At 39.7% G+C, this 115,343-nt stretch carries 125 protein-coding genes, 1 tRNA gene, 1 pseudogene and 2 riboswitches (1 of these 129 running past the window's edge); of the genes and pseudogenes, 29 read left to right on the top strand and 98 right to left on the bottom strand.

The window, feature by feature from the left end:
• Positions 1-56 precede the first annotated feature (56 nt).
• Together MKY20_RS19395 and MKY20_RS19400 are read left to right on the top strand one after the other, a co-directional pair.
• Complete coding sequence (locus MKY20_RS19395; protein WP_217025157.1) at positions 57-998, top strand: nucleoside hydrolase; 942 nt, start codon at positions 57-59, stop codon at positions 996-998.
• Between the two features lie 443 nt (positions 999-1,441).
• The gene (locus tag MKY20_RS19400) at positions 1,442-2,071 is read left to right on the top strand and encodes a hypothetical protein (RefSeq protein WP_217025159.1); all 630 of its coding nucleotides are present in this window, start codon (positions 1,442-1,444) and stop codon (positions 2,069-2,071) included.
• Positions 2,072-2,113: 42 nt separating this feature from the next.
• Here MKY20_RS19400 and MKY20_RS19405 read toward each other — a convergent pair whose 3' ends face one another.
• Positions 2,114-2,899, bottom strand: a complete 786-nt coding sequence (locus tag MKY20_RS19405) for a glucose-1-dehydrogenase (RefSeq protein WP_341002514.1) — start codon at positions 2,897-2,899, stop codon at positions 2,114-2,116.
• A gap of 19 nt (positions 2,900-2,918) precedes the next feature.
• Positions 2,919-3,773, bottom strand: a complete 855-nt coding sequence (locus MKY20_RS19410; protein ID WP_009330475.1) for a GRP family sugar transporter — start codon at positions 3,771-3,773, stop codon at positions 2,919-2,921.
• A gap of 295 nt (positions 3,774-4,068) precedes the next feature.
• Here MKY20_RS19410 and sstT point away from each other — a divergent pair, with 295 nt between their 5' ends.
• Positions 4,069-5,301 (top strand): serine/threonine transporter SstT, encoded by a 1,233-nt coding sequence (sstT, locus tag MKY20_RS19415; protein ID WP_019382012.1) that lies wholly within the window; start codon positions 4,069-4,071, stop codon positions 5,299-5,301.
• A 113-nt stretch (positions 5,302-5,414) separates the two neighbouring features.
• Here sstT and MKY20_RS19420 read toward each other — a convergent pair whose 3' ends face one another.
• The 29 genes from MKY20_RS19420 to MKY20_RS19560 form a co-directional block, all read right to left on the bottom strand.
• Positions 5,415-5,810, bottom strand: coding sequence for a VOC family protein (locus MKY20_RS19420; protein WP_019382011.1), 396 nt, complete (start codon positions 5,808-5,810; stop codon positions 5,415-5,417).
• 573 nt (positions 5,811-6,383) lie between these two features.
• Positions 6,384-6,527, bottom strand: a complete 144-nt coding sequence (locus MKY20_RS19425) for a hypothetical protein (protein ID WP_254786562.1) — start codon at positions 6,525-6,527, stop codon at positions 6,384-6,386.
• A 49-nt stretch (positions 6,528-6,576) separates the two neighbouring features.
• The gene (locus MKY20_RS19430; RefSeq protein WP_341002518.1) at positions 6,577-6,774 is read right to left on the bottom strand and encodes a class I SAM-dependent methyltransferase; all 198 of its coding nucleotides are present in this window, start codon (positions 6,772-6,774) and stop codon (positions 6,577-6,579) included.
• 203 nt (positions 6,775-6,977) lie between these two features.
• Positions 6,978-7,877, bottom strand: coding sequence for an NAD(P)/FAD-dependent oxidoreductase (locus tag MKY20_RS19435; RefSeq protein ID WP_251266603.1), 900 nt, complete (start codon positions 7,875-7,877; stop codon positions 6,978-6,980).
• Positions 7,878-7,967: 90 nt separating this feature from the next.
• The gene (locus MKY20_RS19440; RefSeq protein WP_009330480.1) at positions 7,968-8,384 is read right to left on the bottom strand and encodes an Rrf2 family transcriptional regulator; all 417 of its coding nucleotides are present in this window, start codon (positions 8,382-8,384) and stop codon (positions 7,968-7,970) included.
• A gap of 185 nt (positions 8,385-8,569) precedes the next feature.
• Positions 8,570-10,024, bottom strand: a complete 1,455-nt coding sequence (locus MKY20_RS19445; RefSeq protein WP_341002520.1) for an SLC13 family permease — start codon at positions 10,022-10,024, stop codon at positions 8,570-8,572.
• A gap of 1 nt (position 10,025) precedes the next feature.
• Positions 10,026-11,207, bottom strand: a complete 1,182-nt coding sequence (locus tag MKY20_RS19450; protein WP_192908524.1) for a glycerate kinase family protein — start codon at positions 11,205-11,207, stop codon at positions 10,026-10,028.
• 243 nt (positions 11,208-11,450) lie between these two features.
• The gene (locus tag MKY20_RS19455) at positions 11,451-12,032 is read right to left on the bottom strand and encodes an SRPBCC family protein (protein ID WP_341002523.1); all 582 of its coding nucleotides are present in this window, start codon (positions 12,030-12,032) and stop codon (positions 11,451-11,453) included.
• On the bottom strand, positions 12,001-12,822 hold the full coding sequence (locus tag MKY20_RS19460; protein ID WP_341002525.1) for an SRPBCC domain-containing protein: 822 nt from the start codon (positions 12,820-12,822) through the stop codon (positions 12,001-12,003). The genes MKY20_RS19455 and MKY20_RS19460 overlap by 32 nt, the downstream gene beginning before the upstream one ends.
• A 194-nt stretch (positions 12,823-13,016) precedes the next feature.
• Positions 13,017-17,405, bottom strand: a complete 4,389-nt coding sequence (locus MKY20_RS19465) for a TIM-barrel domain-containing protein (protein ID WP_341002527.1) — start codon at positions 17,403-17,405, stop codon at positions 13,017-13,019.
• A 33-nt stretch (positions 17,406-17,438) separates the two neighbouring features.
• Positions 17,439-18,392: a 1-phosphofructokinase gene (gene pfkB / locus MKY20_RS19470; protein WP_341002529.1), complete on the bottom strand. Its 954-nt coding sequence runs from the start codon at positions 18,390-18,392 to the stop codon at positions 17,439-17,441.
• On the bottom strand, positions 18,379-19,209 hold the full coding sequence (locus MKY20_RS19475) for a tagatose bisphosphate family class II aldolase (protein WP_341003395.1): 831 nt from the start codon (positions 19,207-19,209) through the stop codon (positions 18,379-18,381). Before MKY20_RS19475 ends, pfkB begins: the two co-directional genes overlap by 14 nt.
• Before the next feature lie 29 nt (positions 19,210-19,238).
• Positions 19,239-20,393, bottom strand: a complete 1,155-nt coding sequence (gene nagA / locus MKY20_RS19480; protein ID WP_217025190.1) for an N-acetylglucosamine-6-phosphate deacetylase — start codon at positions 20,391-20,393, stop codon at positions 19,239-19,241.
• Positions 20,393-20,815 (bottom strand): PTS galactosamine/N-acetylgalactosamine transporter subunit IIA, encoded by a 423-nt coding sequence (gene agaF / locus MKY20_RS19485; RefSeq protein WP_019382001.1) that lies wholly within the window; start codon positions 20,813-20,815, stop codon positions 20,393-20,395. The genes nagA and agaF overlap by 1 nt, the downstream gene beginning before the upstream one ends.
• A 21-nt stretch (positions 20,816-20,836) precedes the next feature.
• Positions 20,837-21,712 (bottom strand): PTS system mannose/fructose/sorbose family transporter subunit IID, encoded by an 876-nt coding sequence (locus MKY20_RS19490; protein ID WP_071156505.1) that lies wholly within the window; start codon positions 21,710-21,712, stop codon positions 20,837-20,839.
• Entirely contained in the window at positions 21,702-22,478 is a 777-nt protein-coding gene (gene agaW, locus MKY20_RS19495; RefSeq protein WP_341002533.1) for a PTS N-acetylgalactosamine transporter subunit IIC, read from the bottom strand. The genes MKY20_RS19490 and agaW overlap by 11 nt, the downstream gene beginning before the upstream one ends.
• 20 nt (positions 22,479-22,498) lie before the next feature.
• Positions 22,499-22,972: a PTS N-acetylgalactosamine transporter subunit IIB gene (agaV, locus tag MKY20_RS19500; protein ID WP_341002535.1), complete on the bottom strand. Its 474-nt coding sequence runs from the start codon at positions 22,970-22,972 to the stop codon at positions 22,499-22,501.
• A gap of 20 nt (positions 22,973-22,992) precedes the next feature.
• Positions 22,993-24,162, bottom strand: a complete 1,170-nt coding sequence (locus tag MKY20_RS19505) for an SIS domain-containing protein (protein ID WP_019381998.1) — start codon at positions 24,160-24,162, stop codon at positions 22,993-22,995.
• 36 nt (positions 24,163-24,198) lie between these two features.
• The gene (locus MKY20_RS19510) at positions 24,199-25,110 is read right to left on the bottom strand and encodes an ROK family protein (protein WP_217025198.1); all 912 of its coding nucleotides are present in this window, start codon (positions 25,108-25,110) and stop codon (positions 24,199-24,201) included.
• A gap of 126 nt (positions 25,111-25,236) precedes the next feature.
• The gene (locus MKY20_RS19515; protein WP_341002537.1) at positions 25,237-25,968 is read right to left on the bottom strand and encodes a GntR family transcriptional regulator; all 732 of its coding nucleotides are present in this window, start codon (positions 25,966-25,968) and stop codon (positions 25,237-25,239) included.
• Between the two features lie 283 nt (positions 25,969-26,251).
• Positions 26,252-27,085 (bottom strand): carbohydrate ABC transporter permease, encoded by an 834-nt coding sequence (locus tag MKY20_RS19520; protein ID WP_009330497.1) that lies wholly within the window; start codon positions 27,083-27,085, stop codon positions 26,252-26,254.
• A gap of 14 nt (positions 27,086-27,099) precedes the next feature.
• Positions 27,100-28,053 (bottom strand): carbohydrate ABC transporter permease, encoded by a 954-nt coding sequence (locus MKY20_RS19525; RefSeq protein WP_386850021.1) that lies wholly within the window; start codon positions 28,051-28,053, stop codon positions 27,100-27,102.
• A 56-nt stretch (positions 28,054-28,109) separates the two neighbouring features.
• Positions 28,110-29,360: an ABC transporter substrate-binding protein gene (locus MKY20_RS19530; RefSeq protein WP_009330499.1), complete on the bottom strand. Its 1,251-nt coding sequence runs from the start codon at positions 29,358-29,360 to the stop codon at positions 28,110-28,112.
• Between the two features lie 217 nt (positions 29,361-29,577).
• A complete protein-coding gene (locus MKY20_RS19535) occupies positions 29,578-30,852 on the bottom strand; it encodes a Gfo/Idh/MocA family protein (RefSeq protein ID WP_009330500.1) in 1,275 nt (424 codons plus the stop codon).
• A gap of 94 nt (positions 30,853-30,946) precedes the next feature.
• Positions 30,947-31,996: a LacI family DNA-binding transcriptional regulator gene (locus MKY20_RS19540; protein ID WP_341002540.1), complete on the bottom strand. Its 1,050-nt coding sequence runs from the start codon at positions 31,994-31,996 to the stop codon at positions 30,947-30,949.
• 98 nt (positions 31,997-32,094) lie between these two features.
• Positions 32,095-32,430: a rhodanese-like domain-containing protein gene (locus tag MKY20_RS19545; RefSeq protein WP_341002541.1), complete on the bottom strand. Its 336-nt coding sequence runs from the start codon at positions 32,428-32,430 to the stop codon at positions 32,095-32,097.
• Positions 32,431-32,570: 140 nt separating this feature from the next.
• The gene (locus tag MKY20_RS19550) at positions 32,571-33,488 is read right to left on the bottom strand and encodes a macrolide 2'-phosphotransferase (protein WP_071156511.1); all 918 of its coding nucleotides are present in this window, start codon (positions 33,486-33,488) and stop codon (positions 32,571-32,573) included.
• A gap of 43 nt (positions 33,489-33,531) precedes the next feature.
• Positions 33,532-34,128: a TetR/AcrR family transcriptional regulator gene (locus tag MKY20_RS19555; protein ID WP_019381990.1), complete on the bottom strand. Its 597-nt coding sequence runs from the start codon at positions 34,126-34,128 to the stop codon at positions 33,532-33,534.
• A 453-nt stretch (positions 34,129-34,581) separates the two neighbouring features.
• Positions 34,582-36,249 (bottom strand): M4 family metallopeptidase, encoded by a 1,668-nt coding sequence (locus MKY20_RS19560; protein ID WP_341002546.1) that lies wholly within the window; start codon positions 36,247-36,249, stop codon positions 34,582-34,584.
• A 522-nt stretch (positions 36,250-36,771) separates the two neighbouring features.
• On the opposite strand from MKY20_RS19560, the gene MKY20_RS19565 reads away from it, so the two are divergent.
• Positions 36,772-37,098 carry a hypothetical protein gene (locus MKY20_RS19565; RefSeq protein WP_019381989.1) on the top strand — a complete coding sequence of 109 codons (327 nt, stop codon included), beginning with the start codon at positions 36,772-36,774 and terminating at the stop codon, positions 37,096-37,098.
• 54 nt (positions 37,099-37,152) lie between these two features.
• Here MKY20_RS19565 and MKY20_RS19570 read toward each other — a convergent pair whose 3' ends face one another.
• Both MKY20_RS19570 and MKY20_RS19575 read right to left on the bottom strand, forming a co-directional pair.
• Entirely contained in the window at positions 37,153-37,803 is a 651-nt protein-coding gene (locus MKY20_RS19570; RefSeq protein ID WP_217025214.1) for a YdeI/OmpD-associated family protein, read from the bottom strand.
• Between the two features lie 87 nt (positions 37,804-37,890).
• Positions 37,891-38,343 carry an SRPBCC family protein gene (locus MKY20_RS19575; protein ID WP_251266612.1) on the bottom strand — a complete coding sequence of 151 codons (453 nt, stop codon included), beginning with the start codon at positions 38,341-38,343 and terminating at the stop codon, positions 37,891-37,893.
• A 138-nt stretch (positions 38,344-38,481) separates the two neighbouring features.
• Here MKY20_RS19575 and MKY20_RS19580 point away from each other — a divergent pair, with 138 nt between their 5' ends.
• Both MKY20_RS19580 and guaC read left to right on the top strand, forming a co-directional pair.
• On the top strand, positions 38,482-38,880 hold the full coding sequence (locus MKY20_RS19580; protein ID WP_009330509.1) for a nuclear transport factor 2 family protein: 399 nt from the start codon (positions 38,482-38,484) through the stop codon (positions 38,878-38,880).
• Positions 38,881-39,227: 347 nt separating this feature from the next.
• Positions 39,228-40,217, top strand: a complete 990-nt coding sequence (guaC, locus tag MKY20_RS19585; RefSeq protein ID WP_009330510.1) for a GMP reductase — start codon at positions 39,228-39,230, stop codon at positions 40,215-40,217.
• Between the two features lie 115 nt (positions 40,218-40,332).
• Here the strand turns inward: guaC and MKY20_RS19590 are convergent, their stop codons facing one another.
• Together MKY20_RS19590 and MKY20_RS19595 are read right to left on the bottom strand one after the other, a co-directional pair.
• Entirely contained in the window at positions 40,333-40,509 is a 177-nt protein-coding gene (locus MKY20_RS19590) for a hypothetical protein (RefSeq protein WP_019381986.1), read from the bottom strand.
• A gap of 143 nt (positions 40,510-40,652) precedes the next feature.
• Positions 40,653-41,102: a GNAT family N-acetyltransferase gene (locus MKY20_RS19595; protein ID WP_009330512.1), complete on the bottom strand. Its 450-nt coding sequence runs from the start codon at positions 41,100-41,102 to the stop codon at positions 40,653-40,655.
• Between the two features lie 228 nt (positions 41,103-41,330).
• On the opposite strand from MKY20_RS19595, the gene MKY20_RS19600 reads away from it, so the two are divergent.
• Genes MKY20_RS19600 through MKY20_RS19610 form a run of 3 tightly spaced genes read left to right on the top strand, consistent with a single transcriptional unit; the run spans position 41,331 to position 42,390 of the window.
• Entirely contained in the window at positions 41,331-41,696 is a 366-nt protein-coding gene (locus MKY20_RS19600) for a DUF2089 domain-containing protein (RefSeq protein WP_009330513.1), read from the top strand.
• 12 nt (positions 41,697-41,708) lie between these two features.
• Positions 41,709-42,098 (top strand): SHOCT-like domain-containing protein, encoded by a 390-nt coding sequence (locus MKY20_RS19605; protein WP_019381985.1) that lies wholly within the window; start codon positions 41,709-41,711, stop codon positions 42,096-42,098.
• Positions 42,099-42,108: 10 nt separating this feature from the next.
• Positions 42,109-42,390: a hypothetical protein gene (locus tag MKY20_RS19610; protein ID WP_217025221.1), complete on the top strand. Its 282-nt coding sequence runs from the start codon at positions 42,109-42,111 to the stop codon at positions 42,388-42,390.
• Positions 42,391-42,517: 127 nt separating this feature from the next.
• Here MKY20_RS19610 and MKY20_RS19615 read toward each other — a convergent pair whose 3' ends face one another.
• Positions 42,518-43,708: an aminotransferase-like domain-containing protein gene (locus MKY20_RS19615; protein ID WP_341002559.1), complete on the bottom strand. Its 1,191-nt coding sequence runs from the start codon at positions 43,706-43,708 to the stop codon at positions 42,518-42,520.
• A 68-nt stretch (positions 43,709-43,776) separates the two neighbouring features.
• On the bottom strand, positions 43,777-44,349 hold the full coding sequence (locus MKY20_RS19620) for a GNAT family N-acetyltransferase (RefSeq protein WP_009330517.1): 573 nt from the start codon (positions 44,347-44,349) through the stop codon (positions 43,777-43,779).
• A 92-nt stretch (positions 44,350-44,441) separates the two neighbouring features.
• Here MKY20_RS19620 and pdxR point away from each other — a divergent pair, with 92 nt between their 5' ends.
• Complete coding sequence (gene pdxR, locus MKY20_RS19625) at positions 44,442-45,818, top strand: MocR-like pyridoxine biosynthesis transcription factor PdxR (protein WP_050807782.1); 1,377 nt, start codon at positions 44,442-44,444, stop codon at positions 45,816-45,818.
• Positions 45,819-45,852: 34 nt separating this feature from the next.
• On the opposite strand, the gene MKY20_RS19630 is transcribed toward pdxR, so the two are convergent.
• The 7 genes from MKY20_RS19630 to MKY20_RS19660 all read right to left on the bottom strand — a co-directional run bounded on the left by MKY20_RS19630 (position 45,853) and on the right by MKY20_RS19660 (position 56,899).
• Entirely contained in the window at positions 45,853-46,236 is a 384-nt protein-coding gene (locus tag MKY20_RS19630) for a PH domain-containing protein (RefSeq protein WP_009330519.1), read from the bottom strand.
• Between the two features lie 24 nt (positions 46,237-46,260).
• Positions 46,261-46,839 (bottom strand): O-methyltransferase, encoded by a 579-nt coding sequence (locus MKY20_RS19635; RefSeq protein WP_009330520.1) that lies wholly within the window; start codon positions 46,837-46,839, stop codon positions 46,261-46,263.
• 105 nt (positions 46,840-46,944) lie between these two features.
• Positions 46,945-47,051: riboswitch (SAM riboswitch) on the bottom strand.
• 73 nt (positions 47,052-47,124) lie between these two features.
• The gene (locus tag MKY20_RS19640) at positions 47,125-51,585 is read right to left on the bottom strand and encodes a hypothetical protein (protein ID WP_256814666.1); all 4,461 of its coding nucleotides are present in this window, start codon (positions 51,583-51,585) and stop codon (positions 47,125-47,127) included.
• Entirely contained in the window at positions 51,563-52,309 is a 747-nt protein-coding gene (locus MKY20_RS19645) for a DUF6063 family protein (protein WP_034295673.1), read from the bottom strand. The genes MKY20_RS19640 and MKY20_RS19645 overlap by 23 nt, the downstream gene beginning before the upstream one ends.
• Positions 52,309-53,820 (bottom strand): hypothetical protein, encoded by a 1,512-nt coding sequence (locus tag MKY20_RS19650; RefSeq protein ID WP_226280715.1) that lies wholly within the window; start codon positions 53,818-53,820, stop codon positions 52,309-52,311. Before MKY20_RS19650 ends, MKY20_RS19645 begins: the two co-directional genes overlap by 1 nt.
• A complete protein-coding gene (locus MKY20_RS19655) occupies positions 53,811-54,884 on the bottom strand; it encodes a Wadjet anti-phage system protein JetD domain-containing protein (protein WP_157380158.1) in 1,074 nt (357 codons plus the stop codon). Before MKY20_RS19655 ends, MKY20_RS19650 begins: the two co-directional genes overlap by 10 nt.
• Positions 54,885-55,723: 839 nt before the next feature.
• Positions 55,724-56,899 carry a styrene monooxygenase/indole monooxygenase family protein gene (locus MKY20_RS19660; RefSeq protein WP_071156522.1) on the bottom strand — a complete coding sequence of 392 codons (1,176 nt, stop codon included), beginning with the start codon at positions 56,897-56,899 and terminating at the stop codon, positions 55,724-55,726.
• Between the two features lie 709 nt (positions 56,900-57,608).
• Between MKY20_RS19660 and MKY20_RS28720 the strand changes: the two are divergent.
• Positions 57,609-57,804 (top strand): annotated as a pseudogene (locus MKY20_RS28720) (toxin C-terminal domain-containing protein); the annotation flags it as partial.
• Positions 57,805-58,230: 426 nt separating this feature from the next.
• On the opposite strand, the gene MKY20_RS19670 reads toward MKY20_RS28720, so the two are convergent.
• The 3 genes from MKY20_RS19670 to MKY20_RS19680 all read right to left on the bottom strand — a co-directional run bounded on the left by MKY20_RS19670 (position 58,231) and on the right by MKY20_RS19680 (position 59,848).
• Positions 58,231-58,602, bottom strand: coding sequence for a DUF5367 family protein (locus MKY20_RS19670; RefSeq protein WP_009330527.1), 372 nt, complete (start codon positions 58,600-58,602; stop codon positions 58,231-58,233).
• Positions 58,603-58,708: 106 nt separating this feature from the next.
• Positions 58,709-59,191, bottom strand: coding sequence for an AraC family transcriptional regulator (locus MKY20_RS19675; protein ID WP_009330528.1), 483 nt, complete (start codon positions 59,189-59,191; stop codon positions 58,709-58,711).
• Between the two features lie 126 nt (positions 59,192-59,317).
• Positions 59,318-59,848 carry a cell wall hydrolase gene (locus tag MKY20_RS19680; RefSeq protein WP_009330529.1) on the bottom strand — a complete coding sequence of 177 codons (531 nt, stop codon included), beginning with the start codon at positions 59,846-59,848 and terminating at the stop codon, positions 59,318-59,320.
• Positions 59,849-60,080: 232 nt separating this feature from the next.
• Here MKY20_RS19680 and MKY20_RS19685 point away from each other — a divergent pair, with 232 nt between their 5' ends.
• A complete protein-coding gene (locus MKY20_RS19685; RefSeq protein ID WP_019381971.1) occupies positions 60,081-60,584 on the top strand; it encodes a GNAT family N-acetyltransferase in 504 nt (167 codons plus the stop codon).
• Between the two features lie 87 nt (positions 60,585-60,671).
• Here MKY20_RS19685 and add read toward each other — a convergent pair whose 3' ends face one another.
• From add to MKY20_RS19720, 7 genes are all read right to left on the bottom strand, one after another.
• A complete protein-coding gene (gene add / locus MKY20_RS19690; protein WP_251266618.1) occupies positions 60,672-61,673 on the bottom strand; it encodes an adenosine deaminase in 1,002 nt (333 codons plus the stop codon).
• A 54-nt stretch (positions 61,674-61,727) separates the two neighbouring features.
• Positions 61,728-61,827: riboswitch (purine riboswitch) on the bottom strand.
• 45 nt (positions 61,828-61,872) lie between these two features.
• Positions 61,873-62,895 carry a multifunctional transcriptional regulator/nicotinamide-nucleotide adenylyltransferase/ribosylnicotinamide kinase NadR gene (gene nadR / locus MKY20_RS19695; protein WP_341002576.1) on the bottom strand — a complete coding sequence of 341 codons (1,023 nt, stop codon included), beginning with the start codon at positions 62,893-62,895 and terminating at the stop codon, positions 61,873-61,875.
• Entirely contained in the window at positions 62,896-63,591 is a 696-nt protein-coding gene (gene pnuC / locus MKY20_RS19700) for a nicotinamide riboside transporter PnuC (RefSeq protein WP_009330535.1), read from the bottom strand.
• Between the two features lie 30 nt (positions 63,592-63,621).
• Entirely contained in the window at positions 63,622-64,386 is a 765-nt protein-coding gene (locus MKY20_RS19705) for an NUDIX domain-containing protein (protein ID WP_009330536.1), read from the bottom strand.
• A 202-nt stretch (positions 64,387-64,588) separates the two neighbouring features.
• Complete coding sequence (gene glpT, locus MKY20_RS19710) at positions 64,589-65,956, bottom strand: glycerol-3-phosphate transporter (protein WP_009330537.1); 1,368 nt, start codon at positions 65,954-65,956, stop codon at positions 64,589-64,591.
• Positions 65,957-66,220: 264 nt separating this feature from the next.
• Complete coding sequence (locus MKY20_RS19715) at positions 66,221-67,195, bottom strand: bile acid:sodium symporter family protein (protein WP_009330538.1); 975 nt, start codon at positions 67,193-67,195, stop codon at positions 66,221-66,223.
• A 4-nt stretch (positions 67,196-67,199) separates the two neighbouring features.
• Positions 67,200-68,591 carry an FAD-binding oxidoreductase gene (locus MKY20_RS19720; protein WP_341002581.1) on the bottom strand — a complete coding sequence of 464 codons (1,392 nt, stop codon included), beginning with the start codon at positions 68,589-68,591 and terminating at the stop codon, positions 67,200-67,202.
• 199 nt (positions 68,592-68,790) lie between these two features.
• On the opposite strand from MKY20_RS19720, the gene MKY20_RS19725 reads away from it, so the two are divergent.
• Positions 68,791-69,501 (top strand): FadR/GntR family transcriptional regulator, encoded by a 711-nt coding sequence (locus tag MKY20_RS19725; RefSeq protein ID WP_192908516.1) that lies wholly within the window; start codon positions 68,791-68,793, stop codon positions 69,499-69,501.
• A gap of 128 nt (positions 69,502-69,629) precedes the next feature.
• Here MKY20_RS19725 and MKY20_RS19730 read toward each other — a convergent pair whose 3' ends face one another.
• The 5 genes from MKY20_RS19730 to MKY20_RS19750 all read right to left on the bottom strand — a co-directional run bounded on the left by MKY20_RS19730 (position 69,630) and on the right by MKY20_RS19750 (position 74,776).
• A complete protein-coding gene (locus tag MKY20_RS19730; protein ID WP_341002586.1) occupies positions 69,630-70,235 on the bottom strand; it encodes an ABC-2 transporter permease in 606 nt (201 codons plus the stop codon).
• Positions 70,228-71,094: an ABC transporter ATP-binding protein gene (locus MKY20_RS19735; protein WP_071156539.1), complete on the bottom strand. Its 867-nt coding sequence runs from the start codon at positions 71,092-71,094 to the stop codon at positions 70,228-70,230. The genes MKY20_RS19730 and MKY20_RS19735 overlap by 8 nt, the downstream gene beginning before the upstream one ends.
• Positions 71,095-71,098: 4 nt before the next feature.
• Positions 71,099-71,470, bottom strand: a complete 372-nt coding sequence (locus tag MKY20_RS19740) for a GntR family transcriptional regulator (RefSeq protein WP_009330543.1) — start codon at positions 71,468-71,470, stop codon at positions 71,099-71,101.
• 159 nt (positions 71,471-71,629) lie between these two features.
• Positions 71,630-73,705, bottom strand: coding sequence for a DUF4179 domain-containing protein (locus MKY20_RS19745; RefSeq protein ID WP_251155985.1), 2,076 nt, complete (start codon positions 73,703-73,705; stop codon positions 71,630-71,632).
• Positions 73,706-73,864: 159 nt separating this feature from the next.
• Positions 73,865-74,776 (bottom strand): SDR family oxidoreductase, encoded by a 912-nt coding sequence (locus tag MKY20_RS19750; RefSeq protein ID WP_071156543.1) that lies wholly within the window; start codon positions 74,774-74,776, stop codon positions 73,865-73,867.
• Positions 74,777-74,873: 97 nt separating this feature from the next.
• Between MKY20_RS19750 and MKY20_RS19755 the strand changes: the two genes are divergently transcribed.
• Positions 74,874-75,842 (top strand): helix-turn-helix transcriptional regulator, encoded by a 969-nt coding sequence (locus tag MKY20_RS19755; protein ID WP_071156545.1) that lies wholly within the window; start codon positions 74,874-74,876, stop codon positions 75,840-75,842.
• Positions 75,843-76,098: 256 nt separating this feature from the next.
• Here MKY20_RS19755 and MKY20_RS19760 read toward each other — a convergent pair whose 3' ends face one another.
• Both MKY20_RS19760 and MKY20_RS19765 read right to left on the bottom strand, forming a co-directional pair.
• Positions 76,099-76,593, bottom strand: a complete 495-nt coding sequence (locus tag MKY20_RS19760) for a YehS family protein (RefSeq protein WP_071156547.1) — start codon at positions 76,591-76,593, stop codon at positions 76,099-76,101.
• A 194-nt stretch (positions 76,594-76,787) separates the two neighbouring features.
• Positions 76,788-76,884: transfer RNA gene (locus tag MKY20_RS19765), tRNA-Sec, on the bottom strand.
• A gap of 123 nt (positions 76,885-77,007) precedes the next feature.
• Here MKY20_RS19765 and MKY20_RS19770 point away from each other — a divergent pair.
• Both MKY20_RS19770 and MKY20_RS19775 read left to right on the top strand, forming a co-directional pair.
• Complete coding sequence (locus MKY20_RS19770; protein ID WP_019381898.1) at positions 77,008-77,433, top strand: DUF2621 domain-containing protein; 426 nt, start codon at positions 77,008-77,010, stop codon at positions 77,431-77,433.
• Positions 77,434-77,579: 146 nt separating this feature from the next.
• Entirely contained in the window at positions 77,580-78,074 is a 495-nt protein-coding gene (locus MKY20_RS19775) for a DinB family protein (protein ID WP_071156549.1), read from the top strand.
• Between the two features lie 50 nt (positions 78,075-78,124).
• On the opposite strand, the gene MKY20_RS19780 is transcribed toward MKY20_RS19775, so the two are convergent.
• The 3 genes from MKY20_RS19780 to MKY20_RS19790 form a co-directional block, all read right to left on the bottom strand.
• Positions 78,125-78,613, bottom strand: a complete 489-nt coding sequence (locus MKY20_RS19780) for a CcdC family protein (protein WP_009330550.1) — start codon at positions 78,611-78,613, stop codon at positions 78,125-78,127.
• 152 nt (positions 78,614-78,765) lie between these two features.
• Positions 78,766-79,125, bottom strand: a complete 360-nt coding sequence (locus tag MKY20_RS19785) for a response regulator (protein WP_009330551.1) — start codon at positions 79,123-79,125, stop codon at positions 78,766-78,768.
• Between the two features lie 278 nt (positions 79,126-79,403).
• Positions 79,404-80,111 carry a cytochrome c biogenesis CcdA family protein gene (locus MKY20_RS19790; RefSeq protein ID WP_071156551.1) on the bottom strand — a complete coding sequence of 236 codons (708 nt, stop codon included), beginning with the start codon at positions 80,109-80,111 and terminating at the stop codon, positions 79,404-79,406.
• Between the two features lie 346 nt (positions 80,112-80,457).
• Between MKY20_RS19790 and MKY20_RS19795 the strand changes: the two genes are divergently transcribed.
• Complete coding sequence (locus tag MKY20_RS19795; RefSeq protein WP_009330553.1) at positions 80,458-80,628, top strand: aspartyl-phosphate phosphatase Spo0E family protein; 171 nt, start codon at positions 80,458-80,460, stop codon at positions 80,626-80,628.
• A gap of 60 nt (positions 80,629-80,688) precedes the next feature.
• Here MKY20_RS19795 and MKY20_RS19800 read toward each other — a convergent pair whose 3' ends face one another.
• A complete protein-coding gene (locus MKY20_RS19800; RefSeq protein ID WP_071156553.1) occupies positions 80,689-81,096 on the bottom strand; it encodes an Lrp/AsnC family transcriptional regulator in 408 nt (135 codons plus the stop codon).
• Between the two features lie 118 nt (positions 81,097-81,214).
• On the opposite strand from MKY20_RS19800, the gene MKY20_RS19805 reads away from it, so the two are divergent.
• Positions 81,215-81,976, top strand: a complete 762-nt coding sequence (locus MKY20_RS19805) for an MBL fold metallo-hydrolase (protein ID WP_071156555.1) — start codon at positions 81,215-81,217, stop codon at positions 81,974-81,976.
• A 39-nt stretch (positions 81,977-82,015) separates the two neighbouring features.
• On the opposite strand, the gene MKY20_RS19810 is transcribed toward MKY20_RS19805, so the two are convergent.
• The 9 genes from MKY20_RS19810 to yneA all read right to left on the bottom strand — a co-directional run bounded on the left by MKY20_RS19810 (position 82,016) and on the right by yneA (position 90,863).
• Positions 82,016-83,809 (bottom strand): ABC transporter ATP-binding protein, encoded by a 1,794-nt coding sequence (locus tag MKY20_RS19810; protein ID WP_071156557.1) that lies wholly within the window; start codon positions 83,807-83,809, stop codon positions 82,016-82,018.
• A gap of 4 nt (positions 83,810-83,813) precedes the next feature.
• Positions 83,814-85,562, bottom strand: a complete 1,749-nt coding sequence (locus MKY20_RS19815; protein ID WP_341002599.1) for an ABC transporter transmembrane domain-containing protein — start codon at positions 85,560-85,562, stop codon at positions 83,814-83,816.
• 106 nt (positions 85,563-85,668) lie between these two features.
• Positions 85,669-86,109 (bottom strand): DUF6376 family protein, encoded by a 441-nt coding sequence (locus MKY20_RS19820; RefSeq protein WP_251155984.1) that lies wholly within the window; start codon positions 86,107-86,109, stop codon positions 85,669-85,671.
• 134 nt (positions 86,110-86,243) lie between these two features.
• Positions 86,244-86,459: a YneF family protein gene (locus MKY20_RS19825; protein ID WP_009330559.1), complete on the bottom strand. Its 216-nt coding sequence runs from the start codon at positions 86,457-86,459 to the stop codon at positions 86,244-86,246.
• An 86-nt stretch (positions 86,460-86,545) separates the two neighbouring features.
• Positions 86,546-86,983, bottom strand: coding sequence for a sporulation inhibitor of replication protein SirA (sirA, locus tag MKY20_RS19830; RefSeq protein WP_009330560.1), 438 nt, complete (start codon positions 86,981-86,983; stop codon positions 86,546-86,548).
• Between the two features lie 276 nt (positions 86,984-87,259).
• Positions 87,260-89,266 (bottom strand): transketolase, encoded by a 2,007-nt coding sequence (tkt, locus tag MKY20_RS19835; RefSeq protein WP_071156563.1) that lies wholly within the window; start codon positions 89,264-89,266, stop codon positions 87,260-87,262.
• 230 nt (positions 89,267-89,496) lie between these two features.
• The gene (locus tag MKY20_RS19840) at positions 89,497-89,730 is read right to left on the bottom strand and encodes a DUF896 domain-containing protein (protein ID WP_035330672.1); all 234 of its coding nucleotides are present in this window, start codon (positions 89,728-89,730) and stop codon (positions 89,497-89,499) included.
• 143 nt (positions 89,731-89,873) lie between these two features.
• Positions 89,874-90,521 (bottom strand): YneB family resolvase-like protein, encoded by a 648-nt coding sequence (locus MKY20_RS19845; protein ID WP_071156565.1) that lies wholly within the window; start codon positions 90,519-90,521, stop codon positions 89,874-89,876.
• A gap of 9 nt (positions 90,522-90,530) precedes the next feature.
• On the bottom strand, positions 90,531-90,863 hold the full coding sequence (gene yneA, locus MKY20_RS19850) for a cell division suppressor protein YneA (RefSeq protein ID WP_071156567.1): 333 nt from the start codon (positions 90,861-90,863) through the stop codon (positions 90,531-90,533).
• Between the two features lie 155 nt (positions 90,864-91,018).
• On the opposite strand from yneA, the gene lexA reads away from it, so the two are divergent.
• The 3 genes from lexA to MKY20_RS19865 all read left to right on the top strand — a co-directional run bounded on the left by lexA (position 91,019) and on the right by MKY20_RS19865 (position 92,900).
• Positions 91,019-91,642: a transcriptional repressor LexA gene (lexA, locus tag MKY20_RS19855; RefSeq protein WP_009330565.1), complete on the top strand. Its 624-nt coding sequence runs from the start codon at positions 91,019-91,021 to the stop codon at positions 91,640-91,642.
• A 285-nt stretch (positions 91,643-91,927) separates the two neighbouring features.
• Positions 91,928-92,212, top strand: a complete 285-nt coding sequence (locus MKY20_RS19860; protein ID WP_009330566.1) for a DUF4257 domain-containing protein — start codon at positions 91,928-91,930, stop codon at positions 92,210-92,212.
• A 325-nt stretch (positions 92,213-92,537) separates the two neighbouring features.
• On the top strand, positions 92,538-92,900 hold the full coding sequence (locus tag MKY20_RS19865; protein ID WP_341002609.1) for a hypothetical protein: 363 nt from the start codon (positions 92,538-92,540) through the stop codon (positions 92,898-92,900).
• A gap of 137 nt (positions 92,901-93,037) precedes the next feature.
• Here MKY20_RS19865 and MKY20_RS19870 read toward each other — a convergent pair whose 3' ends face one another.
• The 10 genes from MKY20_RS19870 to MKY20_RS19915 all read right to left on the bottom strand — a co-directional run bounded on the left by MKY20_RS19870 (position 93,038) and on the right by MKY20_RS19915 (position 100,028).
• Positions 93,038-93,505, bottom strand: a complete 468-nt coding sequence (locus MKY20_RS19870; protein WP_341002611.1) for a CBO0543 family protein — start codon at positions 93,503-93,505, stop codon at positions 93,038-93,040.
• Positions 93,502-93,993 carry a CBO0543 family protein gene (locus MKY20_RS19875; RefSeq protein WP_071156572.1) on the bottom strand — a complete coding sequence of 164 codons (492 nt, stop codon included), beginning with the start codon at positions 93,991-93,993 and terminating at the stop codon, positions 93,502-93,504. The genes MKY20_RS19870 and MKY20_RS19875 overlap by 4 nt, the downstream gene beginning before the upstream one ends.
• Before the next feature lie 121 nt (positions 93,994-94,114).
• Complete coding sequence (locus MKY20_RS19880; protein WP_019381829.1) at positions 94,115-94,345, bottom strand: HNH endonuclease; 231 nt, start codon at positions 94,343-94,345, stop codon at positions 94,115-94,117.
• 605 nt (positions 94,346-94,950) lie between these two features.
• Positions 94,951-95,214 carry a hypothetical protein gene (locus MKY20_RS19885; protein ID WP_341002612.1) on the bottom strand — a complete coding sequence of 88 codons (264 nt, stop codon included), beginning with the start codon at positions 95,212-95,214 and terminating at the stop codon, positions 94,951-94,953.
• A 55-nt stretch (positions 95,215-95,269) separates the two neighbouring features.
• Positions 95,270-95,962 carry a hypothetical protein gene (locus MKY20_RS19890; protein WP_341002614.1) on the bottom strand — a complete coding sequence of 231 codons (693 nt, stop codon included), beginning with the start codon at positions 95,960-95,962 and terminating at the stop codon, positions 95,270-95,272.
• Positions 95,963-96,038: 76 nt separating this feature from the next.
• Positions 96,039-98,408, bottom strand: coding sequence for a hypothetical protein (locus MKY20_RS19895; protein WP_341002616.1), 2,370 nt, complete (start codon positions 98,406-98,408; stop codon positions 96,039-96,041).
• Positions 98,405-98,671 (bottom strand): hypothetical protein, encoded by a 267-nt coding sequence (locus MKY20_RS19900; protein ID WP_341002618.1) that lies wholly within the window; start codon positions 98,669-98,671, stop codon positions 98,405-98,407. The genes MKY20_RS19895 and MKY20_RS19900 overlap by 4 nt, the downstream gene beginning before the upstream one ends.
• 1 nt (position 98,672) lies before the next feature.
• Positions 98,673-99,314: a M23 family metallopeptidase gene (locus MKY20_RS19905; protein ID WP_341002620.1), complete on the bottom strand. Its 642-nt coding sequence runs from the start codon at positions 99,312-99,314 to the stop codon at positions 98,673-98,675.
• 12 nt (positions 99,315-99,326) lie between these two features.
• Positions 99,327-99,734, bottom strand: a complete 408-nt coding sequence (locus MKY20_RS19910; RefSeq protein WP_341002622.1) for a hypothetical protein — start codon at positions 99,732-99,734, stop codon at positions 99,327-99,329.
• Positions 99,735-99,815: 81 nt separating this feature from the next.
• On the bottom strand, positions 99,816-100,028 hold the full coding sequence (locus MKY20_RS19915) for a hypothetical protein (RefSeq protein ID WP_274577774.1): 213 nt from the start codon (positions 100,026-100,028) through the stop codon (positions 99,816-99,818).
• A gap of 199 nt (positions 100,029-100,227) precedes the next feature.
• On the opposite strand from MKY20_RS19915, the gene MKY20_RS19920 reads away from it, so the two are divergent.
• Entirely contained in the window at positions 100,228-100,509 is a 282-nt protein-coding gene (locus tag MKY20_RS19920; protein WP_341002626.1) for a helix-turn-helix transcriptional regulator, read from the top strand.
• Here MKY20_RS19920 and MKY20_RS19925 read toward each other — a convergent pair.
• Both MKY20_RS19925 and MKY20_RS19930 read right to left on the bottom strand, forming a co-directional pair.
• Positions 100,506-100,772, bottom strand: a complete 267-nt coding sequence (locus MKY20_RS19925) for a YolD-like family protein (protein ID WP_341002628.1) — start codon at positions 100,770-100,772, stop codon at positions 100,506-100,508. The genes MKY20_RS19920 and MKY20_RS19925 overlap by 4 nt on opposite strands.
• 3 nt (positions 100,773-100,775) lie before the next feature.
• Positions 100,776-100,994 carry a hypothetical protein gene (locus tag MKY20_RS19930; RefSeq protein WP_341002629.1) on the bottom strand — a complete coding sequence of 73 codons (219 nt, stop codon included), beginning with the start codon at positions 100,992-100,994 and terminating at the stop codon, positions 100,776-100,778.
• 103 nt (positions 100,995-101,097) lie between these two features.
• On the opposite strand from MKY20_RS19930, the gene MKY20_RS19935 reads away from it, so the two are divergent.
• The 7 genes from MKY20_RS19935 to MKY20_RS19965 all read left to right on the top strand — a co-directional run bounded on the left by MKY20_RS19935 (position 101,098) and on the right by MKY20_RS19965 (position 105,314).
• Positions 101,098-101,274 carry a hypothetical protein gene (locus MKY20_RS19935; RefSeq protein WP_341002630.1) on the top strand — a complete coding sequence of 59 codons (177 nt, stop codon included), beginning with the start codon at positions 101,098-101,100 and terminating at the stop codon, positions 101,272-101,274.
• Positions 101,271-101,537, top strand: coding sequence for a hypothetical protein (locus MKY20_RS19940; RefSeq protein WP_341002631.1), 267 nt, complete (start codon positions 101,271-101,273; stop codon positions 101,535-101,537). The genes MKY20_RS19935 and MKY20_RS19940 overlap by 4 nt, the downstream gene beginning before the upstream one ends.
• A gap of 99 nt (positions 101,538-101,636) precedes the next feature.
• Positions 101,637-102,290, top strand: a complete 654-nt coding sequence (locus tag MKY20_RS19945; RefSeq protein WP_341002633.1) for a hypothetical protein — start codon at positions 101,637-101,639, stop codon at positions 102,288-102,290.
• Complete coding sequence (locus tag MKY20_RS19950) at positions 102,274-103,434, top strand: helix-turn-helix domain-containing protein (protein ID WP_341002634.1); 1,161 nt, start codon at positions 102,274-102,276, stop codon at positions 103,432-103,434. Before MKY20_RS19945 ends, MKY20_RS19950 begins: the two co-directional genes overlap by 17 nt.
• A 76-nt stretch (positions 103,435-103,510) precedes the next feature.
• The gene (locus MKY20_RS19955) at positions 103,511-103,717 is read left to right on the top strand and encodes a helix-turn-helix domain-containing protein (RefSeq protein WP_341002636.1); all 207 of its coding nucleotides are present in this window, start codon (positions 103,511-103,513) and stop codon (positions 103,715-103,717) included.
• Between the two features lie 410 nt (positions 103,718-104,127).
• Positions 104,128-104,424 carry a helix-turn-helix domain-containing protein gene (locus MKY20_RS19960; RefSeq protein WP_009330603.1) on the top strand — a complete coding sequence of 99 codons (297 nt, stop codon included), beginning with the start codon at positions 104,128-104,130 and terminating at the stop codon, positions 104,422-104,424.
• 8 nt (positions 104,425-104,432) lie between these two features.
• Entirely contained in the window at positions 104,433-105,314 is an 882-nt protein-coding gene (locus tag MKY20_RS19965) for an IS3 family transposase (protein ID WP_009336806.1), read from the top strand.
• Positions 105,315-105,378: 64 nt separating this feature from the next.
• Here MKY20_RS19965 and MKY20_RS19970 read toward each other — a convergent pair whose 3' ends face one another.
• From MKY20_RS19970 to MKY20_RS20025, 12 genes are all read right to left on the bottom strand, one after another.
• Positions 105,379-106,365, bottom strand: coding sequence for a peptidoglycan-binding protein (locus MKY20_RS19970; RefSeq protein ID WP_341002638.1), 987 nt, complete (start codon positions 106,363-106,365; stop codon positions 105,379-105,381).
• A 34-nt stretch (positions 106,366-106,399) separates the two neighbouring features.
• Positions 106,400-106,981 carry a hypothetical protein gene (locus MKY20_RS19975; RefSeq protein WP_341002639.1) on the bottom strand — a complete coding sequence of 194 codons (582 nt, stop codon included), beginning with the start codon at positions 106,979-106,981 and terminating at the stop codon, positions 106,400-106,402.
• 129 nt (positions 106,982-107,110) lie between these two features.
• The gene (locus MKY20_RS19980; protein WP_341002641.1) at positions 107,111-107,401 is read right to left on the bottom strand and encodes a phage holin; all 291 of its coding nucleotides are present in this window, start codon (positions 107,399-107,401) and stop codon (positions 107,111-107,113) included.
• A gap of 2 nt (positions 107,402-107,403) precedes the next feature.
• Entirely contained in the window at positions 107,404-107,661 is a 258-nt protein-coding gene (locus MKY20_RS19985; RefSeq protein WP_341003397.1) for a hemolysin XhlA family protein, read from the bottom strand.
• A 147-nt stretch (positions 107,662-107,808) separates the two neighbouring features.
• Positions 107,809-108,648 (bottom strand): LPO_1073/Vpar_1526 family protein, encoded by an 840-nt coding sequence (locus tag MKY20_RS19990; RefSeq protein WP_341002643.1) that lies wholly within the window; start codon positions 108,646-108,648, stop codon positions 107,809-107,811.
• Positions 108,645-108,836, bottom strand: coding sequence for a hypothetical protein (locus tag MKY20_RS19995; RefSeq protein ID WP_341002646.1), 192 nt, complete (start codon positions 108,834-108,836; stop codon positions 108,645-108,647). Before MKY20_RS19995 ends, MKY20_RS19990 begins: the two co-directional genes overlap by 4 nt.
• 70 nt (positions 108,837-108,906) lie before the next feature.
• On the bottom strand, positions 108,907-109,095 hold the full coding sequence (locus tag MKY20_RS20000; RefSeq protein WP_341002648.1) for a hypothetical protein: 189 nt from the start codon (positions 109,093-109,095) through the stop codon (positions 108,907-108,909).
• 38 nt (positions 109,096-109,133) lie between these two features.
• Positions 109,134-109,367: a hypothetical protein gene (locus MKY20_RS20005; protein WP_341002650.1), complete on the bottom strand. Its 234-nt coding sequence runs from the start codon at positions 109,365-109,367 to the stop codon at positions 109,134-109,136.
• Positions 109,367-109,813, bottom strand: coding sequence for a hypothetical protein (locus tag MKY20_RS20010; RefSeq protein WP_341002652.1), 447 nt, complete (start codon positions 109,811-109,813; stop codon positions 109,367-109,369). Before MKY20_RS20010 ends, MKY20_RS20005 begins: the two co-directional genes overlap by 1 nt.
• Positions 109,814-109,824: 11 nt before the next feature.
• A complete protein-coding gene (locus tag MKY20_RS20015; protein ID WP_341002654.1) occupies positions 109,825-114,246 on the bottom strand; it encodes a phage tail spike protein in 4,422 nt (1,473 codons plus the stop codon).
• An 11-nt stretch (positions 114,247-114,257) separates the two neighbouring features.
• Positions 114,258-114,980 (bottom strand): distal tail protein Dit, encoded by a 723-nt coding sequence (locus tag MKY20_RS20020; protein ID WP_341002655.1) that lies wholly within the window; start codon positions 114,978-114,980, stop codon positions 114,258-114,260.
• Positions 114,977-115,343 carry the 3' portion of a phage tail tape measure protein gene (locus MKY20_RS20025; RefSeq protein ID WP_341002657.1) on the bottom strand. The gene runs 2,663 nt beyond the window's last position, so only the last 367 of its 3,030 coding nucleotides appear in the window; its start codon lies off the right edge, out of view; it ends in the stop codon at positions 114,977-114,979. Before MKY20_RS20025 ends, MKY20_RS20020 begins: the two co-directional genes overlap by 4 nt.

Here is a 115,343-nt window from a genome sequence, read left to right on the forward strand (position 1 = left end):
CATATTAAAAGTCATTTATGAATATTTTTGTATAAGCAATTTAGGGAGGGGTTTAAATGGCGAAAAGAAAAACGAAGAAAATTTTATTATTTTGTGACCCTGGAATTGACGACTCTCTAGCGATCATTTATACATTGCTGGATCCGAATCTTGAACTGGTCGGACTTGTTACAAGCTATGGGAATGTAACTGAGGACCAGGCAACAGCAAATGCTTATTATCTGCTAGATCTGGCTGGACAAAAAAATATTCCTATTATTCCTGGTGCTGCTCAGCCTGTTCAGCAGGAAAAAGTTACGTACTATCCGGATATCCATGGAGCCGAAGGGATTGGACCTATTCAGCCTCCTGCTGATATGAAATATCAAACCTATCCATTTGATACAATAGGTATCCTTATTGAAAAGTATCAGAAAGACTTGATTATTGTTGATACCGGAAGATCTACTAGCTTGGCGATAGCTTTTATACTCTTTGACGAACAGATCAAGCAAGTGGGAGCTTTTTATATCATGGGCGGTGCTTTCTTTGTTCCCGGGAACGTTACACCTCTTGCGGAAGCCAACTTTTATGGTGACCCTACCTCTTCCAATTACATTTGTAAATATGCCAATAACCTTACGATTACACCTCTAAATGTAACAGAATTCGCCTTATTGACCATGGAAACAGTGGAATATGTAACTAATACAGCTACAAACCCTTTCACCATTTTATTAAAACCTATTTTCGAGTACTATTATAAAGCTTATCAGAAGCTGGTTCCCGGGATTCAAGGAGCCCCTATTCACGATCTGCTTACTATCATGATCATTAATAATCCTGCTATAGCAGACTACATTTATTACGACGTAAGTGTTATAGATGGAACTGTAGAGGGAAAGGGTCTATCATACATCGATATCCGGCCCGGCAGCCAGAAGGGAAAGACCAGAATAGCCGTTAAACTTGACTACGATGGCTTTATCAATGAGTTTCTCAAAGTTATGCTTGGATAAAATTATGAATGTCTGATGCCGCCTTCGCTGCTGACTCCCTTAGCAATTTGTATGTCCCCCCTGCAGGTTCAAATTCCTCATGTATTGAAAAGTTAACTGCAAAGTTATAGATCATGTTAACCCGATTTCTGCTGCAGGATTTTTTGTCCAGCCTGATTGTATACTCATTTAATAATTTTAACAAATGGACCTTTCACTCTTATATCGAAAGGAAATATTTAATACTTTGTCCGCATCCCGTTCATAGTTTGTTAACATTTAAGTATTACAATGAATTTGTACCGAAACATCATACAGCCCTTTTTTCTTTACCCCTTCAGGTCCGGCCCTTATTAAGAGGCCGGATTTTTTTATTTATGTCTTTCACCCTTCCAAAAATTTAATCAGCCTTCATGCTACTATTTTCCTTGTAGAGATCAAGATAACTAACTGGAGGGATTAATATGAAACATAGGAAATTAGTAAAATTAGCTGTGGCAGGTTTGGTGTCTGCATTGTTTCTAACTGCGTGCGGTGAAAGCAAGGGTGTATCAACAAAAAGCAAAACAGAGGAGAATGGCGAGGAGCAAAGTGCAAAGCCTGAGGAGAAAAAAGAAGAATCAAAGGCTGGCTCCCGCTCCAATCCGATAAAAGTAAATGAAATGGCTGCGATTGAAACGGTCACATACGATGATTCATCAAATGAATATAAAACAAAGATTGAGCTGTCAGTAGAAGAGGTCATTCGCGGACAGGATGCACAGGTCAAACTGAAGGAAATGAATGAGTTTAACGAGGATGCACCTGAAGGATATGAATGGGTTCTTGTAAAAAGCAAAGTAAAAGTTGCCGACTCTGAAACAGAGGACCATCCATTCACCATCGATGGAATCATGAACTTTAAATTTGTCAGCGAGAGCGGCGATGTATACAGCGGCGATACTGTCGCAACAGCAGAACCTGATTTTTCTTTTGAAATGTATAAAGGAAACGAGAAGGAAGGGTATATAGCCGGTTTAGTAAAAACCGGCGAGGATGCCAAAATGGAATATGATTCCTGGGTAGGAAATACCGTGTTTTTTGATTTGAAATAAAATTTCAAAGCCCCTCTCATTAGTGAGAAGGGCATTTTTCCATCATCCTTTTCCCGCCTGGAATCCGGGATATTGTGTCATGCCTCCGTCAGCATATAATGTCAGTCCGGTGACATAGCTCGCTTCTGTGGAAGCCAGCCACACTGCACAAGCTGCGATTTCTTCGGGCTTCCCGATGTAGCCCATAGGAATGAGCTCAAGGACACCTTTTTTCAATTCAGGATCTGAGAATTTTTCAGCATTAATCGGTGTATCAATAGCACCAGGGGCAATGCAGTTCACCCTGATTCCGTGCGGGGCAAATTCAAGAGCCAGAGTCTCGGTCATCAATTTGACCCCGCCTTTGCTTGCGGCATAGTGAACAAAATGGGGCCAGGGAATTTCCTGATGAACAGATGACATATTAATGATCGAGCCTTTTATTTTGTTTTTCAGCATATAATCAAGGGCTTCCCGGCAGCCAAGAAATTGTCCCGTCAAATTCGTCGAAATAACTTTATTCCAATCGTCAAGGGTGAGTTCTTCAGATGGGACTTCATTTTCGATTCCCGCGTTATTGATCATGACATCGAGGGAACCGAACGTGTTAATTGCATGGGCAATCATTCTTTTAATATCCTCTTCCTTTGTAACATCCCCCTGGATGGCAGATGCACTTCCGCCTGCATTTTCAATCGTTTCAATGATTCCCTGCAGTTCCTGTTCCTCATTAAAATAATTGATGACAACCTTCGCTTTTTCAGCACCGAATCGCTCAGCCATTGCCTTCCCTAGCCCGGTAGCTCCGCCGGTAATGACGATAACTTTGCCTTCAAGACTTGGATACATAAGATCCGCTCCCTTATTTTTATTTTTTCGTAAAGCCCAGCAAAACTCCACCTGCGATAATAAACAAACAGCCCAGGAGAACCATAAACACCTGCTTTTTGCTTTTGCGTTCATTTAAAAAGAAAAGCCCGCCAATGGTCGATATGACAATTCCGGTCTGGGAGAGTGAAAAGCTGGTGGCAACGCCGATTTTCGGCAGTGAAAGCAGCAATCCCAGATTCCCCGTGCTCCAAATCAGTCCCGTAATGATATTCCTTATAGCAAATTTGTTATATGGCTTGCGGCGCAGAGTTATGAGGAATGCTCCTGTTACCATCCCAATCGCCTGCGGCAGAATCGCAGACCAGCCGTCAATATCAAACCAGCGTATTAAAACGACATACCCCACAAAACCTGCCGTCGATAAAAGCAGTACAAGCAATCCTTTCTTGAGACTTTTTCCCTGTTCCTTGTCATCCCCCTGTTTCAGAGAAGTCAGAACGGCACCAACAATGATGCAGACAAGAGAGGAGACCCCGATGATAATGCTCATCGTTGTTTCCCATTCTTTAAAAATGAATACCCCAAAAAAAGTTGTTCCAATAAGCTGCAGACCTGTGGACATCGGAGCTGTCTTGGCAACTCCCAGATAGCGGACTGCCCCAAACTGATTTTTCTGCCCGATTGACCAGAACAAACCAGAAATAAAGCCGACTGCCCAAACAATATTGGACAGATCTGGCCTCTTGAAAAGATAGACAGCGATGGCAAATAACAGGGCACCTATTGTAGTACCAAGTGTCTGGCTGTCCTCGTCACCGCCAAGCTTGTTGCTGACAAATACAATGCTGCCCCAGGAAACCGCTGCTATGAGGGCTAGTAGAATTCCAGTCATGGTGTATACCTCATCTTTCGATTATATGTACATTTTTAGATTGCGGCTATAGAAAGGCTCTTATTCCACAAGCAAAAAAAGTATTAAATTCTTTATTATTCTTTCCACAAAAATAAACAAGTGAAACCAATAGCATCAGCAATCTATCTTAATAAAAGCTGTTTGACAGATATTTCAATATAATAATTTATCGCACAATTTATAATATTTGTGTTAAACTAACAAATATCACTGTCAAATAACAGTGACAAGCAATTATTCTCTTTTATATAATAATCACTTCGGAGGGAATTCTATGAAAAACGCAATCAGCAAGTGGAACCAAATAAGCCTGGTCAAAAGAATTCTGCTGGGCATCATCGCAGGTGTCGCCCTGGCTTTGACCATTCCTAAAGCAGCGGGATGGATCACTATCTTCGGCACTCTTTTTGTAGGTGCATTAAAAGCTGTAGCGCCGGTATTGGTATTTTTCCTGGTAATGCACGCCATTTCCAAGCATAGAAGCGGCCATAAGACGAATATGAAATCTATTATCGCCCTTTATGGATTAAGTACTTTTCTGGCTGGATTTGTAGCAGTTGTTGCCAGCTTTATTTTTCCGGTTACCCTGTCACTTGCTCCCGGAGCTGAGGATGTAACACCTCCTGGAGGGATAGCAGAAGTTCTTCAAACCCTTCTGACTAACGTAGTGGACAACCCGGTCAATGCACTGATTAATGGTAACTATATCGGTATTTTGACTTGGGCAATTCTCCTCGGCATTGCTTTAAGAAAATCTGCTGATACTACAAAAAACATGCTCGCAAACTTCTCAGATGCAATCTCGACTTTAGTAAAATGGGTAATTAGCTTCGCTCCAATCGGGATCATGGGTCTCGTGTTTGATGCGATAGTCACCAATGGTCTTTCAGCATTGCTTGATTACGGAAAACTGCTTGCAATCCTGCTCGGTTCTATGTTCTTTATTGCTCTCGTTGTGAATCCGCTTATCGTATTCTTAAACATTCGCAGGAACCCATATCCTCTAGTATTTAAATGTCTGAGAGAAAGCGGAATGACAGCATTCTTTACGCGCAGCTCAGCAGCGAACATCCCTGTAAATATGAGCTTATGCGAAAAGCTTGGGCTGGATGAAGATACTTATTCCGTATCCATCCCATTAGGCGCAACGGTTAACATGGCAGGTGCAGCTGTTACAATTTCTATTCTGACTCTTGCTGCTGTCCATACACTAGGAATTCAAGTGGACTTTGCAACTGCTCTTATCCTTAGCGTATTAGCAGCAGTATCTGCCGCAGGTGCATCAGGTGTTGCAGGCGGTTCGCTTCTTCTCATCCCTTTAGCAGCCAGCTTATTCGGAATACCGAACGACATCGCGATGCAGGTTGTGGGTGTAGGATTCATCATAGGAGTTCTTCAGGATTCTTGTGAAACGGCCCTTAACTCGTCATCAGATGTTCTATTTACCGCAACTGCTGAATATGCAAAGAAACGCAAAGAAGGCAAAATTGTAAAAATCAGTGCCTGATTACGAAATACAGTTGCCAGTCCTTCTGGCTCCTAAACAAAAAAGCCCTCTCATGGAGAAGGCTTTTTTCAATTATGTATTTTTCCATTTGATGATATAAGTTTTAGATAGATTTACTTGGCACTTGCATCCGGCTGGTGAATTCCGAAAATATTCCCTTCAGTATCCTTATAATAACCCTGCCAAGCCATTCCAGGAAGAGCATACTTCGGCAATGCGACAGTGCCGCCATTCTCAATAATTCTGGCTTCAGCTGCATCATAGTCCTCCACACCCATCGTGCAGGCATATCCGTTTAACGCTTGATTAGCTTCTGGTGGCGGTCCCTGTCTTTGCAACAGAGCACCGTTAATGCCAAGTTCTTCTTCATTTCCAGTCACTGCTCCATAATAAGGCATTCCGGCATACTCACTCCAATCCTGAAATGACCATCCGAATACCTCGCCATAAAACTTCTTGGCGCGCTCCATATCGTCCACATGGACTTCAAAATGAACTAATCTGCCCATAGTCTCCTCCTTTTAATTTCGTAATCGCTTACAAATCTATTATAATGCCTATGGAAAAAAGTACAAGGCGCCTTCTTAACCTCTTATTGCTCTTGTTTCTGAAAATAAACAAAAAGATTCGTTAACCAAATTGATACGGGTGCTACAGAGAAATAGGTTAGATACAAGTAAAAATAGACGGTTCCTATTTGCAGGATAAATAGGAGAAAAGGATACGCTTGATACAAAAGTAAAAATAGCACTCAAAGTTTATTTATAAACACCCTTATACAAAATCAAATACAGCACCGGAACTAAAGCGAGTAGCGTTCTCTGATGGTATCAGTGCAGGTGAACGTTTTCCTTCCCTGTGCAAACCCGACAACGTTTATAAGTATGAAAATAAGAAGCGAATGAAACCAAAATTGATGAGTACTCCAGCTCGAGTATTGATTCCAATTATCGCTAGATTGATTTCATAGCCATGTCTCACTCCTTAGGTCTATACTGCCCTCTAAAGAAATGGAGAAGTTCACAGCTCTTCCTCATTTTCAATTATAATTTTTTTAGCTATAATCATATAGATGGCATCTGTTAAAAAAGCTTCATGGATACATTCAGCCCTGCAAGTTTAATTGCTTCTTCCATTTCAGATGAAGCAATTCTGGGATGTCTTTCTTTTGGAAAGTCTTTCTTTTCAATTTCGATACATACGAAATAGCCGCCAGGCTTAAGCACTCGTTTATTTGCCCCAGTGCACGTGGTAAGGATGGCATCTCATGGAGAACTAATGATTACTTTCTTTTAGTATTATGATATTTCCATTTTTTTCCTTTTCCACTTTGGGTTTGATCACATCCAGCATATCTCCATCAATATCTAATGCATAAACCATTCCAGCTGTGGCTCTTGCTGCCGGGACTGTAATATAACCAGTGCCAGCATCTATATCCGAAATCGTGTACGTATTCTTAATAGGGATCATTCACAGCAGTTCTTTAGTGGAATATCACCTCTTATTTTGGATTTTCCAGAAATTCTATTTTTCTTTCTGCACGTTCCATTTTTTCTTCCATATTGATCAACTCTTCCTTTGGACAATGTGTAACTCACCAAATAATATTAATGGATATTAAAGACACACATACTCTTTAATTATAGTAAAAAAAGTTTTACTTCCAACACCTTTTAAAAATCTTCATTTACTAAATCATGAACGATTCCTATAGCCGCTTTACTTCCCTCACTGGCAGCAATAATCAATTGTGAAGGTGCCAGGATAGAATTATCACCACTGGCATAAACACCTTCAATATTTGTTCGGCCAAGGGTGTCTGTTTCAATTCCTCCCATATTATTCATCTTGCATCCTAATACTTCTGCAAATGGCGCAGCTTGGGTTAAACCCGTTGTGACAAAGCCTCCAGCCCTAAAAAGTTCATTGCCATTTCTAAATTTTATTTTGGCCAAGCGCCCGCTTTCCCCTTCTAAAGCAGCTATCTCATCATCAAATACCCTTATTTGTTTTCTTATTAATATTTCTTTTTGTTCTTCCGAAAATATCAAATTGCCATTCGTACAAACAGCAAGATTATTACTCCAATTTGAAATCATTTTTGCCATATGGAAAGCACGGTTATCCTCTGAGATTAGAACTAATGGGCGGTCTCTTAATTCCCAGCCATCGCAAAATGGGCAACTAAATAAGGTTTTGCCATAAAACTGGTGAATTCCTTCAATTGCTGGAAGTTCATCTTTTAGACCTGTAGCCAAAAGGACCTTTCTGGAGCGAAAGCTTCTGCCGTCTTCTGCACGAACCATGAAAGCATCATTTTCTTTCTTTATATCAGTAACCCGCTGGTTCTCCATTGTGATGTCAGGATAGTTCATTAAATCTTCCCTGGCAATTCTCTTAAACTCAGAAGGTTTGATGCCATCCCTTGTAATAAAACCATGAGATTCGTGAGTTACCGCATTTCTGGGTTTATTCTCATCAAAAAGGATAACCTTTTTCCTTGCCCTTCCAAGAACAAGTGAAGCATTTAATCCGGATGGCCCTCCGCCGATAATGACACAATCTAACAGCATATTTATTTCCTCCTCAATTAAATATATTGTAGACTTTTAATATCTATGATTATCACAAAAAAATTACTTAGACTGATTACAATTCTTTTTTTATTTTTTTGTGGAATCAATCTCTTTTGCAATATCAGAAATATATTTTGTATTCAGCTCATCTTTCATCTTTTTCTCAGCTTCAAACATTACCTTTTCAATTAAGCAATCTTCATTTTGTAAATCATCATGTTCCAAAGAACAATGAAACAAGGTGGTGTGCCCTTCGATGGCATGAATGACATCCAGAAAGGAAGTTTTACGCGAATGGCTTACAATGCTGTATCCGCCCTTAACACCAGGAGTTGATTCAATAAGGCCTGCCTTTACAAGTTTCGTGAGAATTTTCGACAGGTAGGTCGGGGAAAGATTTTGGATTTTAGCCAGCTGTTCAACGCCAACAGATTTCCCCTTGGGTGTTAAAGTTAAATATACCATTGTGTGCAATGCATAGTTGGTGGCTTTTGAATATTTCATTTCCTATCTCCTTTATGAATACATTAAAGATCTTTAATGTCTACAATTAACTTTACCCTAAATTTAAGTAACATTCAAGCACACTATCTAATTTTCCCTAACCAGTTCGTTCGGTTCATCCTAATTAAATATATTTCCAATTCAAATGAAAAACCGCATTTTTAAAAACGCGGTAAGTATTTCAGTCAATATAGACTCATACCCGTCCACTGCCAATAAGTACAGTAGAAAATAACTGCAATGGCAATGTAAAGGGGCATTAGGATTGCACTTAACTTAGCTAAAATACCTGCATCATAACTTAATTCATCATCTTCATAAAAAAGGAGCAGTGCCTTAGAACTTACTGGAAAAGTGATGCAGTAGTTCATGCCTATTAAACTGATAAAGACGGCTGCGTATGGATTCATTCCCATTGACTGGCTAAACAGAATGATCCCTGGAACCAAAATAATTGCCCTTGTTGTATGGGATGTAATGTATAAATGGCTGGTGACGGTGATGATAAGGATTACTGCTGCCATAATCCAATCCGGAGCATCAGTGAAGATTTGAAGAAAACCTGTAATCTTTCCTTCCATCCAATCTGCCACACCATTTTCAACAAGAATTTTTCCTAGTGCGGATGCTGCTGCAACAAAAAGAATCAAATTCCAAGAAACTGCTTTAAGCCCCTGTTTCCAGGTAATTACACCCATATTCGGCATGGTCAGCGCAATTGCCCCGATTATGGAAACAAATGCAAGATCATATCCATGGAAACTGTCAGTCATCCATCCTATGATCAGAAGAGAAACTATTATTAGAGTTTTAATTTCCGCTCCTGTAAGCGGCATTTGAGGTGGCGTATCCTGTATATTAGGTATAAAAGGTGATTCTTCCAATTCCTTATCGCTCCTCACCATCCACTGAACGGCTATTGAGCTCACGATTGTCATGATCAATGCAAAAGGCAGTCCCCACATTAGCCACTGCAAATAAGAGATGGATTGGCCAGCCCCAGTTTCCAAAAGACCAACACCAATGACATGGGAACCAGCACCAATAAGTGCTGCCGATGTACTCATTAAAATGACAATAGGTATAGTGATTGTTAGAGTTTTTTTCTCTTTTACGGTCAGCCTGCTTGCCAGATGAATAATGACCGGCCTTGCCATGGCAGCTCTGGCGGTTGTTGAAGGTATAAAAAAAACAGAGGCGAAAAGAAAGGATATCATCCCACTTTTCAGCTTTGCCGGCGTCCGGCTTTTTCCTAAGATAAACTGAATGAACCGTCCGGTTAAACCTGATTGTTCAACTGCCTCCCCTATGATAAATGCCCCCACCATCAGCCATACCACTTCCTCCGAAAGGGACAGATATAATAGCTCCTGACTCGCTCCATTCATTAAAATGATGAATACGATGCTGGCAAATGCAATGAATCCAGCAGGGAGTTTTGTTGAAATCCATAGTGTTACAGCGGAGAGAAATATGAAAATCGATAACTTTGCTTTATAATCAACCCCATCAGCGAACGCAATCAACAGAAAGAAGAAGACATGGGCGCTGATTATGGCCAGGCTTCTCCCGGAAATACAGTCTATAAGCATAATTAATGGATGGCCGGATTGCCCATGCTTTCCCATTCTAGTCTGCATATTAGACTGCCCCTTCATTGACCCGGTTTCTGCTGGCCATTTTATAGCCAATGTCCACTTGCCGCATGACTGATTCTGTACTGTCCTCAATCCACTGAGGAGCATACAGAATTGCTTTTTCCAGAGATGTCGGCTTTGGAATTATGCTCAAAAAGGCATCTATGCCGGCATCATAATTCAAGGATGCCCCTTTTCCAACCGAACCTGTGATGGCTATGACGGGTATATCGTATTTTTTGGCAATTCTGGCGACTTCAGTCGGTATTTTTCCATTTGGAGTCTGGAAATCGATACTCCCTTCCGCTGTCAGCACGATGTCAGCGGAAGCAATTTTTTCTTCTATCTTTATGTATTTTCTTATAAGGCTGAAACGAGGATGAAGCACTGCCCCAGCAAAAACAGCCAAACCTGCCCCGAGCCCTCCTGAGGCACCGCTTCCCTCGAGGTATCTGACATCGAACCTATAACTTTCTTCTAAAAGATTCGCATAGTGCTCCATGGCTTCGGATAATATTTTTACCTGCTCTTTGGTTGCACCCTTTTGCGGGCCAAATATCCTCGCTACTCCATTGTCCCCGCATAAAACATTTTTCCAATTGCAGGCCACGTCAATTTCAATTTGCCTGACTCGCTTGTCCATGTCTGAGTCATCTATTTGCTTTATTCTTAATAAATCAGCACCTCCCTTTATTTCGGCTACATTTCCATTACCATCCAAAAACCGGACACCAAGTGCCTGGGCCATCCCTGCCCCCCCATCTGAAGTGCCGGAGTCGCCGCAGCCGATCAAAATACGATCAGCTCCAAAATCCAAAGCAGCAAGAATCAGTTCCCCTACCCCATAAGTAGTCGTCAGTAAAGGATTGCGCTCCTGCAGGGGAACATGCTTCAGACCTGCCACTGCAGCCATCTCTATAACAGCAGTCATTTCACCATTTTCTGCAAAAATGCCGAAATGGGCATTTACCTTTTTGCCGACAGGACCCGTCGCATCTACGTAAATCAAGTGACCGCCTTTTAATCTCGTAATGGTTTTTGCAAACCCTTCTCCGCCATCAATCATAGGAATTATTTCAATGTCGGCTTCCCCGTTATAACGCTGCGCTCCCCTTTCCATCGCCAGCGCCACATCCTCCGCATCCAGGCACTCTTTAAAACCAGACGGTATAATCACAATTTTCATTTAGCTTTCCTCCTAAATTAGTTAGTAATTGTAATGTACCTTCCAAAAACTAGAATTCTTTTAAAATATCATTAAAAAATGATGAGAATGGCGCTGCCCCTATCTGCTAAAAGGAGCATCTACTATAAATTAGTTTTATAAAAAAGGGGAACATAACCAAACTAAGCCGCCCTAAATAGGACGGCTTAGTTTGATTTGATAGGGATTGGACGGTTTTAAAATTGCTAATTGAATAATGAGGCATTAGTATCGCCATATGTATGCTTTAAGGTGAAAACTGCAGCTTATTAATAAGGTGCCCAGCCCGTTAAACAGCCTTTTTAAAGCTGCATAGGGCATACACCTTATGTGAACCCACAGAAAAACCTTCCTGCCGGATGGATGATAAAAATTATTTTTCAAGTATGGCTTTGATTTTTTTAAATCCTTCATATTTGCTCTTCTCATCATCGGTTCCATCAATGGAGACATGACCTTATTAAACCCTTTTGGGTTCCCTTTATTTCTTAATGTCATGAGGGTATGATTTTCATCGATCGCTTGCCATGTATAGATAGTCTCCATTGGAAATGGTCCATTTGCAGTTTTCATTACCAATATTTCATCTGGAATATAATCAGTAATTTCGTAAACATAAGCAAGTTCCCGGCCAAGAAACTTCGCTCTAAAAGCAATCTGTGATCCTAGTTGAAGCGGTTTTGGTGTCTTCCACTCAACAGCATGTATATTGACATACCATTCAGGAGCATGATCGGGATTTGAAGCATACTCTGACACTTGTGAAGCAGGACAATTAATTGTTATTTCTGTGATTACATCTACCATCTTGTCCTCCAGAATAGTTCGATTCTACGTATTTTTTTAGCAGGGTTCCAAGCAGGTATTCCCATCCCTTGGAATGCTCCTCTTCCCATTGCTCCTGAATAACACCAGAGGCTGTATGGGAAAGCTGCAGCAGCGTCCCTCCTTCTTTCTCAAGAAGACGATACGTATAGGCACTGTTTACCGCTCCATGCATGCCCAGATGGCCGTGCAGCCGTATTTCTTCAGGCGCATTCACATAGTATACATTCCCCCAGACTGCGCCTTCTTTTTCACCCCATTTTTCGGTGAATTGCCCTCCTGGAACAGGCACAAACGTAAAGTGGGATGTTACTCCTTTTGGAGCTATGCGAAACTCCCACCACTCTTCCACCTTTTCGGTTAATGCCCTAAATACTTCTTCTCGTGGTGCATCAAGAAATATCTCCTGTTCAATGCGAAACTCCTTTGCTGAATCCATCGGTTTGTCTCCTCCTTTATCTTGAACGGCCCTCCGTAAATTCAACAGCGAGCTGGCTGCGGATTTCATGTATTTACCTACCCAGCGCTCATGCATTTCCTGAAGGGGCACTGCATTAAGAAAATGCCTTTTATATTTTCCTTCTCTCCGTACCAAAACTAATTTGCCTTCCTCTAAAATATTTAGATGCTTCATAATGGCATACCTTGTAACTTCAGGAAAATAGTCGTTAAGTTCTCCGGTCGTTCTTGGCGATTTCTTAAGAATATCGAGAATTTCCCTGCGGATTGGATGTCCCAATGCCTTAAAAACGGTGGAAAGCTCGTCGCTCATTACATCGGCCCTTTCGTTATAAATAAAAGTTTAATATGTGACGTTATGGTAACATGTTGATCATCACCAGTCAAGATAACCATGAAAACCCCTCTATCTAAATCCGTTGTTACTTATAAATTGATTTCTTAAATCCTAACGAAGAAAAGCCATGGAACTATCCATGGCTTTCTTCAATTCTTTTTTAATTGCTCTCAATTGGCAGCGTTTCTCTTCCAGAATTGCACTTCTGCAACTGAAAGCATAAGCGGCCCACTATGAGATTCTTCAAATATAATTTTGAACTTAACCATTTTCTTGCCGGATGGCATTTGAGTATGTTCAGTTAAATCGCAGGTTACAGATTTATCGCTTGACCCGACTTCCATTCTACCCAAATCATACTCATTCCCTTCTTCATCAAAAGCTTTTGCACGAAGGGCTTTTATTTTCCCATTGGTATAAAGCGGTCTGTTGAATACTTCAAATCTGGTAAGTTCTGTTGGACTATTAAAGCTGAAATCAACCTCTAATGGAAGAGAAATACCATCGGCTTCCGTAATGCTCCACTTAAGCTCAGCCAGGGAAGATTCACTTATTTCACCGTCAATTAACAGCGGGAAGGCTTCAGCACCATCCTGCATTTTATCTGCTTCACCAGATACAGCGATATCCCTTGCCGTCATGAGCAGTTCCTTCGGCTCTTCAGGCTGCTCGACTTCTCCAGGCTCTTCTCCAGGCTTTAAAACCTGACCGATTTCATCGATGGTATCAAAGCTTGTATTCACAAGCAAGGATCTCGTAATCGGTATATCAAACTCTAAATCTTTCTTCGCTTTTAGCTTAATGACTGCCAGAGTTGATGTGCCTTCTAACGTTTCAAAAGAACCTTTGTTTGAAAAAGCAGCCATAATTCTTTGCTTCTCATTGCCTATTCCTGCAAGAATTGAATAATTCAGCATATTCGCGGTAGAAGCAGCAGAGTCGGCAATTCTCTCGCCACATTCAGATCCTTCTAAACACTCTTTTACAATTTCATACTTATTTGGATCAATTTCAAGTTCAAGATTGAAGGCATTAATATCCTTCATCCCTGCACCTATTACCTCTACTGCAAACTCTTCCCCTGCTTTTAATTGCTGCTTATCAGGACGAATGCTCAGCAGTCCTGCTGCAGGACGATTAGTCGGCTGGAGCTGTGTCTCACCAAGCTGTCCTGCTACATACATTAAATCATAAGAATCAATCACGCCATTATAGTTAATATCCACTTTGGACACCTGATCCCAAGAAGTATCTGTTGTGTCCACACCCATATAACTGGCAAAGAAAAGCAGATCCTCTTCGTCGATGGCACCATTAGGTATGTTTTCACCGACTACCATTCCTTCAGATTTATCCTTTTTGTAAGGCCTGAATTCCTGTGCAGATCCGAATTTCCCCACAGCATCCTTAATCGTTAATTTAATATACCGTGCAGTTACCTCTTCGTTGAATTGAATCGTTTTTGTCTCATTGCTCCTAATAAAAGTCCCATCGGTAATAACATTTTTGTATGTCTTCCCATCAAGGCTGACATCCAGGTCATACTTAAGAATTGTTCCATTCCCTGCATCCGGCCTAGGCACATACTCCAGCTTATCTAATTGATAGGCAAGCTTCATATCAATCTCAAAGGTATGAGGAAGAACGTTTCCTGACCCCCAAGCTGTATGCCATTGTGTTTTTTCATCTCCGTCTACTGCTCTCGATGCTTCGCTCCCAGGCTGATTGCTTGAGGCATTGGCTGTCATATTCTTCGGAACGTTTCTGAATCGATCAAGCTTGGTTTTTACGGTTATTTCATCACTCCAGTCTGATGCACCCTTTGTATTAACTGCCCGGATACTATATCTGTATTCTGTGTCAAAGTTTAGATTATCGTGCTCGAAAAACGGCTTCTCATTTTCTTTTTCGAAATAAACATTTTTGTATATCATTCCATTAATTTTAAGGTCATAGGAAAGATTTTCACCTTCAACTTTATTCCAATTAAGTTTTATGCTTTTATCTGTAATATTTTCATCTGCGGCTCCGAGTCCGTAAGGCACATCAGGCACTTCTGTATCTTTTACTTCTTTCTCTTGCGTGTTGTTAAATCCATTTACCGTAAGCATCACTTGATTCTTGGTTATATCCGTTTTTGCAATCTTTACAAATAACTTCGGTGCAGTAGTTACCTTTGTTTTGGCGAACTCAGAGCCTTCCGTTGAATATTTATTAAGATTCGGACTTTCATTGTAGAAATAAACATTTTCAGAGCGGCTGTATTCTTCCTCTGTTAAAGCTTTTCGCAGTTTATTATTTTTGCCGCCAACCTTTACAGTTACAGATTCAGGCTGCTTTCGTGTATTAACGAGGAATTCGGTTCCTCTTTCCTTGACCATTCCTTTGTAGCCTTTTCCTTTTGCTTTATGAACGGTAATTTTTACTTTATCATTTGCTACGACAGATGAAATCCTGGTTTTTGTATTCTTCCCAGATTTGTAATCAGTTGTTTTACCGTCATCCTCATAAAGAGTAAATTCAGATTTCCCTGCTGGATATATATCAAAAATTCGATTTTCAGATCCATCCAGCTCATTAATCGCATTGTTTTCAGGAGCCATTGGGATGATAGCTCCATTTTTCACGAAGACTGGTGTCTTCCACAATGGGGCGTCAAAATTATTTAAAACTGCTCCGCCCTGATACTGCTCACCTGTAAAGTAATCGATCCAAACCTGTTCAGAATCCGGTAAGTAGATTCCGTTTCTTACACCAGCTGCATGATCCTTTTCATTGTAGACAGGCGCTATCAGTAAATTTGGCCCCCACATATATTGGTACTGTGTATCAGTGCCATACGTAAATGGATCTTCTGGATACTCCAGCATCATTCCCCGGACAGAAGGCATAGAGGTAGAAGTGGATTCTTCTGCAATCGTATAAATGTATGGCATCATTTGCGCTTTTAGCTTCAGATACATGCGGTTTATGGAAGTATAAGGTTCGCCATAATTCCAAGGGTTTTTGGATTTGCTGTAATCGTTTCCGGATGACGCCCATCCATCCATATCAATTTGAATTGGCGAGAAAGCCTTCCATTGAAAATCTCTTGTCTGGATGACTGGATCTCCTCCAAAAATACCATCCATGTCCGAACCAACATTCGGATTGCCGGATAATCCCGCTCCAATGTATGTTGGGATATGCATGCGGATGTATTCCCACTCCCCTCCATACTGGTCACCAGACCAAAGAGTGGCATAACGCTGGGTGCCTGCCCATCCATCGAGACTAATCACAAACGGGCGTGCTCCGCCTGAGTTTTCCTGCTTTTCGATTCCTTCAGCAGCCTGGCGTGTTGCGTTAAGAGCCATGGAATAGCCCTGTCCTACCCATGCAACATCCGTTTTAACAGCTCTTACTCCCGCCTTCACTTCACCATCAAGATCCCTTCGCAATGGGCTATCCTCAGGCAGGCTCGGGTCTGGGTATAAATTGCTTTGTGTCCAGAGGCCTACTTCAACATCTTTCTCATTTGCTTCATCCGCAAATTTCTCCAAATTCTCTAATCCACCATAGCCGCATCCATAACCGTCATTCGGCAAAAACCAGCCGAGCGGCATATCCTTCTCCACATATTGATTTAATGTATCCAAGCCTTTGCCAAGGAGGGTTCTCTGGTCTTTATGGCCGTTGTGAGTGCCATTAAAGCAATCTGCGTGCCCTAAATAAAACGCATATTCCGGCATTAATGCTGCTTCTCCAGTCAGCTCGGTATATTCGTTAATAATTTCCGGAATGGAGTCTTCAACAAAGTAATAAGCGTCAAATCTATTTTCCTCATGTGAAAAAGTTGCCGTTTTGGAAAAGTCATAGACACCCGGCTTAAACGTATTTCTCATCACTCCATATCCTTCAGTGCTCAAGTAGAACGGAACAGGGCTTGATGCTGCACCTGCATCCCATCCGCCTCCGATGGAGATATTTACTTTATTATTTTTGTGAGAATAGTAGCCGTTTTGCTGTCCTCCACCGTAAAAGTATTCACCATCTTTTGTATTAAGTGTCTGAACTGCGCTATTCGCTTCAAGAGAAAGCGGCTCCTTCTCACTCCAGATAACCTTGTTATTTTGTTTATTAATCATGCTCATTTTGGAGTCAGTTTTGGAGATTTTTAGTTCCAATATTTTTGTATATATCCTATAAAAATCGGAATCTTCTTTTACCTTTACGTTTACGGTTCCATATTCTTTTTGGTAGTCGTTTTTATCTTTATCCACGATTTTCGTCACATGGTCAGGCTTGTTAGGTGTTGGGTATTCAGGAAATTCACTGCTCGGATCCAGATGAAGCCTGAAAACATTGTCTTTCAGAAAGCTTAATTTAATTCCTTTTCCAGAAGAGAAATCAAGATAAATATCACTGCCTTCTTTTTGTATCCTACTAACTTTGCCGATGGAAGAAGTATCTGAATTTTCTTCAGCATCAGCCGCACTGAGTGGAATAAGCGATATGACCAAAAGGAATGAAAGAAATATAGAGGCAAATCTTTTCTGTTTATTTCGCTTTCTTAACAATATCCGGCACCTCCGCGATCTTTTGAAAAATTTTTATAAACTGCCTGACCAAGTTGAGTTTATTGAAATTTGTTCAATCAATGTATTCAAGTTTTGGAGATTTATATATCCAGTCCTCTCTTCCATTGCGTTTGCTGAGCCGCAAGCAGAAGCCAGGATCAGAGTATCCTTTACTGAATATCCTTTTGAAAGTCCAGCGGCAAAACCTGCAATAAATGAATCTCCGGACCCCACAGGGCTAACTGCCCGAATTTCTGCAGTTGCCACTTTCATCCGTTCCCCTTTATAATGAACGAATGATCCCCTTTCACCGTCTGAAACAATTACAATCTCTATGCCGTTCTCAGCTATCTTCTCCATCGATTTCCAGATTTCTGTTTCTTCCCGGCAGGGACGGCCAAGAAGCCCTTCAAGTTCCTCACGATTAGGTTTGATTAAATAAGGTCCATAAGACAGAGATTCGGCTAGTGCCTCTCCACTGGTATCCAGGAGAACTTTGACTCCATGATTTTTAGCCTCTTTTATCATCCATTGATAGAGGCTGTATGATACTCCAAGGGGCATTGAACCACTTACTATAAGGATTTGAGCTTCAGTTATTAAGATGCGCAAGCGCTGTTTTAACTCTTCCTGCTCCAAGACGGATATGAAGGGCCCTTCCTCAAGAATTTCTGTCTGATTATTTCTGTTGTCAAGAAAGGCAAGACACTGCCTTGTTTCCCCTGCAATCTTCACAAATTCATCACGGACACCAAGGTTTACCAGCTCATTCCGGATAAAATCCCCGTTGCTCCCCCCTAAAAAACCGGTTGCCGTCACACTTTCTCCAAGAATGCTCAACACCCTTGTAACGTTCAGTCCTTTTCCTCCTGCAGTTTTAAGGGGACTTTTCGTACGTGTGCTTCTTCCAATTTTAAGGTATTCCAGGCGGTAGACAGTATCTATAGCGGGGTTAAGGGTAACGGTTAGTATGCTAGGCTTTATCATTGCTGCCACACATAAGAATTTTTTCCTCGACTACCTTCTTCATCGCGTCTTTGCCTGGAGTCATATATTTTCGGGGATCATTTGCGTCCGGGTTCTCGATAAAGTATTGTTTGACCGCATTAGAAAATGGGATTTTTAGGTCTGTTGCAATATTTACCTTGCAAATACCGAGTTCTATTGTTCTCTTCACCATTGTATCCGGGATATCGGAAGCCCCATGAAGGACGAGAGGAATAGAAACCATGGAGCGGATCTCATCCAGCCTATCAAAGTCAATTTTAGGCTCACCCTTGTATAATCCATGTGCAGTTCCAATAGCAACTGCCAAAGAGTCAATCCCGGTTAACTCCACAAATTTTCCAGCCTGCTCCGGATTGGTATACTTCGCGTCCTTTTCATCCACAACGAGGTCGTCTTCTACTCCCCCTAGACGGCCTAATTCAGCCTCAACAGAGACCCCATATTCATGGGCATAATCGACAACTTCCTTTACTATCTTGACATTTTCTTCAAAAGGATGATGGGAGGCATCGATCATCACAGACTTAAAACCAAATTTAATATATTTCTTGATTTCTTCAAAACTCTCAAAATGGTCAAGGTGGAGAGCGATCGGAATCTCATATCTTTTTGCTGCAGCATTTCCAATTGACACCAAATAGTCACCGCCTGAATAAGAAATGGTACCTGGTGTGGAAGCCAGTATGACAGGTGAGTTCAATTCTGCTGCAGTATCCACCACCACTTGGAATGTTTCAAGGTTGTGGATATTAAAGGCAGGAATCGCATATTCTTCTTGCTGGGCTTTTCTGAACATATCAATGGTGTTTACAATGTTATTTTTACTCAATTTATTTTCTCCTCCATAAAAGCAACTTTTCCATTAACAAAGGTGGCTATTACATTGAATGCATCGTCAATAACAGCTGCATTTAACTTTTTTCCAATTTCAATGGTGCCGATTTCATGATCAACACCCAGCAATTTAGCTTGATTTATAGTAGCCATCGGCAAAATGGATTCAAGCGGCAGCCCTAGAACCTCCTTTGTGTTTCTTAAGCAGCTCATTAAATTTGCAGTACTGCCTGCCAGGGATCCAGTCTCCATTGTTCTGGCTATTCCGTCTTTTACTCTGACAGTTAGGCTTCCAAGCTTATACTTCCCATCCGGTAAATCCGCTGCGGCCATACTGTCGCTAATTAATAGAATCTGGTCTGCTCCTTTTGCTTTGTGAAGCAGTTGAATACCTGCTGGATGCACGTGTTCCAAATCAGCTATCAACTCGCAAAAAATATGTTCATTTGTCAGGAAAGCTCCCAGACATCCCGGATCACGATGGGTGAATCCACGCATTCCGTTAAACGTATGAACTGAAATACTAGCCCCGCTATCTATTGCCAGATTGGCAGTTTCATAGTCTGCATTGGTATGTCCCAGTGAGACAAGAATTCCCAGACTTTTCAGATAGGGAATAACCTTTAAAGCCATCTCCTTTTCCGGTGCCAGCGCTAGAATTTTAATCGTATTTTGGGATGCTTTAATTAACTCATCAATTTCTTCCATTGATATTTCTCGCATGTAATTCACAGGATGCGCGCCTCTGTGCTCAGAGGCTAAATAAGGTCCTTCAACATACGAACCGAGGATTTCTGCTCCAGCTGTCTTTCCTATTTGTCTGCCAATCTCGCTAACGGCAGCCTTTATTTTCTCAAAATCATGCGTAAGAGTTGTAGGCAAAAAGGACGTCACCCCATGCCTTGCAAGTGATATAGAAATCTCCTGCAAAGCTTCCGGCGCTGCATCCATCGTGTCATTCCCTGAAATGCCATGGATATGAATATCAATAAGACCAGGGATAACGGAAAATCCCGAGAAATCATGTATCTGGCAGTCTGGTTCCTCTTCCGTAATATCCGTTATGAATCCATTCTTATAAATCACAAATCCTGAATGTATTCTGCTGTTAGGGCCATAGATTTTATCTGCACAAATAGCCTCCATTAAATACCTGCTCCATCTCTCTTGAGGCGATCAGATTTCTGGAAACATTTTATCGCTTCTTTTCCTGAAGTGATGGCTATTTCTTTTAGTTCGTCTATGGAGACATTGTCTTTGATAATGGCGGTTTCCATAACCATTGCCAGATTTGCTCCGCCAATAACAGCAGTATCCTGTTTGTCGTTTGTTAGAGAAACAGCCGTTTTAAAGGGCGAACCTCCCACAAGGTCGCACAGAACGAGTACCCCATTGCAGCACTTTAAGTTTGCCAATGCTGCTTTCATCTTTACTTCAAGATCTGATGTAGATTCTGATTCTAAGAAATCAACATACTCTATACGTGGCTGTTCCCCTGCAATCAACTTCAATGAAGAGTGAAGACCTGCAGCAAAGGAACCATGCCCTGAAACAATTAAACCGTTCATTATTTTCCTCCTCACTCCCGTTTAAAGAATGGTGCCGAATGGGAATGGTATCTTACCAATAATGCCAATAACAACTGTAATCAGAATTAAAATAACAGGGGACAAGCCTCTTTTTAGCAAGTAATACATTAATAAGGTATAGCCTAACGGCAGCATGTTTGGCATGATCTTATCCAGCAAATCTTCCTGCAGGGCAATTTCAGCTTTGCCTGCATGAATGACCAGATTTGCCTTTAACTGCACAAATGAGGCAATAAGCCCGCCTACCACTGTCAAGCCAACGATAGAGGCAGCATGAGACACTTTCTTGGTGTTTTCTTTTAATGAGCTGATGGCATTGGTTCCAGCATTATAGCCATATCGCATAAGACCGAAGCGCAGTCCAAAATGGACGACATTGAATATAATAAGGAACACAAGTGCACCTATTGGATTGCCATCTGCTCCGAGCGAAGCACCTATACCAACACAAATAGGCAGAAGTGTTAACCAAAACAAGGCATCCCCGATACCACCCAGGGGACCCATCATGGCAACCCGGATAGCACGTATGGTATTCCGGTTTTGTTTTCTCTCCTCCATTGCGAGGACAATTCCCATAATGATGTTTACTAGAAAAGGATGGGTATTAAAGAATTCCATATGGCTTTTCATTGATTCACTAAGGTCATGCTTATTTTTGTGAACCTTCTTTAGTCCTGGAAGAATAGAGTATAGCCAGCCTGCTGCCTGCATTCTTTCATAGTTGAAAGATGCCTGAAGCAATAGTGAGCGCCAGACCATTTTGTTGAGGTCTTTTTTTGTAATTAACTGTTCGGCTGAAGAATCTTCATAAAACTCAGGATTGTTTGCCTGAACAGAAATTTCCGGTTCAATCGCTGCATTTTCAGATGCCACGGCCCCTCGCCCCCCTCATAGCAGCTCCCTGGCCGCCAGATGTTTTATAAAAGTCATACATAGCAATTGCCAGACCGATTAGCGCGACAGCAATAATCGGCATTTGTAAATAAGTAACAAGGATGAATCCAACTATAAAATAGGCAATATACTGTTTCTTAAGCATAATTTTTAAAAGCATGGCAAACCCAATGGCTGCCATCATACCGCCAGCTGTACCGAGACCTGCAATGATCCAGGCTGGAAGTGATTCGACTACATTCTTGGCTGCCTCAGCTCCAAAGTAGATCGGAAGGAATGCAACCACAAAATAGAAAACGAATAAAGTTGCTATTCCCAGGTAATTAATCCTGTCGATGCCTTTTGTATTTGCTTCTTCGGCATATTTATCCGCTTTATGCATGACCGGAGAAAAGGCTGTAAACATTAATGTGATGCACGCCTGGACTGCAACGGCAAATGGAACAGCAACTCCTATTGCAACCTGAGGCTCCTGCCCAGTCAAAATTGCAAATGCTGTACCAATTATTCCGCCAATAACTACATTTGGAGGCTGAGCTCCTGCAAGCGGTACCATTCCTGCCCATACTAATTCAATTGCAGCCCCAGTCATCACACCAGTAGGCAAATCGCCTAGAATTAACCCAACGATGACTCCAGTTACAATGGGGCGGTGAATGTGCAACAAACCGTTAAATAAGTCGATGCCGGCAATGCCAGCCCATATAGCAATCAACAATGCCTGAAGCAATATTTCCTGATCCATCCTTCACACCATCCTTTCCCTTAAAGGAATTTATAAATGTCATCCGGCCTTTCATCAGGAACACGGCGCACTTCGAGTTTCACACCATGTTCTTTTAGTTTGCGAAATGCTTCTTTGTCAGCATCATCAACAGAAACGGTGGAGTAAATTTGTGTCTTCCCTTCAGAATAGTGCATATTTCCAATATTCACTTTGTCGATCAGAACACCTCCTTCGACAAGCCTCAGGACATCCTGAGGAGTTTTAGAAACTAAGAAGATATATTGATCTTCTGATGCATCATGAATAATGTCTGCAGTTGCCTGGATCGAGAAAAAACGGACACCGATTGCTTCAGGGACTACCATTTCCATTAAGTCTTGCTGTACTTCATCTTCAGCTACCTCATCATTTGCTACAACAATGAGGTTAGCCCCAAGGTGATTAACCCAGGTAACACCTACCTGACCATGGACAAGCCGGTTATCAATTCGTGTCAATAAAATGTTTGGCACTTTGTATTCCCCCTCTTTTTTTAAAAGTTATATATGTTAACTCCTTTAACAACCCTATTAACTATTCCGGTTGGGCTAGGATTATCAGGTGTCACACCCAGGTGGATGGAGTTAAACAACGCAAATAACTGTCCGATAATTAAGTAATTCAATGCAATCAAGTGGTCTTCCAGGTGAATATTCTCCTGTTCCGGAATAATAAAGGCGCAGTCACATAATTCATCAATTCCTTCATCAATGGTGTTTGCAATTGCTACCACTGTTTTACTGCCGCCATCATTCTTTAACTCTTGCAATAAATCAATCTCGTATTTTCTGGTATAAGGATCATTGGAAATAAAAACGAAAATCAGGGTTTCGTCATCAACCAGTGACTTCGGGCCATGTCTAAACCCAAGAACCGATTCGTGAAATGTTGGTATCTTCCCGGAAGTAAGCTCCAAATGCTTTAAGCTCGCCTCCTGGGACAAGCCTTTTAAAGTTGACGAACCAAGATACACAACTCTTTTCTTATTGAGGCTGACAATACTTTTTAACGTTTCATATTTCGTGGTTAAAATGCTCTCAGCGTTTTTGGAAACAGCTTCTGCTTTTTTCTTTAACACTTCGAATCGATTTAACTGGAAAGTAAGGAGAGCAGAAAGGTACATACAGCTGAAAGAGCTTGTCATCGCAAACCCCTTGTCATTTGCTTTTTTCGGCATTAAAAGGAGCAAAGAATTTTCGTCTTTTCCAGCCTCCTTTGCAAGCTGTCCATCTGGATTGCATGTGATGATTATTTGGCTAACATTGTTGATCAGCTTTTTAGCCAAACTGTAAGTAGCAACTGATTCAGGGCTATTTCCACTTCTGGCAAATGATACTAAAACGGTGGGAACCTCTGGCTTCAAATAATTCAGCGGGTTTGTAACAATATCCGTAGTCGAAATTGAGTCAATTTGATAAGGGAGTTCTTTTCTTAAATGAGGTGTTAAAGTATCCCCAACATATGCCGATGTACCTGCTCCAGTAAAAATAATCCGTGCCTGTTTGGCAATCAGCTTTCGACTGATAAAATCCTTAATGACCGCTTTTTGTTTTTCGATAATACTAACTGTCTGAAGCCAGAGTTCCGGCTGTTGAAGAATTTCTTTTACAGTGTGCTGCGCGCCTTTTAGTTCTTCTTCGTGTAAATTTTTTACTGAACCCATAGGAATTCACTCCATTCTTGATATCTATTAACTTTCTTATAAAGGGCTGTTTCCCATCCTTTTTACCGAAGTTCGATACAGACATCCAAATAATCCGGCATCCGCTTTTAACTTGCTTAAATGCACCCTTTTTTCAATCCCCTCCTGGAGCGGGTTTTGCACTATATTTTTAAGTTCCTGTTTTATAAGATCAAGAAATTCAGGCTGGTTAATAATAACCCCTCCACCAACCACGACCAAATGTGGATCGACTATGGTAAATAGCTGATGTAATCCTCTTGCAATACACCTTGCAGCTCTATGAATCATCTCAGAGGCCTGAAGGTCTTCACGATGATATAGATCCATCACTTCAGCAACGGTGAATCCCGGGTTAAATATTTTATTTGCTTTTACTCCAATGGCCGTTCCTGAAGCAAGATTCTCTAAGCTTATGAGTTCATCCCCATTATCCAATAGGGTGAGTCCGATCTCTCCAGCAATTCCTGCTCCTCGCAAAAACTTACCTTCAGATAGCAGACATGAGGAAATACCCGTACTAATCGTTACATAGGCAAAAGTCTCCTTTGCCATTTTCCATTCAGTCCATTCACCATAAGCAGCCATATACACATCGTTATCCATCACTATTTCTGCATTAGGAAAAAATATCTTGAGCTTTTCTCTAAGGGGAAAATTCCTCCATGGCAGATTATTTTGATAAACAGCAAGCCCATTAACTGAATCCACTTTTCCTGGAATCCCCAATCCAATGAAGCTGATTTCTTCCGGTTTTAGTTTTTCGGCTTCCATTATTTGAAAAAACAAGGCAAGTATACGTTCAAATAGCGCATTTGCATCAAGTGATATACTGCCAGCCTGTACTCGTTGTTTTAATGTCTTTTCATTATCAGAAACAAAGGCAGCTGCGATCTTTGTACCGCCGATGTCAGCTACTAATGCTGTCATATTTCTACTCCCTTCTGAATGCTTTCAACAATTTCATCACAACCCGTCTATAGGAAGACGGGTTGTTGGTACAAGTTAATGGGAAATTTAACTCATAGCCTTGACACTATGAGTCATTAATACTTATTAGGTCAGTTCAGTATAGAAACGGCAGCGGTCACCGCGGACAATAGATCGGCAAAACTCTACAGGCCTACCTTCTTTATCAAATGCTGTCCTTTCTAATAGTAATGCAGGAAGACCTTCCTTGGTTTGAAGAAACTTGCTCTCATCTCCCCGGATTAGAACTGGTTCAAAAGCTTCTTTTGCTCGCGTAACGACAACATTAAATTGCTGATCGAGCAAATCATATAGTGATATCGAACCAACTTCATTTAACTTGGTCATATCAGGTACCGTCTCTTTTGTAAAAAAAGATGATTCCAGAATAAAGGGTTCGTCATTCGCACATCTCAAGCGTTTTAATTCAATGACATTGCTGTCATTTTTCATTTGCAGCCCTTCTTTAATTTTGGCACCAGGCTTGACTTCCCGAATATCTATAATAATGTCTTTAGGATTCATTCCATGTTCTTTAAGGACTTTGCTAAAACTATAAAAACCCATTAATGGCTGCTGAAACTTGGGCTTTGAAACAAAAGTGCCTTTTCCTTGGATTCTATACAGAACCCCATCCTGAACAAGCTCTTCGATCGCTTTTTTTACTGTATTCCTGCTTACCCCATACTCTACCATTAATTGATTTTCAGAAGGAACTTTGTCTCCAGTATTCCAATTACCATTGTCTACCGAATCCTTTAATATCTCTTTAAGCTGATGGTAAAGCGGGATAATACTATCGTGCTGCAATTGTTTCATTGAATCCATTTCCTCCAGTTCGTGCTTTAGCAATATTAATTATTTGAAAATTTAATTAAATTATACCATTTCAAGTTACTGTGTCAACCCAACAACCCGTTTTATAGGGTATCAATTAATGGGCATTTTCGATAAAAGTCTGAAATTAGCCCATAATCTATTACCCGCCTCCAATAAACACTATTCGAAGATGGATTGTTGGGTTAAGTGGATTCAAATAAAACTTATAGAAAACCAAAAGAGGAGTTTTTTGAATCTGAAAAAATATAAAATAATTTTCTTTTTATTTTCCTCCCGTAACAGCAATCCCTTCAATAAACTGCTTCTGCAGGAAGATAAACAAGATTAGCATTGGCAAGATGGCTAAGAATGATCCAGCCATTAGAATTGGGTAATTAGTCAAAAATTGACCCTGAAGTGAGGATAATCCCACTGATAGAGTCATAGACTCAGGAGAACTATTGACAATCATCGGCCACATCAATTCATTCCAGCTCCAGAGTGTTGTAAAGATCCCAAGAGCGATTAAACCCGGCTTTGCAAGCGGGAGCATCACCTTCCAATAAATTTGGAAATGATTACAGCCATCTAGTCTGGCTGCTTCCTCCAATTCTTTTGGCAGTCCCATAAAAAACTGCCTCAATAGAAACGTGCCAAACGCGCTGAATAAACCCGGTACAATGACGGCCTGAAGGGAATTGAGCCAGCCTAATTTCACCATTATCATATATTGCGGCAATAGAAAAACTTGCCCAGGCACCATTAAAACAGTAAGCGCTAACAAAAATAGAATGTTCCTTCCCGGAAATTCAATTCTGGCGAATGCATATGCAGCTAATGAACATAAGAACAATTGGCCGGCTGTTCGAAGAACTGTAATAATTACGGTATTGTACATAAATTTGAAAAAGGGCAGGAGTCCAAATACCTCTTTATAATTTCCCCATTGAAAATCTTCGGGAATCAAAACCGGGGGGACTTGAATCGACTCAGCATATGTCTTTAACGAGGTAAGGATCATCCATAGGAAGGGCAGAACCATTGCTGCAGCCCCAATAATCAGGATGAAATGGAAAAGGAATGTTTTACTTGTAATAAGCTTAATTGCTCTGTCCATCAACACCACTCCCTTTAATCATAATGAACCCACTTTTTCTGAAGAACCATTTGGATGGCTGTAATAATTAAAATGACCGCTAATAAAAGAACGGCAATAGCCGCAGCATATCCTTTATCATTTAATACAAATGCATGCTGATAGAACAAATAGACTATAGACTGTGTACTTTCAAGCGCGGTGCTGCTTTTCCCAATCATCATGAAAATCAAATCGAATACTTGAAAAGCACCAATCAGTGACATAATGGACACAAAGAAAATAACCGGTGAAAGCAGCGGCAGTGTAATTTTAAAAAATACAGTGACAGGGCCTGCCCCATCTATTTCTGCTGCCTCATAATACATCTTTGGAATACCTTGCAGCCCTGAAAGAAAAATGACCATATTGTAGCCAATACCGCTCCAAATCGCTACTGCGATAATCGAATATAAAGCAATATTGGGATCACTTACCCACTGTGGCCCGTCAATTCCGACCAATGATAATAAATAATTAAACATCCCATAGTCTGCGTTATATAGCCATTTCCAGACCATCGCAATGGCAGCTGGCATAGTGATGACTGGTAAAAAGTATAAAGTACGGTAAATAGATTTACCTTTGATATTCTGATTTAAAAGAACAGCCACAATAATGGAAAGGAAAATTCCAATCGGCACGGTAAAAATGATATAGATGCTTGTGTTTTTAAATGCTTGCAGGAGAGTTGCATCCTCAAGCAATCTCTTATAATTGTCTAAGCCTGTCCATTCATACTGTCCAAATGCACCCCATTCGGTGAAGCTAAAGTAAAAATTCTGAACAATGGGCCAGAGATAAAAAATAAACAATCCCAGCATTGTAGGTGCAATCATAAGATAAGCCCAAAAATAGTCTGAACGCTTCCTTGTTTTGGCGAGGCTCGAAACCTTAATCCTTTTGGCTGATTTTACTTCTGTCTGAAGAGGTACTTCCTTCAAAGTCATCCCTCCTTATAAGAATGGAAGAGAAGAATAGCAAAATCCTTCTCTTCAATTAGTAATTACTTGGACAATGCCTCATTTGCTTTCTTTGTCAGCTCTTCTGCTGCTTCTTCAATACTTATTTCCTCACTCCACGCCTTTTTAAGTACATCTGTTTCGTACTGCCAGATTTCCCCCGTGTTTTCCACACTTGGCAGAGGCACTGAATATTCTGCTCCATCAATAAATGCTTGAAGGTTTAAATTAGGGACTGATTCTTTCCATGCATCCTGTGTACCATTAAATGCAGGAATAACGGTTCCTGTCTTGGCATAGACTTCTGCTGCTTCTTTAGAACCAAGGAATTGAAGAAACTTCCAGGCTTCTTCTTTATGTTTTGTATTCGAAGATATTACATTGGAAAGCCCGTGAATAGAAACGGCACGTTTTTTCCCTTGTGGAACCACCGCTACATCTAAATCGGGATTTTTCTTATATTCAGGAACCATCCAAGGACCATCAAACATCATCGCTATCTTTCCAGAAGAAAATAATTCAGAAGCCGCCGTTTCGGTCATCTGTGCTTGAGTAGGAGAGAGTCCTTCTTTAATAAAGCTGACATTGTATTCTAATGCCTCGATTGCTTCAGGCTGGTCGAACCCTACAGACTTACTATCCTTAGAAATGATATAGCCGTCATTCTGCCAAATGAAATCATAATATCCGCCTTGATTCCCCATCAATGCCGCATAGCCCCAAATTCCCTTTTCTTTGTCAGTCAGCTGTTTTGCTGCTTCCTTCAATTTCTCCCAATCCCATGTTTCATCCGGGTAGGACACTCCAGCTTCATCGAAGATTTTCTTGTTATACCATAGCCCAGTTGTATCGTAATCTTTAGGGATCCCATAAATATCTCCATCTACCGTGTACAGATCAATCAATGATTCCGGATAATTATCTAAGCTATAGTTGTCCTTTTCCGCCATTTCACTTAATGGGAGAATGACCTTCCCTTCTGCATACTGAACAACGTGTGCACCATTCATCCATAAAACATCTGGCAAAGCACCTCCCGTTGCCGCTGTTTCGAGCTTTTGAAAGTATTGGCCATAAGGAGTGATTTCTGTTTTCACTTTAATATCCGGATATTTTTCATTAAATAGCTTAATAATTTCTTCAATCGCAGGAACCTGCTTTTTATCCCAAAAACCATACGTAATCTCAACCTTGCCATCTTTTTCTCCGCCGGATGCTGCATCACTATCACTGCAGCCAGATAAACCAATCAAACCTAATACAACGGTTACCAGCATGATGATCCATTTCTTCATCCCATTTCCCTTCTTTCCTAAAGTTTTTTGTTAACCTAACTCTAAACATAAGGGGTTTATCTCTAGATGAATCAAAATGTTATGGACAATATGACTTTTATAACGTTCACCACCTCCTTGGATAACGTTTTCCAAACACCCATTTTTCTGCATTAAGAACAATCTTAACTGGTCAAATATATTACAACACTTCTTAAAGAGCTGTGCTCACAAACTTTTAAACTTGTATATTGCCAATTAAACCAAGATAATATTCATCTATATTGATAGATTGTCCCTGGTTTAATCGTGACTCTTCCGCCGCGAATGCCATTAGATGACTTCTTACAGATGCGGAAACAGAAGTAACACTGTCATTTTTATTACCGTTCCGGACTTCTTCCAGGAAAAGTCTCATAATTCCGCGGTCTCCACCGCCATGCCCGCCTATTGGCTGACCAAAATGGATCACAGTTTCCTGCCTGGTTAGGAAATCATAAATTGTGATTTTATTTTCTTCCATGTTCCCGCGGATTTCACCTTTGGTTCCCATTATTTGTACGATTCGAGTTTGTTCTCTTGTAAAGCCGCACATGCTAAAGGTTGCAGTTGCCCCGCCATCGAATTCCATATTGACGACCTGATGGTCAACGACATTATTATCTGAACGATATACACACTTTCCATAAGGGGTTTTATTCAAGGCTTCAATTATGCCTTCATTTGTATAGTCTTCTGTGAATTTTTTTGCCCATCCTCTTCCTTCACCGAGATAATACCGTCCTGCATGGAATGGACACTCCAGCTCGGCAGGACATCCATCCAAGCATCGCAATGGGGCTCCTTCCGGGGCATTTTCCGCTTTAAAATGCATCAGGGATCCATACGAACTTAATCGTTTACATGGTTTTTCCAGTATATATGAAATGATATCCATGTCATGACAGGACTTCTGGAGGATCATCGGACTTGATTTTTCTTTGTTATTCCAATTGCCTCTTACAAAGCTGTGTGACATATGCATAACTTCAACATTTTCATTTAATTGAAGAGATACAACATCACCGATCTCCCCTCTGGAAATTACCTTCTTAATAGCTTTCCAAAAGTCGGTATACCTGAGCACATGGCAGATGGTCAGCTGCCGGTCATATGTTTTAGCTTGCTGTTCCATTAATATACATTCCACCGGGTCTGGTGACATTGGTTTTTCCAAGAGGACATGATACCCTTGCTCTAAAGCTCTCATGGTAACTTTGAAGTGATTTCTATCCAGGGTGCAGATAATGGCAATATCGGCAATTTGTTTGTCCAGCTGTGAGATCTCTTCCCATGATTCATAGCAATTTTCATTTGGAATCTGATGTTCTTGCTGGATTCTCCCTCTCCTTTCCTTATTTGGTTCTGCAACAGCAATAATCTTTAGTTCATGCGGATAATCGAGCGCATACGGTGCATATGCTCTCGCCCCTCTGTCTCCAGCTCCTATAAGGAGCGCTGTCATTGTCTTCATGTAAATTTCCCCTCTCTATTGAGCCAAATAAATCCGGAAATTTTCCGTTTTTTTATCCAAACGTTTTCCAAGCGTTTTTAAAAAAAAGAACCGATTAGGTCCGTTTTTTAGAAGATGATTCACGAATAACTAACTCAAATGGTAAAATAATTTTGATTGGCAGTACTACTTTTTCCTCTACCATTTCCATAATCGTTTTCGCGGCCATTTTCCCCATTTCATATTTTGGGATTTCTACTGTTGAAAGCGGCGGTGATGAATATTTCCCCATTTCAATATTATCCACTCCAAAGAAAGCAATATCTTCGGGTATTCTTAACTTATTTTCTATAACTGCTCTCATTGCGGCCAGTGCCATTAAATCACTTGCACAAACCATAGCTGTCGGCAAATCTCCCGGACTGCTTTTAATGAGCTGATTCATTCCCTCATAACTGTTTTCCATTTTCCATCTGGTATTGATAACCCATTCATCCCGAATAGAAAGGTCTGCTTCTTTCATAGCAGATTGATAACCTTTAAATCGTAATTCTTCATTTAAGTCCTGGAAGGCTTCATTTATTCCACCGCCGATAAACCCAATATCACGATGCCCCAGACTCACTAAATGCTGTACAACTTTTTCCAATGCGGTCACACGATTATAATCTATTATGGCAATATCTTTATCGGAATAGTAGAAGTCAAGTCCCACAACAGGAATCGTTTGCTGTATGTAATCAATTAAGCTCTCATCAATACTGTCTATCAGCAGCAGTCCTTCAATACCCAGATCATGAATGGTCTTAAGAAGAAGTGCTTCATTCTCAATCTCATCCTTCGTAATACTTATCAATGTATAATCATTTTCTGTTAAAGTATCACGAATACCAGTATAGATATTAGAAAAGTATGGGTTGATTTCAGCCTGTGTAGGATTGGCAACCCATCCAATTTTCATTGTCCTGGCATCACTTTTATTTTGTCTGTTGCTAACCAGATTTCTTGCATGCTGATTAGGTGTATACCCCAGCTCTTTGACAGCCTGCCAAATTTTATTTCTCGTTTCCTGGTTAACATTCCGTGTCTGGTCATTCTGAATGACTCTGGAAACAGTAGAAATAGAAACTCCAACATACTCCGCAATATCCTTTAATCTAACCACAAAACACACCTCTAGGCTGTAACTTCCTGCAGTAATCGCCGGAATTTTTTGAATTTAAATAGACTATAGCACCTGGATTTATTTTAAGTCAATAGCTTTTAATATTTATTTCTAATAAACTCCTTCCAGGCTGTAATCCCACCCACTAAAACAGTAGCATTGAATTCTTTTTCAGAAAGGACGGCTGCACACCGAGCAGCTGAATTTCCTGTTGTACATGCAACAATTATTTCTTTCCCCTGTGGCAAAGAGTCAGTTTTGGCATCGAAAGTGTGATTTAAGATATGTGTTTTTGGTATATTTAAACTTTCGATGTTAGAACCTTCTAAATGATACGCTTTGTATTTTTCCTCTGCTCTTACGTCTAATAAGGTGACATTCTCTTGCTTCATTTTTTCATATAATTCTTTTGGAGTAATTTTGTTAAGTGCCAATTTAATCTGCTCCTTCAATTTAACTTTAATTTAATTTTACGACAGATGGAAGGATTTCTCACGATTCAAAGAATTAAGATAGGACGTCCACGCTGCACAATACCATTTACAGTATGGACAGACCCATTTGTTTTTCATTTTTAAGCTTTATTATTCCCACTCACACCTAACACCTGTCTTGCCATCTCCACATATTCCTCCTCCCCGGAAACTATAGCAAACTCTGCTATGGCAACTGGAAATGCTGCTTCCAATTCAATGATGTGCTCTTTCATCTTAGGCCATGTGTATCCCCCTGCTTCCCGATATGCTTTAATGAGGGATTCAAGCCCATCTTCGCCGAATGCTTTATATTGGAATACAAAGTCATTTGATACATCTGAGACCTTTGCTTCAGTCCAATCTATTAAACCTGTTACATTTGCGTTTATATCAATTAAAGTATGGCCTGCATGTACATCACCATGAATAAACCCCGTTTCCATTGGCCACAGCTCATCATCGGTTAACCAGGCCTGCCATCTTCTCCACAGCGATTCACCTGCTCCGAATTTTGCCTTTACTGCATCCATGCGCTCTTTCATTGACTGTCTCAGCTCTTCTGGTGTATGAACCACCAATCCAGCTTCGGCCGCCTGATCCTTTGGAATACTATGAATATCAGCCAATGCCTTTCCAAGGGTTTCATGAAAACTCTTCGGCACATTATTGATATCAATTTCCCAAACATAGTTTTGAATTTCATGGTCGATTGTCCCGGCAGGTATTCCATTTAACTTCTTATATGCAATCAATTCATTCGTATAAATGGACCAGTCTGGTGCCTGGTAATTCGTTATGTTCTTATTCACCAAATCTAATGCTTTTTTCTCATCCTTCGTTCTTGGCATAACATCATCACGTCTGGGAAATCGAAGCACCCACTCATTTTCCTCCAGATCAAATGCAAAAACTACCTGAAAGTCCATCCCTGATTCATTAAATACTAACGTGTCTCCCTTAAGCATTAGACCATGACGTTCTGCAATTTCTATCACTTGCTTTTTCGTTCTACTCATTTTTTCACAACCTAACTTTTAAAAATAATACTGGTATTAAAGATTATCTTGTAAGTTCTTTTGCTGCAGCATTGAAAAGAATTTCCTGAACTGCTGGATAAATCTCCTCACCAAGATCTTTTTTATGAATAACCATTGCTAAACATGCTCGTATTACACCCGCGATTACTTCTACATCTTTATTTATGATTTTGTTAAGTTCCTTATTCTCCTTTATAAATTCCAAAAGGGGAACAATGCTTCTTAAAGTATTCGTTGCTGTATATTCGTGATTTATCTTTCGGGAAACCAGGTTGTATTCTTCCAGATTGGTGATTAATCTCTGTGTTAATACATTTGATTCCAGTGCAGAAGACATTTCATCAAGCAAAACTTTTATGGCTCTGCCTGTATCCTTTTCCTGTTTCACTTTTGGCCATACCTGTCTTTCAACACTTTCCCCTTCTAAAGTTAATAACTCAAGGTAAAGCTTTTCCTTTGATTCAAAAAATACATAAAAGCTGCTTTTGGCTATAGATACAGAAGATGTTATTTCTTCAATGGATGTATTTTTCAGCCCCTTTGCTATAAAAAGCTGATGTGCATTCCGCAGCATATCCTGCCTGATTCTTTCCTTTTCTGCTTCAGAAAATTTCGGCATCTTTTTACACCTCTGGCTTAAGAATTCTCATAAACATAAAAACAATTTGATTATTTGTTTTTATAATATGCAAACTCAATATAAATGTCAAATAGAATATAGGATTACAAGAACAGGAAGAACTCTACGCAATCCTCCATTGCCCCGCTGTCAAAGCTGTCAGATACAAGCACAAGCAATTCTAAAAATCTATAAGGACAATTTATATTCGGACAATTAACATTATCCCGGTCAATATAGATTACTTTAAACGTAGTCTACGGCTTTTAGGACTCCTTCAGAATTGAATTTAACATGGATTCAATTCTGAAGGAGGATATTATCCAGAAAGTTATTAGTTTTACAAAAACACATATATATTCTCTAACATATACGGGAACTAACGAATGGACCAAAAAAGTAAAAGGAAAGGCATTATTCAATTGAATAATGCCTGACTCCCCAAGTATTTACTTAGTTGATCCCCACTGCATCAAATCCCGCATGAACGGCTGCTTCTTCCACGCTGCCTTCACCATATAGATCAATGGCGGACTGAACGATTGCCTGTCGCGCGTCACTAAAATCAGAATTTGAGGTTAAGTAAACCGTTAAAGCACGGTAGTAAATTTTTCCTAATTTCTCCCTTCCAAGTTCTTGACCAATCAAGTATGCAGCATGGTTGGTAATAGAGGAGTTCACATGTACACCGCCATTGTCCACATTAAGCGGCATATTATAAAACTCATCCATATGATCCGGATATACTCCGCTTCCATAGGCTGCTCTTTGAGGGTTACTTACTACAACACTGTTTGGATCACTTAAGCTGCGCAATCTCGTTACACCATCAGCTTTGGCGCTTGGGGCCATAATGTCCTCACCCATTTCCCAATCTTCATCATCAACAAGTACACCAAAGACATCGGCAAATGATTCATTCAGTGCACCAGATTGATTCCGGTACGCCAGATTAGCAGTATGGGAGATAACACCATGCGTCATTTCATGTGCCGCAACATCAAGTCCCGCTGATAATGGGATAAAGAATTCACCATCTCCATCCCCATAGGTCATAAAACGCCCATTCCAGAATGCATTGTTGTAATTGCTGCCATAATGAACATACGAATTAATAGCCATTCCTTCCCCATCGAGGGAATTGCGGCCATGCTCATTTAGAAAATAATCATAGACCTTTTCAGAATTATAATGGGCATCAACAGCAGCACGATCATAATCGCCAATAAAGGCAGCGGAATTCCCAACATAAAGAGTATCATTACTAGAATTTCCATCATTTTTAGCATCATAGGTAAGAATCCCACCGAGATTTTCATGAGAATAATCTGCCAAGGCAAACTTTGTACCTGAGGCCTCTTCCTTTACTCGGGTAATATGCAGCTCCCTGTGGTCACCATGTACCCCTTTACCAAAACCTTTTTGTGTTTTGTTTTCTTCAGCATGCATTATGCCATTGTATTTATCAATAACATGGCCTGTCTTTGCATCAATAAACACAAACCAGTTCCCAGGCTCTTCCCCCATGAAGTTCACATTTACTTTATAAGCTGTATGATTCTTTCCTTCAAATGGATAGACAACAAGCTCGGAAGTTGGGGTATATGTAAGTTCTTTTGGAGCACTGACAGCGGATAAGGCTTCTTTTATTGCAGCATCATTGCTTAAGGAAACAGACGAGTCCACTGCATCATCGGCAATTGCCTGATTTACTCTTCCATTAACGGATACTACTTCATGTTTCTCATTATAATGGACAGTCACTTCAGCCCCTTCAACAGTCACGCCATTAACTGCCTGTTTGAAGCGGACGTGAGTCATTCCGAGTTCATCCTTTTGAACATTTTTCAATTTCAGGTTTTTATCCGGATTTTTAATTCCTGTTTTATCCTGATTTTTCTTCAAATAATTTAACGCGTTTGAAGGGCTGCTGGAAGAGAATTTTGTTGCAGATCGCTCCTTAACAAACAATGGGACACTTGCATTCTCATTCCACTCCTTTAAAGCTTGTTGATGATGGTCGTTTGCTGAATCTGCCGGCTTGGCAAAAACATTTACAGGGATCGACCCCGCCAGTAGAGCGGACGACAGTAATACGGGTAAAATCAGCTTTTTTTTCAAACTTTTGACCTCCTATTATTTAGATACTCTAAATTATAGAATAGGAGAGTATAATTTAAATGAATAATACGAATTATTTTTATATTATGAATTTTGTCGATTAAATAGTGAAAATTTACCAAATTGAATCTTAATACAGAATTCAACTCATCAACTAATTTATTGCACAGACTCTTATACCACTGATAGTATATATTTACAAACAGTTTCTCTATTACTCTTCAAAAGCATAAGGTTGGCAGTTTGCAGCAGATATTCAGTCATGAAGCGAAACGTACATATCACCAGTACATACCTAAGTTAACCTGGCTGCATCAAAGAAATGGTGAGGTAACGCAGTGAAAAGCAATATACGACAACATTAAGAAAAGAAAAGGATAAATCCTATTAATGGATTGCTGGATGACAGCACCCTTTTCTAAAAAAGATATGCCTATTAATCTATTAAACAATAGTTGGTATGAAATTTTACCTTATAAAAGTATTGAGGGATTTAATTACTTCGAAAGGGGGAAAGATCATATGGGAAACATACATAATACGTTTGGTTTAAACAAATTCAAAACAATGAAAGAAACATCAAAAGCTGTGGAATTTAGAAATATCGTAAACGGTGAAGTCATTTATCTACTTCCAAACAAAGAAATTACGATCGTTTTAAACCCGAAAAAAGTTGAAGGAAATAAGGAACTGGAGGAAAAATCCACAGGTCTTAGTCATAGTACTGCTCTCAGGGAATTCCCTAAAAGGGAACACACAGGAAATGGACCGATTTGCTATGGTTATGCATTTAAATTTTTATCCGTTGAGGAATTAGATGTATTCTTAGATGAGTTAACTAAATTATAGTTTTTTTCAATGTGCCTGCCCCCAAATTACAAAAGTCTGGGGCAGGCACCTTGCTTATTTCTTCTTCTGCCTAAACAAATCCACCGATTTATACCCTTGTGATAAAATCTCCACCATCTGGGCTTCGCGTTTCTCACGTGTTTTCTGCTGCTTAACAGAAAAGACATAACGGGCCCAATCCCTTTGATAGCCAGGGGTTAATTCCAGATAAAATTTCAATTCATCTGGATAATTTTCTAATAGCTTTTCAATGTCTTTCACGTTATCCTCGTAATCAGCTACACATTGACTCGGGGCGGATGACTTTTTTTCTTTCTTTTTCTCCCGTTTTAATCCAACAACAGTAAAGACATCATCCATACTCACCATCCGTGAGAATTTCACATCGCTATTCCCCACAAATCCATCTTCGCCTACTTTCATGGCTGGAAAAATCTCATCTCTGTGAACGAAGGTATCATACCGCTTGTTCCCTTTTTTGGGGTAAGCGAAAAATAAATATCCTTTATCAAGAAGCTGATCCTCATGGATAACTGTTTGAGTATGCTTCACCATTTCATCAATCGTTTCAACAAAAATGAAAATGGCATCATGCTCTCCTGATAATTCCGTCTTAAATCCATTAAATATATCATAATCACTTGGCTGATTTAGCACAGCCATATTTTTATATTTGCTCAGCTTTAATTTATCTATGATTGTCATAACTTGCTCCTTTTTAACTTTGGTCTTTAGACCGAACACTTATCTCAAAACAGTGTTTAATTTTGCGGTTCGACTTTACTAAAATCATCACTTCTCTAAATAGCTTTTCAAGGAATCCAGATCTTTCGCACAGGCTTTTTTAAAAGCACCAGCTATCATCTTTCCAAACAGCTTTGACAAACCAGTAAGCCCCTTTATCTCACCTACTAAAGTAACCTCTGAAGCATCACCTGCTGATTCGATTATGTAGGTAAATATAAATTCTCCTTTTCCTGTTGTCCCTTTGGTCCCGTCACAGCGAAGGACAATTTTGCAGGGCTCATCAAGATCAATAACTTCAAAATGTTCAGTAGCCTCGTTTCCAAACATTTTCCTTGTCTCTTTCCACTGACTCCCCACCTTCAATGGCCCGCTTTCGAACCGCTCTATTCCAACTAGGCCTTGCATCCAGTCCTTGGCCGAATCAAGATCAATTAAACCGTAGTAGGCCTTTTGTGCAGATACCTGAATGGTTCTTTTCACTTCAAAACGGATACTCAAGCAAACTGCCCCCTCTCAATAACTAATAAGAATCTCCATTTCACACTAATATTTTATTATATAATTGTCATTACTTTTAGTATATTTTATACTTCTATTAAATTAAGTAATTTCTGTGATATGAAAGGATGAATGAAAATGAGTGCGGAGCAGCAATCGACTTCAAGCCTATCACTGAAAGAAAAAGCAGTATCTTTCCTGCAGCTCGTGGCATCAGGCCAAGTCCGCGAAGCCTACCAGTGTTACATCAGCCCTGGTTTTACTCACCATAATCCCTATTTCAAAGGCGATGCAGATACACTCATGCTCGCGATGGAAGAGAATGCAGAGAAAAACCCTGACAAAATACTTGAAGTCAGACTCGCAATCCAGGAGAATGAAACCGTCGTGGTTCATTCCCATGTGAAGCAGAATCCAGAGGATCGCGGAGGAGCCGTCGTACATATCTTCCGGTTTCAAGGTGGCCAAGTGGCTGAGCTTTGGGATGTTGGGCAGCCTGTGCCTGAGGACTCACCTAATGAGAATGGCATGTTTTAATCTATTTTTATGAACTACCAGAAAATAGGTGCCCATCCAAGAATCCAATAATTTATGAGCCGGACAATGCTCTTATAACCTTTTGCTTACCCCAGCTGAAAATTTTAGCACATTATCACTTTTACGCGTTTTCACTTTAATTAGTTGAAATTACATTCTGAATTGTATAAAATTAAATTGGTCGAAACCTCACAATTCGACCCCCTATTATCCATTGGGCTTAGGAATTTTCTAAGCTCTTTTTTAATGATGCTTCCATAGGTGCTTGTATAAGATCAATTGAAACTGAAAAACCTATCCTTGCAATGGATGTGCGTATCAGCTTTGTTTTCAATAGGAGGATTACTATGGAAAATGTATTCGATTATGAAGATATTCAATTAATTCCCGCAAAAAGTATCGTCAATAGCCGATCTGAATGTGATACAACGGCATTCCTGGGGGGACGTGCGTTTAAGCTTCCGGTGGTGCCTGCTAATATGCAGACGATTGTAGATGAGAAAATTGCCATATACTTAGCAGAGAACGGGTATTTCTATATCATGCATCGTTTCGAACCGGAGAAGCGAATTTCTTTTATAAAAGACATGAAGGCGAGAGGGCTATACTCTTCGATCAGTGTAGGGGTCAAAGAAGGCGAATATGCATTTATACAGCAGATTGCTGATGAAAAGCTTTCACCCGAATACATTACCATTGATATAGCTCATGGCCATTCCAATGCTGTCATCCAAATGATCCAGCATATTAAGAAATACCTTCCTCAAAGCTTTGTGATTGCCGGCAACGTCGGCACCCCCGAAGCCGTCAGAGAATTAGAGAATGCTGGAGCTGATGCTACAAAAGTTGGCATAGGACCTGGCAAGGTGTGCATCACAAAGATTAAAACTGGATTTGGGACGGGCGGCTGGCAGTTAGCTGCACTTCGCTGGTGTGCAAAGGCAGCAAGCAAGCCGATTATAGCTGATGGAGGTCTTCGCACCCATGGTGACATCGCTAAATCGATTCGATTTGGTGCAACAATGGTGATGATTGGTTCCTTATTTGCAGGACATGAGGAATCTCCTGGAAAAACCATCGAGAATGAGAAAGACGGAAAGCTCTATAAAGAATACTTTGGCTCAGCCTCTGAATTTCAAAAAGGCGAAAAGAGAAATGTTGAAGGCAAAAGAATTTTAGTAGAGCACAAAGGATTTTTAGCAGATACCCTGAAAGAAATGGAGCAGGATCTTCAGTCCTCCATTTCTTATGCAGGCGGCAACAGGCTGGATGCCATCCGCCATGTCGATTACGTTATTGTTAAAAATTCGATTTTTAATGGTGACAGGGTTTTTTAACCCCTAATTTATAAAACCACAGAAGATGCCTTCCTTTTCCCATAAGGAAGGCATCTTCTGTGGTCTCAGCATTCTCTTTTAAATTGAACAAACACATATTATGTACACTTTGAGGTTAAGATCCTATAGACTGCTCTACTGCATTTTCCCAGCTCGGAAAATAATACAATGCATTTTTCATTAACTCTGGGTTTGATTTTTTTACTTGCTTCTTTCGGGGCGGCTGCCCTTCTTTTTCCAACAGTTCAGAGATCCCGGTCAATACTTCTTCAACACTCATGCTTGTTTCCACATCATTCCTCCTTTTTGAATTCAACTATATAATCTCCATATGACGAAAAATTATTCAGTATTCCTTCAAAATGATTCTTCCGTATTTAGCTAGTATTCTATCTTGTACAAAAATCGCGACTAAATAAGTAATAAGGTTCCGGATTAAAAGATTAGTTTCATCCCTTCGTGACTCGCCATAAACCCCAGCTTATGATAAAAACGATGTGCATCATCACGCTCCTTATCAGTCGTCAATTGAACAAGACCACACTCCTCAGACTTTGCTATGGCAATCGCTTCTTTAAACAAGGCTTCCCCCACCCCTTTACCACGGCAGTGCTGATCAACACGCACCCCTTCAATTTGTGCTCGTTTCATCCCTTGACGTGCCAGCCCAGGAATGATTGTTAATTGAAGGCAGCCAATCACAGCTTGACCGTCTATCGCCAAAATAATCTGATTTCCCGCCTGTGCTTCTATTGCCTTAAATGCTTTATAATAACAATCCGGCAGCGGGTCTTCATACCTCTCACGCTTTGCTCCTAATTCATCATCGGCAAGCAAGCGGACAATAGCTTGTAAATCTTTTTCATCTGCATTTCGAAAATGCATTGAAAATCACTCCTTCAGCTAGAAAATATTTAAATGCATCACTGATTACTTTCTATGAATATTTTATTTTCCCTTTATTAGGATATTTTCACAAAACCTCTGCATTTCACCTAAAAAATCAATAAATTTAAATTTTTAATTAAAATTATTAATTTTTTTCATTTTAATTATTTATTTATTTGATTCATTATTATATAATCAATTCAAATAAAAGGAAGGAATTTCATTATGGCTTATAAATTAATCACAGATTGTCCTGTTTGCAGTAAAACATTGAAAATTACAAAGCTGCAGTGCTCTCATTGTCACACAACGATTGAAAATGAGTTTGAATTATCTAAACTGGCATCATTATCAAAGGATCAGCTTCATTTTGTGGAAGTATTTTTAACATGCAGAGGAAATATCAAAGAAGTTGAAAAGGAACTGGGGATATCCTATCCAACGGTTCGAGGCAAGCTAACAGACATCATATCATCCCTCGGATATGTACAGAAGAAGAAGAATGAAGCAGATGAGAAAAAAGTTGTCACCATGTTGGAAAATGGCGAAATCACACCAGAAGAAGCCATTAAGCTATTAAAAGAGGAATAGGGAGGATTTATCATGAAAGAAGAAATTACGAGAGTGTTAACAATGGTTCAAGAAGGGAAGATTGATGCAGATAAGGGATCAGAACTGATCCAAATATTAAAAGATAAAGAAGAAACAGGTAATAAGCCAGCATTAAAAACAACTAAATATTTAGATAAAACTTTAAAAATCCGTGTTGTATCCGCCGAAAATGATAACGTCACGGTCAATTTGCCAATAAAACTTGTTAAGGCAGTATTAATGGCTGGACACAGCATCGCAGCGAGTATCCCTCAGTCAGAAAAATACGTTAAAGATATAGACATAAGCCTTATTATCGAAGCAATCGAAAATGAATTAGACGGCCAAATCGTTGATATTAAATCGGCAAACGGAGATACCGTTTCGGTCATCATTGATTAGTGAGTTGATTATGCTGCATGTAAAAGTGAAAGCAAAAGATGTTCGGTTAACCATCCCAATTCCATATGCAATTTTAAACATTGCTATTTCCATTTTTTGTTCAAAATTGTTTCATCAAAATGTAAACAAATGGACAAAAGTGCACTTCGAAAGAAAAAGACTGGACTTTACATTTCCATTAATAGATAAAGAAGCGCTAAAGCCTATTGTCAAGGAACTGAAAAATCAAAAGGGGCTCGTGATAGTAGATGTCAAAGCTAAGGACGGTTCTGAGGTTCAGGTAAGACTATAATTTATTTACATCTATCACTGACTGGATTTAAAGAAAAAGCCTAATTTCTGGCTTACAATACCAAGATAATTAGGCTTTGTTTCCTTTATTCCTCTTCATTTTTAAAAGTTCCATAGAAATATTTTCATTAAAGATAGGCCTCTGCGGCTTTTCCCAGCCTGCGAATCCCCTCAGTTATTTCCTTCTCATCCGCATAACTGAAGGAAAGGCGCAGAAATTCCGTTCCGTCTGCCTGATCTTTGAAAAAGTACTTGCCAGGAATAAAAGATACCCCCTTTGCCAGGGCATGTGTCAGCAGTTCCGATGTATCGGCATCGGGAATTTTCATCCACACGAAGTACCCCCCTTCGGGCACATACCAGGAAGCTGATTCAGGAAAGTACTGTTCCAGTGCGGAGGTCAGAACATTGCATTTGGACCGGTATGTATCTCTCATGGTTACTAGTTTATTATTTAAATCTGTGTTTGCTAAATAAACAGCCATGGCAGCTTGAGCAAACGGATGGTTCAGATCTTTTTTAAACCAGGCGCATGCATGGATTATTTCACTTGCTCCCGCTATCCATCCTATACGCATGCCCGGGGCCACTATCTTGGATAAGGAACCAACATGCAGAACTTGAGAGTTTTGATCCATTGCTTTTAAAGTGGGGAAACTTTTATTAAATGATAATTCCCCATAAGCATCATCCTCAACTATTAGGAAATTATATGTTTTGGCAAGCTCCAATACATGCTGCCGGCGCTCTCCTGTCATCGTAGTGCCTGTAGGATTTTGAAAGGTTGGGATTGTATAAAGAAAACGCGGCAGAGTAAGCCCTTTTTGCTTCCTATCCTCTAGAATCTCTTCCAATACACCTGTTTGAAGTCCGTGCTTGTCTACAGGAATACTAATTATATGTTTGGTGTAATTTTGGAAAATTTCTAAAGCCTCCATATAAGTAGGTGATTCTATTGCCACGATTGACTCCTCATCCAGGAGAATGCGGGCAATCAAATCGATCGCCTGACAGGCACCTGAAGTGATCAAAAGCTCTTTTTCCGTAACAGATACCCCCCGCTCTTTCAACCTCTTTAAAACCTGTTCCTTGAGTTTTATTATTTTGGGACTTCCTATATAATGGAGCGGCAAATCATGTTCTTCCTCTAATAAACTGTTAACAGCTGCCTTTACCTCTTCATCAGGTATAAGGGCAGGAGCTGGATAGCCGCAATGCAGGCGTATACACTTATCTGGAATCTCCGGAATCCACTCCCCAGGGGGAGTATTCTGAAGCGCCCCTTTGATATTATCAGGAAAAAAAGAACCAGCACTCATTGTATCCACACCCTTCCAGCAGTTTTATTATTCATTATAAACTTCTTGCCTGAGATGCTCCACAAAAACTATATAAGCAAGTGCTCCTGGAAAAGTTTTTTTACTTTTGCCCAATCTTCCTTTATGACACTATACAGGACAGTATGACGAATAGTCCCTTCTTTTCTTATCATATGATTTCGAAGAATGCCTTCTTTTACCGCACCGATTCGTTCTATCGCTTTCTGTGATCGGATGTTTTCATGTCCGGTTTTGATTTGGACGCGATTAAGTGACAGTTCTTCAAAACAGTATTTCAATAACAAATATTTACAGTTTGTATTGAAATTCGTGCGCCAATAAATAGGGTTCATCCAAGTGGAGCCGATTTCTAGATGTTTATGCTGGGCTGAAATATCGAGAAACCAAGTAGCGCCAATGATCTTCCCTGTATTTTTATGGATAATGACAAAAGCAAAATCGGTGCCTTGCTCCCGTCTTTGTATGGCATCTTTGACATAATGAATGACCCGGCCTTTCTCAGTTAAATCAACAGACATATGGTCCCATATTCGTTTATCCTGAGCTGCTTCACAAATTCCTTCAACATGATCAAGTTCCATAGGAATTAACTGCACAACATTGTTTTCTAATTTTCGCATGCTATCACTCTCCTTGAATCAATTAAAACCGATTTCTGGTATGATAAAAATAACCAAAAATGAATTTTAATATAATACCAGGGAATGATTTGATGGAGCTTCAAATTCTGCTTTCGGAAAATGGAATAAAGTATAAAGAAATCTATGAACAAATTCGGCTGGCGATTTTAGATAAAAAATTGTCAGCTCATGCAAGACTTCCTGCAAAGCGGAGGCTGGCTGAACAATTAAACGTAAGCATCATAACTGTTCAGATGGCTTACGAACAATTGCAGAGTGAAGGGTACTGTTATTCAGCAGAACGCAAAGGCTATTTTGTTTCTGAAATTCAGGATGAAATGCATTATAGTCAGATTAATACAATGGGCCTGGAGAAAAGAGATCAGCAAGAGTTTCTCATTAATTTTAAAAATGGGCAGATAGATGCCTCTGCATTTCCTTACAAACAATGGAATAGACTTTATCGAAAAGAGCTTAAGGAATCCAATGCCAGCAATGGCCCGTGGCAGGGTGAATATTCTTTGCGTGTTCAAATTGCACAATACCTTCAGCAAGCTAGAGGGCTAGCCTGTCAGCCGGAACAAGTGTATCTATTCAGCGGATTTCAGCCGCAGCTGTTAAATGTCTGTTTGTTTTTTAAGCGGAAAGCCATCGGGATTGAAGATCCAGGTTTTATTCGGGCAAGATCTGTTTTTGATCAATTACAGCTGCCTTGTTATCCGATTTCTGTGGATGAGGATGGATGCTGTGTGCCTGATGCTGAAGAGCCAATAAAATTATTGTATACGACACCTGCTCATCAATACCCTACCGGTACAATTATGTCTATTGCCAGAAGGATTGAGCTGTTAAATTGGGCAATCAAACAGGACGCTTATATTATCGAGGATGACTATGATTCTGAATTCCGCTACAAAGGGGCACCAATCCCGGCATTGTCCCATTTGGATTCAACCGGGCGGGTACTGTACTTTGGCACCTTTTCAAAAACATTGCTGCCATCACTTCGGATCAGCTATCTGATTATGCCAGTATCTCTGCAGCAAGACTTTGAAAAATTTAATGCTTACCAAAAGACGAATGTTTCAAGAATCGATCAGCAGGCTGCTGCAAAATTTATGGAAGAAGGACTTTATACATCTCATATAGCAAAAATGAGAACGTTATATCGATCCAAGCGGAGCTGTTTAATAGAAAGCCTGTCAAAACACTTAGGAGACCACTTTGACATCATTGGAGATACAGCGGGCTTGCATATCATCGTGAAATTACCCGAAGGATTGACTGAAGCGAAAGCAATTGAACTGGCAAAGTCGGCAGGTGTTGAAATCGATGCTGTTTCGCCTATGTATCAGCTGCACAAGCCAAACCATCATGTGATGATTGGATATGGCGCACCCTCGATGGACGAGATTGAGAGAGGAGTCCAGTTAATCACTAAATCATGGAAAAGTTGTCTGAGCAACTAAGCTAAGCTATAAATTCCACAATTTAAAAGGGCGTTTATCCTACGGGATAACGCTCTTTTGCCGAAGCAGCAAACATACACATCTTTTCCTTAACCGCTGCCATAAAATCAAACATATTCATCCCCTGGATTTGCTGAAATTTATACAAGTCCTGGTTATAGTACATATGAATATGCCTGCCGGTGATTCCCCTTTTTTCTTCAATGGAAGTTAAATTGATATACGCAAATTCTTCAACTAAATCCTTGGTTGTTCCTGATGCAGGAATTCCATAAAACAGCAGTCTTTTGTTTGTTGCCGCAAAGAAGCCTGGATGCGGTGCTAAACAGAAATGAGCCACTAATGAACAGCTTAGACATTCAATAATGGTTTCACCTTCATACAATACATGTTTAACCTGATTTTTAACGCTACTCATGGAACGTCCCCCCTTAATAAACTATCAAACCGCTGTCTTCACTGCCAGTATCAGCCCAGTAGACCAATCCAATTCTGTAATGTCCAGGTCAGGTCTGTCCTGCAGTGTTTTCAGGAGTTTAGTGGCTTTGATCCGAAATTCTTCAGGCAATTTCTGCTGCGGAAACACATCATGAATCACATAAAAACCGCCGATATTTAAATGATCCAGGGTTTTGTCCAGAAGCTCAAATTTCCCTGGCCACGTATCTGCAAAAATAAAATCGAACCTTTCCGACAGGTTTTGAATAAAAGCTGCTCCGTCCTCACAGCAAAATGTAATTCTGCTGTCATACCCGAGGTTTTTTTTCGCGATGGATTGAACTGTCGAATCTATGTCAACGGTCGTTAGCTTACTGCTTTCATCCATCCCATCTATGATCCAGGAAGCAGATGCCCCCGTACCTGTGCCCAGCTCCAAAAAGCTTCCTCCTGGTTTGGAGGCAGCCAGCCCCTTTAGTAAAAACCCTGTTTTTCGATCACATGATTGCCCGAAACCCAGCACATCAGAATCCTGTAATATTCTCGAATATGCTTCCGGTACCTGTATAACACTGTTTTCCATTTTGTTTTTCCTCCTCTTTCTTCGTTATTATCTAAACCGAGATCAACCTAAAAAGAACATCAAAAAAAGGCCTCTTTATAAGAGGCCTTTATTATCAAAAACGACCTCTTATCTCCCAGAGCGTCAACTCTGTTGGAATTAGCACCTTCCTGACATAATCAGGGGTTGCTGAGGCTTCGCAGGGCCAGTCCCTCCACCTCTCTGGATAAGAATTTGTATAAAATATTATTTTCAACCAAGTATTGCATATTTTTTGCAAGATGGCAATACTTTAATTCTTTTAATCTAATGAACTGCTTCCTCTCCCTGATAAATTCGAAATGCCGGTACAATCGTATCCGACACAATCTCTTTCCCTTTTTCCCGGATGAAATCCAATTTATAGTACGCATCAAACCTCTGGCTGATCTCTGTTTTTACCAACTCAGGCGGAGTAACGACGATGAATTGAAACTTCAGCTTATCAGCTACAGCGAAAATCGGGTCAAGCACATGGGCAGAAGCCGCTTGTCCGAACGGATTATCACAGACTAACGGAACCCAGCTTTGATCAGTTTCACTCTTAACCGAAAGAAGCATCATCATCATGACCATGCGGGCAGATAACTTTTGGCCGCCGCTGCCATCCGATTTAGTCTTTGAACCCTGGTTGATCGTCTGCCAGGTTGAATAATGCTCACGCTGCGGTTTTCCATACATGAAGGCATTATCAGTACGCATATTATATACCAGCAGTTCCGGGTAACGATTCCTGAGGGAGACAAATAAAATCTGCTCATCACTGATGAGCTGTTTGATTTCCTGATCCAGCTCCAGATTATGGTCATCAATCATCTCGAATCGTTTCGTAATTTTGTTAATGGCCGAAACAAAATGCTGTTTCAGTAAAGGTTCAATATCTTCCGCTTTTTTAGGCAGGATGTCTTCTTTGAGCTGGACGAGCGGGAAAGACCCTCGTTCATTCTTCAGCTTCATTTTCGCAATCATCGAGCGAATCGCTTCCGAAATACTCATCACCTTCATACTCGCACGGCTTGCCCAGAAGTTTTGCGCCTTTTCTGCCCGTTCTTTATCGCGTTCCAGCTGCTCTAAGCCGCTCTGTGAGAAGCGCTTCATGTTTTGGACAACACTTTGAATATGTGCGTAATGCCTTGTATCCATATGATCAAGCGTAGTTAAGACTTCATTCTTAAAGCGGATCTCCCAATCCTTGCCTTCAATATTGAGTTTTAAATTGCGCAGGGATTGTTCAATTTTTGCGTGCTTCTCCTGGCCTTCATCCTGGATACCCTGATGTTTTTCACTCCAGGAAATGATGCTTTGCTTTCCCTGGCTCTTTATTTTTTCAATATCTTCATCCGTAAAAGCTGCTGCTTCCTCTTTAAGGATTACGGATAGATGCAATTGATTGTTTTCAAATTCAGCAATGTTTTGCTCCGTCTCTTTTTTGCGCTCTTCCGTTTTCTTAATTTCTGCATTCGTCTGTTTGGTCTGGTCTGTAATCTCAACCGTCTTCACTTCCAGATCAAGTTCTTCCCATTCTTCAGGCTGTTTATCATGCTTGGCCACTTTTTTAACAGTCTTATCACGCTGCGCCTTCGCATGCTTTAAAGAAGTGTCAGCAACTGTTACAGTTGTTCCCTGCTCTCGCTCTTCTTTCTCTGCTGCCTTTGTTTCCTTTGCAGCTGTTTGAACCATCTTTTCCAAAATACTCATAGGTTCATCCGGTACAGACGCATCCTTCCACTCTTCGTTAAGAGCATGAAGTTTTTTCTCCAGCTTCTTTTGCTGTTTTTGCTCCGATTCTCTTGTCGCCTGGATCGCCAGCAATTCACTGGCTTGTTCTTCTTTTGATTTTTGCAGCTGTTTAAGCTCCTCAATGCTTCCAATGATTTCTTCCAGCATATGCGATGATAATCGCGGAACCTCTTCAGAAGCTTCTGCTTTCTCAGCGGCTGGAAAAACCGCACCATCAATAAAGAAGCTAATCTCCTTAATATTTTGCTCAGCTGATAGCTTCCATTCCAAGTACGTTTGGCTCCACTTTTCCTGCAGATCAATGATGGTCTGATGCTCGTTTGCAAGCTCTTTCTGTACACTTTCGAAAGCTTCCTTTTGTTTCTCTTTTTCCTGCTTTACCCGTTTATTTTCAAGGTGCAGCGACTTTTCACGATTAAAGCTTTCCAGAGACTCCACATCTTTAGATAGATTTTCAATCTTTTCCTTCGTCTTTTCAAGCTGATCTCTAAGTCCCAGCTGCCGTTCTTTTTCTTTTTCCTCCTGAACGATGATGGCCTGTAATTCGTTTTTCTTGGAAAGCAGGGCTTCTTTTTCCTGAAGCAGCGCTCTTTCAATATCACCGGCAAGGTCATTGGAAAGGAAACGGTCGATTTCTTTTAAAATGCGGCGGAGAGAACTCTCTGTTTGTTCCATTTCTAGAAGTGCATCTTTTTTTTCTTCTATTTCTTTGGCAATCTTAATTTTCCAGTTCGTGAACTGATTTTTATTTGTCAGAAGTTCCTTCTCCGTACCGGTGATCATCACAAACGTATTTTGCTGATTTTCGCCCGCCATTTCTTCCCTCATAAAAATCGGGACAGGGCTCTTAAACATTCTTCCTGCAAGGACCTGTTTATTCACTTTTTCCCATTGCGGCCTGCTGACCACTAAGCCGTAGGGCAGGAGCGGATGAGTGAGCATGTGGCTAGCCATTTCATCCGGTTTTAAAGATTGCAGAAATTGTGAGCCGTAGAACACATCTATCCCTGTTTTCTCATCAATCCATTCCTTCAGTTCCTTCACATCATTATTCGCAATCCAGAAATGCTCATCATTCAAAGCAAAATCCAGCTGCGTTTCCCAGAGCGCTTTCTTTATTTCTTCCCCTTGCTCACGATTTTGAACGAGGAGCTCTTCCACCTGCTGGGCATATTTGGATAAAAGAGCATTCGTGAACTGCGCTGAGACATCGTCAAGCACAACTTGCAGCTTATCGTACAGCTTCGCTTCTTTTCGATGCATCTCTTCACTTTTCATCTTTAACTCTTTACACTTCTCTTCAGAAAACTGAATGGATTGAGCAAGCGTACCATGCGCAGATGCTAGCTGATTTTGCTTTTCATTTGATTGTTTCTCTTTTGCCTGTAAATCTTCGAGAGCCTCTTTTTTGGATTCTATCTGCTTGTTAAGATTTTCGATAAATCCCTGTAAATCATAGGTTAAGCGATCACCGAATTCTTTGATAAGTTGTTCTTCTTTTGATTCAAATTCATGAATTTTAGTATAAAGAAAATCAATTTCCGTACGAAGCTGGGCAATCTCCCGGGTCTTTTGTTTATCCTGCTTTGACAGTTCGTTTGTTTTCTTCTTTAAAAACTTCTGATATCCGGAATAATGCTGAACGGCTTCCCTAATAGCTGCGGCGGATTTTTCCCAATGCTGTGCCGCTTCTTTTTTGATTTCATCCATTCTTTGATTCACTTGCTCCAGGCCGCTGTTTTGCTCAAGCTTCACAATCTGCTGGGAAAGAGCGCGGATGCTCTGTTCCCCTTCATGCCATTCTTTCAATAAAAGGTGAAAAGCCAGCTCATCTTTTCGCTCCTGCTTTTCTTTCACCGTTTCCTGCAGGATCGTATGCTTCTTCTGTTCTTCCCCTAGTTTCTTCTCCCAATCCAGCACTTCCCGGTGAGCTTTTGCATACTCAAGGTTATCTTTCTGAAAGCGCAGTTCCACTTGCTTGCCCGTTAATTTTTCGATTTCCTTTTCCAGCTCAATGAGTGTTTCTTCTTCCGTTTTCTTCAAATGCTCCAAAGCACCAAGCAGCTGTCTCCCGACCTTAATGCTGTCTTCAACAATTTCTTTATGCTTGATGCCCTTTGCCAGACTCTCTTCAAATGGAATAATATCTTCCAGGAACTCTTTATGAGCCTGCTCTCTTTTGAGCAAAACAGGCAGGTCCTTTGCAATACTTGCCTGACTCTTAAAAATCTCCACCAGATCGTTCTTCTGATGCTCCGTTCGGTGCAGGATCTGACTGACTGTAGGAATAATCCGCTTTTGGAACAGGGAATGATCATCCTCAGCGCCTTCAAAAAACTTTCCAACGCCGCCTTCATCCTTGTTAATGTCTTTCATAATATCCCAGTCTTTGCGGTTAATGCCGTATGTATCAAGGATGCGGTAGTGCTTCTTTGTATCGCGGTAGACATCATAGCCATTCCATTTTAAATAATCCTTCAGGCCTTCCGTATCAGCCAGTTCACCATCTTCATAGAGCGGAATATGTTCAAGGGATGCTTCTTCTTTCCGTTCAAACTCCCTTGTATAAAACGTAATATTCGGGACAATTTTTGCTTCCTGTTCAAGTGTTTTGGCTTCTCCGCCTTCTTCGTTCATGGAAATCCGCTGTTCTGCTGAAAACATTCCGCCCGTCACCAAATGCCTGCAATCAGCCCCGTCGAGCTCCCATTGCATAAGAACATGAAAGGTATAAGGAATGAATTGCTCTTTATTATTAAAAAAGAATTGCTGATAATAGCGATTATTCTGCTTTCCCCAAGAAGTTCCTGGCTTAAGAATCTGGAAAATGGTCTGCAGGAAAACCCCTTTCCCTCCTCCATTCATCATGGAAATAAGGCCATTTGTGGAGGTATCTTCATTATGGAAGTTAAATGTTGTATCCTTGTATTGCTTTTGCATGCCATCATATTTCAGGCCGGCAATTCTAATTCGATGGATTTTCGGCATGCTGATCCTCCTCTGTCGTCATTAATTCCTTGAACATTTCATAACGGTCATAATCATGATACAAATATTCAATCCGCTCAAATAATTCCTGTTTCGGAATCGCCTTTGGAATATCCTCCCGATCGAGAATGACGATAAGTCCTTCTGTCTCCAAAAGACGCATACTGCTTGCAATCAAACCGATACGCGTCCGGCGATTGGCTTTCTTAGATCCATAATCATCGGTGTCGACCTCCATGTATTTCCATGTTGTCACAACATCCTTCATATCAATTTTTTCCTCTTCTCCAAAATCCTGCTTTACCTTAAGTATGCTATCCCAATTCATGATGACATCATTGACTTGCCGTTCCAGGGTATAGAAGCTAATCCCTTCACGCTTCGTACGGATTTTAGCCGCCTGGCTGCGGTCGATGCTTGCCAGGAATGCCATAATGACTACGCTCATCAGGTGAAAATGTTTCTTCGTTTCAACCTGCTTATGCCTATCCTTCATATGAGTAAAATTTGTAGCAAAAACAGAGCCGGTCGGCTGCACGACGAGCTGAATCCGTTTTGGCGATTCAATGATAAAGGTGCCGGATTCGTCTGCCAATAAAAGTACCGTCTGTCTTACATCAGGATCGAAATACGCCTGAAAGTGCTCGCTGTTTTCGTCGATGACTTTGTCTTTTAAAAGCGTAAAATAAACCGCTGATGCTTTCTTGATACTATCTGCACTCATCATTTCTCCTCCTGTACACAAATTTTAAACGGAGTGATTTTCATTTGATACCAGAGGAAGGGTTCAGCCCGATGATCAAATTCGGTATAAATTTTCAAGCCTTCAAACACCTGGAATTGCGGGTATTCCTGCATCAGTTTATAGAGGAGAATCTCCCGTTCATCACTTAATGACTCTTCTTTCCGATGCAGCACCTGAACCTTCAGCGGTTTTTTATCAAACATCATCCATAAATCAATCGTTTCCGATTCTTCAAACCATAAATCCTGGACTTCGAGCGGCAATGTCGTTAAATCAGCCAAGGAAAACTCTCCGTATGTCTGCAAATATTGAAACACATAGCTCCAGGCCTTGATGACAGAATCCCAGTTCGTTACCCTCTGATGGATAATGCTTTCCTCTTGCGCTTCTTCCTCCATTACCTCTGTCAGCTGCTTTTCATCAAATTCCTGCTCTCCCCAAATCCAGTCCAAAGGTAAGATAAATTCATTCCTTGGCGAAAATAAAGGACCTAATACTTTTTCAACTCTATCGAATGAAGAAAACCCTTCTTTCATGAACCAGTTCTCATAAATATGTTCCCTGAATGAAACAAGGCTCGTTTCCCAAAACAGGGATGGGTTTTCCGCTTTCAGCTTCATTTCATAAGAGATATTTTGAATCACAAGCTTTGCGAAACGGTCATGCAGCTGCCTTGTATGGCCGATCTTTTCCTGGAGAAGGATCAATTCTTTTTGAATAAGATCATCTTCCTCATTTCTTCGTTTCGTTTTCTCAATCATGCTGCTGATGGTGCGGAAGTGATTCTTCTCTTCTTCGAACTGCTTTTCAATTTCCGCACGGTTATCAGCCCTTTGCATTTCTTCTTCCATCAATAAGATTTTGGGATTATTGATCATTTCTTTTTGAAAGGAAAATTCTTTTGCCATTAAGCGGTTAACCCGTGAAATGAGGTGATCGAGGTTTCGAGTAGCTTTGCGGAAATTACCGTTTTTTATCAGCTGCATACTATAAAGCTGTTCAATGGTGATCGAGAATTCCTCTGCCATTTCCCTGCTCATGAAAATCATCTCCTGTGAGACATCGGTGAGCTTGTAGACAATGGATCCGCCTATCTCCAGGTTCGTATATAATTCATCCATCGTCACATAGCGGAAAACCTGAGTCTCCCATGATTGCCTGATTTCATCGTAATATAGGGCTTCAAAAGGTCTGCTGTACTCTTCTTTCCCCTGATACAGAAGCCCGCTTGTGATCCGTTCAACCTGCTTCTCATCGGCCAAAAGCTTCATTTGCTTAATTGAATCTTCGACCATATACTTAATATCCGATTTTCTCCGATGATCATCATCATTCAATTCCCGATAAAAAATGGTAAGGAGCACCTGCATCAGAATCGTTTGGATATGAGGCTTCAGCTCTCCGACTTCCATTCCTCTCCCAAGCTCAAACAGCGGGTTCAATCGCTGCATCCGCTGGGCGAATCCTTCCCATGATTCGTTCACATCCATCTCCTCCATGTTTCAATTGTTAAGACTTCCTGAGGAATCCGTTTTTTTTCCTGCCATAATTGCATTAAGAGTTCCTGCTCTTCTTCCGTAAACCACCTGAAGAACGCATCTCGGTATTTAAGATTTTGAAGCTGGCCAGATTTCTGTTCATTTCTTTGATCCAGACATTCAAGCATTTTACGATAAATCTTTAATGCAGGCTGAATGCAGCAATCCGGGTATTTTTCAATCAGCCGGGTCATGATCCCGTATCCTGCCGCATCAAGATCTCCTGCATAGTAGAGGAGATACGATTTAGCCGGAAAAATTTTAAAGAAAAACGAAAAGCTCCGTTCAATTTTAGTGCCTTCCCCATAAATGATGAGTTCCGGCTCATAATCAAGCAGATCACTTTCCAATAATTGAATGGAAGTATGAAAGAATGATAGTTTCTCGACAATCAGCACTCTCTGAATATCTTTGATTTCTTTTCCCTGCTTCATCCAAAATACAAAAGGCTCCCCGTATTTCACTACTTTCAGCTGCTCTTCAGATACGCCAATTCGGGCTAAAAAGCCTTTTCCATCAGGAAAACTGACCCCGTCATGCAGGAATTCTTCATGGCCGAACAGCTCCAGGCTTCGTTCTTCTAGTGAAACGACTTCCCGTTCACCGCTGGATTGGAGAAAACCATATAAACTCTGAATACGGCTCCATTCCTCTTTCGTCTGCCATTCCGGGTGCCTTTCATAAAATGAAAAATCAAACAGATCACTCAGCTTCATCATCCCGAGCCGGTCCCATTTGTCGGCTTGAGCCTTCACATTAACCCAGTAATATAAAGGCAAAGACGGTGTTTTCCCATTGTGTTGATTATTATGTATAGGAGTCAGCTGCCCTTCATCTTGCAATGATTGAATGGCTTCATAAAACAGCGAATAACCATCCATTTCGTAATAATCATCCAGCAATTTTCGCAGCTGAAATTCTAAATCGTTTATGTTTAACTTCTTCTTTTGCTTCGGGTGCTGAATATCTTCAATGAAACTTCTCACCCTTGTTTCGATGATGTTGATTTTTTTCACCTTCTTAAACATCTTGGGGTCAATAGAGACCACTATTATCCATGAGGACATCATTTTTATTATAAACTAGTTGAGGAATTGATGGTAATTGGATTTTAAAATGGATGGTAGTAATTAGGTGCTTGCCCCACACTTGTTAACGTATAAATTAACAGAGGGCATGCACCTTTTTGGTAATCCTATTTGAGTTTGGAAGAGACGAAGAGGACAACTTATAAAGATAGTCTTTAGCACATTTTACTAAGGTTTGAAATAGTGTCTTTTTGAATGCTATTTTATCGTAAAAAACAATTTTTACGAAATGTAGTTTCACTCAACAGACCATACTAGGTCCAGCATACAAAGTTGATTGTTTTATAGGTTTATTAATATTATATTTCGTTAGAAATCCCTGAACTGCTTGAAAAAACCATTTTGGAGCGTTTGGGTGTATGTAAATTTCATCAATTAACCGATTTAGATCTACAGATAATCCGGCACCCTCTTCTTTGATAGATTCATATATCGCCAAATCGAAGAATTTCCACCACTCACGCTGTTTTCTACTGAAGATGGTAGTTATGCAAGGACATCAAGGGTTGTTCGTAGGGTTTTAAATATTTTATAGTCATAAAAAGTATGGCTACCAATCCGTTCTTATGTCGGTAATTATAAGGGAGATCTAAGGAAATGTCCGTTTCCAACAGTTGGATATAGATATTTAATATACCTTTTTTTCCTTCATGTATTGAACCAGCTATTTATAATAGCCTGGTTCTTTCTTCATTTTGGGATTATTAGTAGAAATGGGAGCTGCCATATCCTCAAAAAGAAATTAGGTTTTTTATTTTGTTCTGTTCTTAATGTAGTGGTTGAAAAAAAGCTTCATAAGCTTTTCGTGGATTTGCAAACCATTCTGCAACTTCATCTGCGATCTTTTGATTTTCTGCTCCCGATAACAGGGTTTGAACAACATGCTCAGGCAGTACCTGAGTCATTGCATTTGTCCATGCTGTTACTTCTTTTACAAATGTTTTTGTACGATTCCAATATGTCTCTCCAAGTTGGATGTCCCATTTTGAATTTCTATATTGAATCAAAGTCTCATACAATTGTTCAGCACAATGGGAAGAAAGATTACAGCCTTGGCCAGTAATCGGATCATTAAGAAAAACACTATCTCCACAACCAACTATTAGTTTGTTTTTAAACGTTACGTAAGGTTTTCTAATTACAGGCTTAATGGCAACCTTGAGGAAGCCATTTTCATCGGAAAGAGCAAAGATATCTTGTTCGATACGTTCATGGATATCTTGGAAATATTTTTTTGTTACATTTTTCATTTGATTTGTAAATTCTTTTTCGTGCTTAATTTCTTTAAATACATCTAACTCTCTGTCTGGAATTGCCATAATGAACAATATAGTAACAGGCCCTTGTTCTGTGATTGCAGGAATCTCAAACATTTCACCTATTTCAGGCAGAACTGTTACGCTTATACCAAGAGGATGAACTGGCTTCACCCCCAAAAAATAACCAACGATGCATTTTCGTTGAGGCACTTGGAAGGGAGAAAACTCCTTTTCAATAGGAAATGAAAAGAGAGGGCCCGATTTTCCAGTACAATCAATTATTAAATCAAACTCATCTACCAAACTTTCTACCCGTTGTTTATTTACTCTTAAAAGTCGAAAAGAGACACCCTTGCTTTCAAGATCCTTCAAACAGTGTGAAAAGTAGAAACGCTGGTCAACAGATAATGCTGGCTCTTTTAGCTTTCCAACAAATAGTTTTTGATTACCAATTGTCATATGGATACTTTTGAGAAGAGTTTTATCTTCCCACTTTGGCATTTTAAAGCGATTTTCACGGGTTCTTGTTGATCCAAAGTGTACTTGGGTAGACAAAATTCGTCCATTTCGGATCTTATCCGAAGAGTTTGAGTGAATTACAGTCACATCAAATTCTTCTTTAAGAGAATAAGCCAGCTGTAAACCTGCTGTGCCACTGCCTATAATACATATTTTCTTTCTCAAGATTCTCTCCCCTTTGTTATTTGGTAGCCGTAAAGATAGTATAATAGCATTGTTAATTTTCTGACTTTTATAGTCTAAATAAAACACAGAGTGATGTAAATGCGACGATTTATTTAATTTCCAGATTTATGATGTCTAAGTCAACGATCGCTTTTTCCGCAATCTGGCCCGATTGCAGAATAAAAAATTCCTGTATATCAATACAGGAATTTTAACCAATCTTTTTTATAGATTATCGAACTTTATTTTAAATCAACAGCTGATCAAAAGATTAGCTTAAATGGTATTTATGCCACTATCAGTTCTGTAAACGATGGCTGCCTGTTTTTTATTTCTTCAAGTCCTAATAAGAACAGTATATTTTGTTTGATTATATTTAGTGTGGACATTGATTCAGGAGCATTGATCCGCTCGCCATTTGGAAGATTTATTTTGTTACCCCCTTCCCTCTTTCTTGCATTAAGAAAGCTTGTGGAGTCTGCAAAGAATAGATTAAACTCCAGGAGCATTTCGTCTGCTAAGCTTAATCCATGAAAACAAACATTAGTGAGTCTCTTCGTGACTTATCGAGTTTATCTCTAACAATATGTTTGCTTCTTAGGAAAGGTACACAACAGCCTAATCCTAGCTTTTATCGCTAAACAGATATTAAAGGCTGCAATAAATATGGAAAAACAACTTTAAACCAAACTTCTTATAGATGAATGAATCTGCTGCCAAGGCTGTTGCTAAAGAATTAGTTTATTCCGAAGTAAAAGGTCAATACTCACACGGAGCTAGGATTTATTTAATGGGAAAAGGTATTTAGTAGTAAAGATGCTCATATAGGGGGAGCGTGGAAGGACCCAACCACAATCAAAAACCCCGGAAGTAAAAAGACTAGGTCAGGCACCTATGATATTGAAAAGTTGCTGCGTATTTTGCAGAAAAAGCATATGAAAAGGCAAAGAAAGATGGTTCTAGGCATCAAATCACTCAACGCAGTCGACATCAACTAAATCCTCCTTAGATAAAACAGGGAAGCCATTATCATCTAAAGATTTAAAAGATAGTAAAGGTGTAAAGCAGCGAAGATATTATGATAAAAATGGAAAAGCGGACTTAGATATTGATTAACGTCATGCCGGAAATTTTAAATTCAAAATATCTAATTTTAAAAATTAAATTTAGTATTTTTTTGCTAACAAAAAACGCGGAGCCTATGCTGTCCGCGCTTTTTAAAAACAAACGTATGTGATTACCGTTCTTCATAATATCATGAGAAAAGATCAATGATTTGTAACTAAAAAGATCTCCAAATTTTAGCCCCTTTTTATCAAGGACCTCACATATCATTTGTTATTATTTTTTATTGAAAATCCAGTTATTAATATCAGACTGTACGCCCAAAGCAGCCAGGAAGCGAATAAAGGAAGAGAATCATTAGTTAAATTCGGAAACACTTTTGCAAAATAAATAATGCTTAATATATCCAGCAGCATTCCTGGGAGAGCAATTTGCACAGCTGCCTTTAAACGTTCTGTTTCTGGAATTTCCCTAAAATAATAGTAAGGATAGGTTGCAATTATAATCAAAGGAATCGCCAGAATAAAAATCGAGAGCACTAAAAATACCTGTCCAGGAATTAAAAAAGTTTGTCCAAATAAACGGAATAATATAGTTGCTGACATCCATAATAAAAAGCCCCATGCAATGTTAATCATAAAATACACCTCCTGCAAGATGTGCTTTATTATTCGCTGGAAATCGTTTACCTCCTGCTAATAATTGGTGAATTTTATGTAAAGATCCTTCGGGTGTTACCCTGCATCAGGAAATTCTTTTTCTGACTGGTACATATAAATCAACCTTACATTTCCCCTCTTCATCTTCAGCGGGATTATTCAAATTAAACTCAAGGTTGTGCCGATCGTAATCCGGTTCATATTCGCTATTTGGCAGCCATTCCCCAAACATGTATTGATAGGCACCATTCAATTTATCAGGGATATCATAGAAACGATACAGAGCATAATTTCCGCCAGGCAGCTTTCTAAATTTCACTTTTTGATGTTTTTCTTTATCAAAACCCTCAGGAATGGTAACACAGGCATCGTGGCGGCAATCCTTGCTTTCCACCAGTTCAGGATTATCCAATGAAATGCCGATAAAAGATTGCTTCGGCGGCATCAGCCCATTGGTGTTTGCCCAGCTAATCAAATCTCCCCAATGATCCTGCAGTTCAAAATAACTTCCGGTACGCCTGATAAATGCAACTTCAGTTTGTGGTAATTCCATTACAATGATATTCATTTTCACATCTCCTTCATGGAAGTATTTACCTCAAAAAAATTTCGCTGCCTTTCTTAAATTTCCTCCTCACTTTGATTTTTTATTGCCAATAAAAAAAGCGCGCAGCTTTTATGACTGTACGCGCTTTTATATAGCAAAAGCATGATTGCCGATTTTTTTCACAACTTGACGTGAATAGATCCACTGGCTTGTAGCTGTTTCAGGGTTATAAAAATATAGGAGCTCTTCGTTTTGCTCCTTATCAACAAGAGCTGTCTCAACGGCCTGAACTGCTTCATTACTTGCCGGCTCATTGATGGAACCATTTTGAACAGGTTCAAAAGCATTCTTTTGATAAATAACATCCTTGACTGTATCCGGGAATTGTTCATGCTCGACACGATTCAGCACTACGTCAGCAACCGCAACTTTCCCTTCAAACGGCTCCCCTTTTGCTTCAGCCTGTACAAGTCGGGCAAGCAGTTTTTTTTCTTCCTCTTTGATGAAGCGATGATCCGTTAATGATGACTCCTTCGCATCAACCTCTACTTTTTTATATGTCAGTGTTTCTGCGGCTTTTTGACCCACTGTCTCAGCATCGAAATGATCAGCAGGAAACACGCTATATGAACCCATAATGAGTGAAATGGCAGCAACAAACGTTACTAAATTTTTCATTTGTAAACCTCCTGTTTGTAGTTTTTAGGCAAAAACAGGCCACTTACAAGGCTAACAGGTTTACAGGGATAACTCATTAGTGAATCTATGGGAGAATTACCAATCTAGAAAATGGAATTTTTAATTTGCTCATGTAATAACTTAACTTATAATTTGTTATAGCATGACTGAAAAAAATAATTTTACGAATCAGTTAAACAGGTATAAAGAATTGAAAGAGGTGTTACTTTAATTGAAAGTACTTGAAACAGATCGATTAATTCTTCGCTGGTTAACACCAGATGATGCAGCCTTTATTCTTGAACTTTTAAATGAGCCTTCATGGATTCGTTTTATTGGAGATAAAGGTGTACGTACCCTCGAGGATGCTAAGAATTATATTGTTTCCGGCCCCATGAAAATGTACTCCCAGATGGGCTTTGGCCTTTTTATGGTTGAACGAAAGGAAGGAAGCATTCCTATTGGAATGTGCGGATTGATAAAACGGGATACTTTAGATAATGTTGATATTGGCTTTGCTTTTTTATCAACATATCAAACGCAAGGTTATGGGTTCGAGTCAGCTTCTGCTACATTGAAATATGGTCATGAGGAGCAGGATCTGAAACGGATCCTTGCCATCACTTCCTTGGAAAATCAGGCTTCCTCCGGGCTGCTTGAAAAAATCGGGATGAAATATGAAGGAACGATTATTTTGGATAAGGAAAAGCTTAAATTGTTTGCATCCGAAAAATAAGTTCTTGGAGTATTTTTTCTATCCTTTAAAAAAGGTGTCTCCCCCACTCATTAAAAATTATGCAGGGGCAGACACCTTCTTTCAAACTTAAAAATCCATTAAATTTCCCATCAGTTTTTCCTTTGTCGCTTCATCCGCAAAAGAAGCTTCCACACTATTCATATATATTTGTTTATAATCCTCAGCACTCATAGCAAATTCATTTGAGACTATATCACATTCCTTTGTCATTGTTGTATCTGATACCGTTCTGTTGTCCGTATTAACTGTTACTTTTATGCCATCCTTATGGAAGTCGTAAATGGGATGATCGCTGAATTGGTTAACAGCTTTGGTTTGAACATTACTGGTTGGGCATAGCTCTAGCACCACTTGTTTTTCCTTCACAATTTGGTACGCCTCTTCACAGTCTTTAATAAATACACCGTGTCCAATTCTTTCAGCTCCCAGCCATTCAACGGCCTCCAGCACATTTTTACCGATTCCCGTTTCACCGGCGTGGATGGTAACTTTGTATCCATATTCTCTGGCCAGTGCGATCGGTTCAATGAATTTTCCGCAGAAGCCTTCCTCCTCGGATGCACATAAATCGATTGCGACAACCCCTTTTCCGAGGAATGCCTTTCCCTTTTCGACGACCTCAAATGCACTTTCCACACTCATCGTTCGCATACATGACAAAATGATATTTCCTTTAATATCAAATTCTTCTTCTGCTTCTCTCATCCCTTCAATCACACTTTGGATGATTTCTTCTACGGTTAATCCCTTTCGCGTATGAAGTAATGGGGCAAAGCGGACCTCCATGTATTTCACATTTTCCTTTGCTGCATCTTCAAAGAGCTCAAAGGAAATTCTTTTTAAATTTTCCTTTGACTGCATGACTAAGTTTGGAATGGAGAATCTTTTTAAATATTCATCCAGGGAATCGCAATCCAACGGGGCAATTAGTTCTTCTTTGATTTTTTCTTTATCAAAGGAAGGCAGGCTAATGCCTTCTCTTTTGGCGATATCTATGATGGTTTCTGGTCTGACACTCCCGTCCAAATGGCAGTGAAGTTCAATTTTAGGCAAAATAGTAAAATTCATAGCTGGACCTCCTAGATTTTTTACAAAAAAAAATTCCTGATTACGAAGAAAATACAGCACATGTATCTTCTTCGTAATCAGGAATTATTGGTTCCTGGTAGAGACCTCCAAACCATATTATTGGAGTTATACGAATGAAAGTATTTCATTAGGTTTTTTTAAAGGATAAATAATATTAGCTTTTTTGTCAATCACTTTTTTAAAGCTTTAGCAGCTCTTCAATATGCCCTATTGCACTATGAAGCCGTTCCTTATAATCTCCGCTCAGGGTTTTGTAATCAATCTTATGATTGTTCAGCAGTGTTTTTAGAGCATCGTTGTTTTGGAGCCTTATATCGTGCTCTCCATGAACACGAAGTCCATCGTCCACCCATTTCACATCAGGTTCAAGGTATAGCCAAAGGTCATAATCCTGCAGGCTCGCTATTTCATCCAGCACTGTTTGATGCTCATTGTTGTATAGATTTGAGTAAAATTGAGTCACGATTGCCTCTGTGTCGATAAAAACAATCCTATTCGCTTTTTCAATCGCCTTCATTTCTTCAAGCTTATGGCCGTAAGCGATTTTGTGGTAATCTTCCTTCACTATGATACCTTCGCAGCCGCCTAGTTCTTCACATACAATTCGGCCATATTCCTCAACATAGGAAGTATTATAAACTTTAGCAAGATTTCTTGTCAGGGTAGATTTCCCGCAGCTTTCGGTTCCTACCAAAACAACCTTTTTAACGAAATAAGGTTTAACAAAGTCAGGAATGTACTCCCAATGATGAAAGACGCCTTCATTACGGATCGCTGTTGCTGATATATTCACATGTCCCCGATTCGGATCAATCAATTCGTGTTTCGCCTCAGGATAAAGTTCATTAAAGATATCGCTATATTCATACTCTGAACTAAAGACATAATCAATGTGCTTTCCAATTGCCTTTTTTATATTCCCGCCACCTTCAGCCCAGTTGTAATCTTCATTCCCCTGATCGTCTTGAATGGAAATGACCTTAACATGCGTCATATCTTTTGTTAATTGACTGAGCCACCGCAAACGGATCTGAGGCGGAATATAATCCATTTTAGAACGCTGGCACAATTGCCTGTCACGCAGTTCGCTATGGGACAGTACAACGTACAGTTCGTCAACGATGGATGAGGCCTGCACGATGGCATAGACGTGGCCAAGATGCAGGGGGAGAAACTTGCCTCCAATAAACCCAACTGTCATTTAAACCGCCTCCTTATTCTGTTTCACATATAATTTCCGCCAGTTGATATAACCATAAATGCTGTTGAACAGGAAAGCAGTCCACATGACTAGCATCGAAAAGTCATTGCCTCCCTGTGAGATGAGAGCACTTGCCCAAAGAATAATGGATAATACATTAACGGAAATCCACAGGAGCCATTGCTCCGCAAATCTCTTCAGCATCAGTATCTGCGCAGTTATAGAAAGGACGTTTGTAGCTGAATCCGTCCAGACAAAATTGCCCTCTAAATATCTAAGGAAATACCCATATCCAATTGTAAGGACGACAATGGATACTAATGTATAGAGCCAGCCCTTTGTTGTCAGACTATTAACCTTCACATCTTCCCCTTTAACATCCCGATTTGTTTTATGCTGTCTCCACAGATAAATCCCGATAAATTGCACCGGAAAATAAAACAGGGCATTGAGCATGGCTTCTCCATAAAGACCATAACCGTAAGCAATATAAGCATAAGTTAAGGTCTGCACGATACCAAAGTAATAGTTTGCAATCTTCCCCTTCGCCACCAGAACCACACATAACATCCCGCTTATGGATGATATGAGGCCCAGAAGTGAATCTGACCAGGCAAAGAAAAGATAAATGTTAACCAGCGTAAAAGTGATCAGCCATATAATTTCAAACCGCGTCCAGTTCTTAAAAATCCCCATGTGAATCTCTCCCCTTATATGATTTGCTTTTCACCCTTGCAGCTTATTTCTATACACGGACACAATCGGCTGGAAGTCATTAAATCGATAAAGCTGAGCCGGCGTCTTGGAATATCGGTTCGATTTCTTAGGCTTCCCGTCTTCAGATACCGCTTCAATAAAAGGAAGTGTCGGTGCTTTTCTGAAAAAGGCAGCATCAGTCGAGATCGAAGGATCATCCAAAACTGTCAATAAGACGCCCTGAAGTTCAGAAAGCACAAATTCCTCCGGAAGAAAATGCTTAGCAAGTGTTGTGAGTGCCATATCTTTTTTAATAAACCAAAGTGCATCATCCATAATGGTCCGATGATCGAATGCAAGATCAAGTTCAAGTGCCTCTTCAAGAGTAAACAGCCCAATTTCAGAAGCATCATAAGTCTTTTTCCGGCTCCTTAATGCCGCTTCATTTGCAATGACATAATGTGCATTAGACATAATCCATCCCCGCAGATCCCGGCCAGGAGAATCATAGACACCAAAATGCTTTATTTTCAGCCCCTCCACTCCGGTTTCCTCGGCTAACCTTCGCTCTGCTGCCTGAAACGCTGTCTCATTGGGACGTACAAATCCTCCCGGGAGTGCCCACTTTCCTGCTTCCATATTTGGATTTCCATCATGGTCCAGCTCGCTTCTTTTAATCAGCATGATTTTCAATTCTTTTTTTGGAGGTTTATATTCTCCCGAGAGCTCAGATGTAATTGTAAAAACCGCTATATCACTTGTATAACCGTCTGGGGTAATATATTTATTCTTCAATTTTGTTCACCTCATTTTTAATTAACGTTTTGTTAATTGTTAATTAAAATATATTCCATAATTTGCTGTTAGTCAAGATAATTTTACAAAGAGGATTTCTTTTAAGAGAAAGATGCTTATTACCTTAGTTCATTTACCTTTTAACGCATTTTTGAGCATAAAAAAAGAAAGTGCCAAATGATTAGACACTTTCTTTTTTATCTTAATGCTGATTTTTAACTACTTCTTGACCACGGACATTCCACGTTACAGCGAATATGATGGCTGCAAGGACACAAGATGCGGTTAACAGCATAAATCCTGCATCCCATCCAGATGCATCTACGATAACACCCATTAACGCATTAGCTGTTACAGTACCTCCGAGGTAACCAAACAATCCAGTTAATCCTGCTGCAGTTCCGGCAGCCTTTTTAGGAACGAAATCAAGTGCCTGAAGGCCGATTAACATTACCGGTCCATAAATAAGGAAACCGATCGCAATCAAACAAATCATATCGATCGTTGGATTTCCTGCAGGATTAAACCAGTAAACAAGAACAGCGATCAATACTCCCAGCATAAACACAAAGCCTGCAGGACCACGGCGCCCTTTGAAAAACTTATCTGAGATCCAGCCGCATAATAGTGTTCCTGGTATACCCGCCCACTCATATAGAAAATAGGCTACGCTGGACTTGCTCATATCGAACCCTTTTTCTTCGCTCAAATAAGTTGGTGCCCAGTCCAGTACACCATAGCGGACGAAATAAACGAAAATGTTTGCAATAGCAATGGCCCAAACCCATTTATTATTTAATACATACTTGAAAAGAATTTCTTTTGTTGTTAATTCTGTTTCAAAAGTTTTCTTGGTTTTACTTGGATAATCATTGCGATATTCTTCAATGGATGGCAGCCCAACCGATTGAGGAGTATCACGAATGAGGAAGTAGGCAATGAATGCAACAACAATAGCTACAAGTGCAGGTAATATAAATACACCTTCATAGCCTGAAGAAGAGCTTCCGGCTATGCCTGCGAACATCGCTGCACCCGCCACGGCAAGAGGTGCCATCAGCCCCCCGCCGACATTATGGGCTACATTCCAAATGGCTGTTTTGTTTCCTCTTTCATTGATGCTGAACCAGTGTACAAGAACACGGCCAGATGGCGGCCAGCCCATTCCCTGGAACCAGCCATTTAAAAAAAGCATAATAAACATAATAGCAACAGACGAAGTAAAGAAAGGAACAAACCCCATTAATAAAGAAATAATAGCAGATAGAATTAACCCTGCAGGCAGGAACATCCTTGGATTGCTCCGGTCTGAAAAGGTCCCCATGACAAATTTACTGATGCCATAGGAAATAGAAATAGCAGATAGCGCAAAGCCAAGTTCAGTTTTGGAAAAACCTTCTTCAATAAAGTAAGGCATGGCCAGTGAGAAGTTTTTCCGGATCAAATAATACGCTGCATAGCCAATGAAAATTCCCAGAAATACTTGAAATCTAAGTTTTTTATACTCAGAATCAATTTGTTCTTCAGGCAATCTTTCAATTGGGGGAGCAGGCTTAAACAGTTTGAACATTTAGGTTCCCCCTAAGATAGATTTGACAACAATATTAACTGCTAAAAAAAACAAAACCCATACTTTAATAACACTTCCAGGAATGGAAGTGCAAAAAAGCATGGGTTCTCCGTTTCTCCACCATAGTTAACTTGTTATGTCACAATTCTAGTATTATTTGTAAACGTTGTCAATAGCCTATAAAACTATTTAGATTGTTTTCGATAGGTACAAAAAAGGTGCCTGCCCTCTTAATCTTTAAGGGCCAGACACCTAAATCCATACCTATAGCTTCACTTCAACTGGCTTAACTGCCGTTTCTGCTTCACTTTTTACAGCAGGTTTCTTCGACCAATAAGTCGCAAGAATCGGCCCTGAAATGTTATGCCAGGCAGCTGCCAGCACACTTGGAAGTGCTGCCAATGGACCAAAGTGTGCAGTTGCAAGTGCAACACCTAAACCGGAGTTCTGCATTCCAACTTCAATGGCAATCGCTCTTCGGTTTACTTCATCCTGCCCAAGCACTTTTCCTGAAAAATAGCCAAGCAGGAGTCCGAATCCATTGTGAAGCATGACGGCTGTAAAAATCAGAAGCCCAGATGCGGCAATGGTTGCTGAATTGCCTGAAACGACTGCAGCTACAATTGTGATAATAGCTGCTACCGAAATAAGCGGTAATATAGTTAAGCTTTTTTCAACGGCCACAGGGAAGAATTTCTTGATGGCCAGACCTAGAACAATCGGTACAATGATAACCTGGACAATAGACATAAACATGGCTACAGCATCAACCGGCATCCATTGGCCGGCAAGCATCAGGAGAAGGAGCGGTGTCATGATCGGTGCCAATAGAGTTGAAACGGAAGTCATAGCGATGGATAACGGTACATTTCCCTTTGCCAGATACACCATAACGTTAGAAGCCGTTCCCCCAGGTACACACCCAAGCAAAACAAGTCCTGCTGCCAATTCCGCCGGCAAATTCAACAGTTTTGCAATGACGAAAGCGACCAGCGGCATGATGATGAACTGTGCACAAACTCCGATTAACACAGGCAGTGGTTTGGTAAAGATGATTTTAAAATCGACTGCCTTCAGTGTAAGCCCCATTCCAAACATGACGACGCCGAGAAGGATGGTGATATAGCCCCCCAATCCCAAAAATGGGTCTGGAAACATAAAGGCAATAACCGATGTTAAGATAACCCACACGGCAAAATATTTTCCGGCAATGGTACTGACCGCTTCTAATACCTTCATATCATCACGCTCCTTCTTTAGTCTTTAAGATTTTATTTGGATTAAAAAGGTTTTCTGGATCGAGTGCCTGTTTGATTTTTTCCATCACTTGCAGGGCTTGCCCATGTTCTTGTTGCTGATATTTCTGCTTGCCTACACCCACTCCATGCTCACCTGTGCATGTTCCGCCCCGCTCAAGAGCATAGAGGACAATTTGTTCATTGAACTTTTCTGCCTTAGCCACCTCATCCGGGTTACTCATATCAATCATGAGAAGTGTATGATAATTTCCATCTCCCACATGACCGACGATGCCTCCAGGAAGCCCCAGTGAATCTACCGCTTCCCTGGCATGGCTGATAGCGCCAGAAAGTTCTGAAATCGGAAGGCATACATCTGTCACCATCATTTTCTTACCGGGATGGCCGTGGATATAAGCATAAGCAAGGTTATGCCGGGCCTCCCACAAACGATTTCTTGCGGCATTATCTGTTTCAAATTCAATATCGAGGAAACGGTGGTCCTCAACTATTTCTCTTGTGAATGCGACATCCTGTTTCAAGCCGGCTTCATTGCCGTGAAATTCCAGAAAGAGTGTTGGACTTTCGTTATAGTTTGTTTCACTGAACAGGTTCACCTGCTTCATGGATGGTTCATCGACAAGCTCCACCCTGGCAATCGGAACACCTGCCTGTAATATGGATACAACCGCTTCAACCGCATCGTTCAAGGATGGAAATGAGGCTCTTGCAGCCATCACATGCTCGGGAATTCCATATACTCTTAATGTCAATTCCGTAAAGCAGCCAAGCGTCCCCTCAGAACCAACAAATAAACCATTCAAATGGTATCCCGATGAAGATTTAGCAGCTAAATTTCCTGTATGTATGATCGACCCATCAGCCAGAACCACTTCCATATCACGCACCTGATCACGCATGACTCCATATTTGACCGATGTTGTTCCGCTGGCATTGGTTGCCGCCATTCCGCCAAGCGTAGCATCCGCTCCCGGATCCACAGAGAAAAACAATCCATATTTTTTCAATTCCTTATTAAGCTGCGTGCGTGTCACACCAGGCTGTACACGGACAAGAAAATCATTTTCACGCACTTCCAGGATTTTATTCATTAAGGAAAAATCAATCGTAATTCCATGTTCGTAAGGTATGACATGCCCCTCGAGACTGGATCCCAGACCAAAAGGAACGATGGGAACTTTATATTGGTTTGCCAGCTTTACAACTTCACTGACCTGCTGGGCTGTTTCAGGAAAAACCACAATATCAGGAAGGCTCTCCTTATGGTAGGATTCATCCCTTCCATGCAATTCTCTTACTGTCTGATTTTCTGTTACCTGCTGCTCAGAAAGAACCTCCTTTAAAGCATGTACGAGGCTCATACTAGCTGTTTCCATCCTATACTCCTTCTTTCTTCTGCTGAAAATTTGGTCAAACCAATGGTATAATTGGTCCAACAAGTTAAGTCAATTATACTAACTTATCAGAAAAATTCAATTATTAATTTAATTATTTTTTCATTATTGATTAATAGATTTTAGGTCTGTTACATTTAGAAAAGTGAATGAGGCCTATTTTGAAAAGAGGTTACGGGGAATGTCGGAGAAAAAAAAGACCTATCTGGTTTTAGTAGATAAAATTATAGAATGCTATTTAGGAGGAACTCTCAAACCGGGTGAAAGACTGCCTTCAGAAAGAGAATTGGCAGGCCAATTTAATGTCAGCCGGACAACCATCAGAGAAGCCCTGAGAACCATGGAACTGAACGGGCTCATCGATATCCGCCAGGGAGGCGGAAGCTACGTTAAAGTCTCAGATGTCCATTCAAGAAAAGAGGAAATCATCACAGCTGTCAAAGTAGAAAATCCGCTAGTATATGAAATGCTGGAGCTCAGGCGTGCACTGGAAGTCGAATCCTCCTTCCTTGCTGCCAAAAGAGCCACTTCGGCAGACCTGGAGAAGCTGCGTATAGCTTTGAATCATATGGCTCTGTCCAAACAAGACCCGGTGTTAGGGTTAAAAGCCGACCTTGACTTCCACATTGGGATTGCCGAGGCTACCCATAATTCGATTTTCATTGAATTGATACATACCCTCAAAGGACATATGGAAGATACCATTAAGGCTACACAGAATCATCGCTTTAAGGATCCCTCTCGTTACGAGGATACAATGGAAGAGCATAAGGAAATTTATCTGGCTATTGCCTCTGGGAATGGGGATAGAGCGAAGGAGTTGATGGAGGGGCATATTACGAAGATACGGGAAGAATTGGTGGCGTCGATGGTGTTTAGGATAGGAAAATGAAAAATGATAAGTTCCCTGCCCCTTTTATTGAAAAAACCGGTGTGTAAGAAAAATCTCCAAAAGTGCCTGCCCCAGTTTTAAAAACCAACCGGGGCAGGCACTTGTTTTCTCCCGCTCCATATTCGGACTTAGAATGCTTTTCGCTGATAAATAACTGTAGTAACTCCCCAGGAAACCGCATAGAAAGTTAAGATTACAGCTGCTGCTCCCATATATAAAAGCTGGGTGGATAGACTGAAAATAAAATCTGTAATCACCGTTAGGTTTTCGTTAATAAACGACACAATAGTCCCAGATAGATATGTTAAAAGCAGGAAACTTATAAGAACGACAGTAGTAATATAGCCTGATTTAAATAGATGAAATAACGGGAAGGTAAACGCAGCAAATAATAAAAATAAGCCACTGCCAATTGCAATATCAGTAATGGAAAAAGGTTTATTAAAAGCCAGCAAAGCCAAACTTGCGATCCCAATTGATAGAATCATATATAGGAGTGCACCAAGATAGCGCGAGGCGATAATTTCCCTGCGTGTATAAGGCAAGGAATTTAGCAATATATTGGTCTCTGCTTTTTCATCATAAGCATAAGTGTTAAATGGAATGAAGATACTGGCAACCAGAAAAATTAGAGCAGGCTGAGCCCCCATTATAATAAAGAATAAGATAAAAGGAATAAAGATTAATAGCTGTCTTTTCTGGAGGATGACATCACGTCTGATTAAATTAAACATGGTGTACGCCCCCTTTAAAGGAATACATAATATCTTCCAGAGAAGCGCGTTCAATGACAACTGTGTTTCCGAACGTTCTTTTCACCGCATTGACATTGGCAGTTAAGGCCTGGAATCCCGTTGGTGCACGATGAATATGGACAAAGTCTTTTTCCGTGTCTCGATCCAGGAGGTCCAATCCGCCTTTAACAAGTGCATAGTTTTCAGCTATGTCGTGAATGGACTGATTAAAAACCAGTTCCCCACCCTGCATAAAAGTTATATAATCTGCAATCCGATCTAAATCTGTTATAATATGCGTAGAGAAGAAGATGGTACGACTGCCATCGATCATCAATTCCTGTAAAATATTCAGCAGCTCGCGTCTAAAAATGGGGTCCAAACCTGCTGTTGGCTCATCCATAATAATCAGCTCCGCCCGATGTGAAAGTGCTATTGCTAAGGATGCCTTCATTTGCATTCCTTTTGAGAAGGTTTTAATTGCTTTATTAAGAGGCAATCCGAATGTTTCAATGTATTGATCAAACAGTTCATCATCCCAGTGTTTGTAGGCTGGTGCTACAATACGTTTGATATCTCTTAAGTTCAGTCCTTCAAAAAATACATTTCCATCGTACACAAAACCAATGCGCTCCTTGATCGCCTTCTCATGATTCTTGTAATCCAGCCCAAAAATGTTTATTTCCCCGGCATCCGGCTTTAACAGATTCATCATCATTTTGATGGTAGTCGACTTACCAGCCCCATTTGCCCCGATAAACCCTGTTATAAAGCCTTGCTTCACTTGCAAATCAATATTTTTAACTGAAAAATCTTTGAAATGTTTCGTTACATTTTTTAACTCCACTACATTTTCCATCTTCTCACTCCTCATATAAAATCTTCATCAATTCCTGCAGTTCATCGAAAGTCAGGCCAATTTCTCTACTATTGGTAATGACTGCACTCAGCTGCTCTTCAATGACCTTCAGTTTTTTCTCTCTAATTACCTCTAGATTTTGCTCTGCGACAAAAGAACCTTTTCCCACAATGGAATAGATAAAGCCCGCCTTCTCCAATTCCTCGTAGGCACGCTTTGTCGTTATTACACTAATTTGCAAATCTTTTGCAAGTTGACGTATGGAAGGCAATGCAGTACCCTCTTGCAGATCACCTGCTAAAATAGACGATTTAATTTGATTCGTAATTTGTTCATAAATCGGCTCCTTTGAACTGTTGGAAATAATGATTTGCATGCCAATCCCTCATCTCGAAATAAGTGCCATTATTATTGTTACATTTGGATCAAAGTTATTATTTCACACCCTAATATATTGTGTATATACTATATATACACTATACACACGTATTTTGCAATAGTTTCCATTTTGGTGAAGTAAAAAAGCAGGCAACCCTTATTGGGTTCCTGCTTTATCTTTTACAATAAGCTCTGTCTCAACCTCTACTACATCATCCAAATATTTAGTAGTATTATATCCTGTAATATCTAAGCTTTTAGGAATTACTTTATTACCAGGTAATTTCACGCTTTGAACAGTAAAGAAGTGGCGGGGCTGTTCCATTTCTTCGTAAATTTTTGTTGTGATTTTATTCATATCATATTCTTTCCCATTTTTATCAACAATGACTCCTTCATAGTCTCCCTCCATTGAATTTTCCCCTTGCTCAGTCTCAATAAAGTAATGAAGCGATTCATACGCTCGGTTCTTAATTTCATGATTACTGAAGATAACTGTGGACGGCTGACCTATTTCCACCTTATTAATGGTGATGGTGCTGCCTGCATATTTAAAGGTTTGAGGGTATTCCTTGGAAGCATCAAGTTTAATTGTTTTATGATCTTCAATTGATAAATACACACTGCCAAACTGAACCTTAACCTCATTTGTTTCTTTTTCAAAAAGAGGTTCAAAATTCGCCTGGAAAATGCTCCAATTTATGTCTGGCTGATTATGCACATAAGAATTTCCATATAGATCAGCTTTCAAAAATTTATTGTTAACTTCAAGATCATTAAAATTAATAATTTCAATTCGCTTCGCTGGCTGTTCATTATTTATGCTATATTGCAGAATTGTCGCTGTTGGAGCAAGGATCAGTTTATCCAGCCGAACCGGAACTCCCTCAAGTTCGATTTTTTCATTTAACGCATATTCGGTGGATGGCTTTTTGGTGACAGGAATTTCAAAATTCCATTCCCCTTCTTCCGGCACCATATTCACGTAGGAATCAGAGGGGTTACGTTTTAATTTCATAACCTTATTTATTTTGAGTTTAACTTTACCTGTATCCTCTTTCAGCGGCCTAAGGCTTATCTTCCCATGATATATGTTCTTTTCCTTATTATTAAGCTCCATCTCAGTATCAGGAGGGAAGTACCTTGGAAAGGTGTTTGCCACCATGATCTCCCGTTCGTTCTCTATAAAAACGCCATCATCAATGTTAATCATATATTGATTGTTTTCTTTTGAATCTTCTATCTCATAAAAAATAAGGGTCTGAGTATCATCGGCAATCGCACTCTTAATCTTTATTTTCACCCCACCACTTTCTGCTTCCAGGTTCAGCCTTTCACCCACATCCTCCTGCAGAAAGGCACGTAGCTCCTGATTTTCTTCTGTCCAGGTGTAATAAAGCTTTGAAAAGACACCTGAAAAAATCCCTGCAAAAATGGCTAGAACGAATATACTTGCGGCAATTATGCCATTTCTTTTACGTTTATTGTTCTTTTGCTGAATAAGCCTTTCCCTTTGTGCAACTCGTTCTTTGATATTTCCAATAAAACCATCAGGTACACGGAATTTCTCAATCGCTTCAGTAAAGCCTACCATAACTTCCTGTAAGGCTGCTAAATCCTCCTGGCAGTCCTGGCAATGATAGATATGCATTTCAAAATCAATTTTTGCGGGCCGTTCCAGGTTTCTCTCCAGATAATCAACGTAAAGCTTTCGATACTCATTACAGCCGTGATAGTGCTCTCCATATCCCATTCCGTTTCTGAGTGACTGAAGTCCTGAAAATAAAAGCTCCTTAACCTGTTCGGAAGAAACCTGGAGAAGCTGTGCTGTTTCGCCCTTTGAAAGTCCTCTTATGTATGTTAAACCTAGAACTTCTCTTTCCTTCTCTATTAACTTATGAAGTTCATGAAATATCTTTTGATGGGAATCACTTTCCTCCGAAGCTTGTAAACTTTTATTAAGAGAAAGTTCCCTGCAAATATGGATAAAAATAGATAAAACCCATATTTCGAAAGATGTGCTGCTTTTAAACCTAGGCAGCTCCTTATGCACCTGTAAAATGGCCCGATAAAAAAGCTCCTCTATCTTGCGTTGATTCCCAAGATAGGACCAGCCAATTGCATATAAGGATCGCTGATGCTGTTCGAACCAGTTAACGATGGATTCTATGTCTTTTACTCTAATCTTCACTGGTAAAATGGGATTATTTTTTACTGGGATGATCAAGACCATTCTCCCCTCTATGTATGCCTAATTATTTATATACCTGGCTTTATTATAACGATTAAAGTGATATTATTCACCAAAATTTGGATAAGAAAATCGTGTTCCCTTAGACATATTAAAAACTCCTTTTGCAGAAGTTCTGCAAAGGAGTTTTCCAATGAAAAGCTATCTATATCCCTCAGCATTGGCCGGTTTCCCCGCCTCCTGGACCTCCACCAGATATCTGAAGGCATCCGGCTGCGAACCGTCCAGATCATGAAAGTTGTACATTTTAGCCAGCTGGCCACTGGAATAGGAGCCGCCGTTTAACCGTTTTTTATCTGGATCTTTTGCAATGGCACTAATCGCTCTTCCTATATACCTTGGTGTTTCAGAGATCACAAAATGAGGCTCCTTAACGGCTGCATCTTTCCAGTTCTCCTCTGTTACCCCAAACACCTCCAGCATGATTTCAGAACGCATCCAGCCGGGTGAAACAGCAACCGCTGTGCAATCATAAGGAGCAAGTTCATGTGCCAACGCTTTGGCCATCCGGATAACCGAGCTTTTGGCTAAATCATAGAATAGAGACAGACGGTAACGATCTTGATTGTACTCCTCTGTTCCGTCTGTGATTTCGGCAACTAGTCCGCCTTTATTTTTAATCAGGAGCGGAAGGGCATAATGACTTGTGATTATATGCGTATCAATCGCCAGACGAAGCATTCTCATCCCCTTCTCCAGAGAATGCTCCCAGACAGGAATATCCCATTCCATCAAATTTTCGCTTCCCCATATATCATTGACGAGGATATCCAGCCCTCCCTCTTCTTTCTCTATTCTATCAATCAATGACTGCACCTGATCAGGTACCAGATGATCCACTTGGACAGCAATACCATTACCGCCCAGTTCGCTGACTAATTCAGCTGTTTCTTCAATGGTTTCCTTACGGCCATATTCCGACATCTGATTTCGTGTCGTACGGCCTGTAACATACACGGTCGCACCTGCAGCTCCCAGTTCCATGGCAATGCCGCGGCCAGCTCCTCTTGTTCCTCCGGCTACCAATGCTACCTTGCCTCTTAATGATGTCATTCCTATCTGCCCCCTTTTGTGTTATATCTATACTATAATCATTAATGTTGACATCTAATGTCATATTTAACATTTATATTGTCCAGGAGTGAACAGAATGCGGGCAGACAGACTCATTTCTATATTATTATTGCTTCAAAATAACGAAAGAATGACCACAAGGGAATTGGCAAAAGAATTGGAGGTAACAGAGCGGACCATACACCGGGATATGGAAGCATTAAGTGCTGCAGGCATTCCTGTCCTTGCTGAACGCGGAAAATTTGGCGGATGGAAACTGCTTGAGAAATACAGAACAAATCTTACAGGTTTAAAAGCTGATGAAATCAAAACACTGCTTCTATCCCCTTCTTTCGAGCATCTTGCGGACCTTGGAATCAGTGAGGAATGGAAAGAAGCACGCCAGAAACTCCTCGCGGCCATTCCTGCTCCCCTGAAAGAGGATGTTAAAGACATTTCCAATCGGATTCATATAGACACCAGCACGTGGAGACAAACACCACGGGAAATGAAGTCATTTGGAATAGTCCAGCAGGCGGTATGGGAAGAAAAAAAACTTCAAATTCAATACGAGAAGGCAGATAAACAAACGAGCGACAGAATTGTTGAGCCATTAGGACTGGTCGCTAAAGGGAACACCTGGTATCTAATCGCTGCTTCAGAAGAAAAGATAAAAAGCTATCGTGTTTCAAGAATATTGGATGCCGAATTGATTAATGAGAACTTCAGCAGACCGAATGACTTTGATCTCTCAGGCTATTGGCAGGAATCGAAGCAGAAATTCATTAGCAGTCTGCCTCGGTTTGAGGTAGAAGTGGAGATGTCTCCGTCTATTATTCAGCGGATTAATTTTACTGGGCGATTTGTACAGGTGATGCACAAGGATAGTCCTAAGGATGATGGTTGGATTTCAGCAAGTCTTTGCTTTGATACTGAACAGGAGGCAAGGGAGTATATACTTGGGTTTGGGGATCAGATTAAAATTGTAAGGCCTGTTTCGCTTAGGAAAAGTGTTAGGGGGATGGCTGAGGGTGTTGTTGATTTATATAAAGAATATGATGAATAAGCAGAGAAAAAGGGTTTTTTAGATGATCAGCGTCTTTCCCGGTGTCAATAAAAGGATTAACGCATGCAAAGGTCAGGCGCTAAATATCAAAAACGAGTCCTAATCATTTCTCAGGCTCGTTTTTAATATTTACCAGGAGTCCATTTATATTTCCTTATAGATTAAATTTATTTCATGTACTATTAACTTTTCAAAGATCTAAGACAGCTTTGCTTTCTATGCTATTTATAAGTTATCACTCGAATTCTTTTCTTCCTTAACCCCTATACTTGATCGCTAGACCTTTTAAGAAGTTTCTGGCAAAATTATCTAAGCATACTTTATAATTTTTGTGTCCTTCTTTTCTTAAAAAAGCTCCGAGTTCTCCTTTTGATACGTTTAATCCAGCTTTTTTGAATACATCTATCATGTCCTCTGTTGTTAATGCCAAGGCGATTTTGATCTTCTTTAAAAGGATATTGTTTATGTTTGTATTATTTTCTATGGACGGTTCTGGCGTATTAGTTTGACCTGGTTTTGGCTCTTGTTTACCTCTTTTATAGATAATGAAGCCATTCAAAAATGAATTTAACATACTATTTGTCAATTTTAGTTGGCTGTCATTCTCTACTTCATCATTTGACTTTATAAGGATCTTTACCACCTCTGGTACGGACACCTCTAATCCCCCAAGTTTAAAGATCTCTGCCATTTCACTATTTTTGATTTCTAACGCATATCTCAACCGAATTAATATATCATTATTATCCATCAACTTAATTCCTCCTATTTTAAAGTGGCCACTGGTCTTTATAGCAACAGGCCCTTTTAACTATCTTAAGTCTATCATCAACGCATCCTCACAATGCATAGATTACGCAAACAATTATTTAATATGTTTTATCACATATAGATAGGCACAAAAAACCGCACAGCATCCCACTATGCGGCAATTATATGTATATTTGGCGGGACCGCCTGGGAATCGAACCCAGCTGACCACACACGGTGGTCACAAGCGGTTTTGAAGACCGTGGAGGGCACCAGCACCCCAATCAGCCCCGTAAAGACTCTTCCTATTATAAGGGCAAATGGTGCTGTTTTCAAGACTAATGCTTCCTTTCTTGTCGTATCGCGGCACAAGGCTTATAATAAAGACAGGAAAATATGTGTGTAGGTGAAGGAAATGCTAGAAGGCTGGTTTATGTATTTTATATTGTTTTGGGTTGTTGTTTTGATTTCTTTCTTCGCGATCGGCGGCTTTTTTATGTTCCGTAAATTCTTAAAGCGCATGCCGAAAGAAGATGGCAAATCGGATTTGGATTGGGAAGAGCATTACGTCAATGAAACACGCCATCTATGGCAGCAGAAGGAAAAAGATCTGCTTGAGGATCTAGTAAGTCCAGTGCCGGAGCTATTCAGAGATGTAGCAAGAATGAAAATAGCCGGCAAAATCGGCGAACTTGCCCTAAAGGAAAAGGCAGCACAAATCGATCAGGACCTCCTGATTCGCGGCTATATTTTAGCCACTCCAAAAAGAGATCACAAATTTCTCCGCAAGAAATTGACGGAAAAACAGATAAATATGACTCCATACGAGCACTTATTTTAGGCCATTTCGTATCATCGGAATGGTTTTTTATTATACGGGCTTTTAAAAGCCACACATGCTTAATTCAATTCTTGAAATTAAATAGGATAGTCTGAATATCTAATGAATAGAAATGAAGAGTACTCTTTCCAAAAAGGAGAAATCCAATGACCACAAAAGAAGTCTTATTAAAACAACTATCCGCCTGCCTAGACCAGCCCAATTGGTTTGTCCCTTTATCCGCTGCCATAGAAGGACTATCAGCAAAAGAAGCATCATTCAAGTCTGGAACCGCCAATTCGGTCTGGCAGATCATCACCCACCTTACCTTCTGGAATGACCGGTATCTAACAAGATTCAAAGAATTGCCGCTCTCCCAAATCCATATCGCCAATGACGAAACATTCAGCACCAATGAATCCTTTACGGAAGAGGATTGGCAGTCTGCCATAAAAGCTCTTCAAAACGTATTGTCTGAGTGGATCAAAGCCCTGGAAGAATGCAGTGAAGAAAAGCTTCTCTTATCCGCTTATAAAGAACCATTTGAACCCTGGTCGTCTGTCATTTCCAACCTAACCATCCACAACGCCTATCATATCGGACAGATCGTCGAAATACGGAAAATGTATGGACTTTGGGACCCTAAGAATGGAGTCCATTAATCGCAAACGCAAAAAGCCGCCGAGCGAAATGCCCGGCGGCTTTCATTCTATCAAGTTGTTTTCGGATTCCCCGATCCATGCAGCTCCTGATGAAGCTTCCGAAAATTCATATACATCGCTATCCTCCACGGTAAGATCATTGAAAACGCGAGAATCCAAAACATGCCGCTCAGCTGACCATAATCAATCGTTGAGCTAAGGACCATTTTTCCAATAATCCGGATAACAAGCAATCCTATCAATATAAAAGCGAAAGCTTTGGAACGCTTCAGGTAAATGTCGCTGTCTCTGATTTCAAAGGAAGAAGTCTTAATTAAAAGGATGGAAAACAGCATTCCAACTGTGGCTGCTTCTAAGATCTCCATTGGAGTTACGCGAAAATAAGGAACGACAAACATAAGAGCACCTGTGCTCATAAAAATCGGCGGCAAGATGATTTTCTTGGCGGAAGCCGGCTTTTTTGCAGCCTTCATGCGGATGAACATCACGAAGATCGCCATAAAAACGGCACCGATTGATGAAATTAATACAAAGTCCATTCGATTTCATCCTCTATTTCATTTGATTACTACCCATATTATATCTTAATAGGCTTGATTTAGGTACTCAGAAGGATAAAAGTTCATTAAAAAAAGCCACTCCAGCTGATACCCGGACACATCCGTATGTCCAGGGTACCCTGAGTCAGCTCCTAGCTTAATACCCGATTCACTGCTTCTAATACACGGCCTTCATCAAATGGTTTTATGATAAAGTCTTTCGCGCCGGCTTCAATGGATTCAACCACTACCTTCTGCTGGCCCATGGCTGAACACATGATTACTTTTGCATTAGGGTTGTCCCTCTTAATTTCCCTGACAGCCTCAAGTCCGCTCATTTCAGGCATTGTGATATCCATCATCACCAGATCAGGCTTCAGATTTTCGAATAGGTACACGGCTTCTTTTCCGTTTTCGCCTTCTCCCACAATTTCGTGGTCTGCTTTTTTCAAAATGCTGCCAAGGGTAACCCTCATAAATTTTGCATCATCTACTATTAATATTCTCGCCACGCTGTTTCCCCCTTGTAGTGCATTGGAAGCTATATCTCTATTATACTATAATCATAGTAAAAAATACCCATAATAACAAATATTAAACATATTGGGGAAGAAATTTATTTCCTTTTGTGGAAAACACTCTTCCACGCTCAAAGAACACATATTACAATATATCGAAGTATCAGATAAATGGCAATTGAAAGAATATGACAAATTTCGACCAGACCTCATAGCCTTTTTACTTATAGCAAAAAAAGGAGCACATTCCCAATTTGAATGTGCTCCTGCTTTTAAAAACCAGTAAATCCGCCAAATAACGGTGAAAGAATCGCTATGATTTTTGTCATCCAGTCAAAGAATAAGACAACACCCATAATCATCATTAATACTCCGCCGATTTTCATGATCTTGGCGCTGTTTCGTCTGATCCATTGCAGCTTGCCCACAAAGAACGAAAGCACAAAGAATGGAATTCCAAAGCCAAGGATATAGGCAATCATATAAACCATTGCTGAGCTTGGATTAGATGCTGCGAGTGAAATCACAGCTCCCAGAATCGGTCCTGTACACGGGGTCCAGCCGGCAGCAAATGCCATCCCAATTAATACCGAACCAAGCAATCCGGCAGGGCGGTTTTTAAACTCAAACCGTCTTTCTTTCATTAAAAATTCCGGCTTGATAACTCCCACTACCAACAGACCAAAGAAGAAGATAAATATTGCTCCCAGCTGGCGGATAAGGTCTTGATATTCAGTAAAGAAACGGCCAATAAAAGTAGTGCCAAACCCAATTGCAATAAAAATAGCCGAAAATCCAAGCAGGAAGAAAAGCGTGTGCAGCATGCTCCGTCTTTGCAGCATTGCATTCTCTTCTTTAATCTCCCCTACAGACATTCCTGTAATATACGATAAGAATGCTGGATATAACGGAAGGCAGCAAGGAGAAATGAAGCTTAAGAACCCTGCCCCTAATGCAATAAATACATTCAAATCTGTCATAGTCACAACTCCTGATACTCATTCATTCCCATTTCATTCTAACAAATCCCATATAGAAAAGATAATGGATTGAATGTGAACATTTTGTGTCACGAATATTTCACACATTTCTGAGTAAACCACCTGCTAATATATTAATTCATATTAGATTTCAACCTAAAACATGTAATTTTAATGTAAATGTTAATAAAGTTTAAAACAAGTTTCTTTTGAATTAATTACCATTATTCGATATACTAGGATAGGACTTAACAAATTCTGTTATTATCTTTCAGCTTTTGACATGGAATCAAATTGGCAGTGAAAAGCCTACATATAAGAAATTATCAGAGAGGAACTATTGGCCATGTGTAAACAGGAACTGCTTACATTGATTGAACAAAAAAGAACAGAGTTAATTCAAGTGGCCATGAAAAGCGGCTTAAGCTCTGCCGCAGCAATCCGGTACAGCCAGGAACTGGATGCCCTATTAAATGAATATAACCGAACCTTTATAAAAAAAGTGCAGACACATTAGAAAACAGCCATGCAACCTATGCAGGCTGTTTTTACATTCCATCCCTCTGGTTTTAAGCAGTTATTTATTAATAACAATCGATAATTTATAATTTGCATGCTTATTTAAATCTGTTAAAAATTGACTTAACCGCTCATTGGACGGAAATTTGCATTCAAGTATATAACAGCCATCCCCGCTGATTTTAAAATTATGGATGATTTCCTGCTGTGTTTTTACGAAGGTCAGGTACGGCTGATGATTCATACTTTGAGTAATAACCGTAATAAAAGCATGGATGGAATACCCTAATTTCTCCTGGTTCACTTTGATTGTGTATCCCTCAATTACGCCCTGATCTTCTAATTTTGCCACTCTTGATGCGGCCGCCTGGCCAGTTAAATGGACATTCTCCCCCAGCTCCTTCATGGTGATCCGGCTGTTTTTGGAGAGTTCCTCCAAAATACGCTGATCCGTGTGATCCAGCATTTTTTCAACTCCTTTCACTTTTCAAGTTAAACGGCAAAAAGACTTGATTTTATCTATGTAAGTACCAATGGGTCTTAGTATAAACTATACGTAAATCAAAGAAAAGGAGTACATTTATATGAATATACAGCAAATCCGCAACGCTACACTAGTCGTCAATTATGCAGGGAAAAAGTTTTTAATTGATCCCTTTTTAGCCGAAAAAGGGACTTACCCGCCTTTTCCAAATTCATTAAGACAAGATGAAAACAATCCTTTAACAGAGCTTCCAATCTCCATTGATGAAATTATTCATAATGTGGATGCAGTGATTGTTACCCACCTGCATTTAGACCACTTTGATGATGCAGCCAAACAGGCATTGCCAAAGGACATTAACATGTTTGTGCAAAATGAAGTAGATGCTGCTGAAGTGAAAAATGCTGGTTTTAATAATATTGAAGTCCTCCATGAGAATACTGTTTTTGAAGATATCCAACTAATAAAAACAAAGGGCGAACATGGCAGGGGCGAAATTCTAAAAATGGCCGGTCTCGTTTGTGGAGTGGTCTTCAAACATCACAGTGAAAAAACACTTTATGTAGCAGGAGATACAGTTTGGTATGATGCTGTTCAGGAAGTTATTGAAACACACAGCCCTGAAGTCATTGTTGTAAATGGCGGAGATAACCAGTTTCTTGAAGGCGGCTCGCTTGTTATGGGGAAGAAGGATATCTATGAAGTTTCCAAAGCTGCCCCGGATGCCAGGATTATTTCTGTCCATATGGAGGCAGTCAACCATTGGACACTATCAAAGGAAGAGTTAAAAAGCTATAGTAAAGAAAACGGCTTTTCCGATCAACTATTAGTGCCTGAAGATGGAGAATCCTACTCCTTTTAAGAGATGAAAAGACGTGTGGCCATTCACACGTCTTTTCTATTACCCTACTGCATCCTCCACTTTTTCAGCAGACCCATTCTGCAGCAGATACATTTTATGATACAAGCCCCGCTTTGCAAGCAATTCCTGATGCGTTCCTCTTTCTACTATTTCCCCCTGATGAAGAACGAGAATCAATTCTGCATCCTGTATCGTAGACAATCGATGAGCAATCGCAATCGTCGTCCGGCCCTTCCGCATTTTTTCCAGTGCGGTTTGAATCGCTTCCTCTGTTTCTGTATCAATATTGGCTGTTGCTTCATCGAGCACAAGAATTTTCGGATTGGCAGCAATCGTTCTTGCAAAGGCAATAAGCTGTCTTTGCCCGCTCGAAAAAGTCGAGCCGCGCTCAACTACCGCATGCTCATATCCGTCGTCAAGCTTTTCTATGAATGCATGGGCCTGAACAAACTGAGCTGCAGCTTTAATCTCTACATCTGTCATTTTCTCATTATGAAGTCTGATGTTATCTTTAATCGTCCCGTAAAATAGGAAAGGATCCTGTAGGACGAGCCCCATCTTCTTGCGCAATTCTTCCGCTGGATAAGACTTAATGCTTTTTCCGTCAATGAAAATATCACCGCGCTCAAATTCATAGAATCGCATCATTAAATTAATGATTGAGCTCTTGCCGCTTCCGGTATGTCCAACCAGGGCAACGGTTTCACCCGGCTTGGCTGTAAAAGAAATATTTTTCAACACATCCCGTTTGCCGTCATAGGAGAAGCTGAGGTTCCTGAACTCAATCTCTCCCTCCTTAATTCCATCAGACAGGTTATCCTCCTGTGCAGGAGCAAGCTCCTTTTCGTCCAGCAGCGCAAACGCTCTTGAAGCCGCAATGATTGCCTGCTGATACATGGAAAGCCTCATCATGATCTGATTCACAGGCTCAAAAAAGCGGTCCAGAAAACTGACAAAGGCATACAGCACACCGATTTCGATCGGACTGTTAAAAGAAGAAATACCAAAGAAGCTCAATACAATAATAAGTGCCAGAACATACACAAGGTCAATGGCCGGCCTTAACAGCAATCCATCCATTTTGATATTGCGCATACCTGCTTGGTAATGCTGCTTATTGATATCACCAAATTCCTTCCGCAGCCTTTTTTCCTGCCTGAAAACTTGTATGATGGACATTCCCTGCAGTGATTCACTCAGCTTTGCATTCAGCTGGCTCAGTCTTTCCCTTAAGTCCTTATAAAATACAGAACTGTATTTACGGTACGTACGAATGATCATAAAAAGAATCGGGAGAATCACCAGGCAGAATAGAGCCAGCTTCACATTCAGGATAAACATCGCCACAAAGATCCCTGTCAAAAGGAAGGCACCCTGAATAAAGGTAACCAGGACACTGACAAACATATCTTTAATCGCCTCTGTATCATTGGTAACCCTGGATACAATGCTTCCGGCAGGCGTTTTATCAAAGTATTTCAAGCCCAGTGACTGAACTTTTGAAAAGACATCCACACGCAGCTGCTGAATGATTTTAAGGGCAATTTCCTGAAATTTCAGCAGCTGAAAATAGGATACCAGCACATTCATGATCTGAATGCCCAGATATGCTGCACCAAGAGCAAATAACGGCTCGAAAACCAGGTTCCTTGGTGTTAAATAATCGTCGATAAAAATTTTGACAAGAATCGGCCCCAGTATGTCTCCAATCGTCGTTAACAGAAGCAGACTGAAGGCAAGTATGATTGTTTTCTTATGCGGTTTTGTATAGGAAAGCAGCCGAAAAAGGACCATCCGCTGCTCTTTCCCCTTCATAATCGGTGTCTTTTCCATCGTCTTATCCCCCATGCTCCACAAGCTCTTCCAGCTGCTGGCGCAGATACATATTCTTATACCAGCCTTCTTCAGCCATCAGTTCATCATGTGAACCCCGCTGAACAATTTTCCCTTCATCCAGCACCAATATCAGATTCGCATGCTGAATGGCGCTCAGCCTGTGAGCGGTTATGATCGTTGTCTTGCCTGCCCGCTCACCACGCAATGAAGTGAGAATCGCTTCCTCCGTTTTCGCATCAACGGCAGAAAGGGAATCATCCAAAATCAATACCTCCGGTTTCACCAGAAGGGCTCGTGCAATAGAAATACGCTGCTTCTGTCCTCCGGAAAGAGAGACCCCTCTTTCACCCACAACGGTTTTATAGCCATCTGTGAATTCGAGAATATCTTCATGGATATTGGCCAGTTTCGCCGCCGTATAAATATCTTCAAGGTCTGCATCCGGTCTCGTGAAAGCTATATTTTCAGCAACGGTGGCCGAGAACAGGAAGTGCTCCTGCGGGACATAGCCAATCGCTTCCCTCAGCTTATCGATTTTATAGCGGTTAATAGGATGTCCGGCAAAAAGAATTTCCCCTTTATAGCCTTCAAACTCACGGATCAATAGCTTCAGCAGTGTGGTTTTGCCCGCACCCGTTTTACCTGCTATGCCGAGAGTCTCTCCTCTTTCCAGCCTAAAATGAATATCCTTAAGAAGCGCTTCCTGTTCACCCGGATAGGCGAACTCCTCAATCCTGTACTCAATATCTCCGCTAGGAACTTCATTGATGCCAGTCTCATCATCCTTAATATCGATTTCTTCTGCTAGAAGCACAGAGACTCGATCATAGGAGGCGCGGCCTCTCTCGACAATGTTGAACAGCCAGCCAAATGCGAGCATGGGCCAAATCAGGAGACCTAGATAGGTAGTAAATGAAACCAGCTGCCCGATTGTCAGCTCTCCTGCAATCACATATCTTGATCCAAATGCAATAGATAGGAAGAAAGAGATCCCTACAATAATGCTGATCGTCGGATCAAACAAAGAATCAACACGTGCAACAGAAATGTTTTTTTGCACTACATCTTCAGACTGCCTGCCGAAATCTTCAATATCTTCTTTTTCCTGGCCGAATGTCTTAATCACTTTAATTCCTGAAACACTTTCCTGAGTTTTGTCATTTAGTGAAGAAAAAGCCTCCTGTGCTTTGTGGAACCGTTTATGAAGAAGTGTTCCATACCAGCTTGTCAAAAGTGCCATGAACGGCATCGGAATCAGACTGATAAGTGTAAGCTTCCAGCTGATTGTTGTCGCCATGGCGATGATAACGAACCCGCCTGTCGCCAGTGAATCGACAAATGTGAGGACCCCCGCTCCTGCCGTCTGCTGAATCGCCTGCAGATCATTTGTTGCATGGGCCATCAAGTCCCCCACCCGCTTTTTCTGGTAGAAGGACTGTGACATATTCGTAAAATGCTGATAAAGCCTGTTGCGCAGGAGTTTGGACAGCTTAACCGCTGATCCAAAAATCATGATGCGCCAATAATAGCGGAGCACATACATCATGAGGGCTGTAACAGCAAGTAGTCCTATCCACATTAATAAGGCTTTTGCAGTCAGCTCGCCATTTTTAATCGAGTCGACCACAATGCCGACCACCTTTGGCGGAACCAGCTGAAGCATTGCCACAAATAACAGCAGAATAATCCCGTTTACATAAGCCTTTTTCTCCTGCTTAAAAAACCACATCAAATCCAAAAAAACCTTCATACCCCATCCTCCGAAATTCGAAACATAATAGCTTAAATAGTTTAACAAATATTGAGAAAATAAGGAAGATTTTTTCTCGTAAGAAAAAAGCACCCATTTGGATGCTTTATTGCCCTAATGCTTCTATTCGGTTGATCAGGCTTGTTGCTTCATTAATGGTAGTGAATAGCTCTGAGTTCTCCAGCCGATCCAATGCTAGGCTGCCGTTCTCCAATACTTTATTGATCTCAGCCAGAAGCGCTTCATTCTGTGTAACCAGCTCCTGATGAACATCCTCTGCCAGCGTCGGGATATCCTGAAGGGCGATAAACTCTTCAACTTCCTGCTTAAGTGTCGTCAATCTGTCTTCAAGTTCCTGCTTTAATGCCGGATCCGCTGCCGCCTCCTGAATCATTTGCGGCGCCTCTTCAGCAAAGTCGCTTAATGTATTGATATGCTCAGTCGCTTCATTAACATAGTCAATGGAATTATTCACTTCTCCCAGAACGGAACAGCCGCTTAATAACATGGAAACGGTAAGGAGCCCTATAAGAATTACTTTTTTCATTTGCTCGTTCCTTTCATGATTTGTCATAGTATAAATACGGTCTGTTTCAAAGAAGGTTTCATTTTGGAAATAAAAAAACCACCTTCCTTGTATTGTAACAGAAAAGTGGTTTCAGATGGGATGCTTGTCCCTGATTACTTGCCAGTCTGCTTGTTCATGGCATTCATCATTTGGTTGATCTTCTTCTGAGATGGCTTCATGCCCATTTGCATCATCATCATTTTAAGCATTTGTTCATTAATTGGCGGATTTTTCTCCAGGTAGCTCATCATATATTTTCGAGCAATGAAAAATCCTAGTGCTACACCGGCAAGAAGCGCCAGTACACCAACTAGAATGTACATACCCATACTAACTTCCTCCTTCATGTTGTCTATCATACAGTGTACTAGACCAAAGGTTATTATACAATATTTGCTTCATTTTTTCTCATATTTTAGACGAATTTTCTCTCTTTTATCGGTTTTAGCCACCCATAGCGCTTATGCTTGAGGTCAACAGCCAGGAAGGAGGACTCGCTTTTTCGCAGTACTTCGAAAAATACCGTCTCTGCCTCATAGCTGCCGGCCGCTTCTAAAACCAGGCTCCGTTCAAATACTTCAAGCTTCGCCCTGCTTCTTTTGCTCATCTCTATATAGTATGCACTTTTTTCTATTATAAAGTCCTTTTTTCGCTGCAGCTGCTGATGGATGTATTGATGCACTTTCAAACCCGGGATTGGCTTAGTCACAAAATCAATTTGCTTCGATAGAATAGACTTCATTTCACCTGACGAATGCTCATACTCTTCAAACAACTGAAAAAACATCCGCTCTCTGCCAAAATAATGGGCCGCAAATTCATCTTCTATTAAATACAATTGATAAGCTCTCATCTGGCCCCTCCTTCCGGGACAATCCATTTCTTTCAATTATAAGCAACCAAAAATAAGGAATGTGTCTGAAGATGTTAAAAACTTTCACTAATTTTGTCGAAAACGAAGAATTCAGTTGATTATGAGGATTCTTGCTGGGAGAACTGCTATAATAGCTGCTCAAAATATTTACTTCGTCATTTTCCCGGTTTTACTGAAATATAATCCTGTTTTTTTTAATATAAACCTATCTCACAAAAAAGGAAGAGCCTCTCAGCTCTCCCTTTCCGGTAAATATTATCCCTGCAGCAATGCTTTTACGCGTGCCACAACGTTTTCAACTGTGAATCCGTATTCTTCCATGATCTTCTCACCTGGTGCAGATGCGCCGAAGGTATCGATTGCAAGAACATCGCCTTCGTCTCCTGCATAGCGGTGCCATCCAAGTGAAGATCCCATTTCAATGGCAAGACGCTTCTTGACTGTCTTAGGAATTACGCTTTCTTTGTACTCTTTTGATTGAGCTTCGAAGCGGTCCCAAGCAGGCATGCTCACTACAGATGCATGGATGCCTTCGCCTTCAAGCGCTTTTTGTGCTTCAACAGCCAGGCTAACCTCAGATCCAGCAGCAAGCAATAATACATCCGCGTTGCTGTTGGAAGCTGGTGAAACAACATAAGCACCTTTTTGTACTCCTTCGTATGCCGCTGAATCCGTTCCTTTTAATGTAGGAAGGTTTTGACGGGTCAATACTAATGCAGTTGGCTTGTTTGTTGATTCAATTGCTGTTTTCCATGCAGCTGCTGTTTCATTTCCGTCAGCAGGGCGGACAACAGATAGGTTTGGCATTGCACGCAATGCAGCAAGCTGTTCTACAGGCTCATGTGTAGGTCCGTCTTCACCTACAGCGATACTGTCATGTGTGAATACATACGTAACAGGCAGGTTCATAAGTGCAGCCAGACGGATTGCCGGGCGCAAGTAATCAGAGAACACGAAGAATGTTCCGCCGAATACTTTTAATCCGCCGTGAAGGGCCATACCATTAAGTGCAGCACCCATTGCAAATTCACGTACACCAAACCAGATGTTGCGGCCGTCAAATGACTCAGCTGTAAAGTCGCCTGTACCTTTAATCATTGTTTTGTTGGAGCCTGCAAGGTCTGCAGAACCGCCAAAGAAGGAAGGCAGGTTTTGTGCGATTGCATTTAGCACTTCTCCGGAAGAAGCACGGCTTGCAAGGCTCTTTCCTTCTTCATAAACAGGGATGTCTTTATCCCAGCCTTCTGAAAGCTCGCCATTGATTGCCTGCTCCAGCTGTTTTCCTAACTCAGGATGCGCTTCTTTATACTGTGCAAAAAGGTCTTCCCATTCCTGCTGCTTCTTAGAGCCGCTTTCTACAACCTGCTGCTTGAAGTGATCATATACTTCCTGAGGAACATGGAAATCCTCTTCGAAAGTCCACTTATAGGCTTCTTTCGTTAATTTCAATTCATCAGCACCCAGTGGAGCGCCGTGAACATCAGATTTACCTGATTTGTTTGGAGAACCGTAGCCAATGACTGTTTTAACCTCAATCATTGTTGGTCGGTTTTCATCCTGCTTCGCTTCCTCAATTGCTTTTGCAATTTCGTGAAGATCATTGCCGTCTTCTACGCGGATATACTGCCAGCCGTATGACTTGAATCGCTGTTCAACACTTTCAGAGAAAGACTTATCAAGGTCACCATCAAGTGAGATATCATTTGAATCATATAGAACAACCAGTCTTCCAAGCTTTAAGTGGCCAGCAAGGGAAGCAGCTTCAGCCGAAACGCCTTCCATAAGGTCTCCGTCACCGCAGATGCTGTATGTATAGTGGTCAACAACATTGAAGTTGTCTTTGTTGTATGTTGCAGCCAGGTGGCGTTCAGCCATTGCCATACCAACAGCCATTGCAATACCTTGACCTAATGGGCCTGTTGTTGCGTCAACACCTGGAGTATGGCCATATTCAGGGTGACCTGGCGTCTTGCTTCCCCACTGTCTGAACTCTTTAATGTCATTCATGGAAACATCATAGCCAGAAAGATGAAGAAGGCTGTATAAAAGCATGGAGCCATGTCCAGCAGAAAGGACGAAACGGTCACGGTTGAACCATTCAGGATTTTTCGGGTTATGGTTCATGAAGCGTGTCCAAAGCGTATAAGCCATTGGCGCTGCACCCATCGGCATCCCCGGATGGCCGGAATTCGCCTTTTCAATGGCGTCGATTGATAAAGTACGAATGGAACTGATGGATAGTTCATCTGTGTGATTAAACATTCAATACATCCTTTCGAGTAGTAATTCTTTACTCTTTTAATATTATCGGGTGTCCTTTTTTTTCACAACCAATAGGGTCAGGAAAAGGACAAAAAAGCCGGTTTGTTACTATATTGACACAAAAAGACCCGGCGTATGTAAAAAAAGCGGAGATAGCCGGTAATAGAAGTCATCTCCGCTTTCTATTAAAAGAAGGAATACAGCATTGTGTATCCCTTGCAATTATAATATTAGTGAAGGCGGTTTTTATTTTGGAAGTCTTTTAGCTTTTTCGGAGTTACGTCATTTCCTTTCGGGTCAACGATTGTAACACCTTTAAGCGTGTTCAGCATGCCAGAGCGAAAAGTCTCCAAATACTCTTTGCGGAGAGAAGTCTGTTCTTTTGCTTCTGCTTCTGTTAAACCTGATTCCTTTGCCTTCTTTGCCAGTTCATTAATTCGGGCAAGTTTTTGTTTTGGCAGCATATATTAAAGCTCCTTTATATCAAAAGTTTACCTTTGGATATTCTGATAGAAGTTTTTATTATACAATAGCTTCAGATATGGAACAATACTGAAACTCAACTGCCATCATACTAAAAAAGAACACTTTTGACAAGAAAAGTGCTCTATTCAACAAGTGATTCCATATACTCTTTATACCTTCTGTGGACTGTTGCTTTTGAGATATTATAGCCAAAGCCTCTGAGTGTTGCAGCAATCTCTGCAAATGTTAACTCGTTTTTCCTTAGCCGGACAATTTCCTCTATCGGCACCTCTATTCTTTCCCTGCCGCCATTTGTTCCCTGATTGCTTAAGTTCTTCTCGGGGCGGTATCCCTTATCAACAGCCCGCTGCATGCCGCGTCTAATTTTGATGTTATGAAGCTTTCTCTGATATTCTTCTACCATCCCAACAATGTTCAGCACCATCGAATCTGATTCCGAAAGCTCGAGCTGGCCGTTATTCGAAATGCTGTACAGCTGAACTTCTTCCTTTAGGATGCAATGGAGTATCGCTATCTTTGCATTACCCCGCCCCAGCCTGGTTTCATCCTGAATGAGGACAACCTTGATATCCTTTTCTTTAATTAAGTCTAAAAGCTCCAATATACCGTCTCTTTCAAGGTCATATCCACTGGCCTGTTCGCGTATCACCTTGACTACTTCAAAATCATGCTTTTTCGCCAGATTCACCAGCTCTTCTTCCTGTCTTGAAAGGGACGTTTCCTGAGTATCCTTTGTTGTACTAACCCTGCAGTAAATAATTGCTTTCATAACTTCTCCTTATTCATAAAAGTCTGAACTGGCAAGCTCTTTATAAGGCTCGTCATCCAGTGCTTTTACTGGAATAACAATTTCATCGCCCGGAAAAATCCTGCCTGCCGCTATCTCATTATTTTGTTCGACCCAATTAATAAATTGATCTGTAGACAGCGAATGTTCAGCCGAAAAACTCTCAGCAATTTCCCATAAAGAGTCACCTTCTGCAACAGTGACTTTCACAAACTTTTCCGTATCAGGTGTCTCTATCTGAATGAGCATAATAAACGATGCTGTCAGGCTTAAAACGAAGAGAATAATAGCATAAGAATATGATTTCCACAATTTTTTCAGCATGATATACCACCTCTAAAAGAATGTATGTTCGCATTTGATGTTTTTATTATAGACCGAACATTTGTTTTGTGTCAATAAAAATTCGAACTTATGTTTGTATCATATGGTAATTGATGCTATAATTGAGACAACAAAAACATACGAGGTGCGTAAAGATGGTGAAATTATCAAAAAGGCAGCAAGATATATTAGAGTTTATTAAAGAGGAAGTTAAATTGAGAGGCTATCCGCCTTCTGTAAGGGAGATCGGGGAAGCAGTCGGCCTGGCTTCAAGCTCAACAGTTCACGGCCATCTCGCCCGTCTTGAAAGCAAAGGGCTGATCCGCAGAGATCCTACTAAACCGCGCGCCATTGAAATTTTAGATCTGGACGAGTCTTCTCACATCCCTAAGGTCAGTGCAGTCAATGTTCCGATCGTCGGTAAAGTAACTGCAGGGCAGCCGATAACAGCCATTGAAAATGTTGAAGAATACTTCCCTCTTCCAGAAAGAATGGCACCAGCTGATGAGCATGTATTCATGCTTGAAATCATGGGGGAAAGTATGATTGAAGCCGGAATCCTTGATGGCGACTATGTCATCGTCAAACAGCAGAGCACTGCTAATAATGGAGATATCGTGGTTGCCATGACAGAGGAAGATGAAGCAACTGTCAAAAGATTCTTTAAAGAAAAAGACTATATCCGGCTTCAGCCGGAAAACTCTACAATGGAACCTATCATCCTTCGAAATGTTTCCATCCTTGGCAAAGTTATAGGTGTATACCGCCATATGCATTAATAGAATGATAAAAAGCAGGCAGCCACTGCCTGCTTTTTATTTTTTCCAATTTTAAGAAGGTTATCAGTTCCTATTACCTGATGCTATTAGTGAAATCATACGAAAGTAACTGATACCTTTTCTGTTGGTACTAAGTTGCAGTCATGTATGACTATTTTATTATTCAGAAAATTCGGTATTTTTATGCATATTATTTTATAGCCACTTTCTATATAATGGTAATACACCGAGAATCAACCTAAGGTCGCTTGTCCAAAATCTCGACTTTAGGAGTGTGAAGAAAAAATGTTTTTGAACATTACCTTCGCTTTGTTGATTGGTGGGCTGGTCGGTGTCGTTGGACATATTCGGAAAGAAGGCAAAATGGTCAAACCCAGAAGGACAAAAAAATTCATCTATCTGGGGGTCTTTGAAGAAGTAATCATGGGGGCTTTAGCGGCTGTTTTTTTGGTCGTATCTTCAGATCCTGACTCTGCCTTAAAGGTAGTGCTCCTTGCGGTAATTGCAGGATTTGGAGGAGATGCACTGCTGACATGTCTCGATTTCCTAAAGATCAGACATAAAGAATAGAGAGATGCAGGGAAATACAAATTAGTTAAAACCTCGTTCACTTAGAAACGGGGTTTTTGTATTTTAGCTATGTAAAAACCCCCTGCTCATGCAAACAGAGTGTTTTCGAATTTTTAAAGTAATTGCTCATGTAGTGTTCGTTGCTCCAAGGGATGTACTTGCGTACGAAACATAAATACTAATCCTTGCCGTTAGAAATCCTCTTTAACTATTTTTTCAAAACTGCTCCTTCTGCTGAACCAATGGGCAATTAAGTATAGTGAAACTAAGATAAAAAAGGAATAAGCAAAGGCCCAATGGATTTTTTTATATAAGTGCAGCATTGGTGTTTTATATCTTTCACAAACCCTTGAAAACAGGACTAAACCGGCTAGCAACCATATTTATTCTTATCTTAGCTTTAGGGAATATTGTGACTGGCTTTATACCAGCAGATATAAATCTATTTTGGCATTCAATAGCAGCTCAACTTGACATGATAACTGTTTTGCCCGGTCTTTGGCTATACGCAAAATCTTTAGAAATTGGAAAACGCTGGACTCAATACTGTTTAGTTACATTACTAGTCATAGTCACACTCAATATGTTAATAATTTTCATCCCTATGCACGCCGGTCTATTGCAAAGGTTATTCTATTTAGTGATTTTCATATGGGGCACTGTACTGGCGTTTATTTTAAGTAAATGATTTGTTGCCACGCCTTTATCGCCTGAGCTCTTAATTCTTATTCTTAATTTACGCCCCCTGCCTTGGTTAAATTAGTCGTCTAACACAGAATCCTTACTATTAATATTTCTCGGGGGGAACCTAGATATTTCAACTCGTTACACCAGACCTTTTTTAAACCAAAATATATATATCTTTACAACATAAAGAAGAATCATGTTGGTAATTAATCCAAAGAACCAGTTCCAGTGAATATAGTGATACAATGAACTAAATTTTTCGAGAAGATAGGAGTAAGTTGTTATCCCCATTGAAAATAGTAAGTAGTACAAAAATGTTCTTCTTGTCCCTTTTTCTTTTGGATAAAAAAGTATAAAAAACACCGCAATTGTGGGATAAACAATATAATGCAATGAAAAGCTCATATTTGTCGCTTTATTAAATTCTCTATACGGAAACTCAACTAATCCAAATACCAATTGTATATATTCATGTATCCATGCTATTGATTGAACAAATATAAAGGTTATCCAAGCTAACCTTTTACTTTCGGTTGGGATATATCTTAATAACAAGTACAATGATAAAATCCACGAACATAATAAAATCAGGACTTCTCTGGTCATTTTAAGTCCACCAAAATTAATCTTTTAGAAAACCATCGATAAAATTTATCATTTATATATAGAGCAATCATTACTGTTACTAGTGTCCAATACCATTTCCATTCATGGTACTCAACCAGTTTGGTTTTAGATTCTAATACAGCATCTAAGAAGGTAAAAAATCCAGCAAAGAAAACATAATACAATAGTGAGCCAAACCCTTTTTTGTTCCTTGGAAAATACAAACTAAAAATAATGGCGACTACCGGGAATAGGAAGAACTCAAAGGAAAAACTAGTCCTATTATATAAATTTGCCTTAGGGTACAATTGAATCGGATATTCAATCCAACCCATTTCTACTGCTATTAAACCGGCTGGCCATGTAATGACCTGCAGAAATAAAAAGATAACCCACGCTTCTCTAACCTTGTCTCCCGGTACTAGCAGCTTGAGACACATGATACTTAGTATTAATACCCCCATTATAATCCATCTTTCAAGATTCATTTAAGTCACCTTTCATTAGAACTATTTAATACTATTTGTTTACATAATTAAAAAAATCGATACTCCACTTTTCATCATGCTGCCATTTGTTTAGCTTCATATTTTTGAAGTCTGGGCCATGTTATTTGTTATGGCAATCGACACAAACAGTATCCATGTTATCTTCACCAAACGCTAAGTCTGGATGAAGCTCGAGCTCCTTGATATGGTGAACAAGCAACTGGATCTTCCTACCCTTACCACTCTCACTGTATTCATTTGTTTCAATGCTTAAGCGCCCCTTCCGTTTACATTCCTGGCATTCATAGTTGTCACGCTTCTTGATTACTACTCGTAGCTTCTTCCATTCCACACTGTTATAAAACTACTCATAATGTTGCCTGAAATTTACGATTATTTTTAGGAAGGTATAAATTTGGTTTCTTTTTACATCATTTTAGGAATCCATGTTACTTTAATAATTGATGCCCTTAATTTTGGAAATTTGGTATAATTCAGAAAAAAGGTGTGAAAAGAGTGTCACTTGCCTATTTGCTAACTTTTATTCCTCTTTTGATTATTGGTACGATAATTTCAAGATTTGAAAACCTCTCAGCTAATGCAAGGGTTTTTCTTCCCATATTACTTGTAATTCCAATTTATTACTTAATAACTAAGATTCCTGGAACCGATTATAGAATTAAAAAAGGTTACGGAATTACATCAATAGGCTTGATTGTTGTATTTTTTTTCTTACTATGAACTAAGGTTCTTGTGGTAATTTTTTAAATAATTTACCCGAAAACAAAAACCCCTCAACACCTATGGTGTCAAGGGGTTTACTTATTAGTACATGCTCAGGTACTGCTCGCGCTCCCATGGATGCACTTGCGTACGGAACATGAGTTAATCCGTATTTATTTATTACTTTCTATTATAAATGCGGATAAATAGGGATTTAATTAAATTGTATTTTCATTAATTATCTTTAAGTTTTTTAAAAAGGGGGCAATATGGGGGCAAAATTGGGGGCGCCAATAATTTAATGTTTAAGATCATCCGTTTCTGTTTAATAGTTGCAATTAATTCATCAAATAAGATGGTAATTGGCATTTTCTTTTCTCCCCAAATTCGCATATATTTGATAGCTGCTTTTTCATTTAAATAAGATAGTTTAGCTATCTTTTGTGGAATTGCCATTCTCTTTTTAATAAATTCAAGATCAAAAGGATATTCAACCATGAAGCGCTCCTCCCAAAAATAAAGTCCCCCTGCAGTATGCGGGAGGGACTTTATTCTATTCAACAGGGATTAATTTTACTGGTGCTTCTGTCTGGATTTCATATTCAAACTCTGCAGAAAAAACGTACTCAGGGACACCGTTGTCAGAACCAAGAATGGTGTTAACAATCAATGACCCAGCTGAATCATACACCACGAAATTACTACCCCTTCCAACTGGTACTGCTTTATACCTTCCAAGAGGCACATCATTCCCAACTATAAAGTGGCCAGCGCTCAAGTTTACAGGAGCTGCATCTTTTTCTTTTATTACCTCTTCAATTTTTGCAAGTTCTTCTCTTTTTGTTTTTATAACTGCAGTTAAATTAGAGACAGTTTTTTCTTGACCTGTTTTTGTGGACTCCAGGCTTTTGATTTCTGTTTCCAATTGTTTTTTATTTTCAACAGCTGCTAAAGCTTCATCAAATTCGGATTTTCTATCCTCATATTGTTTTTCTAACTCAGAAATTTCATTTTTTATCTCTTGTTCTCTCTCTTTTAATGTTGCTTCGGCCTCTTTGAGTTCTTTTTCTTTATCACCAATTTTGCTTACCAATTCATCATAGGTGACTTTTTCATCATCTATTAAGGCCTTAGCTCCTGAATATCCAATGGTATAGAAGATAGAAAGAACTACAGCTACACCAGCAATACCGATCCAAATTTTCATACTTTTAAACCAACTGACCTTTTCCCTTTCAATTTCCACCCAAATTCCCCCTCTGTATATATAAATAAATTTTACCATCAAATATATACTTTTCCATCTATTCTTCAATATCCTGTCAATTTATTTTTTCTTTATGTCTTCTTTCTACTGGTACAGGAAGTTTAGTTATAAAACGACCATATCCATCTTTTGTTTTGATGAGGTTTAAAGAGTGAAATCTCTTCAGTTGCATGAGATCCTCCAGCTCATATGGCTTTAATTCATCCTGCAGCTCCTTAAAGTTCTCCTTATCACACCCCGCTATCAACATATAGCTTGCACTAGCACTTCTTAATTCTGAACGAATTGTTTTTATTTGATTCAAGTAGTGGCAGCTGATAATTGGTTTGATGTTAAACTTAGGCAGCCTGCTGAGTTTATTTGTTAAAAATTTCTCAGTACTCTCTACCTGGTATAGCTCATCAATAACCAAGTTAACCTTCCTCATTTCATTCCGGTTATCTTTAAACTTCATTTTCCGCATTTGTAAAGCCATCCAAATCTTTGTGATCCAGTACGTGCAGTAGACATCTTTCTCATTGTCTGTAGTAAACATATGCTCGGGCATTTTAAAGCAAATCAGCTGGCTTTTTTGCATTTCTTCCACAAGGTTGAAATTATTAGCCGTGGATTTTTTGAGCATGAGCTCCATGTATGTGTTGGACTTCAATTTATTAAGTCGATCAATAATTCCCACAATTAAATTCAATTTGGTACCTTGGATATTACCTTCTTTGTCATAATCATCAAGCTCATCAAGGCTCATCATGTATTCATCTAAATTTTCGTATTGGCTTTTAGGAACTTTCATTAAAAATTGATGTCTGGCATTATGATTTTGAAGGACCTGAAATACATCTCGGATACTTCCACCACTGATAAAAACGACCAAGGAAGCACTTGTTAAATATCGCTCCATCTTAGGTGAGAGGTAAGTATCCGCGGTATTAATTGAATTTACTAAAGTCATTAATTGCGATGTCTGTTTTTTCGCATTGTCATATTGGATAAATGGATCAGCACTCACTTCAACCTCGTTATATCCTAATCCTTGCAGCTTCTCAAAGTCGTTACATTCTACATTTAAAACCTTCTCCTTGGAAAATAGTGCTGCTACTTCCTCGCTTAATTCACAGTTGCCAATGTAATCAAAAATTATGGTACATTCCCCTACCTTCACTGAATCAAATGCAAGATTTCCGATTAATGTTGATTTCCCTGCGCGGTTCGGTCCGATAAGAATCAGTGAAAGGTATTTAAACTCTTTGTCTGTGGAAAGGTAAGCATCCTGCTTATTCCCTCTGTAGGTGCTAGTGCCAATTCTCATTACTCCCTTTCTTAAGTCTTCAGGAACTTCTGTCTCCTGAGTTTCTACCTTTTCGATGAAATTATATTTTTCCAATATGTCTCGGCCAGCAAGAGAAAGAAAGTTCTGAGCTTCTTCATCTCCTATTTTGTTTACTTCTGCTTTAATTTTAAAATCAGTATAGTTAAATGGCTTTACAGATTTAGGAATTAATTTATTGTCGTCCGTTATTGTTTCAAATGATTGAGCTAAGCTCCGAGCACTGTTTCGCTGCCTTAATTTATCTGAGCTTTCGGTGATCACTACAATTTGAGTGTCGAGTACAGTTGCAGTGGCCTTCTTTCGAGTGGATTCATTAATCTTCTTCCCGCCGTTTAACCGTTCCAAGGTTTGCTCAAGTATGTTAATGCTATTAATTCCTTTCTTTGATTTGTTTTCACCCCCGAGCGCTTCCCCTATACCATCTGTGATGGAAGAAAGTATCCCGATTGCTAATTTAAAACAGTAGGAAATACCAAATTTATTACGGTCTGTAGGAAGGTTTTGTTTCACTTTTTTGATTGTGTTTTCGTATCTGCTTCGCCAGCTGAACTGAGATGCCGGCATAAAGTTGTAAAAAATCCCGGCTTTATCTCCTTCTTCTAATACATCCACCACATTCAGCTTGGAGTGCAGCAAGTCACTATTCCGCCGGTCTGTAGCTAGACTTAAGGCATCTTCTTTCTTATAGACCATTTGATACCTGGCTGCACCTTCAGTAAACACAGGAAGATGCTCTACCTCAGTAACTGTGATATTGGTCCATACATCACCTATTTTTTCTTTAATGAATGTATAATGATGTTTTGGAGCAATGAAATAAAATTCGATTTTCTTTTTCTCTATATAAACCAAGAAACTTACTTTTGACTTCATTTCAAATGAGAATTGGGTCCCAAGCAAAAATTCTTTGCCAAGGGCCTTTACTAACTTTACTTCCTCTTTTTTTATATTTTGAAATAAATTATTGTGTAAAGATGCAATTGCTTTTGCAAGTTTATGAGTGGTTTGATTGCGGATTGAGTTATTAGGAGTTAATTTAATGAAGATATATTCTGGACGGACGATTTTAAAATATTTGCTTAGCCTTATGGTTTTCATTCAACATTCCTCCAAAAAGTAAATGGCACAACGGCATCAAGCAAAGACTCATCGTATTCTTGATGCCACAAAGACTCATAATAAATTTCCTTATTTTCAAGCTTGTAGATCAATCGCTCATAAAGATGATCGGCAATAATTCCCGGCTTTACTCCCATCGAGTGCAGAGGTTTTATAAAAACCCCCCACTGCTTACAGTCGAGGCAAATTGGGGTTTTTGAAAACAAAATATTTCCGCACATCTCGCAACATTTTTTCGCCATTTTAAAAACCTCCAAATAAGTACTTAATCAGGATGTTAGCGACCATTAATATCCCTGCCCAACGACCACCATCTCTCCATCCCGCAACTTTTAAGATGATACACAGGGCAGAGCCAACCAGGGACACGCCTAAGAGTATATCTTTTAGAGCGTCAAAGATACCCAGAATGACTTCAGTAGTTATATCTGCTGTTTTCCCTCTAACTTCCTCCATACCAAAAGTAGCGAGCTTACCTAATATCCCTAAGTCTGGAGAATCCCCGGTGATAGCTGCTAACTTTTCTGCTACAGGAGTAGGATCCTGGAATGTACCATCCGGAGAGCGTAAACCAAAATGTAAATGGGCTGCTGTGGAGTTTCCGGTATTTCCACTCAAACCAACAATGTCACCTGCAACAACTTGTTCTCCAACCCTTGCAGTCACTTCGTTCATGTGGCCATAAATCGCTCGTGTACCATCCGGAAATTGAATGGATAGCCCTTTACCTATTGCTCCAGAGCCATCAAATACACGGTCAATTGTCCCCTCTCCGATAGCTCTTAATGTGCTGTTTTCCGGCACAGCTAAATCGATACCTGTGTGAGGCTGCCAATTACGCACAGGCGAGAGTTCCCCAAATTCCCCTGATAAGCGAAATTTCAATCTAACCACCTCCTAAGCCATCTTTACATTGGAAAACATTTTATCTATTTCTTCAAATCCATAAGGTAATGCCAGAAGTAAAATGTAGATTAATAAATAAGAGAAGAATGATTTTTTAGCAGAATCAAAGTCCCCATTTCCAACTGCTTTGATGGTATCAATACTTCCTTTGAATATAATGATCCATTTACCAACATCCATTAATTTGTAGTAAATCAAATTGGCTTTTGTATCAATCGCACTGCTAGCTGCAAGAGCATAGTCAAACCCTCCTCCTGCCAAAAATACGACAACTGTAGAGCCGGCTATTTTATATAAAGTTCCGTACTTTTTGAAATGCCTTGTGACTTTCGTTTGGAATGTCTCCTGATCCTTTCCGTTAAGGAATTCCCGGACAGACATTTTCTCAACTTTTTTCATACTAACTCCTCCTGTACATGCATTTTTGTTAAAATACTCGCATAAGCTGACGTAAAGACGCGTCTGCTACCTGGAACACGTCTAACCTAATTTAAAACCATTAAAAGCGTTCTTTCCGCCATGTATTACATTGGCCTGGGAAGGCGCTTTTTTTGTGTTTTCACCTCTTTCCATATCTCTCTGGATAAGCCTTTTCATGTACTTAGAGAACGCTCCGTTACTAACTGCATGTTTATATAGTTCTATTTCAAACGGATCACTAAGGCTAAAGGAAACCGGCTGAATTTTTCTCATAAATCTCCCTCCTTTAATGCGTAATACATCCGTAATACCTTCTGTTTAAATTCACTGGTGTTACGTTTGTAATACATATATACGCCCATATCATCTTTAAATGCGTGTCTATCCAAAAATATTTTACATGAAACACAAAAACAAATTATTAAAGGATTCGCAAATTAAAATAGAGAATTATTAATATGGGTGATACACTATGAGAGAATTTAGAGAAATAAAAAAGTTAAAAAGCAATATCGGTGAACTTATCGACCAATCTCCGTACAAAAGAGAATTTTTTAGGAAAAGATATAACAAAACCCCAAACACCATTTCAAATTGGTGTACAGGAAAGAGTCAGCCAACTGCAACTGAGCTTTTTGACTTAGCATTTATATTAGGAGTAAAAGTTGATGAACTATATGATTTTGCAGAAGAACCCTCATATAAAAAGCGAGACCTTACCGTCGAGCCTATAACAAATAAAAAGCGCCCCTAAAACTGAGGAGCGCTTTCTACCTTTAAAATATCTAAGAATGGAACTTTAACCGTATCATAACCATTTTCAACATGGATCAATTTAGTTTGGCCATCTAGTTTTACAATTTTCCCTTGAATAGGTTCTTCTTTTTTAAACACGATCAAAGTAACCTTATTTTTTTCAGTATGTGCTTCAAGAAGCTGGTTACCTAACTCCTCTAACTCAAATTCGTCTCTCGTTGGCCGTTGTGGCTTTGACTTTTTCGGCATTTTAACTCCCATTTTTTAAGCTCCTCTCCTTATCTTGCGTTCAGGTCCGACCGATAAAACATTTTCTAATTTAAATGTTCTCTGCTGCTTCCTGATATGGCAAAAAGCACGAAATGATTCTTCACCAACTGCCAGCACCTTTATCCTTCGCTGGCTAATGTTTCCTTTGTTATCTTGATAAATCATTTCGAGCAGTTCTCCATTTGATGCAGCTCGCAATAGTAAACCGTTCATCGATCGAACCTCCTTTTCTTTAATTTTATACGAACCTTCGTTCGAATTCAAGTTGATTTACGAACAAATGTTTGTATAATTATATTTATGGAGGTTGATTAATTTGAGTAAATCTATATGGAGTGAAGTAAGTGAAATAGGAATCCGTCTTTTATTTCTTGATAAAGATCTAAACAGAATTTTAGAAAAGGTACAAACAGGAAACTATACACAAGAGGAATTAATTCAAGCGCTGAAAGATATTCAGGAATATCTTTTTATAGGAGTAGAAGAGCAATGATAGTAATTATCCAAACAATTCTTAATGTGGAAGGTAACCGAGGATTTAGAAATGGAGAATTTCATGTTAGGGATAGTGAATTTAAGAAAGATCCCGATTTCGCTATCGCTGTTGTTGCATATGAATGGATCCAGCAGCAGAAGCGAGAAACTGGACAGAGAGATACAATTATTGAAAAAGTAACCTGGAATGAGAAGAATGACATTACACAGATAGTCAGAGAAATTGAGCCGGTTATACCTGAAGATAATTTGCCGTTTTAAAAACTTACATATTTTTTTTGAATGCAGTTGCCAAATTTGTCCGTTTTGGGTAAAATGGTTGCAAAGAGGAAAAAATAATAAATAGAGGTGTTGCTTTATATGGAAATAGGTGTGCCACTTGACGTTAAAAGTTTTATTGACCAAGAGATTGCTAGACCAATAAGAAGCCAAATTGTTCCTCTGATACAGCAGGGATACGAACTAGTCGACTCTTCTCTAAGAGATGTTTCCTTTTTAAAGTGGGATATGGGGAGAAAGCATGCTGGGTACCTTGATAACATTGCAGTTCAGTTCATGTTATATGAAGCTGCTAAAAAGGGCACATTAAGTAATATTACCGCTGAAATTGTCCCTAATAAGAAGAAATCGGCTTATCATGTGGAATTAAAAACAGCCAATGTTATTATTACGATAAACCGAACAAAAAATAAATACGTAACATCACGTAAAGCAATTTATAGGTCAATATTACAAAAAGACAATCAATACTTTTGGAACTTCAATCATGAAGAAATCCAAGAACAACCAGGTTACTTAGAACTAACCCATAACCAGATTAATCGCCGGGTTGATTTCGTAAATATAGGTATACCGAACGGTAAAGGAAAATGGTTCAGTCGGATTGATCTTACAAAAGAATTACAACTAGTTGGCGCACCTAAGGAAGAAGAAAAAAATGAAATAACAAAAGAACAGTTAGTTAGATTTAAAAATTTTGCACAAGGAGTGCACGAAAATGGGGGTAAAAACTAACCTCAATCAAGTTTTCCGACCAGAAAAGTTAAAAGAAGCAAGAGAATCTAGAGGCTTAACAATTAGGGAATTAGCCACAGATATAGGGCTTGGCACTCATCAAGCGTTATCTAAGTACGAAAACGGGAAATCAACCCCGCCTGCAGAAGTTTTAATAAAATTAATGAATAAATTGGAAGTGCCTTTCAGTTACTTTTTTGAAGATGCTTCTTACCATTCGAATAATGAAATAGTCTATTTTAGAAGTAAAGCAAATGCTACTTCCAAACTAAAGAGAATTCATGAAATTAAAATAGCCTGGCTAATGAAAATATTTTATTACCTAGACTCGATACTCGATTTTCCGCCTTCTGATTTACCTGAGTCTATCATTAACCATCAGGATTTCTTTAGACCTACTGATTATAAGGAAATTGAAACTATTGCTCTGACCCTAAGAAAACATTGGAACTTAAATAATGGGCCTATAGATAATATTACTCGTTTATTTGAAAAACATGGTATTGTAGTGAGCTTAATAAAATCTGACAATTTTTCTATTGATGCCTGTTCTAAATGGTTAGGTAATAAGTTATTTATAATTGTAGGTAATGATAGATCAGTTCCATCTAGAGTTAAATTTACTCTCGCACATGAGTTAGGCCACTATTTACTTCATAAAAATGTAAAAAAATCAGAATTTAATACTAAAGAGGTATATAAACGGATGGAAGACGAAGCAAACCATTTTGCTTCTGCATTCTTGCTGCCTGCTGAAACTTTTTCTAACGAGTTAGTTTCACACACTTTAGATTATTATTTGCTATTGAAAAAAAGATGGCAAGTTTCCATGCAAGCCATGGTCTATCGCTCTAAAGAGTTGAATCTAATAAATGAATATCAAGCAAGTTACATCTGGAAACAAATTGCAAAGAAGGGCTGGAGAACAAAAGAACCATATGATGATGTGCTGCTTAATGAATCTCCGACAATACTGCAAGATGCAATTGAGTTAATCTTAAATCATCATGTAAAAACAAAAAAACAACTCTGTGATGAGCTTAGGTTAAACCAAAAAGATATTGAAGCTTTAACTAACTTACCTCCTGGTTACTTAATTGAATCTAGGACAGGTGACAATATAATATCTTTTAAACAGAGATGACCCTTCTCTTTTGAGAAGGGCTTTATTTTTCCTCAACTTTTATGTTTATGTTCCGAAATAATAAACGGGTGATAATATGTACGGCAGCATCGGCATGAACTTAAAGGTACTCCGATTAAGGAATCGGCTAAAACAAAATGAGGTAGCAAGAAAAACTGGCATAAGTGTATATTTAATTAGCCATTACGAACGAAATGAAATGATACCAAATGAGGAAAAGATTAAGAAGCTTGCAGAGTTTTACGGAGTTACCGTGGATGAAATTACTGAGGAAAGTACTTAAAGCCCCTCTCGATTGAGAAGGGTTTTTTTATTATTAATTTAGTTGAATAATGTTGACCAGTTTAAAATATAATTTTAAAAATACATTGATTAACACCTAATCTGAATTCTAAGGTGCTGATGTCTTGTATAGGAATAAGAACGTAAATATAATACTTTTATTGCTAGCTATCTTACTTATCATCCTTATAGTTCATGCTATTATCCATGTGAAAATTTATATAGTTTATAGCGCAAACATTGGTTCAATCTTTATGATAGGTCTAATAATCTTTCTGATTATATATCTGTATTTAAAAGGTTAATAACTGTAGCAATTAAAGAAGCCCCTCTCAAATTGTTATGATCCCCTGATAGTAGACAGAAAAAAGAAAGCATACTAATCTGTCTACTATGGAGGGGATTTTTTTTATGGGAAAAATACGTAAAACATATGATATGAACTTTAAGAAAAAAGTTGTTGATCTTCATCTCAAAGATGGGATGGGTTATAACATAATAGCTAAAGAATTGAGTATCGATAAAAATCAAGTAAGGAGATGGGTTAACTATTTTAATGCGGAGGGGATTAAAGGGCTAGAGGATAAAAGAGGTAAGAGGAAAGGACCTGGTAAAGGTAGACCAAGAACTCGACCTGAAGATCAGGAAGTCAAAATTAAACGTCTTGAAGCTGAGAACGAAATGCTAAAAAAGCTCTTAAAGATGTGAAAGGGGGAATGAAAGAAGTATCCACACAAAAGAAATACCAGGTAATCAAAGAAATGTCCCAGGGGGACTATTCTATTGTATTGTTATGTAAGATCGCAGAAGTATCTAAAAGTGGCTATTACAAGTGGTTAAAACGACAAGAGTCACCCACTGAAAAGCAGTTAGAGGATGAAGAAATCAAAGAAAAAATCATGGAGTGCCATGAAAAACTTAAAGGGATATATGGGTATCGGCGAGTACAGATATGGTTAGAAAAAAACTACGAAACACATATAAATCACAAGCGTGTCCAGCGTCTTATGGGGGAATTGGGGATCAGGGCAGTCATCCGAATGAAGAAACCATATTACGGGAAGAAAGAAGCATACGTTGTTTCAGACAACTATCTTAATCGAAACTTTGTCGCTTCTAAACCTAATAAAAAATGGGTAACGGATGTTACTTATTTAATTTTTAATGGCCAAAAGCTGTATTTGTCCGCCATTTTAGACTTATACAATAATGAAATTGTTGCTTATCATGTTAGTCGGAGAAATGACCTGAAACTGGTTATCGATACCCTCAAAAAGGCAAAGAAAAAACGGAATGTAAAAGGAATCCTCCTGCATAGCGACCAGGGTTTCCAATATACATCCCGCCAATATAACAACCTAATTAAAAAATATCAAATGAAAGCGAGCATGTCTAGAAAAGGTAACTGTTGGGACAATGCTTGCATGGAAAACTTCTTTAGTCATTTTAAGACTGAATGTTTTTATCTATATTCATTCAAAACAGCTCAAGAGGTTAAAGACGCATTAAATCAATACATGAGGTTCTATAATCATCAACGTTTTCAAAAGAAATTGAATTACCTGAGCCCATATCAATACAGGACTCAGGCTGCATAATTGTGCATTTTTATTACTGTCTACTTGACGGGGGTCACTACAAATCGAAAAGGGCTTCTTTAATTTAAAATCCTTTTGATTTCAATACTGCCTGCAACTTCTTACGGGTATTAGGGCCATACACCCCATCCACTTCATATGGCAAATAAACCATCTGGAAGCGACTTAATGCATCTTTCGTTTTTGATCCGAATATCCCATCTGCAGTTCCACATTTGAAATAAATAGCGTTCAAAGCTCGCTGCAGCTTCTTTACATTCTCACCTTTATTTCCTTCGCTTAGAACTCCAGAAGGGAGTGGATACTTATAGGTTTCTTGTGCCTTTTTAGGTTTATCCTTTTTAGGCGTATAAGCATTCTTGGCTTTACCCAGATTGATCTTTTGACCAACTTTAAGCTTCTTAGGATCCACTCCTGGATTAGCTACAATTAAATCATTAACTGTGATGCCGTCAATATTATTAGCAAGCCCCCAGAAAGTATCTCCCTCCTGAATAACATATGTTTTTGGAGAAGTATTTGAGATGATTTCTCCATTAAGAAATGCAAACACCTTTTGATAATCAAATACACAGCATGCCTTCCAGGAGTAACCCGGCATTTCCTGGTGGGATTTATCTCGCTGACCGATGCCATCTCTGACAAGTGCCTCCTGCAGCTCATCAATAGTCGCCTTTGTGGCATCATCTAATTTTTCAGTTCGATAATCACCAGCAACACAGATACCAAGGGAAAATTGATTGCTGTCACCTACATGATAAGTGCGAAGGTTGATATCATTAGCATATACAATTCTGGCGCGTTTGCCTTTAGGTGTATACACTTTGTTTTTAGGTTCGATAACAAAGTGGTAGCCCACTCCAGGCCAACCTAATGAAACATGATAGTCAGCAAAACTCTCGGCGTCCGAACCGCCTAAATGGCTCAGTGTGAGTGAATGATGCCAAACACGATCAGTGATTTTCTTCGTTCTTTTTGAATATGAACCTTTACGGGGGAGTTTACCTCTTTTATCAACCAGCTGCGGCAATTTTTCAAATGCGTATGCCATACTAACCTCTCCTTTTATAAAAAAAAGCCGTCCATTAGGACGACTTTCTGATTATTAATGTAAATGTCTGATTGTTTACTGTAGAGTCAATACTTTCTACGAAATCATTTAGTAACTTTTGAGAATACAGGCATTCTTCTGGTGTTTCGAACCCTGTAATCCTTAAGCATTCAATTAATTTTTCGTTCATGTTAACACGATCAATCATTTCAGAATTTAAAAAAGCGTAATTAATGTCATCTTCATTTATAGGTCTTTGAACTCTAAAATCCCTTGTTCCCCCGTGCTCAACGACATAAAGAGTTATATCCCCATCCAATTCAATACCGCCGATGGCAAAAAACAAACGAAATTGATTAAATCTTTCTTCATTTGCAATCTGATTAATCTGATTAGCAATATCATTTAAATTATAACTACCTGCTGTGTATTCTACCTGGTTTATAAACTGCTCACAGATTTCCTTAGCACCGGCAAAAGCAATAAATTGATGAGGGCTAATTTGTTTAAACTTTTGAAAATCACTCTGTATCGGTTGACCCTCGTGGTTCGTTACTTGGCCGTCAGACATAACTGTTATAAAATTTTTTCTTGATATAATTGAAACAAAACTCAATGGTTCTCTCCCCTTTTTTAGGTTTATTATATCCTAGTAATAAAGAGGAGTTGAACATAACTTTAATAAATCACTAATATCTATTTTCCTTGTGAGAAGATTTATCTTTGGGTCGCCCTAAAGGGTAGCTTATTTTCCATCATCTTTAAATGCTTTTGTTGAATTGAACACTTTGCTTTCTCTCTTTAAAAGCCCCTGTGCTTGAAGAGCCTTTTTCTGCAGTTGAGACTTCTTACTGGTGTATGTGTTCTTCCACACAGCATAAAGGTTTACTGAAAGGGCAATGGCCGCTGATACCAATACGACAAACGCATTAATACTTGCTTCTGTAAACCATTCAAATGCGATTCCAACCGTAGACAAGAAAAAAAGAAGGGCAGTAAGGAACCCTCCTATAAGTGTTGCGATATCCTTATTCATTTTTAGCTTCCTCCCTTTAAAACGTTATAAAAAATAGCAATAGCCCCTCCAATAATACCGGTACTGATTGCTGTAATTATGGCTGCTGTTATTGTCCTTTTTATCCAGGTTGTATTTTCGTCAATTTTGCTCAGCTTTTCATTCATTGAAATGATTTGCTGATCATGGCGGTCAGAAGTTCTCTCCAATTTATTTACCCGCACCTCTAAAGCTTTGATATCACCCTTCATTTCAGTTATTTCTTTGTCATATGCATTCATTGCTGTCGCCTCCTGTGTCACTCACAATCCCCCCTTGAAGGCAAAATAAAAGCACTATTCGGCTTTTGTCACTGTATCTCATTCAATTTTCCACTGCCTTAAAATAGAAAAAGAGCCCAGAGGACTCTATTTGAACAAATTATAGTTTTACTCATGAACCCACATCCGTAAATCTAAATCTAGTCCAGTCTTTCTTTTGATATTAGAAATAGCAATTGCAATTCCCACACTAGTTAAACTTGAATTACATAATTTTGTATTATCCCATTTATGAAGGTATATTGGAAAGTTACCATAAGAACTTATTGTGGGCTTTATATCATCATCTATAAAATGAGATTCCCTATTTTCCATAATTGTTTTTGAAGTTGCTGACCCAATACTTATAGATAAACATCCTGAGTATTGAAGATGCTGATAGAAAATCTCATTATTTGGTATTTCTTCACTTTTTATTATTTCATTTATAGTATTATAAAAAGCAGCAAATGATATAGGCCTTACAAATACTAAATACCTGAACATAAAAATAAAGGACAAAACATCTATTTGTTTAATAGTCAATTTAGGAATGATCTCAAGAGCTTCATTTAACACTAATTTTACAAAAGACTCATTTTGATTTGTTGTTCTTTGAATTAATATGTCTACCAACAAATCTGAAATATCATTTTCGCCGCGCCTTGCATGACTTTTTTGAACTTCGTATATAGCATATCTAACATCTGGATCTACAGTATTTTCAACTGCCTCTGGAGATTCTTCCTCTAACTTTGTTAAATATTTATTAAGGACTTCCTCGGCGCGATCATTTACAAGTTTTTCAACTTTATCACCCAAATCATAGAAATTGCTTTTGAATACATCCATAGCAACTTGTCTAACTTGCAAATAGTCCAATCCACTCTGCTGATTTACAGTAACTTTATTTCCCTGTATATTTGTTGAATGATCACCAGAATTTATTTCTTTTTTATCACCCATCATTTTTTATCACCAATCGTAACAGTTACGTCATTACCACCTTGAATGTTATGTGAATTATCACCTGATGTAATAGTTTGGCTAGTTTTATCTTTATTCGTTTTTCTTTTTATAAGATATCCTAGTATGCCAAATACTGATACACCTATTCCACTAAAGATCCATTCTCTATTTTCAACTATCCAACTCATTATATATCCCCCCAACTTAGGAAATGTTATTTACATTTATGTTAAGGGGGAATGCTAAACTTGTCTATATTTACTCATACCTAATTAGAGGGTATTTTTCCTTTAATTCTTTTTTCTTGAAGCATTTTTTACATTTATGAATGAAATTTGCATATTTCTCATACATCTTGATTTCACCAGTTGCTTGCATTTCTCCAGCTTTACAATAATCACAAATATACTTGACACCAACTGGCTTAACGATAAATCTTTCTTCCATACATTAGACTCCTTATTAAGCAAAATAAAAAAGCCTTATTAGGCTCCTGTCTCTGCTGCTGGCAATTCTAATTTTTTAACTAATTTTACACGAACGACTTCTTTTAGAGCTGACAAAGATTCATTCCCTTGGTATTCCTCTCCAGTCAGTGGGATATAACCATTAAGATTGATTGCACCTTCTGGATCCCTGGCCTGGAATTGCACATGAACGGAAGCGACCCCACCATCAGCGTAACGGATATTAGTACCTGTAATTTGAATTTCTAACATTATTCTTTAGCTCCCTTTTCATTTTCTTGTTCCTCTTCTTCATCGACACCAAATTGCTCACAAAGATAATCGTAAACCTCTGATGCCTGGGCCTCATACTCTACATTCTCAAACTTTTTGAGCACATGTTTTATTGTACGAATCATTTCACGGTTATCACCACCTTCAATGACCAGTTTTTCAGTATTGAGTTCCTTCATGTCAGAAGAAAAAGCAACCATGTCTTTGATGTCAAATTGACCATCTTTCACGATTGCTTCTCCTTTTTCATCCTTATGAGAATGTTCCTTTGCCAGGGTCTTGCGGTCTTCCTCAACCCTTTTTAACCTTTCACTCATCTTTTCGATAAAGTGACGACGGAAACGTGAATGCTTCCTGGTTAATTTTAGGTCATACATAAAATTAATGGCTGCTACTAATTTACCGTTTTCAATTTCTACTCTCACGATTTTTCCTCCTATGCCGCATAAAATTGGTCTTCAAGACTTCTTACTCTCTGTTCCAGAAATTTTACTTTTTGACTTAAATATTGGTTTTCAATTTTTAGCCAGTTGATTTCATCAGCGTGAGTATCAAATTCTATAGCAAGCTGTTGAACACCGCGGACTAAATAAGTACTGAGTGCATACATCTCAATACTGTCTCCTGCCTCACCATGAAGTACCCTTGGAGTTTCATCAACCATTAGTCCGAGCTGCTTATGTTCCTTAAATTCATCACCTTTTACTCTATAAAGGTAGGTGTTTATGTTTCTAAGCACTGAAAGAGCATCTTCATCAAAAATCTCAATATCCGTTTTATTTTCACGTAAAGAAGTACCAGTTGGGAATGATGAGGCTCTCACTGGCACATAAGTAGTCGACTTGTATCTGGTTGCTCTAATTTCTGTATTGTGCTGGATATACGTTGCGTTTGAATCTGCTACCATACGGCCAATAGTTGTATCCACTTCTCCTACTCGAAGCAATTTCCAACCATGCATGTCTAAGTCCTGCCATGAATCATTTACAGTTGCTGCCACTGTAAATTTGGTAGTGGCTACTCCACCGCTACTTATGTTAGCAATCCCAACCGCCTGATAAGACCCTAAAATGAGATCATTCCCAGAAGAATGCCAGATTGCTGAATGATTATGAGTTTGATTGGTACCGAATCGAACTGCTTTTGGACCCATCCACAAATCTGAATAGGACCTAATATTTGCCCCATAGAATGTTGCATCCACATTAATTTTTACTTCATTCGGGTGAATAGAAAGCTTTGTATTAGCTACTCCTCCTGATTCAATATGAGCCAAACCAACAGACTGATAAGATGCTACAATCAGATCATCTCCAGCACTTTTATAAATGGAGGCATGGTTATGATTGTTATTTAACCCGAACCGTAAGGAATTGGAACCTACCCAGATATCAGAATTCATTCGAATTGGCAAATTCATATGAATTCCCTGAACGTTTCCGGCCATGTTAGTACCCGGATTTAATAGCATCATAGGTGTATAACCAACCGTGGAATTGACATAATGACCAAAGGATATATAACGATTTGCCTCCATGTTCATGGAGATTCCTTTAGTCACACTATCGCTCCATACCGTAGCTGCAAACATACCAATCTGCTGGGCATTAGATTGATCATAAAAGGTAAGATTTCCTTCCACTAAAGAAGCCCCCATAACGGTGTTTTTATATACATACAGCCCGTTATTATTCATCCGGATTTTGCTGTTAGCAATCGTAATCAGGTCAGTATTAATAGTGCCAGCCTTCAACTTGGTGACAGAGATATCCGCTATTTTGGCATCATCAACTGCAAGGTTAGCAATCTTGGCATTTGAAATAGCTGCATCTTGGATTTGAGCTGTACTTACCGCTAAATTAGCAATCTTGGCATTGGTCACAGAAGCATTCTCGAGAGCAGCAGTTCCTACTGCTAAATTAGTAATCTTAGTTTGGCCATTCGTGATATACACATCACCAACAAGATCAATCAGTCCTGCTTTAATTTTCACGGTACCTGGTTGCAGATTAATGGCCGCTATAACATCATCGCTGTTTACCTTTAATGAAATTTCAGTAGACATTACATTGATTGATGATTCTGCCTGTGACATTCTGCCGGTTAAGCTATCAACAGAAGTTTGAGAAGCCTTGAGTCCAATTTGAGTAGCGTTTTGATTTATTTTTGTTTCAGACGAAGAGAAACGAGTATTTATGTCTTCAACTGACGGTTCCCAATCGGTTGCCACGCTTCCTTTTTCTAGCTTCCAGTCTGTGATAAAAAAGCTTTTATACGTCCCATCTCCATTACTAATGCGGGGGTACATGTGAACCGCAACTGGATTACTATTAGATGCTATGAAAGTAAATTGATATTTCACCCATGCAGTTGTAATTAATTGACCAGAAAGGAAATTAGTGTTTCCACTACTGATATAAACAAAACCTAATGACAAGGCTTCACTTGCTTTTGCAAAAAATGAGAAAGTGTATTCCTGTCCCACTTCTAAATTATAGCCACTGGCTCCTAAGTAGATGATATTGTTGGACGATTCAAATACAAGCGCTTCTTTCCCTTCCTCGATACGAATAGCTGATGAATACGACGTGCGAACTAAATACCCTTGTCCTGATTGTTTTAACAAATTTCTACCGCCAATTTGCAATCCATCTAAATCAGCCCTTACCTCACTAACACTTGTAGCAATTCCATCTGCTTTTATATCAAGGCTGGCAATTTGACTTTTGGCTGAGCTTACTTCACCAGTTAAATCATTTATGTCTGCCTCCGTATTTGTAACACGCCCAGAAATACCATTAATGGATATATCCAATTCAGACATCTTGTTATTATAAGTCGTATTGGAGACCCGGTCATTTACTGAAGTGTCCACTTCGGATTTCGTGTAAACCTCTGTCTTTTCAGCTTTGGCGGAAATTTGCCCTGCCATGGCTGTTATAGTGGTTTGCTGCTGAGAGACAACACCATCTAAACTCGATAACTCAGAAATCGTAGTGGACAGGGAGCCATCAATGGTGTTGATATTTTGCTCAATGGTTGTGATTTTTCCGCCAGCAGCAGCAAGCCCAAGTTCGTTATCAGATACCCTCTGCAGAAGATTGCTAATTTCGGAATTTACATTGCCGATTCTAAAATTCAAATCAGCTTGAATGGCTTGTTCAGTTGCCAAAATTTCAGCATCTGTATATTGTTTGGCATCTGCCTGAATAGCATCCAGGGCTTCCTGCTTAATTTGTTCCAAATCAATTGACCCATCAGCAAGAATGCCTGCTGTCTTTGAAAGCTCCCGCAATTCAGCTGCAATTTCAGGGCCAAACAGAATGTCATCGGAAATAATCCGTGCAGTCTGTGCTGTGGCTTCATCTGAGAAGGGGCCAGCTACTCCATGCCTATTTACAGCCCTAACCTTGAAGTACCATTGCTGGTTGCTTTCGGCTCTATGGGTATACATCCCTGTGTTTCCCCGAAAGACAAGGTTTGATGAATCTGGAGTGAATCCCATTACCTGAGAAGCATAAACCTCATAATTTGCTATATATAGAGCTCCTAAGTAAAACCATTCAACAATAATAGATTTACTGGCTCCTGTAGCAACAAGATCAATAGGCTTAGGCGGAGTGATATTTTCTGTCTTGCCATCGGTTATAGGCTGTTCAATTTGATTCCAGATACCGCTTTTATTGTTAAGTTGGGCTTCTACTTGATCCAGCCTGTCATCATCGGAATACAGGTCAATATATTGCCCTAACTCCACCGTTCCGGTATTGTCCGGATCTGCCACATCATATTCGAAAGATATGACTCTTTGCTCAATCTCAATAGGATTGGCAAAAGAACGATCAATCGCAAAAGTAGTATCGCCCAAACGGACTTTTTCATGATCATATCCTGAAATTTTCTCCAATAAAAAAACATCCATTTCGTAATTGTGAAATTGATGTTTCTGCTGCTGGAGAGCTTCCCAGGTTTCCTGTAAAAGTACTGCAGGATCCTCTTGCTGTCCATTTTCATATAAACCTTTTCTGTGGCGCTTTGTTCCATCTCCATTTACCCGACCAAAAGCAGCAAGTGCTCCCGTGTCCCCAACCCATTCTTGACCTTTGGGCTTATTGACTGGATCACCATTTGCAACTTTCCATTCAATATCCGCAAAAGTGATCTTCCTGGTAAATCCCCCATTATCCGTTTCCAAGGAAGCTCCCCGGCCGTATAGTGCTGTTTTAGGATAAGATTGTACTTTATGAGATATGGAGATAATGTCCTTATCGATTTCCCAAATCTTCCCCGAGTCCTGCCCACGTCGAGGAAGGATATCAATATATCGCCCTACAATTTTATTATCCTCAATTTCTATCCGATCCCGTAACTCTCCACCCCAGGTATTGATGTTTTCCTGAATCGCTTCATTAACGCTGATATAGTAATAATTGATGGAGTTAATCCCAAGATCTGCAGAGATACCAGGATTCCAACGTGTGCCAGCTAATGCCCTGCTTTGAGCATCAGCAAGGGTGGTATTATACGGACGGACATCTTCAATCCATTCCTCATTGAGCTCGTTCATGGCCGGCTCACAAACGCAGCGAATTTGAGGACCGTCCAATCCGTTGGTTTGATCAGGTTCTTTAATGACGAAGAGTCGAAAATATCCATCCTTATCTAGAAAGGCCACCTGATTCTCGGCAACTAAATATTGTGAGTCCTCATGATCACCCTGAGCTACAAACTCGAAGAATGATCCCTGGTTTCTGACTTCTTTAAATGGAGCTGTCTTAAAGAAGCATGCATCCTCTGCTTCATTGGAAAGCACAGCTAACAAATTATCATCAGGATCAAAGATTAATAGTTCTGGCAAAATATCACCTCCTACTTCCACCGAGGTCTAAATTTTATTAATGTTGTAGCCACACTCGCTGGGACTACCGTTAAATTATTCGCACCAGGACGCAGCATGAAAGGACGATTTCGCCAATAATATGCAGTCATATTTACATTGTCATTTATGATGATTTTCCTCTTGGCCAAATCTATTACCAACTTATCTCCCGCAACAAAATTCCAAATAACCCGGACAAAGCCACCAGATTCTTGATGGGTTATTTTATATTCGCTTGCTGCAGCTGTAAAAGTAACATTAATTATTGGAGTAGTCTCTGCTGTTCCAGCATTGTTAATTGATCCAGTTCCTAATGTTACTGTTTTTTCTTCGCCATATTTATATGGATCTGGGCAGATGAATGGGATAACACCTTGTCCAAAATTAACAAGCTCTTCTGGATCAAAGGAGCCATCCACGACGGCATAATATGTGCGATCCGGCTCATCATCTGGAATTAATGGTTTTGGCTCATCATGGATCAACCATGAAGCGAAGTCTTCTTTGAGTTTTTGTAGATTGACACCATCTGCTTCTAATAAAACTGTAATGGGGAACGGCCTCGGTTTGGTTTTTCTCTTTTTTTTCGTATAGGCGCCTGGTCTATTTGGCACCTCTTGGTACTCCCTTTCTATCGGTGCCCAGGGGAGACGGTTACTACTTAAAACTGTGATATAGTTTTTAGTTATTCCGTTAAACGAGAAATTTCTCATGATCTCACCTGACCTTTGTTACTTCTAACCAGCCGTTTATTTTGAGCTTGATTTTCTGTTACAAGGGGAGTAATGGCACGTGCAACTTCCCTTTCATTCATAATGATAGTAGCGCTTAGGCCCTGTGAAATACCCCTCTCAATTTGTCTGAGAAGGTTAATGACTTCTGGATCCATTGCAGCTAGACTACCACCATTTCCAGTTAAGCCGGCATCAATCATTCTCATTAAATTAGCTTGCTGTGCTTCTGTTAAAACCATTTCATTTCTAAGAAGGCGGACATCAATTTCGTTGTGTTGAGGAGCATTAGCAAACTGAGAAGCAAGTCCGCCAACATGAAGTTTTGGCATTTGCCCCCGGCCA

This window comes from Cytobacillus sp. FSL W8-0315, from assembly GCF_038002905.1.
Taxonomy (GTDB): Bacteria; Bacillota; Bacilli; order Bacillales; family Cytobacillaceae; genus Cytobacillus; species Cytobacillus pseudoceanisediminis.

Bases quoted from the DNA above. Each gene is read 5' to 3' on its own strand.
- MKY20_RS19580 (WP_009330509.1), top strand. From the start codon at position 38,482: ATGAGTGCGGAGCAGCAATCGACTTCAAGCCTATCACTGAAAGAAAAA.
- MKY20_RS19960 (WP_009330603.1), top strand. From the start codon at position 104,128: ATGGGAAAAATACGTAAAACATATGATATGAACTTTAAGAAAAAAGTT.
- MKY20_RS19435 (WP_251266603.1), bottom strand. From the start codon at position 7,877: ATGCTGTTAGATTGTGTCATTATCGGCGGAGGGCCATCCGGATTAAAT.
- MKY20_RS19610 (WP_217025221.1), top strand. From the start codon at position 42,109: ATGCTGCATGTAAAAGTGAAAGCAAAAGATGTTCGGTTAACCATCCCA.
- MKY20_RS19675 (WP_009330528.1), bottom strand. From the start codon at position 59,191: ATGAATATCATTGTAATGGAATTACCACAAACTGAAGTTGCATTTATC.
- MKY20_RS19995 (WP_341002646.1), bottom strand. From the start codon at position 108,836: ATGAGTTGGATAGTTGAAAATAGAGAATGGATCTTTAGTGGAATAGGT.
- MKY20_RS19885 (WP_341002612.1), bottom strand. From the start codon at position 95,214: ATGGTTGAATATCCTTTTGATCTTGAATTTATTAAAAAGAGAATGGCA.
- MKY20_RS19810 (WP_071156557.1), bottom strand. From the start codon at position 83,809: ATGGAAAAGACACCGATTATGAAGGGGAAAGAGCAGCGGATGGTCCTT.
- MKY20_RS19410 (WP_009330475.1), bottom strand. From the start codon at position 3,773: ATGACTGGAATTCTACTAGCCCTCATAGCAGCGGTTTCCTGGGGCAGC.
- MKY20_RS19755 (WP_071156545.1), top strand. From the start codon at position 74,874: ATGCGGGCAGACAGACTCATTTCTATATTATTATTGCTTCAAAATAAC.
- MKY20_RS19870 (WP_341002611.1), bottom strand. From the start codon at position 93,505: ATGACCAGAGAAGTCCTGATTTTATTATGTTCGTGGATTTTATCATTG.
- pfkB (WP_341002529.1), bottom strand. From the start codon at position 18,392: ATGATAAAGCCTAGCATACTAACCGTTACCCTTAACCCCGCTATAGAT.
- MKY20_RS20005 (WP_341002650.1), bottom strand. From the start codon at position 109,367: ATGTTAGAAATTCAAATTACAGGTACTAATATCCGTTACGCTGATGGT.
- MKY20_RS19600 (WP_009330513.1), top strand. From the start codon at position 41,331: ATGGCTTATAAATTAATCACAGATTGTCCTGTTTGCAGTAAAACATTG.
- MKY20_RS19460 (WP_341002525.1), bottom strand. From the start codon at position 12,822: ATGAGCGACGAGCTTTCCACCGTTTTTAAGGCATTGGGACATCCAATC.
- yneA (WP_071156567.1), bottom strand. From the start codon at position 90,863: ATGCTGAAAAAATTGTGGAAATCATATTCTTATGCTATTATTCTCTTC.
- agaW (WP_341002533.1), bottom strand. From the start codon at position 22,478: ATGGATCAGGAAATATTGCTTCAGGCATTGTTGATTGCTATATGGGCT.
- MKY20_RS19450 (WP_192908524.1), bottom strand. From the start codon at position 11,207: ATGAAAATTGTGATTATACCGTCTGGTTTTAAAGAGTGCCTGGATGCG.
- MKY20_RS19780 (WP_009330550.1), bottom strand. From the start codon at position 78,613: ATGGACTTTGTATTAATTTCATCAATCGGTGCCGTTTTTATGGCGATC.
- MKY20_RS19670 (WP_009330527.1), bottom strand. From the start codon at position 58,602: ATGATTAACATTGCATGGGGCTTTTTATTATGGATGTCAGCAACTATA.
- MKY20_RS19555 (WP_019381990.1), bottom strand. From the start codon at position 34,128: ATGCCGAAATTTTCTGAAGCAGAAAAGGAAAGAATCAGGCAGGATATG.
- MKY20_RS19790 (WP_071156551.1), bottom strand. From the start codon at position 80,111: ATGACAGATTTGAATGTATTTATTGCATTAGGGGCAGGGTTCTTAAGC.
- MKY20_RS19930 (WP_341002629.1), bottom strand. From the start codon at position 100,994: ATGAACGGTTTACTATTGCGAGCTGCATCAAATGGAGAACTGCTCGAA.
- MKY20_RS19740 (WP_009330543.1), bottom strand. From the start codon at position 71,470: ATGCAAATCATTATTTCCAACAGTTCAAAGGAGCCGATTTATGAACAA.
- MKY20_RS19860 (WP_009330566.1), top strand. From the start codon at position 91,928: ATGTTTTTGAACATTACCTTCGCTTTGTTGATTGGTGGGCTGGTCGGT.
- MKY20_RS19775 (WP_071156549.1), top strand. From the start codon at position 77,580: ATGACCACAAAAGAAGTCTTATTAAAACAACTATCCGCCTGCCTAGAC.
- agaF (WP_019382001.1), bottom strand. From the start codon at position 20,815: ATGAACGGTTTAATTGTTTCAGGGCATGGTTCCTTTGCTGCAGGTCTT.
- guaC (WP_009330510.1), top strand. From the start codon at position 39,228: ATGGAAAATGTATTCGATTATGAAGATATTCAATTAATTCCCGCAAAA.
- MKY20_RS19400 (WP_217025159.1), top strand. From the start codon at position 1,442: ATGAAACATAGGAAATTAGTAAAATTAGCTGTGGCAGGTTTGGTGTCT.
- sstT (WP_019382012.1), top strand. From the start codon at position 4,069: ATGAAAAACGCAATCAGCAAGTGGAACCAAATAAGCCTGGTCAAAAGA.
- MKY20_RS19535 (WP_009330500.1), bottom strand. From the start codon at position 30,852: ATGAAGACAATGACAGCGCTCCTTATAGGAGCTGGAGACAGAGGGGCG.
- MKY20_RS19945 (WP_341002633.1), top strand. From the start codon at position 101,637: ATGGAAATAGGTGTGCCACTTGACGTTAAAAGTTTTATTGACCAAGAG.
- MKY20_RS19800 (WP_071156553.1), bottom strand. From the start codon at position 81,096: ATGCTGGATCACACGGATCAGCGTATTTTGGAGGAACTCTCCAAAAAC.
- MKY20_RS19650 (WP_226280715.1), bottom strand. From the start codon at position 53,820: ATGGATGTGAACGAATCATGGGAAGGATTCGCCCAGCGGATGCAGCGA.
- MKY20_RS19520 (WP_009330497.1), bottom strand. From the start codon at position 27,085: ATGGACAGAGCAATTAAGCTTATTACAAGTAAAACATTCCTTTTCCAT.
- MKY20_RS19990 (WP_341002643.1), bottom strand. From the start codon at position 108,648: ATGATGGGTGATAAAAAAGAAATAAATTCTGGTGATCATTCAACAAAT.
- MKY20_RS19680 (WP_009330529.1), bottom strand. From the start codon at position 59,848: ATGAAAAATTTAGTAACGTTTGTTGCTGCCATTTCACTCATTATGGGT.
- MKY20_RS19440 (WP_009330480.1), bottom strand. From the start codon at position 8,384: ATGAAATATTCAAAAGCCACCAACTATGCATTGCACACAATGGTATAT.
- MKY20_RS19570 (WP_217025214.1), bottom strand. From the start codon at position 37,803: ATGACAATCATAGATAAATTAAAGCTGAGCAAATATAAAAATATGGCT.
- MKY20_RS19720 (WP_341002581.1), bottom strand. From the start codon at position 68,591: ATGGAAACAGCTAGTATGAGCCTCGTACATGCTTTAAAGGAGGTTCTT.
- MKY20_RS19615 (WP_341002559.1), bottom strand. From the start codon at position 43,708: ATGAGTGCTGGTTCTTTTTTTCCTGATAATATCAAAGGGGCGCTTCAG.
- MKY20_RS19420 (WP_019382011.1), bottom strand. From the start codon at position 5,810: ATGGGCAGATTAGTTCATTTTGAAGTCCATGTGGACGATATGGAGCGC.
- MKY20_RS19515 (WP_341002537.1), bottom strand. From the start codon at position 25,968: ATGAAACAATTGCAGCACGATAGTATTATCCCGCTTTACCATCAGCTT.
- MKY20_RS19825 (WP_009330559.1), bottom strand. From the start codon at position 86,459: ATGGGTATGTACATTCTAGTTGGTGTACTGGCGCTTCTTGCCGGTGTA.
- MKY20_RS19750 (WP_071156543.1), bottom strand. From the start codon at position 74,776: ATGACATCATTAAGAGGCAAGGTAGCATTGGTAGCCGGAGGAACAAGA.
- pdxR (WP_050807782.1), top strand. From the start codon at position 44,442: ATGGAGCTTCAAATTCTGCTTTCGGAAAATGGAATAAAGTATAAAGAA.
- MKY20_RS19985 (WP_341003397.1), bottom strand. From the start codon at position 107,661: ATGAATGCATATGACAAAGAAATAACTGAAATGAAGGGTGATATCAAA.
- MKY20_RS20000 (WP_341002648.1), bottom strand. From the start codon at position 109,095: ATGGAAGAAAGATTTATCGTTAAGCCAGTTGGTGTCAAGTATATTTGT.
- MKY20_RS19630 (WP_009330519.1), bottom strand. From the start codon at position 46,236: ATGAGTAGCGTTAAAAATCAGGTTAAACATGTATTGTATGAAGGTGAA.
- MKY20_RS19735 (WP_071156539.1), bottom strand. From the start codon at position 71,094: ATGGAAAATGTAGTGGAGTTAAAAAATGTAACGAAACATTTCAAAGAT.
- sirA (WP_009330560.1), bottom strand. From the start codon at position 86,983: ATGAGAGCTTATCAATTGTATTTAATAGAAGATGAATTTGCGGCCCAT.
- MKY20_RS19895 (WP_341002616.1), bottom strand. From the start codon at position 98,408: ATGAAAACCATAAGGCTAAGCAAATATTTTAAAATCGTCCGTCCAGAA.
- MKY20_RS19525 (WP_386850021.1), bottom strand. From the start codon at position 28,053: ATGACTTTGAAGGAAGTACCTCTTCAGACAGAAGTAAAATCAGCCAAA.
- MKY20_RS19405 (WP_341002514.1), bottom strand. From the start codon at position 2,899: ATGTATCCAAGTCTTGAAGGCAAAGTTATCGTCATTACCGGCGGAGCT.
- MKY20_RS19455 (WP_341002523.1), bottom strand. From the start codon at position 12,032: ATGGTAGATGTAATCACAGAAATAACAATTAATTGTCCTGCTTCACAA.
- MKY20_RS19805 (WP_071156555.1), top strand. From the start codon at position 81,215: ATGAATATACAGCAAATCCGCAACGCTACACTAGTCGTCAATTATGCA.
- MKY20_RS19980 (WP_341002641.1), bottom strand. From the start codon at position 107,401: ATGAATAAGGATATCGCAACACTTATAGGAGGGTTCCTTACTGCCCTT.
- MKY20_RS19725 (WP_192908516.1), top strand. From the start codon at position 68,791: ATGTCGGAGAAAAAAAAGACCTATCTGGTTTTAGTAGATAAAATTATA.
- MKY20_RS19730 (WP_341002586.1), bottom strand. From the start codon at position 70,235: ATGTTTAATTTAATCAGACGTGATGTCATCCTCCAGAAAAGACAGCTA.
- add (WP_251266618.1), bottom strand. From the start codon at position 61,673: ATGAATTTTACTATTTTGCCTAAAATTGAACTTCACTGCCATTTGGAC.
- MKY20_RS19795 (WP_009330553.1), top strand. From the start codon at position 80,458: ATGTGTAAACAGGAACTGCTTACATTGATTGAACAAAAAAGAACAGAG.
- MKY20_RS19550 (WP_071156511.1), bottom strand. From the start codon at position 33,488: ATGAGTAGAACGAAAAAGCAAGTGATAGAAATTGCAGAACGTCATGGT.
- MKY20_RS19900 (WP_341002618.1), bottom strand. From the start codon at position 98,671: ATGGCGAAAAAATGTTGCGAGATGTGCGGAAATATTTTGTTTTCAAAA.
- MKY20_RS19970 (WP_341002638.1), bottom strand. From the start codon at position 106,365: ATGGCATACGCATTTGAAAAATTGCCGCAGCTGGTTGATAAAAGAGGT.
- MKY20_RS19605 (WP_019381985.1), top strand. From the start codon at position 41,709: ATGAAAGAAGAAATTACGAGAGTGTTAACAATGGTTCAAGAAGGGAAG.
- MKY20_RS19925 (WP_341002628.1), bottom strand. From the start codon at position 100,772: ATGGGAGTTAAAATGCCGAAAAAGTCAAAGCCACAACGGCCAACGAGA.
- MKY20_RS19505 (WP_019381998.1), bottom strand. From the start codon at position 24,162: ATGGGTTCAGTAAAAAATTTACACGAAGAAGAACTAAAAGGCGCGCAG.
- MKY20_RS19840 (WP_035330672.1), bottom strand. From the start codon at position 89,730: ATGCTGCCAAAACAAAAACTTGCCCGAATTAATGAACTGGCAAAGAAG.
- MKY20_RS19815 (WP_341002599.1), bottom strand. From the start codon at position 85,562: ATGAAGGTTTTTTTGGATTTGATGTGGTTTTTTAAGCAGGAGAAAAAG.
- MKY20_RS19950 (WP_341002634.1), top strand. From the start codon at position 102,274: ATGGGGGTAAAAACTAACCTCAATCAAGTTTTCCGACCAGAAAAGTTA.
- MKY20_RS20020 (WP_341002655.1), bottom strand. From the start codon at position 114,980: ATGAGAAATTTCTCGTTTAACGGAATAACTAAAAACTATATCACAGTT.
- pnuC (WP_009330535.1), bottom strand. From the start codon at position 63,591: ATGGGGATTTTTAAGAACTGGACGCGGTTTGAAATTATATGGCTGATC.
- MKY20_RS19845 (WP_071156565.1), bottom strand. From the start codon at position 90,521: ATGAAAGCAATTATTTACTGCAGGGTTAGTACAACAAAGGATACTCAG.
- MKY20_RS19820 (WP_251155984.1), bottom strand. From the start codon at position 86,109: ATGAAAAAAGTAATTCTTATAGGGCTCCTTACCGTTTCCATGTTATTA.
- tkt (WP_071156563.1), bottom strand. From the start codon at position 89,266: ATGTTTAATCACACAGATGAACTATCCATCAGTTCCATTCGTACTTTA.
- MKY20_RS19565 (WP_019381989.1), top strand. From the start codon at position 36,772: ATGGGAAACATACATAATACGTTTGGTTTAAACAAATTCAAAACAATG.
- MKY20_RS19940 (WP_341002631.1), top strand. From the start codon at position 101,271: ATGATAGTAATTATCCAAACAATTCTTAATGTGGAAGGTAACCGAGGA.
- MKY20_RS19955 (WP_341002636.1), top strand. From the start codon at position 103,511: ATGTACGGCAGCATCGGCATGAACTTAAAGGTACTCCGATTAAGGAAT.
- MKY20_RS19910 (WP_341002622.1), bottom strand. From the start codon at position 99,734: ATGAAAAAAGTTGAGAAAATGTCTGTCCGGGAATTCCTTAACGGAAAG.
- MKY20_RS19745 (WP_251155985.1), bottom strand. From the start codon at position 73,705: ATGGTCTTGATCATCCCAGTAAAAAATAATCCCATTTTACCAGTGAAG.
- MKY20_RS19760 (WP_071156547.1), bottom strand. From the start codon at position 76,593: ATGGATAATAATGATATATTAATTCGGTTGAGATATGCGTTAGAAATC.
- MKY20_RS19635 (WP_009330520.1), bottom strand. From the start codon at position 46,839: ATGGAAAACAGTGTTATACAGGTACCGGAAGCATATTCGAGAATATTA.
- MKY20_RS19965 (WP_009336806.1), top strand. From the start codon at position 104,433: ATGAAAGAAGTATCCACACAAAAGAAATACCAGGTAATCAAAGAAATG.
- nagA (WP_217025190.1), bottom strand. From the start codon at position 20,393: ATGGAGGCTATTTGTGCAGATAAAATCTATGGCCCTAACAGCAGAATA.
- MKY20_RS19430 (WP_341002518.1), bottom strand. From the start codon at position 6,774: ATGATCCCTATTAAGAATACGTACACGATTTCGGATATAGATGCTGGC.
- MKY20_RS19395 (WP_217025157.1), top strand. From the start codon at position 57: ATGGCGAAAAGAAAAACGAAGAAAATTTTATTATTTTGTGACCCTGGA.
- MKY20_RS19915 (WP_274577774.1), bottom strand. From the start codon at position 100,028: ATGAGAAAAATTCAGCCGGTTTCCTTTAGCCTTAGTGATCCGTTTGAA.
- glpT (WP_009330537.1), bottom strand. From the start codon at position 65,956: ATGTTCAAACTGTTTAAGCCTGCTCCCCCAATTGAAAGATTGCCTGAA.
- MKY20_RS19715 (WP_009330538.1), bottom strand. From the start codon at position 67,195: ATGAAGGTATTAGAAGCGGTCAGTACCATTGCCGGAAAATATTTTGCC.
- MKY20_RS19510 (WP_217025198.1), bottom strand. From the start codon at position 25,110: ATGACAGCATTAGTAGCTGACATCGGCGGTACAAAGATCGCAGCTGCC.
- MKY20_RS19920 (WP_341002626.1), top strand. From the start codon at position 100,228: ATGAGAGAATTTAGAGAAATAAAAAAGTTAAAAAGCAATATCGGTGAA.
- MKY20_RS19475 (WP_341003395.1), bottom strand. From the start codon at position 19,209: ATGTTCAGAAAAGCCCAGCAAGAAGAATATGCGATTCCTGCCTTTAAT.
- MKY20_RS19640 (WP_256814666.1), bottom strand. From the start codon at position 51,585: ATGCCGAAAATCCATCGAATTAGAATTGCCGGCCTGAAATATGATGGC.
- MKY20_RS19645 (WP_034295673.1), bottom strand. From the start codon at position 52,309: ATGAGTGCAGATAGTATCAAGAAAGCATCAGCGGTTTATTTTACGCTT.
- MKY20_RS19875 (WP_071156572.1), bottom strand. From the start codon at position 93,993: ATGAATCTTGAAAGATGGATTATAATGGGGGTATTAATACTAAGTATC.
- nadR (WP_341002576.1), bottom strand. From the start codon at position 62,895: ATGACAGTTGGGTTTATTGGAGGCAAGTTTCTCCCCCTGCATCTTGGC.
- MKY20_RS19620 (WP_009330517.1), bottom strand. From the start codon at position 44,349: ATGCGAAAATTAGAAAACAATGTTGTGCAGTTAATTCCTATGGAACTT.
- MKY20_RS19445 (WP_341002520.1), bottom strand. From the start codon at position 10,024: ATGCAGACTAGAATGGGAAAGCATGGGCAATCCGGCCATCCATTAATT.
- MKY20_RS19530 (WP_009330499.1), bottom strand. From the start codon at position 29,360: ATGAAGAAATGGATCATCATGCTGGTAACCGTTGTATTAGGTTTGATT.
- lexA (WP_009330565.1), top strand. From the start codon at position 91,019: ATGGTGAAATTATCAAAAAGGCAGCAAGATATATTAGAGTTTATTAAA.
- MKY20_RS19595 (WP_009330512.1), bottom strand. From the start codon at position 41,102: ATGCATTTTCGAAATGCAGATGAAAAAGATTTACAAGCTATTGTCCGC.
- MKY20_RS19770 (WP_019381898.1), top strand. From the start codon at position 77,008: ATGCTAGAAGGCTGGTTTATGTATTTTATATTGTTTTGGGTTGTTGTT.